The organism is Curtobacterium sp. YR515 (assembly GCF_900113095.1).
In the GTDB taxonomy this organism is placed as follows: domain Bacteria; phylum Actinomycetota; class Actinomycetes; order Actinomycetales; family Microbacteriaceae; genus Curtobacterium.
On sequence record NZ_FOOD01000004.1, the window covers coordinates 1 to 115,343 of the forward strand.

The window sequence follows — 115,343 nt, forward strand, 5'->3', positions numbered from 1 at the left end:
GGTGTGGGGCTCGCGTCCACTTTGTGGTTCCCGACAGACGATCGGGAACAAGAAACTGAACACCGCGCATGCGCGGAACAGCTTTCGAACTTCCAAGAGATTGGGTCGAAGGTGTTCCGGTGGTCATAGCGAGAGGGAAACGCCCGGTCACATTCCGAACCCGGAAGCTAAGCCTCTCAGCGCCGATGGTACTGCAAGGGGGACCTTGTGGGAGAGTAGGACGCCGCCGGACTCAACGTTGCAACACCAGGGAACCCCTGACCACCACGTGGTCAGGGGTTTTCTGCGTTTGGGGGTCCTCCACACCCCCTCGTGGCGGTCGGTGCCGGGCCGGTAGGATCGTCGTGTCATGACTGCGCCATTCACCACCGCTTCCGGTTCCGATGTCCGTGTCCGCTTCTGCCCGAGCCCGACGGGGACGCCGCACGTCGGACTGATCCGTACTGCGCTGTTCAACTGGGCGTACGCGCGGCACACCGGCGGCAAGCTCGTGTTCCGCATCGAGGACACCGACGCCGCCCGTGACAGCGAGGAGTCGTACCAGCAGATCCTCGAGGCACTGCGCTGGCTCCGGCTCGACTGGGACGAGGGCGTCGAGGCCGGCGGCCCGCACGGTCCGTACCGGCAGTCCGAGCGGACGGACGTCTACGAGGACGTCATCGCGAAGCTCAAGGCCTCCGGACACGTCTACGAGTCCTTCGTCACCCCCGAGGAGATGGAGGCCCGCAACAAGGCCGCCGGGCGTGACCCGAAGCAGGGCTACGACAACCACGAGCGCGACCTCACCGACGCCGAGCGCCAGGCCTTCCGCGACCAGGGGCGTGAGCCGGCACTGCGGCTGCGCGTGCCCGACCGCGACCTGAGCTTCGAGGACCTCGTGCGCGGTGAGATCACCTTCAAGCAGGGCACCTTCCCGGACTTCGTGGTCGTCCGGCCGAACGGCAAGCCGCTGTACACGTTCACCAACCCGGTGGACGACGCGTTGATGGGCGTGACGCACGTGCTCCGCGGTGAGGACCTCCTGTCGTCGACGCCGCGCCAGATCGCCCTGTACGAGGCCCTGTACGAGGTCGGCCTCGCCGAGTTCATCCCGGTGTTCGGGCACCTGCCGTACGTCATGGGGGAGGGCAACAAGAAGCTCTCGAAGCGCGACCCCGAGTCGAACCTGTTCCACCACCGTGCCGCCGGGATGATCCCCGAGGGGCTCGTCAACTACCTCGCGCTGCTCGGGTGGTCGATCGGTCCGGACCGCGACGTGTTCACGGTCGACGAGATGGTCCGGGCGTTCGAGGTCTCCGACGTCAACCCGAACCCCGCGCGCTTCGACCACAAGAAGGCAGAGTCGATCAACGGCGACCACATCCGTCTGCTGGACGCCGACGACTTCCGCGGGCGGCTGCTGCCGTACCTGTCGGGCGTCGTGTCGGATCCGGTGACGCCGGAGCAGCTCGAGGTCCTCACGAAGGCGGCGCCGCTCGTGCAGGAGCGCATGCAGCTCCTCGGCGAGGCACCGGGGCTCCTCGCGTTCCTCTTCACGTCGGACGACGCGCTCGAGATCGACGAGGACGCCCTGGGGACCCTCAAGGCCGATGCCGGTGACGTGCTCCGCGCGAGCATCGCCGCGCTCGAGCCGCTCGACGACTGGACGACGGCCTCGATCGAGGGCGCGCTCCGTGCGGCGCTCATCGACGGTCTCGGCCTGAAGCCCCGTGTGGCGTTCGGTCCGCTGCGCGTCGCGGTGTCCGGTCGACGGATCAGCCCGCCGCTGTTCGAGTCGATGGAGATCCTGGGCAAGGAGTCCACCGTCACGCGCCTGCGTCGCCTCGCGGACCGCTGACGTGGCCGAACGGCAGGGGGACGCGGCCGAGCGGCAGGCTGACGCAGCCGAGCGGCTGACGGTCGACGTCGTCGTCGTCGGTGCCGGCCCGGCCGGTCTCAGCGCCGCCCTCAACCTCGTCCGTGCGAAGCGCACCGTGCTCCTCGTGGACGCCAACCGCCCCCGGAACGCCGCCACGCTGCGGTCGCACGGGTTCCTGACGCGCGACGGCGTCTCACCCCTCGAGCTCCGGAAGCTCGGGCGCGCAGAGGTCGAGGCCTACGCCGAGGCCACGGTCGTGCAGACGGTCGTGGACCGGATCGCGCCGGAGGGCGACCGGTGGCTCGTGCACGGTGCCTGGCGCGGCACCGAGGTCGAGGCGACGGCCCGTGCCGTCGTGCTCGCGACGGGCCTGCGCGAGGAGTTCCCGGCGCTCCCGATGCTCCGCGCGTTCTACGGCACCGCGGTGCACAGCTGCGTCGAGTGCGATGCCTACGAGAAGGCCGCCGAGCCGTTGGCGTTCCTCTGCGAGACGGACGACGTCGTCGATCGCGCCCTGCTGCTCGCGGCGTGGGCGGACGACCTCATCGTGTACACGAACGGCATCGCGCCGCTCGACGACGCCGGCCGTGCCCGCCTGGCCGCAGCGGGCGTGCGCGTCGACGAGCGGGCCGTGGCGGACCTCGAGGGGGACCGCTCCGGGATGACCGGCGTCCGCCTCGCAGACGGGCACGTGGAGCCGCGGACGGGCGGGTTCGTCCGGCCCCGGTGGCACGCCGACCTGGACTGGGTCGACGCGGACCTCTGCCGCGACGCCGAGGGGCTCGTCGTGGTCGACCGCTCCGGACGGACGAGCGTGCCCGGGCTGTACGCCGTGGGCGACGTGACGCCGCCCGGACCGGAACAGCTGATCGTGGCGGCCGGCCACGGGGCGGTCACGGCCGCCGCGGTGCACCGGGATCTCGTCGGTGGTCTCACGGACCTCCGGGATGCTGTACAGTAGTTGATCGTGCCCCGGGCAACCGGGACCGAAGGCCTCCGGGCCTTTGGGGTATGGTGTAATTGGCAACACAGCGGTTTCTGGTACCGTCGTTCTTGGTTCGAGTCCAGGTACCCCAGCACTCGTAGAACAAGCCCCCGGGATCTCCCGGGGGCTTGTTCCGTTTCCGGCGCAGAAGCCGCGTGACACGCCAGGCGACGAACCGACACGCCAGGCCACAGCCCGACACGCCAGGGCGGCCGATCAGGTCAGGACTGCACCCTGCTCTTCCGGTACGCGACCACCCAGTCCACGAGCACGTGCCCGGATGCGTCGGCCGGCACCTCGGCGTCGTGGATGATCGTCTCCGCCTGCAGCGTCACGCGCATCGGCGTCGTGGGCACCGCGCCCGTGACCGTCTCGAGCAGCTCGTCGTCCCAGTAGAAGCGCACCGCGTCGGCGGTCCACTCGACGGTCGCGACGTGCCAGTCGGTCTGCCCGCCGGACACCACGGTCGGGTCCTCGGGCAGGAACGTCATCGCCTCGGTCGTGGGGTCGTAGCTGCCCGGGATCGCCGACACCGGGCGGACGTCGCCGGTGAGGTCACCCTCGGGCCAGTCGATCTCGCCCTCGTTCCAGTCGCCGGACAGCGGCCAGAGGATCATGACGAACTTGTAGCCGGGGACCTCGTCGGCGCGGTACCGGATCGAGACGCGCTGGTGCGTGTACGCCCGGTAGCCGGCGGGGAGGACCGTCGCCACGAGGGGCTGGGACCCGTCGCTGCGGAGGTGGAAGTCGAGCACCGAGTCGTGCACCGACACCACCTGGTCGGGGGAGTAGAGCCCCTTGCCCGACGTGTCCCGCATCCCGCTGTACTCCGCCATCCGCGGGTACACCGCGAGGAGTTCGCCGAGCGCGGCGTCGAGGTCGAAGTCCTGCGCGAGGTAGGGGACCCACCGCGTCCCCTCGGACTCGAGCGCCCCGGTGGGCATGCGTTCGGCGCGGGCGGTCGAGTCACCGGCACGCGTGGGCAGCACGACGGCCGTGGTGCCGGCGACCACGGCGACCCCCGCGATGCCGGCGAACGTCGCGCCGCGGCGTAGGAAGGATCGCCGGGTGGTCATCCGGTGACGTGCCCCGGGCTCATGCTGCATCGCGCACCTCGTAGATCCGGACTCCGTCGCGGTCGTAGCGGAGGGTGCCCTCGTCGGCCACGGACCGCTCGATGGCGTCGATCTGCGCGCCGGTGAGCGTCCCGCGGGTCACGGCGTCGGCTCGCTGCGCCGCCGAGAACACGAGCCAGGAGTGTCCGCCCTGGTCGCGGTCCTGCAGGACACCGGTGAGGTCGTCGGCCGTCATGCCCTTCGGGAACCACGCGGCCTCGCTCTGCAGCGAGTCGACCTGGCCCCAGTGGCGGAGGAAGTTCTCGTAGTTCCCGCCGATGATCGACGGGAAGCTGCCGACGGTCGTGAGGGTGTCGTCCGCCTGGAACCGGCCGTCGAGCCACTTCGCCGCGGCCACGTCGGCCGGAGCGGTCTGGTTCGCCTGCTCGGTCTGGAACGTGGCGCCGAGGAACAGCGCGGTGGTCACGGTCAGCACCAGGGCCGTGGCGGCGATGCGGAGCCGGCGGCCGTGGAAGGCGTGGACGGCTGCGATCGCCAGGAACGGCGCGGAGAACAGGACGACGCGGAACTTCGCCTCGCCGCCGTAGCTCTGCCCGAGCACGAGCACGATCGGGCAGGCCGCCAGCCAGAGCACCACGAGGGCGCGTCGGGCATGCCCACCGCGGACCATCCGGACGAGTCCGATGACGGCGCACACGGCGACGAGTGCCGTGATCCCGAGGACCGCGCGGGACTGCAGGGTCGTCGCGATCGACGGGATGGCGATCGACGTCGACGCGGCGGTGACGTTGCTCACCGGGTCGAAGCCGGTGGTGAGACCGAACTTCTCCTGGATGTAGTCGAGGTTCGGCACGAGGTAGAGCAGGGGGAGCAGCGTCAGCGGGACGGCGAGCCACCAGGGGCGGAGGAAGCCGAGCACGAGCAGCGGCACGAACGCGGCGACGACCACGAACGGGGTCAGCTGGTGCGAGGCCGTGATGACGAACTGCAGGACGACGACGAGCGCCACCGCCGCGACCACGGCGGCCCGCGTCGGCGTGGCAATCGCCTCGGCCACGGGGGAGCGGCGTGCACGGAGCAGCCGGCCGGTCAGCGTCGCGCTCCACCGCCCGATCACGTTGGGCTTGCCGCGGAGGACGGTCAGCGCGACGAGGACCGCCGCGAGGAACAGGAAGAACGCGAACGCCTGCGGGGAGTAGTAGTCCTGCCCGACCCAGTTCGCGGCGCTGAACAGGACCGCGGCGACGTACGCCCAGCGGCCGTTCGCACCGAGTGCCCGTGCGATCCCGAGGACGAGCGCCCCGTCGGCGAGGGCGAACGCGAGTTCCGTCCAGCGCACCGGGTCCGCCGCGTCGAGCGTGCCGGTGGCGGCGCCGAGGAACGCGCTGAAGCTGAAGAACCCGGGCCAGCGGTTGTAGATGTCGATCGACGGGTCGACGGCGCCGTGCTGCAGGATGTACGCGGTCACCGCGATGTGCTTGAACACCCACGGCGGTCGGGGCTCGGCGGCGATCAGGTTCGAGGTGCCGTACATGACGAGCAGGAGGACGCCCGAGGACACCGCGCGGACCACCACGTGGTGGCGACGGTCGACGAGCGTCACCAGGGCGACGACGAACACGAGTGCGGCGCCGGCCCACCAGACCGCGGGCAGTGCAGCCAGGAGGCCCCACTCGCCCAGTCCGGTCGAGTCCGTCTGCGCGACACCCACCGCCCACAGCGCGGCTCCGGTGACGAGGACGCCCGACGCGGCGACGGTGCGGACCAGGACCGCGGTCGGCAGGGCCGACCGCGCGCGGGCCGACCTGGGCGCGGTGCGTGCGGTCTGGACGCCCTGGCCGAGCGACACCCACCCGGCGACGAGCAGGAGGAGCCCGGCGGCGGGCAGCGGGACCCACTGCCCCGTCCAGACCATCGCGAGCCCGAGGACCGCGTCGATCGCGGCACTGGACGCGACGACGAGTCCGGCGCGCCCGATCGGCTCGCGGAGCCCGAGCAACCGGACCACCGGCAGACCCGGGACGACCAACAGCGCGACGAGCACGACGGCCGTGCGGAGCGGACCGGACGCGTCGGCCGCGATGAGGGCGGCTCCGGCGAAACCGAGTCCCGCGGCGACGAGGGACGGCACCGGTGAGGTCGGCAGCACGCGGGTTCCGTGGCGGAGCGACATCCTGGTGGGGGTCGTGGTGGCGGTCACTGCTCGACCACCGCGATCGACTGACGCATCGAGCGTCCCTTCGGGTCTGGGCCGGCGACTGGCAGCGGCCTTGCGGGTGTCACGACGGTAACCGGGGGCCGAGGGCGCACGGGAGAGCGGTCACCGGGAAGTGCGGAGGGCCTGCGGCATTGCGGGATCACGCACGCGTGGCGGCCGTCGTGCGAGGAGAAACCGCACGGTTCCGCCTGCTCGTTGACCCCCGCCGTCCCCGCAGCGACGGTGGGATGGCCGGCTGCGACCGCGCACGTCCCCCGACACGAGACAGGCTCTCCCATGACCGACACCATCCAGCGCTCGCTCCCGCCCCGCGTCGAGCTCGCCCGCCCGATGTCGAGCGCCGTCGACCCCACCTGGGGCGGTGCCGTGTGGGTCGGTGCCGTCGACCTCGCCGAGGTCCCCGGGGACGACGCCGGCACGGTGGGGCTGCACGACGCCGCCGGCCACCGGTCGGCCAGGCTCCTCGTCCGCGACGGCGTGGCCCCCCTCGGGTTCGTCGACCTGCCGGTGTCCGACGAGACGATCGAGGTCGCCGCGCTCCGTGCCGCCGTCGCCGCCCTGCCCGCCGTCCCGCAGCCGCCGATCCCGGTCCGCCTGCCGAGCACCTCCGTCGTCCTGTGCACCCGTGACCGCGCCGACCAGCTCGGCGCCGCCCTCGACTCGCTGCTCGCCCTGGACCACCCCGACTTCGAGGTCGTCATCGTCGACAACGCGCCCTCCGACGAGTCGACGCGCGAACTCGTCGAGGCCCTGGACGACGACCGCGTGCGGTACGTCCGCGAACCCGTCCCGGGCCTCTCGAGCGCACGCAACGCCGGCGTCCTGGCCGCGCGGCACGAGATCGTCGCCTTCACGGACGACGACGTCGTGGTCGACCGGGCGTGGCTCCGTGCCGTCGCCTCGGGGTTCTCCCGCGGGGACGACGTCGTCTGCGTCAGCGGACTCGTCGCCAGCGGTGAGCTCCGCACCCCCACGCAGCGGTACTTCGACGAACGGGTGACCTGGTCGCGCAACCTCGTGCCGCGCGTGCACCGCCTCTCGGCACCGCCCGTCGACCGGCCGCTCTTCCCGTTCGCGGTCGGTGACTACGGCACGGGTGCGAACTTCGCGATGCGGCGGTCGGCGATCACCGACCTCGGCGGCTTCGACGAGGCACTCGGCGTCGGCACGGTCACCGGCGGCGGCGAGGACATCGACATGTTCTCGCGCGTCGTGCTCTCGGGCGCCGCGCTCGTCGTCGAACCCGCGGCGCTGGTCTGGCACCGGCACCGTGCGGACCTCCCGGCGCTCCGGAAGCAGGCGGAGGGCTACGGCACCGGACTCGGGGCCTGGCTCACGAAGATCGCCCTGCACCCCCGCACGCTCGGGATGGCGCTGCAGCGCGCCCCGCGGGCCGTGCGCCACCTCGTCTCGGGCACCGCCGCCGAGCCGGCCGTCACCCCTGCAGCGGCACCGGTCGCCGTCGGCACCGCGGACGCGCCGCTCGACGACGCCGCGTTCCTCCGCGAGGTCGGACGGATGCGCTGGGTCGAGCTCCTGGCCGTCGGGCGTGGTGTGCTCCGCTACGGGCGGTCCCGCCGCACCGTCCGCGCCCGCGAGCGCACAGCGAACCGATAGGTCCGTCACCGGGGATCCACGGCGGATCGCGAGGATGCGCCAAACCGCAGGATCCCCGCACGGCGCTCCTCGGCCCCTCGATCGCGGGCGTCCGGTCGGCTTACCGTCCTCCAAGCACCAGCAGCGCACCACCGGCCCGCACGACCCAGGGGAGAAGCAATGCGTCCGACACACCCGACAGCGCGTCACCGGACGGTCGAACCGGCCGTCCCGGCATCCGACGACCACTCGGTCCTCGACCGGTGGACGCGCGTCGTCGCAGCGTTCCCCGAGTCCCCGGCGCTCGCCGGTGCCGGGACCGCCCGCACGTTCGCCGAGACGGACCGGACGGTCCGGGCGCTCGCCGCACGGCTCACCGAGGTCCTCCGGCCCGACGACCGCACCGGCGCCGGCGTCGGACCCGAGCGCACCGGCGCGTCGGTCCCGGTGGGGATCATGGCCGGGCACACGACCGAGACCGTGGTGGGCATGCTCGCGCTGATCGCCGCCGGGCGGACGATCGTCGTGCTCGACGACCACCTGCCCGAGGCACGCCTGCAGCACGTCGTCACGCTCGCGGGGATCGCCGAGGTGCTCGCCGACGACACCCGTGCGGACCTCGCCGCCGCGGTCCTCGGCCTGGACGGCACCGTGCACGACCTCGACGCCCTCATCGCGACGAGCACCGAGCAGGCCGCGACCGGCAGCGCGACCGCCCCCGGCACCGCGACCGGCACCGGCACCGAACCCGCAGCGACCTCCCGCCCCGGTGGCACCGACCCCGCCGCGATCGTCTTCACCTCGGGCTCCACGGGCCTGCCGAAGGGCGTCGCGATGACGCACCGACAGCTCCTCCGGAACACCGAGCAGAGTGCCTGGAGCGCCGACTACCGCCCGGGCGACCTCGTGGGCGTCGTGCTGCCGCTGTCCTTCGCCGCCGGCATCCTCACCACGCTCGACAGCATGCTGAGCGGGGCCGCCGCGGTCCTGCTCGACGCACGCGACCTCGGGACCGAGCGACTGCTCGAGGGCATGGCCGCCGAGCACGTCACCGCCGTGGTCTGCACGCCGCACCTGCTCCGGTCGGTCGTCTCCACCGTGCGCGACCGCGGCACGGACCTGCACCCCGCGCTCGCCGGGCTCCGGCTCGTCATGACGGTCGGCGAGCCGATCACCGGCACCGACGTGCACGCCGCACGCCCGGTCCTCGGCGCCCGCACGGTCCTCTGGAACGGGTTCGGGTCGAGCGAGATGGGGGCGGTCTCGTACTTCCCGGTCGGTCCGGACGACGCCGTCCCGAACGGCGTCGTGCCGGCCGGGTACGTGCCGCCGGGCAAGACCGCCCGGGTCCTCCGCGAGGACGGCACCGCCGCCGCGACGGGGGAGACCGGCCAGCTCGTGGTCATCGGAGACGGCATGACCGCCGGCTACTGGGGCGCGCCCGAGAAGACGAGCGAGCACCTCTCCGTCGACGAGGACGGCACCCCGCTGTGGCGCCAGGGTGACCTCGCCCGCGTCGAGGAGGACGGCTGCCTGGTCCTGCTCGGCCGCGACGACGACGCCGTGAAGGTCCGCGGGTACCTCGTCGAGCCGAGCGAGGTCGAGGCGGCGCTCCGTGCCGTCGAGGACGTCCACGACGTCGTGGTCACCGCCCTCGTCGACCCGCCCGCCGTCACGCGCCTCGTCGCCTACGTCGTCGGCCGTCCCGGTCGCCGCACCCCGGCGCCGGCGGCCCTGCGTCGCGCCCTGCGGGCGAAGCTGCCCGAGTACATGGTGCCGGCGGCGATCGTCCCGATGCCCGAACTGCCGCGCAACGAACGCGGCAAGGTCGACCGGGCGAAGCTGCCCGGTGCGCCGTCGCTCGAGGTCGAGATGGTCGAGGGCGAGTACGACCAGTGGGAGCTCGTCGTCGGGCAGATCTGGGCCGAGGTGCTCGGACTCCGCGGCGTGCACCTCGACGAGGACTTCACCGCGCTCGGCGGCGACTCGCTCTCCGCCGAGGAGATGCTCGCGATCGTGCAGGCCCGGCTCGGCGTCGACCTCCGCGCGTCGGAGCTCCTCGAACAGCCCACCCTGCGCGCCTTCGCCCGACGGGTGCGCTCGGGGGCGAAGTCCCTGCCGAGCCACCCCGACGTCGTCAAGGTCTCCGAGGCCCGCGTCCCCGGGCGCCCGCCCGTGTTCTGCCTCAGCGGGGCCGGAGCCCTCGGCCTGACGTTCCTCCCGCTGTCCCGGTACCTGCCCGAGCACGACGTGTACGCCTTCCAGCAGCACGGTCTCGAGCGACGGGCGATCCCGGACTGGAGCATCCAGCGCACCGCGCGGCGCACCGTCGAGCTCATGCGCATCGTCCAGCCCCGGGGCCCGTACCTGCTCGTCGGGCACTCCCTCGGCGGCCTCGTCGCCCTCGAGGTGGCGAAGCTCCTCACCGAGGGCGGCGAGCGGGTCGAGCACGTCGCGATCCTGGACAGCTACCTGCCGCGCAGCAGCACCGAGCAGGCGCAGCTGCACTTCGGCCGGATGGCGGAGAGCCCGGTGCGCAACCCGGCACTCCGAGCACTCAAGCGCGGGCTCGACCGAGCGGCGAAGCGCATCCTGCCCGCCGGCGTGCCGGTGGGCGAGGAGTTCGCCAAGCGCGTCCGCGCCTACGGTGCCGGCGTCCTCCGCTACGGCGGGCAGAAGGACTTCGACGCCCTCTTCGACCAGGCCACGATCGTGACGCGGCGGCACACGCCCTCGCCCTACGACGGCACGGCGACGTTCGTGCTCGCCGACGGCAACCCCGACGTGGACGGCTGGAACGACGTGCTCCGCGGTGCGACCACCACGGTGCGCATCGAGAGCGAGCACAGCTCGCTCCTCCGCGAGCCGCACGTCGCCGAGCTGGCGACCGCGTTGCGCGCCGCCTTCACGACGCACGAGTCGCGTCCCTGACGCGACCAGCGAGGGCCCTGGAGGCGCGTGGCGGGCCCGTCCCGCGCCTCCAGGGCCCTCGTGCGTGCCGACACGCCACCCGGCCGCGGCTTGCGGGTTTCCGTATCCGCACTCGGGGGTCCGCAACCAGTGCCCACCCGCATTGACCAGCCCCGTCCGCCGGACGATGGTTGGTCCAAGCCCAGGGAACGGTGTACCCCCGTTCCGACGCCCACCCAGCGCCGGGTCCTCCCTCGACCACTCCCGCATGCAGCCTGAACCCGACAGGAGCACCATGTCCGCCAGCACCGTCCGACCCCGAGACCCCCGCGTCTCGGTCGTCATCCCCGCGAGGAACGAGGCCCGCAACCTCGAGATCATCCTCCCGCAGCTCCCGCCCGTCTACGAGGTGATCCTCGTCGACGGCAACTCGGTGGACGACACCATCGCGACGGCGCAGCGCCTCATGCCGACGATCAAGGTCGTGCAGCAGACCCGCAAGGGCAAGGGCAACGCGCTCGCCTGCGGCTTCGAGGCCGTGACCGGCGACGTCGTCGTCATGTTCGACGCCGACTGCTCCGCCGACGCCGCCGAGATCCCGCGCTTCGTGCAGGCGCTCGTCGACGGCGCCGACGTCGCGAAGGGCTCCCGTTACGCACCCGGTGGCGGCAGCGACGACATCACGATCATCCGCGGCCTCGGCAACAAGGGGCTCAACATGATCTCCAACGTGCTGCTCCGTGCGCGGTACACCGACCTCTGCTACGGCTACAACGCCTTCTGGGCGGACACGCTGCCGACGATCGGGCTCCTGTCGTCGACGCTCCCGCAGCCGACCGACGGCTCGATGCGCTGGGGTGACGGCTTCGAGATCGAGACGATCCTGACCTGCCGCTGGTCCGCCGCGGAGTTCGCGATCACCGAGGTGCCGAGCCACGAGAAGCTCCGCGTGCACGGCACCAGCAACCTCAACGCGGTCAGCGACGGCATCCGTGTCCTGAAGTCGATCATGCACGAGCGTCGTCGTGCCCGCGAGGCCAAGGCCCGCATGCGCCTCATGCCGACCCCGGTCTCGGGCCTCGTGGTCCCGGCCGCCGTGCCGGCGATGGACGAGGAAGCGGCGTGAGCGTCGCGACGGTCGCCGTCGTCATCTGCGCCTACACGCAGCAGCGCTGGGGTGACCTGCAGGACGCGGTCGAGTCGGCGAAGCGCCAGACCGACGCGACCGAGGTGATCGTCGTCATCGACCACGAGCCGGAGCTGTTCCGCCGTGCGGCCGCCCGCTGGCCGGAGCTCCGCGTCGTCGAGAACGCCGAGGACCGCGGCCTCTCGGGTGCGCGCAACACCGGCGTCGCACTCACCGAGGCCGACGTCGTCGCCTTCCTGGACGACGACGCGACGGCCGACCCGGACTGGCTGATGCACCTCGTCGAGGCGCTCGAGCTGCCCGACGTCGTCGGTGTCGGCGGCCGGGCGACCCCGTCGTGGCCGACCGCGACCGGCGCCGGGCCCTACCCGGACGAGCTGCTCTGGATCGTCGGGTGCAGCTACACCGGCCTCCCCACCACGTCCGCGGACGTCCGCAACGTCATCGGGTCGAGCATGGCCTTCCACCGCGACGTCGTGCTCGCCGCCGGCGGCTTCCGCTCCGGCATCGGCCGGGTCGGGAACCACCCGCTGGGGTGCGAGGAGACCGAGCTCTGCATCCGCATCGCCCGGATCCGCCCCGGCGCCCGCATCCGCTTCGAGCCGCGCTCGAACGTCTCGCACCGGGTCTCCCCGGACCGCGTCACGATGCGGTACCTGCGGCGCCGGAGCTACTACGAGGGCATCTCGAAGGCCGTGCTGAGCCGCCGGGTCGGTGCCCGCGACTCGCTCTCGAGCGAGTCGACGTACCTCACCCGGGTCCTGCCCGGCGCGGTGCTCCGCGAGCTCGGGGCCCTCGGTCGCGGTGGGGGCCTCCGTGCCCTGGCGATCGTGACCTCGGCGGTCTCGACCGTGTTCGGCTACGCCGTCGGCCGTGTCTTCGGCACCGTCGTGGTCCGTGCACCCGCCCCGGTGTCCGCGCCCGTGCAGCAGCCCGTCGGCGCTCCCTGACCGACACCCACCCACCCGACCCACCCACGCACAGAAGACGACATGCAGCGAGACGCCCCGACCCCGAGTGCCACCATCCGACGCCGTTGGAAGGTGGCACTCGCGGTCGCGGCAGCGGTCATCACGGGCGCCACCGTCTCGGCACCGAGCCTCCTCGCGCCGTCGAGCGCCGGTGCGGCGACCACCGCGGACTGCAGCGCGGGGAAGGTCCTCACCGTCGTCGCGCACGCCGACGACGACCTGCTGTTCGAGGGCACCGAGCTCCGCAAGGACATCGACGCGGACAAGTGCGTCCGCTCGGTCATCGTCACCGCCGGGGACGCGGGCAAGTCCGCCACGTACTGGAAGGGCCGGCAGACGGGCCTCGAGGCCGCCTACGCGAACCTCGCCGGCGTCACGAACGCCTGGACCTCGGGCTCGGTCAGCGCCGGTGGCAAGACGGTCGTGACGCGCACCCTGACGGCGGACCCACGGCTCAGCCTGGTCTACCTGCAGCTGCCGGACGGCAACATGGACGGCTCCGGGTTCGCGGCCACCCGGTACCAGAGCCTGCAGAAGCTCTACCAGCGCTCGATCACGAGCATGAGCACGGTCTCCGGTGCGACCTACGGGACCACCTACACGCTCGCCCAGCTCCAGGCCACCGTGCTCGCGCTGATGAACGGGTACGGGCCGCAGGAGGTGCACACCCTCGACCACGTCGGCACCTACGGCGACGGCGACCACAGCGACCACCACACCGTCGCGTACCTCACGAAGTCGGCGCAGCAGCAGCTCACGACGGCGAGCACGCTCACCGGGTACATGGGGTACCCGATCGCGGACAAGCCCTCGAACCTCACCGCCGCGCAGACGCAGGCGAAGGGGAACGCGTTCTTCGCCTACTCCGCCTACGACGCCGAGACCTGCGCCTCGGTGGCGTCCTGCTCGTCGCGTCCCGAGGGCTCGTGGCTCAGCCGTGAGTACACCGTCGGCACGCAGACACCCACCGGCCCGGGCACCGGTTCGGGCGGGTCCGTCGGAGCCGACGTGACCGCCGGTGCGGCCGTCACCGCGAGCAGCGAGAACCCCGCGGACGGACAGACCGCCGTGAAGGCCGTCGACGGCGTCGCGAGCGGCTACCCCGACGCGCCGACCGCCGAGTGGGCGACCCGCGGGGGCGGCACCGGTTCGTGGCTGCAGCTCGCGTGGTCGAGCCCGGTGACGCTCGGCGCCGTGGACCTCGCGGACCGTCCGAACGCCGACGACCAGGTCACGGCCGGCACGCTGACGTTCTCCGACGGGAGCAGCGTCGCCGTGCCGACGCTCGACAACGGCGGCGCGTTCACCCGCGTCAGCTTCTCGTCGCGGCAGGTCAGCTGGGTGAAGTTCACCGTCACCGGCGTCAGCGCGACGACGCGCAACGTCGGCCTGGCGGAGATCCGGACGTTCGCCCCGGGCACCACGACGCCGACCCCGACGCCGACGCCGACGCCGACGCCCACCCCGACCCCGACCCCGACCCCGACGCCGACGCCGACGCCCGGGGGCGCGACCGACGTCACGGGCTCGGCGACCGCCACCGCGGCGTGGGACGACACCTCGACCGGGCAGACCGCCGCCAAGGCGATCGACGGGGTCATCAGCGGCTACCCCGACAACACGACCGCCGAGTGGGTCGCTCCCTGGGGCACGACTGGTGTCTGGTTGCAGCTCGACTGGTCCTCGTCGAAGGCGTTGAGCCGGGTCGTCCTGTACGACCGACCGAACGGCGACGACCAGGTCACGAGCGGCACCCTGACGTTCTCCGACGGCAGTCAGGTGGCGGTCGGGACACTCCCGAACGACGCGTCGCCGCTCACGGTGGACTTCTCGGCGCGCAACGTCACGTGGGTCCGGTTCACCGTCACCGGGGTGTCGGCGAGCACGCGGAACGTCGGCCTCGCCGAGTTCCGGGCGTTCACCGGCTGACCCGGGAGCACCCGACGAACGGGAGGCGCGGTGCCGGTGGGCACCGCGCCTCCCGTCCGTCGCTCGTGCGTTCGCGAGGATCGCGGGTACAGCGTGCGAGGTTCCACGCGCGGTGCGGCCCGTGAGGCGTCGCACCGTGCGCGCGACCTCGCACGCTGGTGCGGCGCGTGCCGCCGCGGGTGACCGTCGCCGTCGGCGCGACCACGGGGCGGACGGGAGGCGCGGTGCCGGCCCGCCCCGCGCCTTCCGTCCGCGCGTTTGCGCGGGTCGCGGGCGCAGCGTGCGACGTTCCACGCGCGGTGCGGCCTGTGAGGCGTTGCACCGTGCGCGCGAGCTCGCACGTTGGTGCGGCGCTCGCCGCCGCGGGTGACCGTCGCCGTCGGCGCGACCTCGTGACGACGGACGGTACGCGCGGTGCCGCGCCGCCCCGCGCCTTTCGTCCGCCGTCCGTCCGTGCGTTCGTTAGGGCCGCGGGCGCACCGTGCGCGCGAGCTCGCACGCTGGTGCGGCGCGTGCCGCCGCGGGTGACCGTCGTCGTGGGCGCGACCTCATCGCGGCGAGCGGCGCGGTACCGGCGGGCGGACGCCTGCGGGAACGGCGGACATCGCGCGGGGAGAGCACGTTGCGGACGGGAGGCGTGACCGTTCTGGTTCGCGATCGCCGGGGATCGCGAACCGGAACGGTCAGGCGGCGAGGAGAACGCGACACGGACGCGAGCACGCGACGGACGGGAGGAGCGGTGCCAGGGGGAGCCGCGCCTCCTGGGCTTCAGCGACGGGCGTGGGTGAGCAGGGCGCGGAGGAGACCGGCCACGTGCGGTCCACGGCCGTAGTGGTCGCGCACCCAGGCGCGGCAGCGCTCGCCGAGGGAGGGGTCGCGGTCGGCGCGGTCGAGGGTGTCGAGGACCTTGGTGGCGAGCGCCTCGGGGTCGGTCGGGTCGACGGTCGACGTCGCCCACTCGCCGGCGAGGATCTCGCCCGTGCCACCGCTCTCGGCGGCGACGACCGGGCGGCCGGCGGACATCGCCTCGACGACGACCCGGCCGAAGCCCTCGGGTTCGATGGATGGCACGACGACCATGTCGGCGGCGTGGAGCAGGGTGACGACGTCGTCCCGCTCGGGGAGGAGCACGACGGAGCCAGCGGGGAGGGACGCGACGGCGCGTCGGACGTCCTCGGCGTCGTCGGGGTCGGCCGCTCCGGCGAGCACGAGCACGGGCGGGTGGTGCGGCTGCGTGGCGTGGTGCGTGCTGGCGGGCCCGAGCGCGGGGGTGAGGGCACGCACGGCGGCGCGCGGCGCGCGCGCGCGGTGGCGTTCGGCGTCCTGCTCGAGCACGAGGCGCCAGGCCTCGAGCAGCGCGAGCACGCCCTTCGACCGGGTGAGGCGGCCGTAGTAGAGGACGGTGCGGGTGTCGTCGTCGAGCCCGAGGGTGCGGCGGGCGCGGACTGTCGCGGACGGCGTGGCCGCGGGGAAGAGTGCGGTGTCGACGCCGTTCGGGACGACGGTGATCCGCGAGGCCGGGATGCCCACGTCCGCCCATGCACGAGCCATCGCGTGCGAGACGGCCAGGTAGTGCGTGCGGCCGCCGGCGATCGGGCCGAGGCGTCGGTAGTTCGGCGCGTGGTGCAGGTGCACGACGAGCGGGACGCCGGAGACCACGGACGCCATACGGCCCCAGGGGAGGTGCTCGGGCCGGTTCAGCCAGATGACGTCGGGGCGCGAGCGGCGGAGGCGGAGGCCGTCGAGGACGAACCGTGCGGCGTCGCCGGCAGCGCTGCGGAGGCCGAAGGACCGGTTGCCGGTGCGGTGCAGGGCGACCCCGAGCTCGGCGAACTGGTCGCTGCCGGCCTCGGCGCCGTCGGGTCCCGGGGCGAGGTGGCCGCGGTGCCAGACCTCGACGTCCTGCCCGGCGCGCACGAGCTCGCGGGTGTCCTCGAGGACGCACCGCTCGACCCCGCCGGTGATGGCGAGCCCGTTCGTGACGACCGCGATCCGGAGTCGACGGTCGGGGCGTTCCGGGGCGTGGGTCACGGTGTGCCTCCTCGGGCGATCGCGAGCCTGCGGATGAACCAGGGCAGGCAGCCGAGGACGCCGGCCACGCGGACGATGTTCCACACGAGGTCCTGGGGCACGAGGACGGACACCCCGGCGACGACCACCACGGCCGCGAGCACGAGGACCGTCCGGGCACGCGGGCCGCGCCACTCCCGGCGGTCGGGGAGCGAGAGCTGCTGCAGCGCCGCGAGCACCATGTAGGCGAAGACCGTGGAGACCCCGGCGCCGGCGATGCCGAGCAGCGGGACCAGCAGCAGGTTCGCGCCGATGTTGACGGCACCGGCGATGGCCGCGATCACCCCGACGGCGACGCCGCGACGCTCCACGAGCAGGAGCCGTCCGGTCGCGCCGCTGGCGATCACCGGGAACGCCGTGAGCGCCACGATGAAGACCACGACGGTGAGCTCGTGCACGCGGTACGACGCCGGTGCGAGGATCGGCAGCGCGACCGGCGACACCAGGGTGACCGCGAGCAGCACCGGGGCGAGCAGCAGGTACAGCTGGTCCCGGGCGTGCAGGGCCAGCTGTCGACGGGCGACGGCGTCCCGGAGCGCCGCGAAGTGCGGTGCCCAGGCCTGGTTCGTGAAGGTCAGCAGGAGGATCACGGCGGAGCCGACGACGTAGGCGATCTGGTAGCGCGCGACCTCGTCCGGGCCGAGCAGCCGCTGCACGACGATCCGGTCGCCGGCGTTCAGCACGAAGTAGGACAGGTTGCCGAGGGCGATCGGCACGCCGAGCTTGAAGGCCCGTGCGGTGGTCTGGCGGTCGAACAGGCCGGCGAGGCGCGGTCGGGTCGCCGCGAAGCCGATGACCATCGCGGCGGCCTGGGCGAACACGCCGCCCCAAGCGTAGGTCGTGGCGTCGGCGTGCACGAACACGAGCAGGCCGAGACCGATGATCGAGCCGCCGACCGAGGACAGCAGGCTCGTGACCGCGAAGACCCGGATGCGGTCCTGGGCGACCAGGATCGCGAGGGAGAGCTGCACGACCGCGGCGGGGAAGATCCAGAGGACCGCGACGAGCAGGATCGGGTGTTCGCCGACGAACCCGGCGACGTCGCCCCAGAGCGGGATGGTGGCGAGGGCGACCGCGGTGACGACGGCTGCGAGGACGATGCCGACCGCGATGAGCCCGCGGGCCTTCCGGTCGTCACCGCCGTCCTCGGCGCGCTGCAGCACGGACGCCTGGTCGAGTCCCGCGACCGCGAGCACGACGAGCGCCTGGTAGAGCGCGATCGCCGAGGCGAGCACACCGAACTCGGAGAGCGGCATGAGGTGCGCGAGGACCGGTGAGATCAGCGAGCTCACGACGAGCTGCATCGACCACACGACCACGTACAGCAGGCCACGGCCGAACAGGACGGACGCACCCTTCTGGACCGCGGTGCTGCCGGTGTCGGGGACCGTGTGGGCGGCGGCCTCGACGGCGGCGGCTGCCGCGGCGGCCTCGACCGCTGCGGCCTTCCGACCGGTGCTGTCGGCGTCGGTCGGGGTGGCTGCGGCGTGGCGGGCCTCGCGGCGGGTCTGGGGAACGGTCACGAGACACCCACCTCCGGGGTCCGGACGTGCTGTCGGAGTCCGAACGCCTGGTCGACGAGGTCGAGCAGGTCCGAGCTCGCAGCGGTCGAGAACTTGCGGGCGAAGAGGTGCGGCATCGCGGTGGGGTCCGTCGTCCATCGTTCGAGGAGTCGACCGGCGTGGGGGAGCGTCAGCCACGGCGGGCTCTTCATCTTCGAGCCGTCCCAGCCGATGAACCACAGGGTGTGCGGGACGTGGTCCTCGGCGAAGCCGTCGACCAGGGCGGGGGAGTTCAGCACGGTCGGCACGAACGACTCGTCGGCGATCCAGGTGCGGCGCCAGAAGCGGACCAGGTCGGGACGGGCATCGACGACCTCGACGACCGCGGCCGCGTGTGCGGCGCTGAGGACCTTGAGCTGCGACCCGCCCATGAGCACGACGTCACGCGGGATCCGGCGGGGGATCGGCAGGCGGAGCATGTGCTTCCGCCACGCCCAGTGCGGGTACCGCATCCGGGCGACCCCGCCGCTCGCGCCCCAGGCCGCGTGCGGGAGGGGGTGCGGGATGAGGAAGGACTGGTCGCGGTGGGCGTCGAGCAGCGCGGTGATCTCGGCGGGGTTCGCCAGCGGGTAGTCGCTGCCGGTCAGCACCGCCACGTGGCGCGCGCCGGTCTCGGCGAGGGCGGCACGGTAGCCGGAGACCTCGGCCGCGACGTTCTCCCACTTCGCCCAGCCCGTCCGCAGTCGCGGCAGGAGGCGGACCCGGTCGGGGAGCCCCTCGGTCATCGCACGGTGCACGTCGTCCGGGGTCCGCGCGTCGACGTGCAGGAACACCGGGAACGGGTCGAGTGCCTCGACGAGTCGTCGGACGTGCTGGGGGTCCTCGTGGGCGAGGACGATGCACGCGAGCGCCGCGGGGGAGTTGGCCATGTCTCGAGTGAACAGGGCCGTCCGGACACCGACAAGGCGGTCCCGGGGCGGGTGCGGGGAAGCGGCGGTTTCCCGCAGCGGTCACCGGCGGCGGCGGTACCTCGGGCAGTCGCAGAGGGCGCAGTCGCTGCCCGGCCGGTAGTGCTCGTGGGCGTCCTGCGCGTGGCCGCACACGCAGACGGCCGTCTCCGTGGTGGCGTGGGACGTCGGCACGGTGACGGGCTCGAGCACGAGCGTGGGCCCCAGCGGCATGCGTCCTCCTCCGACCCGCGCGGTACGGGCAGCTGCACCGATCCTACGGGGCAGGGAGCGACGCGTCCGCCGACCGAGGGGCCACCGGGCGCGGAACCGCCCGCGGGGTCACCCGGCGTGGAACCGCCCGGCCTCGACGTCCCGCCAGCGACGACGGCTGCGGAACCACGCCGCCGGGCCCGCCGGGAAGCCCCGGAGCTCGTGGTAGGCCAGCGACCGCGGCACCCCGGCGTCCGGGACGGCGGGGATCGCGGGACCGACGGGCGCGGACTCGACGGCAGCGGGGGCCGGTGCGCTGCCGGTGCGCAGCCGTCCGACCGTCTCGCGGAGCTTCACCATCGCGGCGGCGGGCACGAGCCGGGCGAGGACCGCGACGTGCCGTCGGTCCTTGGCAGCGAGGGCGCACATCAGCGCGGTGAACCCGACGCCGTTGCCGTGCAGCTGCTTGTGCAGGTCCTCGATGCTCTGCCGGTGCCGGTGGTGCACGACCGCTCGCGGCTCGAACCCGATGCGCCCGCCGCGCCAGAGCGTCTCGATGAACATCGCCAGGTCCTCGCCGCCACGGGCCGGGGAGCCCGCGCCGAGCGTGGTGTCGAACCCGCCGACGGCGTCGATCACCGACCGCCGGAACGCCATGTTGGCGCCCGCGCCGTAGGCACCGATGCCGTACACGGCGAAGTGCTTCACGACCGACCCGTCGGGGCGGACCGCCTGCACCCGCGCGTGCCGCATCGTGCCGGCGACGTCGTCGGGGACGATCGTGACGGGCGCGAAGGTGCGCTCGCCGCTGAACCCGCCGTAGTACGCCTCGTACCAGATCTGCGCGGGCGTCGAGAGCTCGGTGGGGAGGATCACGCCGGACACCGCGTCGAGGTCGGCCTCGCGGACGAACCGCGCGCCGAGTGCGCGCAGCCACTGCGGGTCGACCCGCACGTCGTCGTCGGTGAACGCGACGACCTCGCCGCGGGCGGCTGCGACCCCGGCGTTGCGGCCGGCGGACAGGCCGGGCCGGCGCTCCGTCACGAGGCGCACGCCCCGACCGGCGAGCAGTGCCGGGAGCCGGTCGTCGGCGGGCACCCGGACCCGGTTGTCGACGACGATGACCTCGTGGTCGGGGTAGTCCAGGTGCTCGAGGACGTCGAGCAGTGCGCCGAGGTCCTCGAAGCGGTCCACCACCGTCGAGACGACCACGGAGATCGTCGGCAGGAGGGCATCCGGCACCGGTTCGACGTCGGCGAGCACGGTCTCCCGCAGCGATCCGAGCGCACGGGCGGCGTCGGCGGGGTCGTCGGTGAGCTCGACGTCGAGCGTGCCCGTCGGACGCCCGCCGCGGTAGCCGATCACCAGCGCGGACGAGCCCGTGCCGTCCGCGACGAGGCGGGGGAGCGGTGCGTCGAGGTCGACGTCGATCACGCGTCGGGGTGCGGGGAGTGCACGAGCGGTGCTGGTGGTGGCCATGGTGTGGACGGTAGGTGCCAGGCCGCGGCGGCGACAACGGGGAGCGGGGCCGCTGGCGGTGATCGTGCGGAACCCCGCACGGCCGCGCCGCCGAGCCCCCCGGACGAGGGTGAGCGCTCACACCCGAAAAGCGAACGGCGCACGGTGGTCACGAGCAGGTCACGGAATCTTTGCAACCGGTTGCGAACGGCTGAGAGCGGGCGTAGCTTCCTCCTCCAGCAGGCAGCGTCGCCTGCTCCAGGCAGCGGCGACCCGATGGTCCTCGCCTGGTGATCTCAACGTGGAGACGACACTGTGAAGACAACACGCGCCAAAGTGCGGTTCGCATCCGTAGCGGGGATCGCGGTCATCGGCCTCGTGCTGACCGGGTGCTCGAGCGGCAGCTCGGCGTCGGACGACGCCAAGAACGGTCAGGACAGCCGCGGACCCATCACCTACGTGCAGGGCAAGGACAACTCGAACGTCGTCCGCCCCCTGATCGCGAAGTGGAACAAGGCCCACCCCGACGAGAAGGTCACCTTCAAGGAGCAGTCCGACCAGGCCGACCAGCAGCACGACGACCTCGTGCAGCACTTCCAGGCGAAGGACGCGAACTACGACGTCGTCGACGTGGACGTCGTCTGGACCGCCGAGTTCGCGGCGAAGGGCTGGCTCACCCCGCTCACCGGCAGCATGAAGATCGACACGTCGAAGCTCCTGCCGGCCACCGTCAAGACGGCCACCTACAACAACACGCTCTACGCGGCACCGCAGACCTCTGACGGCGCGCTGCTCTACTACCGCAAGGACCTCGTCAAGACGCCCCCGACCACCTGGGACGAGATGATGCAGGACTGCGACATCGCCAAGCAGGCCGGCATCGGCTGCTACGCCGGGCAGTTCGCGAAGTACGAGGGCCTGACCGTGAACGCGTCCGAGGCGATCAACGGCTCCGGCGGCTCGGTCCTCAGCAAGGGCGGCACGCCGGACGTCGACACGTCCGACGCGAAGGCCGGCCTGCAGAACCTGGTCGACGCCTTCAAGGACGGGAACATCCCCGCCGAGGCGATCACCTACCAGGAGGAGCAGGGCCGCACCGCCTTCGAGGCCGGCAAGCTGCTGTTCCTGCGCAACTGGCCGTACGTCTACAGCCTCGCGAAGACGGACGGGTCGAGCACGGTCAAGGACACCTTCGGCATCGCGCCGATCCCCGGCAAGGACGGCACCGGCGCCTCGACGCTCGGCGGTCACAACGCCGCGATCAGCGTGTACTCGAAGCACAAGGCGACCGCGCACGACTTCCTCGAGTTCCTGGAGTCGAACGAGACGCAGAAGTTCTTCGCCACGCAGGGCTCACTCGCGCCGGTCGTCGGTGACCTCTACACCGACTCCGAGCTGACGAGCAAGCTGCCGTACCTGCCGACCCTGCTCAAGTCCATCGAGTCGGCCGAGCCGCGCCCGGTCACGCCGTTCTACCCGGCGGTGACGAAGGCGATCCAGGACAACACCTACGCCGCGCTCAAGGGATCGAAGAGCGTCGACGAGGCGATGAAGGACATGCAGGCGGCCCTCAAGACGGCCACCAGCAGCGGCAGTTAGCACCCGAGTACGCGGCGTTCGCCGCATCGGACTGGAGGCGCGGGTCGACCCCGCCCCGCGCCTCCCGTCCGTCCCATCCTGCGTTCCGACACCCGGCAAGGAGGCCGTCACGTGTCAGCAGCAACCGAGATCCCCGCCGCCATCCCCAACCCGACGGGCATGGAGCCGCAGAAGCGGCGCAAGGGCGGACTCAACGCCGAGCACGGCCGATGGGCCGTGTACCTCATCGGCCCGACGATCGTGCTCCTCGCCATCGTCATCGGCTACCCGGTGGTCAGCGCGATCATCCAGTCGTTCCAACTCGACGCCGGACTCGACAAGGCCACCGGCCTGTTCGTGCAGGGCGGCTTCGCCGGCGTCACCAACTACGTGCACTGGCTCGCACAGCAGTGCGGCAACACCACCTGCCCGCCCGGCAGCATCGGCTCCCAGTTCTGGGTGTCGATGGGCAACACGTTCTTCTTCACGGTCGTCACCGTCGCCCTGGAGACGGTGATCGGCGTGTGGATGGCGATCATCATGAACCGCAACTTCAAGGGCCGCGCCCTCGTCCGTGCCGCGATCCTCGTGCCGTGGGCCATCCCGACCGCCGTCACCGCGAAGCTCTGGTACTTCATCTTCGACGCGAACGGCGTGCTCAACCACGTCCTCGGGCAGCAGATCCTCTGGACGAGCGGCGAGTGGGCGTCCCGGTGGGCGGTCATCATCGCCGACACCTGGAAGACCACGCCGTTCATGGCGCTGCTCATCCTCGCGGGGCTGCAGCTCATCCCGGAAGAGGTCTACGAGGCCGGCAAGATGGACGGCGCCTCCACCGTTCAGCGCTTCGTGCTCATCACCCTGCCGCTCATCAAGCCGGCGCTCATGGTCGCCGTCCTGTTCCGCGTGCTCGACGCGCTGCGCATGTACGACCTGCCGGCGATCCTCACCGGCGGTGGCGGTGGTTCCGGCAACGCCACCACGACCCTGTCGATCCTCGTCGTCGAACAGATCCGGCAGGGCTTCAACTCCGCGTCGGCACTGTCGACCATCACCTTCCTGGTGATCTTCATCGTCGCGTTCGTCTTCGTGCGGTTCCTCGGCGCCAACGTGGTGCAGACGCAGGCCGCCCAGCAGAAGGGGGAGCTCAAGTGACCCTCGCAGCCGACCGTCCCCGCTCCAACGCCCGAGCCCGCGACATCGCCGTCGACCGCAGCGACGTGCGGGTCAAGCGCCACACCGGCCCGCGGATCCGCACCGCCGTGCAGGCCATCGTCATCGCCGTCTGGTGCCTCCTGCCGTTCTACTGGATGGTGGTGACCAGCTTCCGCGACGTCGGGTTCACGTTCGACGCCACACCGTGGCCGACGCACGTCACGCTCGACAACTACGCGACGGCGTTCTCCACCGCGCTCGGCAACCACCTCGGGCGGGCGCTCGCGAACAGCCTCCTCATCGGTGGCGTCGTGACGATCATCGCCCTGCTCGTCGGCACGAGCGCGGCGTACGCCCTGGCCCGTCTGGAGTTCAAGGGCAAGTCGCTCATCGCCGGTGCGATCCTCGCGGCGTCGATGTTCCCGGGCGTCGCGCTCATCTCCCCGCTGTTCCAGCTGTTCACGGACATCGGGTGGATGGGCTCGTACCAGGCGCTGATCCTTCCGAGCATCTCGTTCGTGCTGCCCCTGACCGTCTACACGCTCGCGAGCTTCTTCCGCGAGATGCCGTGGGACCTCGAGGAAGCGGCACGCATCGACGGGTGCACCCGCGTGCAGGCGTTCCGACGGATCATCCTGCCGCTGGCCGCCCCGGCCGTGTTCACGACGGCGATCCTGGCGTTCATCTCCAGCTGGAACGAGTACCTCATCTCCTCCCAGCTCTCGAGCGACGCGACGCAGCCGGTGACCGTGGCGATCGCCTCGTTCGCCGGGTCCCAGCCGCACCAGGAGCCCTACACGGCGGTGATGGCCGCCGGCACGATCGTCACGATCCCGCTCGTGGTCCTCGTGCTCATCTTCCAACGACGCATCGTGGCCGGCCTCACCGCCGGTGGCGTGAAGGGGTGACGACCATGGCACAGCGCGGACCGACCCGGCCCACGGCCCGGATCGAGGAGGCCATCGGCTTCGTCGGCACGTTCGGCATCCTGTTCCTCGGGGCCACGGTGTTCTGCGAGCTCACCGGTCGCCCGGCGCTCGGCTGGGCGCTCACGCTGCTCGTCTGCGTGCTCGGCGTGGTGGTGCTCGACCGGTGGCGGGTGTCGGTGCTCCGCCGCACCCGTTCGACCGACGGTGTCGGCGCGCCGGCGCCGGTCGTCGCTCCGGTCGCGCGGCCGTCGGCGGCGCCGGTCGTCGCGGCCGGCTCCGGTCCGTCGGGGTGGCGGTCGGATCCGTCCCGCATCGCCGTGCAGCCCGCGGCGGACGGTCGGGTGCACCGCCACGTCGGGTGGGACGAACTCGCGCCCGCCGGTCGTCGGGCCGCCCGGACGCGGCGCGTTGCCCCGATCCCCGGAGCAGCGCCCGGCACGGCGCTCCCCGGGGCGGGCAGTGCGCTCCCCGGGGCGGGCAGCGCGCCGACGGTCGCGCGAGCGCAGACCGGCCCCGTCGCCGACGTGCGGCGGCCGTCGGACGGGTGACGGGCCTCCCGGGACCGTCCATGGGCATCCAGGAGATCGCGACCGTCACGGGCCTGTCGAAGTCGACGGTGTCCCGCGCACTGCGTGGGATGTCGACGGTCGCGGACACCACGATCGACGAGGTGCGACGGGTCGCCGACGAGCTCGGGTACGTGCCGAGCTCGGCGGCGGCCGGCCTCGCCACGGGGCGGCAGCGTGCGATCGGCGTCGTCGTCCCGGTGATCGACCGGTGGTTCTACGTCAAGGCGCTCGGCGGTGTCGACGCCGAACTGCGGCGGGCCGGGTACGACCTGGTGCTGTACAACCTCGGCGGGCCCGGCGGCGACCGCGACCGGGCGTTCCGACGGTCGATGCTGCGGCACCGGGTCGACGGCCTCGTCCTGCTGTCGCTCGTGCTCGACGAGACCGAGCGCGCCGAGCTCGAACTCACGCGGCACCCCATGATCGTGATCGGCGGTCCGGCGCCGGGCCTCCGGAACGTCGGCGTGGACGACGTCGCCGTGGCCGGGATCGCCGTCGAGCACCTGTGCGGACTCGGACACCGGGACGTGGCCTACGTCGGCGGACAGGACGAGGCGGGGATGAACGTGGCGGTGCCGTGGCTGCGGCGGGACGGGTTCGTGGACGCGCTCGCCGCGCGGGGGATCGCGGTGCGGGAGGACTGGATCCTCGACGGGCGGTTCTCCTTCGCGGGTGGCGTCGACGCGGGGGAGGCGTTGTTCGGCGGGCGTGACGGGCGCCGCGGTGTCGGGCGTGACGGCGCGTGGCCGACCGCGGTGTTCTGTGCGTCCGACGAGATGGCGCTCGGAGTGGTGCTCGCTGCGCGTCGAGCGGGCCTCTCGGTGCCGGAGGACGTCTCGGTCATCGGCATCGACGGCCACGAGTACGGCGAGGTCGCCGGGCTGACCACCATCGCCCAGGACCCGGTGGCCCAGGGTCGGGTCGCGGCGCGGGCCGTGCTCGCCGAGGTCGACGGCGGGCTCGCGGGGCCGTTGCCGGCGTCACCGGCGCACCTCGTGGTGCGGTCGACGACGGGGCCGCCCCGGGCCGTCCGCGCGTAGGCGGTGGCATCGCCGCGCTCCGAACCACGAACGCGACATCGAACCGGGCGCCGTGCCGGGTTCGACGTCGCTTCCGTGGTTCGACGCAAGCCGCGCCGCGCCGCCGCGTAGGGTCGCCCGCATGGAGGTCACCAAGCTCGAGCACGCCTGCCAGATCGTCACCGAGGGCAGCGCGCGCCTCGTCATCGACCCGGGCAACTTCACCCGGCCCGTCGACGTCACCGGGGTCGTCGCCGTCGTCGTCACCCACGAGCACCCGGACCACGTCACGCCCGAGCAGGTCCGGCGGATCCTCGACGCGAACCCCGGGGCGGTCGTGATCGGCCCCGCCGGTGTCGCCCGGGCGCTCGCCGGCGCGAGCGACGCGGGCGGCGCGGGCGGCGCGGACGGCGTCGTGGTGGACGTCGTCACCGCCGGGGGCCGACGCACCGTGGGCCCGTTCGACCTGTCGTTCCACGGCACGCGCCACAACCTGATCCACTCGAGCGTCCCGATCGTCGACAACACCGGTGTCCTCGTGAACGGCAGGCTCTTCCACCCGGGCGACTCCTACACGGTGCCCGACGTCCCGGTCGAGGTCCTCGCCGCACCCGTCGGCGCCCCGTGGCTCAAGGTGTCCGAGATGATGGACTACGTCCTCGCGGTCGGGCCCCGCCTGGCCTACCCCGTGCACGAGGCAACGCTCTCCGACGTCGGCTACGGCATGCACACCGGTCGTCTCCGCGAGGCCGTGGAGCCCTCCGGCTCGCTCGTCGTCCTCCGTCCCGGGGAGTCGCTCACGATCTGACGGAGCGGTCGTCCCGCCGCGGCATGGCGGCGCACCCGGGCGACACGCCTCGTTTTGGCACGGCGCGGGGCTTGTGCAATACTTGTCGAGTTGTCGGAACGGCCCCATCGTACAGCGGCCTAGTACGTCGCCCTCTCACGGCGGTAACGCGGGTTCGAATCCCGCTGGGGTCACCACAGGTGGCTTGCCTCCGACTCCGACAACGACCATGACCCCCGCTTCCGGGCGGGGGATTCCCATGTGTGACGGCCCCATCGTACAGCGGCCTAGTACGTCGCCCTCTCACGGCGGTAACGCGGGTTCGAATCCCGCTGGGGTCACACCAGCACGCAAGCCCTCCGGTCCGCCGGGGGGCTTTCGTCGTCCCGGTCGGCTCTGCGAGGCTGACGGGGTGACCAGTGTCGTGCAGCTCATCCGTTCCGGTGCCCTCAGCGACGCCGCGGAGTACGCGTACGCCGCAACCGTGCCGGCCGGCAGCCGACTCGTGTTCCTCGCCGGCGCGTGCCCCCTCGACGCCGACGGCCGGACCGTGGCCGTGGGCGACGTCCGCGGTCAGGCGGCGCAGTGCGTCGAGAACCTCCGCACCGCGCTCGACGCCGCGGGGGCCGGGATCGCCGACCTCGCCCAGACCCGGGTCCTCGTCGCGTCGACGCGGCAGGCCGACCTCGTGGCCGCGTGGGAGGTCGTCCGCGAGGCCATGGGCGACCACGACGTGCCGAGCACCCTCGTCGGGGTGACCGTCCTCGGGTACGACGACCAGCTCGTCGAGATCGAGGGCATCGCGGCCGTCGCGGACTGACGCGGTACGCTGATCCGGTCGTCAGACCCGGCAGTGGGGCCTGCCGGACCCAACCGCGGCCAGCCGCCAACGGTCCCTATCCCGAGAACACCGCACGCGCGGAGACGATCCGGCGTGCTCGGCGATAGGAGCACCGTGCACGAACGTCCACCCCACCTCCGCTGGTCGATGCTCGGCGTCGTCGCACTCGGCGGGGCGATCGGCACCGGTGTCCGAGCGCTCCTCGCCGAGGTCTTCCCGGCGCACGACGGCATCAGCTGGGCGATCTTCGCGATCAACGTCGTCGGCGCGTTCTGCCTCGGCCTCCTGCTCGAGGCGCTGGCGCACCGCGGCCCGGACGTCGGGCGTCGTCGGGGCCTGCGGTTGTTCGTCGGCACCGGGGTCCTCGGCGGCTTCACGACCTACAGCACGCTCGCCGACGACACCGCGCAGCTGCTCGACGTCGGTCGCTGGGGCGCCGGCAGCGGGTACGCCCTGCTCACGGTCGTGGTGGGGCTGCTCGCCGTCGTTGCCGGCATCGGGCTCGCCACGGTGCTCCGGTCCGGAGGCGCCCGGTGAACGCCCTCGAACTGCTCCTCGTCGCGGTCGGCGGGGGAGTCGGCGCGGCGCTGCGCTTCCTCCTCGACGGTGTCGTGAAGGCCCGGGTGTCCGGCTTCCCGCTCGGCACGGTCATCATCAACGTGTCCGGATCGCTCGTCCTCGGGGTCCTGACGGGCCTCGGGCAGGCGGGCACGATCCCGCTCCCGGTCGTCGCGGTGCTCGGAACGGGCATGATGGGTGGGTACACGACGTTCTCGACGGCGAGCGTCGAGACCGTACAGCTCCTCCGATCCGGCAAGCCCCGGCTCGCCGTCCTGAACGGCCTCGGGATGCTCGTCGTCTCGGTCGGCGCAGCCGCGCTCGGCCTGCTCATCGGAAGGAACACATGACCTCGGAACGCCCCGGCGAACTCGTCCTCGTCCGTCACGGAGAGACGGAGTGGTCGAAGAGCGGGCAGCACACCGGCCGCACCGACATCCCGCTCACCGAGAACGGCATCGAGCAGGCGAAGCGCGCCGGCCGGTACCTGGCGGACCGCACGTTCGCGCTGGCACTGTCCAGCCCGTTGCAGCGTGCCCGCGACACGGCGGCGCTCGTCGGTGTCGACGCGGAGCTCGACGAGGACCTCTACGAGTGGGACTACGGCGCGTACGAGGGGCTCACCACGCCGCAGATCAAGGTCCTCCGGCACGGCCCGTGGGACCTCTGGACCGACGGCGTGCCCGCCGGTGACACCCCCGGCGAGAACGCCGCCGAGGTCCGGGTCCGCGTCGAGCGCATCCTCAACCGTGCCCGACCGGTCCTCGCCGAGGGGCAGGACGCGATCGTCGTCGCCCACGGGCACGTCCTCCGCGCGCTCGGCGCCGCGTGGATCCGCCTCGCACCGCAGGACGGCGCCGTGCTGAAGCTCGGCACCGCCTCGGTGAGCGTGCTCGGGTACGAGCACGGCCGTCCCGTCATCGACGCCTGGAACATCCAGCCCCGCGACTGACGCGTCCGCGCACGCGTCCGCAGCGGGTCTGCGGCGGCCTGCTGCGGACGGGAGGCGCGGTGCCGGCCCGACCCGCCCCTCCTGTCCGCGCCGCCCGCGTCAGACGGTGCGGATCGCGCTCGTCGCGCCCAGCGCGCGACCGCGCCGCCGCTCGATCCCTCGCCCCACGAACAGCAGCGCGACGCTGACGAGCGCGCCCAGGGTGGTCTGCGCGACGCGGTCGAGCGCGAGGAGCTCCGGCGCCTCGGGCAGGCTCAGCCACGACACGGCGAGCGCGAGCGGCGTGAGGAAGAGCAGGCACACGGCGTAGTGCCGCGCGACGAAGATCTCGGCGAAGAACTGCCCGACGACGGCGATCAGGACGATCCACCACGCCGAGGGCTCCAGCAGCAGGATGCCCACCGCGATCACGGTGCCGCCGATCGTGCCGATGAACCGCTGGAACGCCCGGAACACCGTGTGCCGCTGGCGCAGTGCGGGCAGCGTCGACACCACGGCGATGACCGCCCAGTAGGGGTGCCCGAGCCCGGGGATCGTCTCGGCGACGGCCCCGGCGACGAGCGCTCCGACCACGTTGAGGGCCACGGTCTCCCACAGCGCGGGCGTCCGGAGCACCGCGAGCGAACGGTGCTTGCGCTCCGCCAGCGGCCGGAACCGGTGCGGGGCGTGCGGGTGCAGCACGAGGCGCAGGACGGAGCCGGACATCGCGACGAGCCAGGCCCAGACGACCGAGCAGACGATGATCGTGGCGATGACCGGGACGTCGGCCGGCCGGACCGGCACGAGCGACGAGACGAGGAACGCGAACACCGGGAAGATCGGCTGCGCCGGGATCGAGCGGAGGGCGCTCAGCGTGCAGACGGCGAAGACGAGCACGAGGACGAGCCCGACCGCCTGCATCCAGAGCTGCGACCCGGCCAGGGCGACACCCACGCCGGCGGCCATGCACACCGCCTGCATCGCGCCGGCGACACCGGTCGTCACCGCACGCTGCCGGTAGGGCTCGGTCGCGCCGAAGATCGCCGTGAACCCGGCGAACATGGCGAAGGCGGCGTACCCGGGCATCCCGAGGGCGATGAGCAGCGCGAGCGGGGCGCCACCGGCGACCGCGGCGCGGATCGCGCCCTCGATGTTGATGGTCCGGGTCGAGTGCGCAGGTGTCGTCATGTCGCGACCATCTTCCCACCGCGACGGGTGTCGCGGAGTCGAGCCGCGCCTCCAGGCAGCCGGGTCGACGCGGGAGCACGTTGGTATACCAACCTGCTAGACTCGCCGGACCGAGCCGCGACAGCGGCGCATCGACGACAACGAGGAAGGGTCGGGCCGATGGGAAAGACGCTCGCCGAGAAGGTGTGGGACGACCACGTCGTGGTCAAGGGCGAGGACGGCAACCCCGACCTCCTCTACATCGACCTCCACCTCGTGCACGAGGTCACGAGTCCGCAGGCGTTCGACGGCCTGCGCCAGGCCGGCCGCCCGGTGCGCCGCCTGGACCTGACGATCGCGACCGAGGACCACAACACCCCGACCCTCGCGATCGACCGTCCGATCGCGGACCCGACCAGCCGGACCCAGATCGAGACGCTCCGTCGCAACTGCGAGGAGTTCGGCGTCCGCCTGCACTCCCTGGGCGACAAGGAGCAGGGCATCGTCCACGTGGTCGGTCCCCAGCTCGGCCTGACCATGCCCGGCATCACGGTGGTCTGCGGCGACTCGCACACCAGCACGCACGGGGCGTTCGGTGCGATGGCGTTCGGCATCGGGACGTCCGAGGTCGAGCACGTCCTCGCGACCCAGACCCTGCCGCTCAAGCCCTTCAAGACCATGGCGATCACGGTCGAGGGCACGCTGCGTCCGGGCGTGACGGCGAAGGACATCATCCTCGCCGTCATCGCGAAGATCGGCACGGGCGGCGGGCAGGGCTACGTGCTCGAGTACCGCGGCTCGGCGATCCGTGCGCTCTCGATGGAGGGCCGCATGACGATCTGCAACATGTCGATCGAGGCCGGTGCCCGCGCCGGCATGGTCGCCCCCGACCAGACCACCTACGACTACGTGCAGGGTCGCGACCACGCCCCGACCGGCCAGGACTGGGACGACGCCGTCGCGTACTGGGACACCCTGTCGACCGACGACGACGCGGTGTTCGACGCCGAGGTCTTCATCGACGCCGACGAGCTCGAGCCCTTCGTCACCTGGGGCACGAACCCCGGCCAGGGCGTCTCGCTGTCCGAGAGCGTGCCGTCGCCCGCGGACTTCGACGACCCGAACGACCAGGCCGCCGCGCAGCGTGCGCTCGAGTACATGGACATCGCGGCCGGCACCCCGATGAAGGACATCGCCGTCGACGCGGTCTTCATGGGGTCGTGCACGAACTCGCGCATCGAGGACCTGCGGGCCTTCGCGTCGATCATCCAGGGCCGCAAGAAGGCCGACGGAGTCCGGGTCATGGTCGTGCCCGGGTCCGCACGGGTCCGGCTCGAGGCCGAGGCCGAGGGGCTGGACAAGGTCATCACGGAGTTCGGCGCCGAGTGGCGGTTCGCCGGCTGCTCGATGTGCCTCGGCATGAACCCCGACCAGCTCGCGCCGGGGGAGCGCTGCGCGAGCACGTCGAACCGCAACTTCGAGGGGCGTCAGGGCAAGGGCGGCCGCACCCACCTGGTGTCCCCGCTCGTGGCCGCGGCGACCGCCGTGCGCGGCACGCTCTCCAGCCCGTGGGACCTGGAGACGTCCGAGTCGAACGCCGTCCTGGAAGGGGCACACTGATGGACAAGATCTCGACCGTCACCGGAATCGCCGCACCGCTCAAGCGGTCCAACGTCGACACCGACCAGATCATCCCCGCGGTCTACCTCAAGCGGGTCACGAAGACCGGCTTCGAGGACGCCCTGTTCTCCGGCTGGCGCCAGGACCCCGACTTCGTGCTGAACCAGCCCGAGTACCAGGGCGCGAAGGTCCTGGTGGCAGGCCCGGACTTCGGCACCGGCTCGTCGCGTGAGCACGCCGTCTGGGCACTGCGTGACTTCGGCTTCGCGGTCGTCATCTCGCCCCGCTTCGCCGACATCTTCAAGGGCAACGCGGGCAAGCAGGGACTGGTCACCGCGATCGTGACCGAATCGGAAGTCGAGCGGCTCTGGGCCGAGATCGAGCGGAACCCGGGGGTGTCGGCGACCGTGGACCTGGTGGCGCAGCGCGTGTCGCTCGGGGATGTGGACGTCCCCTTCGAGATCGACGCTTACACTCGTTGGCGGTTGATGGAAGGGCTCGACGACATCGGGCTCACCCTCCGTGACGAGACCTCGATCACGGAGTTCGAATCCCGCCGCTCCCGTTGGCGGCCGAAGACATTGCCGGTGAAGTAGTGAACTCTCTCGTACAGGACGCAGCAGCCGCAGGGGCGCGCGTGGGCCTCAAGTCGGACGAGATCGTCATCCGCGGGGGCAAGCCGCTCGTGGGACGCATCGAGGTCCGCGGGGCGAAGAACCTCGCGACCAAGGCCATGGTGGCGTCGCTGCTCGGTGACACCCCGTCGATCCTCAAGGACGTCCCGGACATCTCCGACGTCAAGGTCGTCCGCGGGCTGCTCGAGGTGCACGGCGTGCGCATCACCGATCCTGCACGAGGCGAGCTCATCCTCGACCCGTCGAACGTCGAGTCCGCGCACTTCGCCGAGATCGACGCCCACGCCGGTTCGAGCCGCATCCCGATCCTGTTCTGCGGTCCGCTGCTGCACAAGCTCGGCGAGGCGTTCATCCCGGACCTCGGCGGCTGCCGCATCGGCGACCGCCCGATCGACTTCCACCTCGACGCCCTCCGTGCCATGGGCGCGGTCGTCGACAAGCAGGTCAACGGCATCCACCTCACCGCCCCGGACGGCCTCAAGGGCGCGTACATCGAGCTGCCGTACCCGAGCGTCGGCGCCACCGAGCAGGTCCTGCTGTCCGCGACCCTCGCCGAGGGCGTCACGGAGCTCCGGAACGCCGCGATCGAGCCCGAGATCATGGACCTCATCGCGATCCTGCAGAAGATGGGCGCCATCGTCTCGGTCGAGCCGAACCGCGTCATCTTCATCGAGGGCGTCCAGTCGCTCCGCGGTTACACGCACCGTGCGATCAACGACCGCAACGAGGCCGCCAGCTGGGCCTCCGCCGCGCTCGCGACCAACGGCGACATCTTCGTCGAGGGCGCGAAGCAGCAGGAACTCATGACGTTCCTCAACGTCTTCCGCAAGGTGGGCGGCGGGTTCGACATCCAAGAGGACGGCATCCGCTTCTACCGCGAGCTCGAGGTCCTCAAGCCGGTCGTCATCGAGACGGACGTGCACCCCGGGTTCATGACGGACTGGCAGCAGCCGCTCGTCGTGGCCCTGACCCAGGCCGCCGGGCAGAGCATCGTGCACGAGACCGTGTACGAGAACCGCTTCGGCTTCACCGACGCCCTGAACGAGATGGGCGCGGACATCGTCGTCCACAAGGAGGGCCTGCCCGGGCACGACCGTCGCGTCGCCCGCCGTCCCTTCGAGCAGGCCGCGGTCATCACCGGCCCGACGACGCTCCACGCCGCCAACGTCCGCGTGCCGGACCTCCGCGGCGGCTTCAGCCACCTCATCGCGGCACTCACCGCCGAGGGCGAGTCCCACATCACGAACGTCGGCATCATCAGCCGCGGCTACGAGCACTTCATCCCGAAGCTGCGCAAGCTCGGCGCCGACTTCGACTTCGCGGGCTAGCGCGGTGACTGCTGCTCCGGCACCTCGCGGTGACGGTGAGGGCCAGGAGGCGCGGCGCGCCTCCGCCTCGCAGGTCACCACCGGCATGCCCGTCCCTGGGCGCCGGTGGCGCCGCGGCGAGCTGAACACGGCCTTCCGGATCCTCGCGACCGTGGTCATCCCGACCTTCCGCTTCTCCGCGCGCTACCACTGGCACGGCCCGAACCGGTTGCCGGCCGAGGGTGCGTTCGTGCTCGCACCGAACCACTTCACCAACATCGACCCGCTCGTCGTCGGCACGGCGGTCTGGCTGTCCCGTCGGGCGCCGCGGTTCCTCGCGAAGGCGTCCCTGTTCAAGGTCCCGGTCTTCGGCAAGATCATGTCCGGCATGGGCCAGATCCCCGTCGAGCGTTCCGGCCGTACCCGGCTGAGCGACCCGCTCGGTGGCGGCCGGTCGCTCATCGAGCAGGGCGGCGCCATCATCGTCTACCCCGAGGGCACGCTCACCCGCGACCCGGACCTGTGGCCGATGCGCGGCAAGACCGGCGCGGTGCGGATCGCGCTCGAGAACGACGTGCCGCTCATCCCGATGGCCCACTGGGGCACGCAGAACATCATGGCGCGGTACGGCAAGAAGCTCCGGCTCATCCCGCCGTCGCGCGTGGACGTCATCGTCGGCGACCCCGTCGACCTGTCGGCGTACCGCGGCAAGCCGATCGACCAGCAGGTGCTCGTCGAGGCGACCGAGCTGCTCATGCGCCACATCACCGCGCTGCTCGAGGAGATCCGCGGGCAGCAGGCACCCCCGACCCGCTGGGACCCGGCGGCGAACAACCAGAAGGAGACCGGCCGGTTTGAGTGAGCAGCGACCGGGCCTCCGCCCGCACGATGACCACCCGGACCCCGCGGTCGCAGCCCCCGGAGCGGTGGACACCGCCGCGATCCGCGTGGTCATGCAGTCGACCGACAAGCCGCGCGTCGCCGTCATCGGTGCCGGCAGCTGGGGGACCACGTTCGCCAAGGTCCTCGCCGAGGGCGGTGCCGACACGGTCGTGTGGGCACGTCGCCCCGAGGTCGCGCGCGAGATCACCGAGACCAAGCGCAACTCGGAGTACCTGCCCGGCATCAACCTCCCGCGCACCCTGACCGCGTCGACGTCGCTGTCCGCCGTGCTCGACGGCGCCCAGCAGGTGTACGTGTCGGTGCCGTCGCAGACCCTGCGGTCGAACCTCGACGCGATCGCGCCGCTGCTCGCGCCGGGGGTGCCCGTGGTGAGCCTGATGAAGGGCGTCGAGAAGGCGACCGGTCTGCGGATGAGCGAGGTCCTGCTCCAGGGCCTCGGCATCGACCAGGACCGCATCGCCGTCGCGAGCGGCCCGAACCTGGCGCTGGAGATCGCCCGTCGGCAGCCCACCGCGGCCGTCGTGTCCTCGTCGTCGGCCGAGACGGCCAGCGCGGTGGCCGCCGTCGCCACGAACCCCTACTTCCGGTCGTTCATCAACACCGACGTCATCGGCACCGAGTTCGGCGGCGTGCTGAAGAACCTCATCGCCGTGGCGATCGGCATCGTCGACGGCGTCGGCTACGGCGAGAACACGAAGGCGTCGATCATCACGCGCGGGCTCGCCGAGATGACCGACTTCGCGGTGTCGCTCGGCGCGCAGCCCTCGACGCTGTCCGGGCTCGCCGGTCTCGGCGACCTCATCGCCACGTGCCAGTCACCGCTCTCGCGGAACAACACCGCGGGGCGGCTGCTCGGACAGGGGTACCGGTTCGACGAGGTCGTCCGCCAGATGAACCAGACCGCCGAGGGGCTCGCCTCGGTCGCGCCGATCCTCGAGCTCGCCGCGGCGAACGGCGTCGACATGCCCATCGTGGGGCAGGTCGCCGAGGTGCTCGCCGGTAGGCTCGATCCGCGCAACATCGCGCCGCACCTCACCGAGACCGACGAACCCCAGGGCGAGTGACCGGTCCGACCCCGACCAGCAAGAGGACAGCCATGCCCACGATCGCACCCGTGCCACCGACGACCGTCGCCGTGCTGTTCGGCGGCCGTTCGAGCGAGCACGAGATCAGCTGCGTGACCGCCGGCGGGATCATGGACGTCGTCGACCGTGCCGAGTACGACCTCGTGCCGATCGGCATCACGAAGGACGGCGCGTTCACGCTCCAGCCCGACGACCCGGCGCAGTGGGCGCTCCGTGACGGCACGCTCCCGACCGTGCCCGACAACGGCACCCGCGTGGCGTTCCCGACGTCGCCGGCGACGAACGAGCTCGTGGTCTCGCACCCGGACGGCTCCGTCACGACGATCGCGGTCGACATCGTCTTCCCGATCCTGCACGGCCCGTTCGGCGAGGACGGCACCGTCCAGGGGCTCCTCGAGATCGCCGGTCTGCCGTACGTCGGCGACGGGGTGCTCGCGAGCGCCCTGGCCATGGACAAGCACGTCGCCAAGGCGGTCCTCGAGCACGCCGGGCTCCGGGTCGCGCCGTGGACGACCGTGCTCCGTCGCGAGTGGTCGGCCGACCCGGTCGACGTCGCCGAGGCGATCGCCGCGCACGGGTGGCCGCTCTTCGTGAAGCCGGCACGTGCGGGCTCCAGCATGGGGGTGTCCCGCGTGGACGGCCCCGACGAGCTCGGTGCCGCGATGGACCTGGCGTTCGAGCACGACTCCAAGGTCATCGTCGAGCCGCGGGTGATCGGGCGCGAGGTCGAGGTCGCGGTGCTCGAGGGTCGCGACGGCGTCCCGCGCACGAGCCTGCCGGGCGAGATCGTCGTCGCCGAGGACGGCTTCTACGACTTCGCGTCGAAGTACCTCGGCGGTGACGAGTCGCTGCTCTGCCCGGCCCCGCTCACCGAGGCGCAGACGGACGAGATCCGGTCGATCGGCGCCCGGGCGTTCGAGGCGATCGGCGGCTCCGGGCTCGCCCGCGTCGACTGCTTCCTGACCGACGACGGCTTCGTGGTGAACGAGGTGAACACCATGCCGGGGTTCACGCCGCTGTCGATGTACCCGCGCTGCTGGGCGGCGTCGGGCGTGTCCTACGGCGAGCTCGTCCGCGAGCTCATCGAGCTGGGGCGCGCCGCCGTCCGCTGACCCGGGCCTACTGGTCGACGTCGGACGGGTCCAGGCACTGGTGCCCGTCCTCCGGGAGCGTCGACACCGCGTCGGTGACGTCCTGCACGACCTGGTTCGTGGTCTTCGTCGCGTCGATGACGAGCTGGACCGCCGGCGACCGCCCGAAGGTCGTGTAGACGATCTGCCCGCCACGGTCGTCCCGGATCCAGTCGACGTCACCGAGCGAGAAGCACGGCAGGTCGGAGACCGTCGGGACGGCCACGCCGCAGTGGTACAGGGCCACCTCGGGGTCGCCCCACGCCGCCGTCGACTGGGCGTTCGTGTTCCGCAGGTCGAACTTCGAATCGACCGCTGCCGGCAGCCGGACCTGCACGGCCGCGCACGCGGCGGCGTCGGCTGAGGGCGCCGGGGACATCGCGACGGCGTTCGTGCAGCCGGTCAGACCGGCCGCGAGGGCGATCACGACGCCCACGATCGCGGTCTTCCGGGTGGGGCGGCGCACGGTGTCCATCGACGTCCAGGCTACCGTTCTCGTGTGGACGCGACGTACGACGCCTGGGCCGGACCGACCGTGGGGGAGCTCGGCGAACTCGTCGTCCTCGACCGCATCGTGCGCCGGTTGCCCGCCGGAGCGCCGCTGCTCGGCCCCGGCGACGACTGCGCGGTCGTGGCGGCACCGGACGGCCGGTTCGTGGTGACCACGGACATGATGGTGCACGGGCCGGACTTCCGCTGGGCCTGGTCCGCACCCGAGGACGTCGGGTGGAAGGCCGCGGCGACGAACCTGTCCGACGTCGCCGCGATGGGTGCGGTGCCGACCGGCCTCGTGATCGCCCTGGCGGCGCCGCAGGACACCCCCGTGGCGGTGCTCGAGTCCTTCGCGGACGGGGTGCGCTTGGCCGTCGACGCCCTGGCGCCCGGCTGCGGTGTCGTCGGCGGGGACCTCTCCACGTCGTCGGCGTTCACGGTGTCGGTGACGGCGTTCGGCGACCTCGAGGGCCGTGCCCCCGTCGTCCGCTCGGGTGCCCGCCCCGGGGACGTCCTCGCCGTCTCGGGGGAGCTCGGGCCGGCGGCGCGCGGGTTGACGCGGCTCTTCCGCGAGGGTGTGGACGCCGACGGCGAACCGTCGCGCACGGCGGTCCTGGCGAGCGGCGCGGACACGGACCCCGACGTCGGACGACAGCGGCGCCCGGTCCCGCCGATCCCGGACGGGCCACGCGCGGCGTCCGCGGGGGCGACGGCGATGCTCGACCTCTCCGACGGGCTGGCGATCGACGCCGGACGGCTCGCCCGGGCCAGCCGGGTGACACTGGCGCTCGACGAGGCCTCCGGTACCGGGCCCGTCATCGACGAGGTGGCGCTGCACGGCGGCGAGGACCACGGGCTGCTCGCCGCGTTCCCGCCCGGTGTCCCGCTGCCCGGGGGGTTCCGTCGCGTCGGTGTCGTGCTCGACCGGGGCGACGCGGACCTCGTGCGCGGGGGAGTGCCCGTGCCGACGACCGGCTGGGACCCGTACGCCGACTGGGACGGCGCGGCCGGCTGACCGGTTCGCGGGCGCGGGCGCGGCGTCAGGCGGCGGCGACCACGGCCTCCCACGCGACGGTCTCGCCGTAGCTCCGCTTGCTGAACGGCTCGAGCCCCGCGGGCCACGTCGGCTCGGGGGAGCGCTTGCTCCGCTCCACGACCACCACCGCGGCCGCCGTGAGCCGGGGCACGAGGGTCTCGAGCACCTCGGCCAGCTCGTGCTCGGTGACGTCGTACGGCGGGTCGATGAACACCAGGTCGAACGTCCGGACGGTGCCGCGCAGGTACCCGAGCACCGGCTGCGGCTGCACGTCGATCCGCACGCCGGGAACCCGCTGCTGCACGGCCTTCGCGTTCGCCCGGCAGGCCTGCGCCGCCGCCGACGCCCGGTCGACGAGCACGACCTCGACCGCACCGCGGGACGCCGCCTCGAGCCCGAGGGCGCCGGTGCCGGCGTACAGGTCGGCGACGGAGGTGTCGTCGACGAGCCCGCGTGCCTCGAGCGACGAGAACAGCGCCTCGCGCACCCGGTCGCTCGTCGGCCGTGTGCCGGACTTCGGCACCCGGAGCGTCGTGGAGCCGGCGGCGCCGGCGATGATGCGGGTCATGCAGCCACCGTAGCGGGCCGCCGGGCGCTCCAGGAGTTCTCCACAGGCGGTCCAGGAGGCGCGGATCGCGTCGGTGCCGCCGGGTACCGTTGACGTGTGGTCACGACCGGAACGACAACCGAGCCGGCGGTGCCGGACCTCGGCCCCGCACCGCTCGACGCGCGGTTGTCGACCGTCCTCGGTGGACGGACGGCGAGCGCGATCGAGAAGGCGTTCGGGTACCGCACGGTCGGCGAGTTCCTCGAGCACGCGCCCCGGCGCTACGCCGAACGCGGTGCCCTGACCGCGCTCGACTCCCTCGCGATCGGCGAGTCGGTGACGATCGTGGCCGAGGTCGTCGACGTCCGCGAACGGACGATGCGTGCGCGCCGCGGCTCGATCCTCGAAGCCAAGATCGGCGACGGCAAGGGGCTGCTCACCCTGACGTTCTTCAACCAGGGCTGGCGGACGAAGGACCTCGTGCCCGGTGCCCGTGGCATCTTCTCCGGCAAGGTCGGCGACTACCGCGGCGCACGGCAGCTCGCCCACCCCGACTACGAGCTGTTCGACCGCGACGACCCCCGGGCGACGGCGGACCCCGAGTCCGAGGAAGCCATCCGCTTCTCCCGCCAGCCGATCCCGATCTACCCGGCGACGTCGACGCTGACCTCGTGGCAGATCGCCAAATCGATGGCGATCGTGCTCGACACGCTGCCCGACGTCCCGGACCCGATCCCCGCCCGGGTGCGGACCCGACTCGACCTCGTGCCGTTCCGCAAGGCCCTCGAACTCCTGCACCGCCCCGAGAAGGTCGCGGACTTCAAGCGCGCGCAGGACGCCCTCCGCTACCGCGAGGCGTTCGTGCTCCAGACCGCCCTCGTGCAGCGCCGGATCGCCGCGCGCGCCACGGCCGCGACGCCGCGCTCCGCCGCGCCCGGCGGGATCCTCGAACGCTTCGACGCCACGCTGCCGTTCACGCTCACGGACGACCAGCGGTCGGTCGGCGCCGAGATCGCCCACGACCTGGCGGCGGACTGGCCGATGCACCGCCTCGTGCAGGGCGAGGTCGGCTCCGGCAAGACCCTCGTGGCGATCCGGGCGATGCTCACCGTGGCCGAGTCCGGCGGGCAGTCGGCGCTCATCGCCCCGACCGAGGTCCTCGCGGCGCAGCACCTCCGGTCGATCGTGAAGTTCCTCGGCCCCGACCTCGCGGCCGAGCTCCGGCCGGTGATCCTCACGGGGTCGCAGTCGACGGACGAACGGCGGCGGGCCCTGCTCGCGGCGGCGTCCGGCAGCTCGCGGCTCGTGGTCGGCACGCACGCGCTCCTCGGCGACCGGGTCGACTTCGCCGAGCTCGGCCTCGTCGTGGTGGACGAGCAGCACCGCTTCGGGGTCGAACAGCGCGAGGCCCTCCGCACGAAGGGGGCCACACCGCCGCACGTGCTCGTCCTCACCGCGACGCCCATCCCGCGCACGGTGGCGATGACGGTGTTCGGCGACCTCGACGTCTCGACGATCACCGGGCTGCCCTCCGGCCGCGCCGGCGTCGAGACCTTCACGGTCCCGCTCGCCGAGCACCCGGGCTGGGAGTCCCGCATCTGGACCCGCATGGCCGAGGAACTCGCCGACGGCCGACAGGCCTTCGTGGTGTGCCCGGCGATCGACGACGCCCACACGGAAGACGACGGCGAGCCCGACCCGGCGAACGACGACGCCCCGAAGCGCGCCCCGGCCACCGTGCTCGCCACGGCGGAACGGATGCGGACGATGCCGGTCCTCGCCGACCGCCGGATCGAGGTCCTGCACGGCCGCATGACGGCGGAGGAGAAGGACCGCGTGATGACCTCCTTCGCGGCCGGAACGGTCGACGTGCTCGTGGCCACGACCGTGATCGAGGTCGGCGTCGACGTGCCGAACGCCTCGATGATGGCCGTGCTCGACGCCGACCGGTTCGGCGTCTCGCAGCTCCACCAGCTCCGCGGGCGCATCGGCCGCGGCCAGTACGCCGGCGTGTGCCTGCTCGTGACCGCGGCCGAGGCCGAGACGACCTCGCGGGAACGGGTCGACGCGGTGTCGGCGTCCGACGACGGCTTCGAGCTCGCGCGGGTCGACCTCGAGCTCCGGCGCGAGGGCGACGTGCTCGGCGAACGGCAGTCGGGCGGGCGGTCGTCGCTCAACCTGCTGCGCGTCGTGGAGCACGCCGACCTCATCGTCGACGCGCGCGAGGAAGCCGAGCGCGTGCTGGAGCCCGATCCGCAGCTCGACGGGCACCCCGCGCTCCGCGAAGCCCTGGCCCGGCGGCTCGACGAGTCCGACGCCGCGTTCCTCGGCAAGAACTGAACGCCGGTATCGTCGCTGGCATGGCGCAGATCGCGGTGGTCCCCGGTTCCTTCGATCCCGTGACCCTCGGGCACCTCGACGTGATCGGGCGTGCGGCGGGGCTCTTCGACGAGGTGCACGTGCTCGTCGTGCACAACCCCGACAAGCGGCCCGCGATGTTCGACGCGGTCGACCGTGTCCGCCTCATCGAGGAGTCGCTCGTCGAGACGGGCGTGTCCGACAACGTCCGGGTCGGGGAGTGGACCTCGGGGTTGCTCGTCGACTACTGCCGGCAGGTCGGTGCGAAGGTCCTCGTCAAGGGCGTCCGATCCGGCGAGGACGTCGCGTACGAGACCCCGATGGCGATCATGAACCGCCACCTCGCCGACGTCGAGACGGTGTTCCTGCTGCCCGAGGCCGCCCGCGCCCACGTGTCGAGCTCGCTCATCCGTCAGGTGGCGTCCCTCGGCGGCGACGTGACCCCGTACGTGCCGCAGGTGGTCGCGGCGGCCCTCCGCGAGCACACCGGGCGCTGAGCGCCGGACGCACGGAACCGGACACGCCCGCCCCCGCCTCGACTCGCAGGCCCGAGCGATGTAGGCTTGTCGATCGTGTCTTCCCACGTGAACAGCCCCTACGCCCTGCGCGTGCGCGACCTCGCGCACCGGCCGGGCGAGATGCGCGAGCACTCGCTCGACATCGCGGTGCCGGATGCGATGGGAGCGGGTGTCATCTCCGTCCGCGAAGGCGCCGAGATGCACATCGACCTCCGGCTCGAGGGCCTGCACGAGGGCGTCCTCGTCTCCGGGCACGCCAGCGCCGAGGCCGAGGGCGAGTGCTCCCGGTGCCTCATCGACATCAGCGAGCCCGTCGAGGTCGATTTCGCCGAGCTGTTCGCGTATGATGCCTCGGAGGATTTCGACTTCTTCGTTCACGATGACCACGTGGATTGTGAACAGGTCGTTCGAGATGCGGTGGTGCTGGCGCTGCCGTTCCAGCCGGTCTGCCGACCGGACTGCCCAGGCCTCGACCCGGTGACGGGCGAGCGACTGGCCGACATCGGCGAGCAGCGTGCTCACGAGGTCCTGGACCCGCGGTGGGCTGCGTTGAGCGGCATCACCCTCGACGACGCGACGAGCGGCGGCGAGGACACCGACGCAGTTAGCACGACCACGCCCCAGACCACCGAGGGTCAGGAGCGGTCCGACGCCGACCAGGCCGACTGACCGCCGCCCCTCGCCACTGACCACCGACCAACCGAAAGAGAACCACCATGGCCGTTCCCAAGCGCAAGCAGTCCCGTGCCAACACGCACGCCCGTCGTTCGCAGTGGAAGGCCGCGCCGGTCCAGCTCGTGAAGACGATCGAGAACGGCAAGGTCACCTACAGCCTCCCGCACCGCGCGAAGGTCGTCGAGGACTCCGCCGGCACGCCCCTGTACATGGAGTACAAGGGCCGCAAGGTCGCCGACGTCTGATCGGACCACACGCATGACAGCGACGTCCGGCGCCACGGGGTCCCGCCCCGTGGGGCCGGACGTCGTTCGTCTGCAGGGGATCCTCGGGGCCGACATCGACCTCGAGCTCCTGCAGCTCGCCCTGACCCACCGCTCGTACGCGTACGAGCACGGTGGCATCGGGCACAACGAACGCCTCGAGTTCCTCGGGGACTCGATCCTCGGCCAGGCCGTGACCGTGAAGCTCTACCGGTCCTTCCCCGACCTCGACGAAGGCGACCTCGCCAAGCGGCGCGCGAGCCTGGTGTCGACGGTCGCCCTCGCCGAGATCGCCCGCATGATCGGGCTCGGACAGTACCTCCGGCTCGGCAAGGGTGAAGAGCAGACCGGTGGCCGCGACAAGTCGTCGATCCTCGCCGACACGGTCGAGGCCGTGATCGGCGCGACCTACCTCTCCGCCGGCCCCGACCCGGCGACCGCGCTGGTGCTCCGGCTGGTCGAACCGCTCCTCATCGACCCGGACCGCTTCGGCGCCGCGATGGACCCGAAGACGAGCCTGCAGGAACTCGCGTCGAGCCTGTCGCTCGGCAACCCGTCGTACCGCGTGACCGAGGCCGGTCCCGACCACGACAAGACCTTCCACGCCACGGTCGTGCTCCAGGGCGAGGACGTCTCCACCGGCACCGGGTCGAGCAAGAAGACCGCCGAGATGGCAGCGGCGCTCCAGGCGTGGACGCAGCTCTCCGGCCGGGCGGCCTGACCGCGTGCCCGAACTGCCCGAGGTCGAGGTCGTCCGCGCCGGCCTCGAACCCGCCGTCAGCGGCGCGCGGGTCCTGCACGTGGACGTCGTCGACGACCGGGCACTGACCCGGCACGACGGTCCGGCCGAGGACTTCGCCGACCGCCTGACCGGTCGCACCATCGCCGCCGCGGTCCGTCGGGGCAAGTTCCTCTGGATGCCCCTGCAGCCCGAGCACGAGGGCGACCGACCCGAGGCCCTCGTGGCCCACCTCGGCATGAGCGGTCAGATCCTGCTCGGCCGTGGGCGCGAGGCGGCGAAGCACCGACGGATCCTCCTCGACGTCCAGCCCACCGGCACCGACCGCGACGGCTCCCCGGAGCCCCCGGTCGAGCTCGAGTTCGTCGACCAGCGCACGTTCGGCTCGATGGCGATCGACGAGATGGTCCCGACGATCGACGGGGCGCCGGCCGGTTCCGCCGGACACGTCGACGAGGTCGATCCCAATGCCGTGTGGCGCCGGAGCATCCCGAAGCAGGTGTCGCACATCGCCCGCGACCCGCTCGACCCCGCGTTCGACGACGACCGCTTCATCGCCGCCGCCCGGAAGCGCTCGAGCGGCATCAAGCGCGTCCTGCTCGACCAGGGCGTCGTGAGCGGCATCGGGAACATCTACGCCGACGAGTCCCTCTGGGCGGCCAGGCTGCACTACGACCGGCCGGCCGAGCGGCTGACCCGCGCCGACCTGCACGGCCTCCTGGCCGAGGTGCGGCACGTCCTCGGCCGTGCGCTGGAGGACGGCGGCACGAGCTTCGACGCGCAGTACGTCAACGTGAACGGGCAGTCCGGCTACTTCTCGCAGCGGTTGCACGTGTACGGGCAGCAGGGGAAGCCGTGCCCCCGGTGCGGCACCACGATCGTGCGTGAGGCCTTCATGAACCGATCGAGCCACATCTGCCCCGTGTGCCAACCACGCCCACGCCGTCGCACGCGTTAGCCTGACGCCCAACCAGAGCATCCGGAGACCGCATGTACTTGAAGAGCCTGACCATCAAGGGGTTCAAGTCCTTCGCGCAGCCGACGACGTTCGCGTTCGAGCCGGGCGTCACGTGCATCGTCGGCCCGAACGGCTCCGGCAAGTCCAACGTCGTGGACGCCCTCGCGTGGGTGATGGGGGAGCAGGGGGCGAAGACCCTCCGTGGCGGCAAGATGGAGGACGTCATCTTCGCGGGCACCTCGACGCGCGGTCCGCTCGGCCGTGCGCAGGTGCTGCTGACGATCGACAACGCCGACGGCCTGCTGCCGATCGAGTACTCCGAGGTCACGATCTCCCGCACGCTCTTCCGCAACGGCGGCAGCGAGTACGCGATCAACGGCGAGAACTGCCGCCTGCTCGACGTCCAGGAGCTCCTGAGCGACACCGGCCTCGGCCGTGAGATGCACGTCATCGTCGGCCAGGGCCAGCTCGACAAGGTCCTGCACGCGACGCCCGAGGACCGCCGTGGCTTCATCGAGGAGGCCGCGGGCATCCTGAAGCACCGTCGGCGCAAGGAGAAGACCCTCCGCAAGCTCGAAGCGATGCAGACGAACCTGACGCGCCTGTCCGACCTCGCGGGGGAGATCCGCCGCCAGCTGAAGCCCCTCGGACGCCAGGCCGAGGTCGCGCGCAAGGCCCAGTCGGTCGCCGCGGTCGCCCGTGACGCCAAGGCCCGCATCCTCGCCGACGACGTCATCCGCCTGCGCCGCGAGCTCCACGAGCACCAGGAGGTCGAGGCCGGCCGCAAGTCCGAGCGCATCGTGCTGCAGGAACGGCTCGACCAGACCCGTGCCCGCCAGCAGCACGTCGAGCAGAGCATGGTCGGCGACGACGTCGACCGCGCCCGCACGGTGGTGCACCGGCTGGAGAGCGTGCAGGAGCGGCTCCGCGGCCTGTCGAGCCTGGCGAACCAGCGCCTGATGTTCCTCGCCCAGCAGGCCGACGCGCCGCAGCAGGGCCCCACGATCACGCCGGAGCAGGTGCAGGGCGTCCGGAACGAAGCGGACCGGCTCGAGGCGCAGGCGGCGGAGATGGCCGGCGGCACGGCGGTGGCGGCGCAGCGGGTGCAGGCGGCCCGTGCGGCGCTCGACGCCCTCGACGAACGGATCGCCGCCCAGGCAGCCCTCGTCTCGCAGCACGACCTCGAGGCCCAGCGCCTCGGGTCCGCGGTGGACGTGGCGACGTCGAAGCGCGGCTCCGCGGTGGCCGACCGGGAACGGCGCGAGCGGGCGCTGGCCGAGGCGGGGGAGCGGTCCGAACGGGCGGCTGCGGCCCTCGCCGAACTCGGCGCCGATCCGTCCGAGGGCATCGACGAGGACGCGCTGACCGCCGCGCTCGAGACCGCCCGCGAGCAGCAGGAAGCGGCCCAGGCGGCGCGTGACGAACTCCGTGACCGCCTGCACGCCCTCGAGCGCGAGCGGGACGCCCTGGACGCCCGTGTCGCCGCGCTCGGCATGTCGATCGACGTCCGTGACGGTTCGCAAGCGCTCATCGAGGCCGGGCGCGACGGCATCGTGGGTCGCCTCGCGGACCGTCTCAGCGTGACGCCCGGGTTCGAAGGGGCGATCGCGATCGCCCTCGACGGGCTCGCCGACGCCGTCCTCGCCGACGACCGGTCCGTCGCGCTCGACGCCGTCGCGCACGCCCGCACCGAGGACATCGGACGCATCGACGTCGTGGTCGCGGACGCCGACGCGCCGCCGTCCGGACTGCCCGAGCGGCTCCCGGCCGGGGTCCGCCGCGCACTCGACCTCGTGCAGGGTCCGCCGGCGATCGCCGCGATCCTGCGGGACACGCTGGTCGCGGACACCGACGGGGTCGACCTGGAGGCGGTGCTCACCGCCGCCCCGCAGGCCACGGTGGTGACGCGGTCCGGTGACCTCGTCCGTGCGGTCCGCGTGACGGGCGGCGGGGAGCGCGTGACCTCGCGCATCGAACTCGTCGCGGAACGCGACGACGCCGTGACCCGCCGCGACGCGATCGCGCGCGACGCCGAGGACGCGGCCACGCGCCTCCAGGCCGCCCGCACCGCCGTCGAGGACGCACGTCGCGCGGCGGACGACGCGGACGCTGCCTCGCGCGCCCACGCCCGGGCGAAGGCGGAGTACGACCGGACCAGCGCGTCGACCCGCGCGAAGGTGGAGAACGCCGCCGCCGAGGTCGAGCGGCTGCGTGCGGCCCTCGCCGAGACCGACGGCGCCGTCGAGGCTGCCGAGGCGGCCCTGGCCGAGGCGGAACGCGCACGCCAGGAGTTCGCCGACCGTCCGCGCCCCGTCGTCGACGCGTCCGAGCGCCCCGGGCTGCAGGACGCGCTCGAGGCCGCACGTGCTGCCGAGATCGAGCAGCGCATCCAGGTCGAGACCGTCCGCGAGCGTGTCCGTGCGGAGCGGACCCGCGCCGACCAGCTGGAGCGGCAGCTCGAGGCCGAACGCGCCGCAGCGGCGGAGGCCGCACGACTCGCCGTGATCCGCCGTGGGCAGATCGCCGTCGCCGAGGACGTGCTCGCCGACCTGCCCGGGCTGCTCGGTGCCGTCGACCGGTCCCTCGCCGAGGCCCGCGTGCAGCTCGCCACCGAAGAGGCGGAGCGGTCGAAGCGCAACACCGAGCTCCAGACGATCCGGAACGAGGAGCGCGAGCTCCGCGACCGCCTCCAGTCCATCACCGACGGCGTGCACTCGCTCGAGATGGAGATCTACGAGAAGAAGTTGCACGTGTCCGGCGTGCTCGACCGGGCGCAGAGCGAGCTCGGGCTCGTCGAGGCCGTGCTGGTCGCCGAGTACGGGCCGCACGTGCCGGTGCCGGTGGACGTCCTGATCGACCCCCGGGTCCTCGCCCGGAAGCACCGCGACGCCGAGCGCGCGGCCGCTGCCGCCGCGGCGGGGACGGTCCTGGACGGCGCCGTTCCGGAGGCGGCGGTGGAGGACGGGGCCGAGCCGCGCCTCCAGTCCGACGACTCGCCGACCGACGCCGACTCGCCGACCGACGCCGACCCGACCACCGACACCGACGACGACCTGGTCGAACTGGTCGACGCCGAGTCGACGCTCCCGGGCGGCCCTGCCCTACCCGAGTTCGACGCCACCGAGGACGTCGACCCCGCCGACGTCGAGACGGTGCCGTACGTCCGCGCCGAGCAGGAGCGACGGCTCAAGGCGGCCGAGCGGGACCTCGGGCAGCTCGGCAAGGTGAACCCGCTCGCGCTCGAGGAGTTCCAGGCGCTCGAACAGCGCCACGCGTTCCTCGCCGAGCAGCTCGAGGACCTGCAGAAGACCCGGACCGACCTCATGACGATCATCGACGAGCTCGACCAGAAGATGCAGACGATCTTCGAGTCCGCGTTCGACGACACGAAGGAGGCGTTCGACGTCATCTTCCCGATCCTCTTCCCCGGCGGCTCCGGGTCGATCACGCTGACGAACCCCGACGACCTGCTGAACACCGGCATCGAGGTGCAGGTGAAGCCCGCCGGCAAGAAGATCGACCGGCTGACCCTGCTGTCCGGAGGCGAGCGGTCCCTGGCCGCGGTGGCGTTGCTCGTGGCGATCTTCACCGCGCGCCCGTCGCCGTTCTACATCATGGACGAGGTCGAGGCGGCGCTCGACGACGCCAACCTCGGGCGGCTGCTGACGGTGTTCGAGCGGCTGCGGGCGTCGTCGCAGCTCATCGTGATCACGCACCAGAAGCGCACGATGGAGATCGCCGACGCGCTGTACGGGGTCTCGATGCGGCAGGACGGCGTCTCCGCCGTCGTCGGCCAGCGCGTGCAGAAGCGGTCGCCGGAGCCGGAGCCGGCGGTCGCGTAGGCCCGAGTCCGAGACTCGGCTCCGCGGACAGTTTCGTGCCTTCGCGGCCGCGAAACTGTCCGCAGGGCCGAGTCTCGGCGCGCCGCCAGCCTCCGCGACCACACGACGGACGGGAGGCGCGGTGCCAGCCGGCACCGCGCCTCCAGACCGTCAGACGGTCGCGACTAGTGCGCGTCGGCCTCGACGGCCTCCTTCGGCTCGCCCGTCGGGGTGAGCCCGCGCTCCTGGCGACGCTTCGACACCACGAGCGACGCCACCGTGGCGACCGCGATCGTCAGCATGATGAAGCCCAGCGAGAACCAGATCGGGATCTCCGGAGCCCACTCGATGTGCTCGCCGCCGTTGATGAAGGGCAGCTCGTTGACGTGCATGGCGTGGAAGACGAGCTTGACGCCGATGAACCCGAGGATGACCGCGAGGCCCTGCCCGAGGTAGATGAGGCGTTCGAGCAGCCCGGCGATGAGGAAGTACAGCTGACGGAGCCCGAGCAGCGAGAACGCGTTCGCGGTGAACACGATGAAGGCGTCCTGCGTCAGCCCGAAGATCGCGGGGATCGAGTCGAGCGCGAAGAGCACGTCGGTGAGGCCGATCGCGACCATCACGAGCAGCATCGGTGTGAAGAGGCGCTTGCCGTCGACCTTCGTGGTGAGGCGGTCGCCGTCGTAGTGGTCCGAGGTCGGGATGACGCGCTTGAGGATGCGGATCAGGCGGGAGTCACCCTCGTCGCCCCCGTGGTCGTTGCCGCTGCGGGCCTGCGACCAGGCGAGCCAGAAGAGCAGCGCGCCGAACAGGTAGAACACCCACGAGAAGTTGTCGATGATCGTGACGCCGAGGGCGATGAAGATGCCGCGTGCGACGAGGGCGATCGCGACGCCGACGAGCAGGACCTTCTGCTGGAACTCCTTCGGCACGGCGAAGCTCGACATGATGATGAGGAAGACGAACAGGTTGTCGACCGACAGTGCCTTCTCGGTCAGCCACCCGGCGAAGTACTCACCGCCGGCCTGTCCGCCGCCGAAGACGAGGATGCCGACACCGAAGAGGATCGCGAGCCCGACGTAGAACGCCGACCAGAACGCGGATTCCTTGATGTGCGGGACGTGCGGGGTGCGCACGTGCGAGAAGAAGTCGAACACCAGCAGCGCGAGGATGCCTGCGATGGTGAGGAGCCAGACGAAGAGTGGGACGTCCACGGGTTTCCTTCAGGTCGATGGGCGCAACCAGGTGGTGGGTACGCCGAGGCCTGAAGGTCTCTTCCGCCGCGCTCCGCACTGGGTGCTGATCGCGACCGGCGCCCCGGGCCCGGATCGTTCCGGACCGTACTGACGGGGACACCGAGGAGGAATACTCCCCTTCGTGTCCCCGAGCGTACCGGGCGCCGCCCACATGCGCCGCGCTCTAAGCTGGGAACATGGCGAGTTCCTGGTCACTGTCCTCCCGGCTGCGCGGGCTGTTCCAGCGCAAGACGATCGACGAGACCACGTGGGAGGACCTCGAGACGGCGCTCATCGGTGCGGACTTCGGCCCGGACATCGCCGACGAGATCATCGAGGACCTCCACGCGCGCGTCGACCGCTACGGCACGACGGACCCCGCCGACCTCCAGCGGATGCTGCGCGAGGTGCTCGAGGAACGGCTGTCGAAGCTCGACACCACGCTGAAGCTCAGCAACCGGCCGGCGGTCGTGCTCGTCGTCGGGGTGAACGGCGTCGGCAAGACCACGACCATCGGCAAGTTCGCGAAGTTCCTCAAGACGTACGACCGCACGGTCCTCGTCGGCGCGGCGGACACCTTCCGCGCCGCCGCGGTCGAGCAGGTCGCGACGTGGGCGGAGCGAGCGGGCGTCGAGGTCGTGCGACCGGCCCAGCCCGGGCAGGACCCGGCTTCGGTCGCCTACCAGACGGTCGAGAAGGCCATCAGGGACAACACCGAGATCGTCGTCATCGACACCGCCGGCCGACTGCACACCAAGGCCGGGCTGATGGACGAGCTCACCAAGATCAAGCGCGTGGTCGAGAAGCAGACCGAGATCGCCGAGGTCCTGCTCGTGCTCGACGCCACGACCGGCCAGAACGGCCTCGCGCAGGCGCAGGCGTTCATCGAGGGCGCGGGCGTCACCGGGCTCGTCATCACCAAGCTCGACGGCTCGGCCAAGGCCGGGTTCGTGCTGAGCGTGCAGGAGAAGACGGGCATCCCGATCAAGCTCATCGGCCAGGGCGAGGGCATCAACGACCTCACCGGTTTCACCCCGCACGTGTTCGTGCAGAACCTCGTGGGCTGATTCCGGGTACCGTCTGCGCAGTACAGGGATCGTCCAGGTACACGGAAGGAGCCCTCACATGCCCGCTCTGCTGATCATCGCGATCATCGTCGGCCTCGTCCTGCTCTTCAGCGGCATCTTCGTCGGTGCCCTGAAGTTCCTGCTGTGGGTCGGGATCGTCCTCATCATCCTGGCCGTCATCGGCTGGCTGCTCAGGAGCATCCGCGGTCGCGCGTAGCGACCGACGCGTCCGTCACGGACGCATGCGCGGAACGGGAGGCGCGGTGCCAGCTGGCACCGCGCCTCCCGTCCGTCGTCCGTCCGGTCCCACCGCTCAGACGGCCTGGCGACCCGGCGTCGCGTCGAGCAGGTGCGACAGGTGCTCCGGCACCGTGCCGCCGCGGGCGACCGTGGCACGCGCCCAGAGGCGCCCGGCCCGGTAGGACGACCGGACCAGCGGCCCGGCGAGGACCCCGGCGAAGCCCATCTCCTCGGCCACCTCGCGCAGGGCGACGAACTCCTCGGGTGCGACCCATCGAGCGACCGGCAGGTGCCGCGGCGACGGGCGGAGGTACTGCGTCAGCGTGATGATGTCCGTGCCGGCGTCGTACAACCGCTGGAGGGCGTCCTCGATCTCGATGCGATCCTCGCCCATGCCGAGGATCAGGTTCGACTTCGTGACGAGCCCCGCGTCGCGTCCCTGCGTGATGACGTCCAGGGAGCGCTCGAACGTGAACGCCGGACGGATGCGCTTGAAGATGCGCGGCACGGTCTCGACGTTGTGGGCGAAGACCTCGGGGCGGGCGGCGAACACCTGACCGAGCTGGTCCGGGCGGCCGTTGAAGTCGGGCACGAGGATCTCGACGCCGGTGCCGGGGGAGTGCTCGTGGATCTGGCGGATCGTCTCCGCGTAGAGCCAGGCGCCGCCGTCGGGCAGGTCGTCGCGGGCCACACCGGTGACCGTGGCGTACTTCAGGCCCATCTCGGCGACGGAGTCCGCGACCCGGCGGGGCTCGTCGCGGTCGAGCGGCTCGGGCTTGCCGGTGTCGATCTGGCAGAAGTCGCAGCGGCGCGTGCACTGCGAGCCGCCGATGAGGAAGGTGGCCTCGCGGTCCTCCCAGCACTCGAAGATGTTCGGGCAGCCGGCCTCCTGGCAGACGGTGTGCAGCTGCTTGCTCCGCACGAGGCCGGACAGCTCGCGGAACTCCGGACCCTGGGTGGCGCGGGTCTTGATCCACGCCGGCTTGGTCTCGATCGGGGTCTCGGCGTTGCGGGCCTCGACGCGGAGCATCCGGCGGCCTTCAGGGGCGAGGGTCATACGAGGGTCTCCTGTCGTGCGGGCGTGGTGGCGGGCGTGCCCGCGGCGCTGCTGATCCGGTGTCCGGAGTGCATGCCCCGCTCGGCGGCGCGGAGGCGGTCGACCACCACGGGGACGATCTCGTCGACCGTCACGGTGCGACCGGCTGCGCGGCTGAGGGTCGTCACCCCCGCGTCGCTGATCCCGCACGGCACGATCGCGGCGTAGGCGTCGAGGCTGTTCGTGCAGTTGATCGCGAGGCCGTGGCTCGTCACCCCCTCGGCGACGTGCAGGCCGATCGCGCCGACCTTGGCGTGCGGGGCACCGGCCGGGCCGGCGACCCAGGCGCCGCTGCGTCCCGGGACCCGCTCAGCGAGCACACCCACGGCGGCCGCCGCGTCGACGATGACCTGCTCGAGGTCCCGCACCCAGGCGACGACGTCGAGCGGCTCGGCCAGCCGGACGATCGGGTAGGCGACGAGCTGCCCCGGTCCGTGCCAGGTGATCCGTCCGCCGCGGTCGACGTCGACCACGGGGGAACCGTCCGTCGGCAGGTCGGACGGTTCGGTGCGACGCCCGGCGGTGTACACGGACGGGTGCTCGCACAGGACGACGGCCCCGGGAGAGCGGCCGGCGACGACGTCGGCGTGGAGGGCCCGCTGCAGTGCGAGTCCCTCGGCGTGGTCCAGCAACCCGGTTGGGCGCACGATGTCGAGTTCCGGCATGCGCGCCAGGCTACGACAGTTTCTGTACTCCGTTCAACAACGGTGTCGACGGGTGTCCGGAGGTCACGGCACGCGGACGTCCTGCCACGTGGCCGTGCGGAGCTCCTCCTCGTACAGCGCACGAGCCCGCGGCAGGTGGCGTCGTTCGACCGCGAAGACGTGCACCGCGATGCCCGCCCACAGCACCCCGGGGAAGAGCGCGAGCACGACGTCCTGCCAGTCGGTCGCACCGGCCAGTTGCGAGACGGCCGGTGCGAGGAACAGGACGGCCAGGACCGCGGAGAGCCACGCGAACCAGCTGGTCCGGTCGATGAAGTGCGCGAGCCACCGGACCCGCCGTCGAGTGGGGACGCCGACCGGCTCCGGACCCCCTCGAACCCACTCCCGCAGCGCCCGCTGGGTGGCGTACCCGCCGATGGTGGCCCAGGCGACGACGACGAGGACGGTCACGAGCAACCCTGCGCCGATGCCGACGGCCACGACGGTCGACACCGGGATCGCGAACCGTGACGCGAACACGGCGGCGGCGAACCCGCAGAGCAGTGCGACGGCAGCGGCACGGGCCCAGCCGCCGAGGTCGATCTCCCGGAGGTGCATGCGTCGGACAGTAGTCCGGGGCTTGACCTGAAGCGCGGTTGAGGGTGTCGGGTGGGGCCATGCACATCCGCCAGGTCCAGCTCGCCACCCGCTCCCTCGACGACACCGTCCGCTTCTACGAGCGACTCGGGTGCGCCGTGCTCGCCGACGACGACTCGGTCCGGGTCACCGTCGGGTCGTCGCAGCTCGTCTTCCGCGTGCTCGACGGGATGACCGGGGCGCACCACCTCGCGTTCACGATCCCGACCGGGACGTTCGCGGACGCGAAGCGCCGGGTGGCCGAGGTCGCGACGGTGCTCGGGGCGGACGGTGTCGACGAGTTCGAGGGGCCGGCGGGCTGGGACTCGCGGTCGGTGTACTTCGAGGGGCCCGACCGGCAGCTGCTCGAGCTCATCGAGCGGCGGGAGCTCCCCGACGGCGACGCCGCGCCCGCCGCCGGGCAGGCCGCGCCGGCCGACGGGCACGCCGCGCGGGCCGACGGGCACGCCGCGCCGCTCGCCCCGCTGCTCGTGTCGGTCAGTGAGGTCGGCATCGCCGTCCCGGACGTCCCCGGGGCGGTCGAGGCCCTCTGCCAGCACGGACTCGACCCCTACGCCGGCCTGCCGGGGCCCGACTTCGCCCCCGTCGGCGACGTCGACGGGCTGCTCATCCTGGTGTCGCCCGGTCGGCAGTGGTTCCCGACGCTCGACCGAGCCCCGTCGTCGGCTCCGGTGGTGGTCGATCTCGGGCTCGGCACGACGGTGGAACTGGCCGAGGGCGTCCTCCTGCGGTGAACGGGCGAGAGCGTCCGGGCGGGGCCTTGTAGAATCGACGGATCATGGCGCAATTCGGTTCACTCTCCGATCGGCTGACCGAGACCTTCCGCAACCTGCGGAGCAAGGGTCGGCTGACTCCGTCCGACGTCGACGGCACCGTCCGCGAGATCCGGCGGGCGCTCCTCGACGCCGACGTCGCGCTCGAGGTCGTCAAGGCGTTCACCGCAGCAGTCCGCGAGCGGGCCCTCTCCGACGAGGTCAACCGTGCGCTCAACCCGGCGCAGCAGGTCGTCCAGATCGTCAACGAGGAACTCGTCGGCATCCTCGGCGGCCAGCAGCGGCGTCTCGAGTTCGCGAAGCGGCCCCCGACGGTCATCATGCTCGCGGGCCTCCAGGGCGCCGGCAAGACCACGCTCGCCGGCAAGCTCGGCAAGTGGCTCAAGAAGGACGGCCACACGCCGATGCTCGTCGCGGCGGACCTCCAGCGTCCGAACGCCGTGCAGCAGCTGCAGGTCGTCGGCGAACAGGCCGGCGTGCACGTCTTCGCGCCGGAGCCCGGCAACGGCGTCGGCGACCCGGTCAAGGTCGCGAAGAACGCCATCAAGGCAGCGGTCGACCAGCAGTACGACACCGTCATCGTGGACACCGCCGGTCGTCTCGGCGTCGACGCCGAGCTCATGAAGCAGGCCGCGAACATCCGCAAGGCCGTCGACCCCGACGAGGTCCTCTTCGTCATCGACGCGATGATCGGTCAGGACGCGGTCAACACCGCCCGCGCCTTCCAGGAAGGCGTCGACTTCACCGGCGTCGTCCTCTCGAAGCTCGACGGCGACGCCCGCGGTGGTGCGGCCCTGTCGGTCGCCAGCGTGACCGGCCGTCCGATCATGTTCGCCTCCACGGGCGAGGGGCTGGACGACTTCGAGCCGTTCCACCCGGACCGCATGGCGAGCCGCATCCTCGACCTCGGCGACATCCTCTCCCTCATCGAGCAGGCGCAGGGTGCCTTCGACGAGGAAGAAGCGCGCAAGGTCGCCGAGAAGATCGCGAGCGACTCGTTCACGCTCAACGACTTCCTCGAGCAGATGCAGCAGCTCCGCAAGGCCGGCTCGATCAAGGGCATGCTCGGCATGCTCCCCGGCGCCAAGGGCATGCGCGAGGCGCTCGACAACTTCGACGAGCGCGAGATCGTCCGCACCGAGGCGATCATCCAGTCGATGACCCCGCAGGAGCGCGAGCTGCCGAAGCTCCTCAACGGCTCCCGCCGCCTCCGCATCGCCAAGGGTGCCGGCTCCACCGTGACCGAGGTCAACGCCCTCGTGAACCGGTTCGAGCAGGCCGCGAAGATGATGAAGACCGTCGCCCGCGGTGGCGTCCCGCAGATGCCCGGTATGGGGCCGATCCCCGGCATGCACGGCGGCAAGAAGCAGCAGCAGGGCGGCAAGAAGAAGTCCAAGGTCGGCAACCCGGCGAAGCGTGCGGCGCTCGCCGCGGGTGCGGCCGCGGCGCCGCAGCAGGCGCCGAAGGGGTCCGGTCTCGGGCTCGGCGGCGGCAAGGGCGGCAAGGCGCCGACCGAGGAAGAGCTCGCGTCGCTGCAGAAGTTCCTGGGTCGCTGACGCGGCTCGCGATCGCAACCGGTTGACGAACGGGAGGCGCGGTGCCGGCTGGCACCGCGCCTCCCGTCCGTCCGTCAGCGCTTGGACCGCTTGAGCCAGGCCCGCAGGTCGGCGTACGTCCCGTCGTCCTCGCCGAAGAGGACGACGTTGCGTGCGGCGTCCAGCCAGGCGCCGGTGGACGGGCGCACCTCACCGAGGGCACCGAGCAGGTCCGCCATGCCGATCAGCCGGACCGACCCGGTCGTGACGCTGTCCATGAGCGCCCGTTCCGCGGCGACCTCGCAGACGTAGGCGATGTCCGCGCCCGAGAACCCCTCGGTGCGCTTCGCGAGCGCTGCGGCGTCGATGCCCTCGACGGGTCGGTCCCGCAGGTGGCCGCGGAAGACCGCCTCGCGCGCAGGGGTGTCCGGCGGCAGCACGAGCACGGTGCGGTCGAGCCGCCCCGGTCGGCGGAGCGCGGGGTCGACGTCCCAGGGCTGGTTCGTCGCCGCCAGGACGAACACGCCCTCGTTCCCGCCGTCGATGCCGTCCAGCTCGGTGAGGAGCTGGTTGACCATCCCGCGGACGTGCGAGCTCCGGGTCTGACTGCGCCGTTGTCCGAGCGCGTCGACCTCGTCGAAGAACACCACGCAGGGCGCCGCAGCCCGGGCGGCGCGGAACACGGCCTCGATGTTCCGTTCGCTCTGGCCGACGTAGGGGTCGAGCACGTCGGTGATCGAGACGCTCATGAACCGTGCGCCGAGTTCGCCCGCGACGGCCCGGGCGATGAAGGTCTTGCCGCAGCCGGGCGGCCCGTACAGGAGCAGGCCGCCGCGGAGGCTCTTGCCGTAGAGCGTGCGCAGCTCGGGGTTCGCGAGCGGTGCGAGGAACGCCGCGGTCAGGCGCTGCTTCACGGTCTCCATGCCACCGACGTCGGCGAACCGGACACCGGCGCGCTCGACGGAGAACGCCGACGCGGGGTCCGGGTCGGGGCCGTCGTCGTCGACGAACGCCGGTTCGACGATGTGCTCCACCTGCTGCTCGGCGGCGTGCCAGTCGAACCCGGTCGCGGGCGGGGGACCGGCGGCGTCCGTCGCGGCGTCGTCCGGTCCGGGCGCGGCGGGGCCGGCCGTCGCGTCGGGTTGCAGTGCCTCGAGCATGAGCGCCCGGGCCGCGGCGTCGTCGGGGGCGACCGCGACCGCTGCCGCCGCTTCGGTCGTGGCCTCGACCCGGCGCCCCGCGTCGAGGAGCAGGCGCCCGAGGTGGACCCGGAGCGTGACGTCCTCCGGAGCGGCCACCACGGCTCGCCGGATCGCGTCGATCAGTGGGTCGTCGTCCATCGGGACTCCTCGTCCGTCGTCGGTCACCACGGGTTCCCCCAGCCGTCGTCGTCGCGGTCGGTCCGTCCCTCGTCGACGTCCTGCCGCACGGGCGTGGTCTTCGGGAACGCGCGCATCGTGCTCCGGATGCGCACCGAGGCGACGACGACCCCGGCGAACACCAGTCCCTGTGCCACCACGGCCGCATCCGGCGGGAGGAAGAGCCCCGCGACCGAGACGGCCGTCGCGGCCCCGAGGACGGCGACGGTCGTCGTCCACCCGGGCACCGCCCGTCGCGCCGCGCGCACGAGGAACCCCGTTCGGGGCCGGGTTTCGGCGGCGAACCGGAGCACGACGACCACCACGAGCGCGAGTCCGATCACCGGCGGGAGCGTCGTGTACCAGCGGTCGGCGTCCGACGGGGCGTCGAGGGAGACCAGGCACTGGAAGCCGGTCATCAGGGCGCCGGCACCGAGTCCGAACCGGATGCGTGCGAGCGGGTTGAGGACGCCGACGACGAGGTTCCGTCGCGCGAGCGCGTTCGTGGGGTCCGTCGCGAGGATCCCGGCGAAGGCGAGCGCGGACTCGCCGTCGTGACCCCGTCGGAGTCGCGACACCGCGAAGTTGTGCCGTGCGCCGCGGTCCTCCGGGGCGAGCTCGAGGCCGCGTCGGTAGGCGGCCTGGGCGTCGCGCTGCCGTCCCGCCGCGAGCAGCAGGTCGCCGTGCCTGCGGTGCGCCATCGGTTCGAGCGGCGCCAGCCGGACGGTCTCGTAGCTCGCACGGAGCGCCTCGGGCCGGCGCCGTTCGTCGAGCCAGAGGGCGTCGGCCACCGCGAGGTGTGCGAGCCACGACCCGGGATCGGCCTCGACGGATCGGCGCGCGGCGGCGACGGCTCCGGTCTGGTCGCCCGAGCGGACCAGGGCCGTCGAGAGGATCCGGAGCGCGACGGAGTCGGTGGGGGCGAGGCCGACCGCGCGTCGTGCCTCGTCCTGGGCGTCGTCCGGACGGTCGAGCGCCAGGAGGGCCAGCGCCCGCACACGGTGCCCGGCGACCGAAGCGCCCTGGTCCCGTTCGACGACGGCCAGGTCGGCGAGCGCGTCGGCGGGCCGTCCCGCGTCGATCAGCGCGGCCGCGCGCTGGACGGTCGGCCCTGCTCCGCGTTCCGCGGTCCCCCCTGTCACAGGGGAACTGTAGCGGTCGCGCGGACTCCCGCACGTCCCCCAGGACGGGAGGCGCGGTGCCGGCCGGCACCGCGCCTCCCGTCCGTCAGACGGTGACGGTCAGAGCGAGTCGCGCAGCTCGGTGACCAGGTGTCGGACGACGGCGCGGAGGTCTCCGCCGTTCTCCTGCGCGACCTGCAACTGCCGCTGGTAGGAGGCGCCGTCCGCGATCATCGTGTCGAGGTGGTGCAGCTCCTGCTGGCACCCGAGGCGGTCCGCCACCGGGTCGAGCCGCTGCACGAGGTCGTGCACCTCGTCGGTCACGAGCCGCTCGTCGCCGGCGGCGTTCGTGATGATCTCGGCCTCCATGCCGTACCGGGCCGCGCGCCACTTGTTCTCGCGGACGAACCAGGGCTGCATGGTCGGCAGGGTCTCGCCGGCGTCGAGCCGGTCGGACATCTCGGTGACGAGGCACTGGACGAGCGCGGTCACGGCCCCGACCTCGTGCAGGGTCGAGATGCCGTCGGAGACGCGGTTCTCGAGGGTGCCCCAGCCGGGCGACGGGCGGATGTCCCAGCGGAGGTCCTTGACGCCCTCGATGACGCCGGTGCGGGTGAGGTCGTCGACGACCTCCTCGAAGTTCGCCCACGCGCCGAGTGCCGGCGGCAGGCCACCGGTCGGCAGCTGCTGGAACATCAGGGCGCGGTTCGAGGCGTACCCGGTGTCGGTGCCGGCCCAGAACGGGCTCGAGGCGGTGAAGGCCTGCAGGTGCGGCACGTACGCGAGCATCGCGCCGAGGATCGGCAGCGCCTTGTCGCGGTCGTCGATGCCGACGTGGACATGGACGCCCCAGATGAGCATCTGGCGGCCCCACCACCGGGTGCGGTCGATGAGGGTCGTGTAGTGCTCGCTGTCCGGTGTGATCTCCTGCTGGTCCCACACGGCGAAGGGGTGGGTGCCGGCGCACATGACCTGCGCGTCGAGGGGCTCGGCGGCGTCGACGACCTCGCCGATGATGCCGGACAGCTCGCTCGTGGCACCGCTCACCCGCGAGTGGACGCCGGTGACGACCTCGACCGTGTTCGTCAGGAGCTCCTCGGTCACCCGGTCGTGGTCACCGAGCCGCTGCTGCACCGCCTGGATGACGGCGGGGGCACGCGGGGTCAGGTCGCCGGTGTCCCGGTCGACCAGGGGGAGCTCCCACTCGACGCCGATGGTCGACGGGCGGGACTCGGTGAAACGGATGTCCATGCTGTACATCCTGCCCGGCTCCTTGTCGGACACGCACAAGGAAGCGCACTCCCGGTCGTGCGGATCCGATTCACAGACGATCCACACCGGGCGTACCGTAGTAACGCTCAACAGGGAAGAGGTAGGCATGCAGCTGGTCGTGCGCGGGACGAACGCACCGCTCGTCGGAGAACTCGACATCCCGGTCTCGAAGTACCACGCGCACCGCGCGCTGGTGCTCGCGTCGCTGGCGAAGGGGACGAGCATCGTCTCCGGCATCAGTGCGACCCGGCAGGTCGAGTGGACCGTGGGCACGCTCCGTGCCCTCGGCGTCGACGTCAAGCGCCGCGGGAACGAGTACCACGTCACCGGCCTCGGCGGTCGGTACGAGGCCACCGACGTCGTCGACCACGGCTCGCGGGGCGCCGACGGGCTCCTCAACATGGGCTCCTCGGGCACCACGCTCTACTTCATGACGGGGCTCGCGTCGCTGGCCGACAAGCCGATGACCCTCTCGGGCATGAAGTACTTCCAGCGCCGCCCGATCAAGGCCCTGCTCACCTCGCTCACCCAGATGGGCATCGAGCTCGAGGCCACGAACGACTGCCCGCCGGTCACCGTGCAGCCGAAGCGTCCGCGCGGCGGCGACGTCCAGATCGCCGGCACCCTGTCGCAGTGGATCTCCGGCCTGCTCCTCGTCGCGCCCTTCGCGGAGGAGGAGACCCGGATCCACATCACCGGCGGACGGCTCAACGAGCAGCCGTACGTCGAGCTGACCGTGCGCATGATGCGCCAGTTCGGCCTCACGGTCGAGGTGTCCGACGACTGGCTCGAGTACCGGATCCCGGCGAACCAGCAGGCCACCCCGCACGACTACGTGATCCCGCCGGACATCGGCTCGGCCGCGTTCGGCATCGCTGCGGCCGGCATCCGCGAGTCGAACGTGCTGCTCCGCGGCATGACGGCGTTCACCACCGCCGAGACCGACCACCCGGAGAGCGAGTTCCTCGACCTCGCCACGGCGATGGGCGTCCCGATGCGGATCGACGAGGAGACCGGCTTCGTGCGCATCGAGCACGACGGCTCCCCGCTGCGCCCCCTCGACATCGACTGCCAGCCGATCCCGGACCTGCTGCCGATCCTGTCCACGATGGCGACCTTCGCCGAGGGCACGACCCGGCTCTGGAACGTCGCGCACATCCGGTTGAAGGAGTCCGACCGCGTCGCGGCGATGCTCCAGCTCAACCGACTGGGCGGCCGCGCCGAGCAGGGCGCCGACGAGCTGCGCGTCACCGGCGTCCGTCCGGGCGACCTGCACGGGTCGCCGATGTCCTCGTTCAACGACCACCGCGTGCTCATGTCGCTGGCCGTCGCCGCGTCGAAGGCCGACGGCGTCTCCGCCCTCACCTACCCGCGCGCCTACCGGATCTCGTACCCGACCTTCCTCGAGGCGATGAACTCGGTCGGCCTCGACATGGAGGTCGGCGACGGCGCCGAGGCGCAGATCGCCCGCGACGACCGGATCGACGCCGCTGAGGCCGCTGCGGAGAGCACGGACCTGGGGGAGGAGCAGGAGACGGCGACGAGCGCGCTGCCCGAGCTCGCCGGCGTCGACGCCGACCCGCTCGTCCTCAGCGAGAAGGTCCGCGCACTCTCCCAGCAGGACCCGGACGGCCTCGCCGTGATCGAGGTCGGCGGCCCCGAGCCGGTGAACACGACCTGGCGCGAGCTGCAGGACGAGGCCGACAAGGTCTCCGCCCTGCTCCTCGAGCTCGGTGTCCGCACGGGCGAGTCCGTGGCGATGCAGCTGCCGAACTGGCGCGAGTTCGTCTCGATCACCCTCGGTGCGATCCAGATCGGTGCCGTCGCGACGCCGATCATGCCCGTGTTCGGTCCCCGCGAGACCACGATGACGCTGGCCCGGTCCCGCGCACGCGTGGTCTTCCTGCCGAACGTCTTCCGGAAGCGTCGCCCGGCGCTCGAACTGCTCGAGGTCATCGACGAGGCGAAGGCCCAGAAGCGCCGCCTGTCGGTCGAGCACGTCGTCGTGCTCCGCTCCGAGGCCCGCGGGCAGGCGGACAGCCCGACGAACCAGCCGCCGCTGCCCGCCGACGCCGCCGACCGCGTCGCCGCGAGCGAGTGGAACTGGCGCTACTTCGACACCGCGCTCGACTCGGTCCAGGTGGACGTCGACCAGATCCTGTCCCACGCGCCCGGCCCGGACGACGTCTGCCAGCTGCTCTTCACCTCCGGCACCACCGGCGAGCCGAAGGGCGTGCAGCACCCGCACCGGACGCTCGGCCTGGCGACCGCGATGCACGTCGCGCAGTCCGGCCTGACGAGCGAGGACCGGATCTACATCCCGTCGCCGCTCGCCCACCAGACCGGGTTCCTGTACGGCATGCTCCTGGCCTTCCGGCTCGGCGCACCGCAGGTCATCCAGCCCGTGTGGGACGGCACCGTCGCGCTCGAGCAGGCGTTCGGCGCCGCGAAGGCCACGTTCGTGCAGTGCGCGACGCCGTTCCTGACCGACCTCGTCGACCTCGTCGAGGCCGGGGCCGGACAGCCCGAGTCCCTCCGGATCTTCGTGCCGACGGGCGCCGCGGTGCCCCGTGCACTGGCCCAGCGTGCCGCGACGGTGCTCGGCACCGCGATCCTCGGCGCGTTCGGCACGAGCGAGACCTGCCTCGGGGCGCTCTCCAGCCCGACCGACGACCCGGCGGACGCCTACGGCCACGACGGTCGCGCGCTGCCCGGCATCCGGATCCGCATCGTCGACGACGAGGGGCACGAGCTGCCGGCGGACACCGAGGGCAACTTCGAGCTGCACTCGCCGACGATGTTCGACGGGTACCTCGACCGGCAGGACCTCACGGACGACGTCTTCACCGAGGACGGCTGGTACAAGACCGGTGACCTCGCGAAGGTCGACGCCAAGGGCTTCCTGTCCATCACGGGCCGCGTCAAGGACGTCATCAACCGCGGTGGCGAGAAGATCCCGGTCGTCGAGATCGAGAACCTGCTCTACCAGCACCCGCTCGTCACCGACGTGGCGATCGTCGCGATGCCGGACGCCCGCCTCGGGGAGCGCGCCTGCGCGTTCGTCGTGCCGGCGGCCGGTGCGGAGCAGCTCGACTTCGCCGCGATGCAGCGCGCGCTCGACAAGGCCGGCGTGAGCAAGTACTACTGGCCTGAGCGTCTCGAGTACATCGCCGAGCTGCCGCGCAACGCGGTCGGCAAGGTCCAGAAGAACGTCCTGCGCGAGCAGGCAGCCGCGCTCGTCGCGACGAAGGAGAACTGACAGATGACGATGGTCATGGAGCCGCAGACCGAGGCCGCCTTCCAGGAGCTCAAGGCCGAGGTGACCGAGTGGGTCCGCGGTCGCGGCGAGGAGTGGGCGGAGGAGATCGAGCGCACCGGACAGGTCGCGCCCGAGCTGTTCCAGGAGCTCAAGGACAAGGGGTGGCTGTCGCTCGCCGCCCCGGCCGAGCTCGGCGGACGGGGCATCCCGTTCTCGCGCTACCTCGAGATCATGGAGATCGTGTCGCGGTCGCACGCGTCGATCCGCATGCTCGTGCACGTCATCAACGGCACCTGGCGCGCCATGCAGCCGTACGCGACGCCGGAGCAGCTCGACGAGGTCGTGAAGCCGAGCGTCGCCGGTGACAAGCTCGTCGCGTTCACGCTGACCGAGGCGACCGCGGGCACGGGTGCCGACATCCGCACGACCGTCCGGCGCGAGGGCGACACCTACGTGATGAACGGCGAGAAGCACCTCATCACGTTCGGCGTCAAGGCCGACTACTGGCTCATCGCCGCGCGCCTCGAGGGCACCACGGGCCAGGACGGCACCGTCGCGTTCCTCATGCCGAACTCCGGCCTGCCCGGCGCCGAGGTGATCGACGACTCCGACACCATGGGCATCCGTGGCACCGACCACGCGATCCTCCGCTTCACCGAGACCCCGATCCCTGCCTCCGCCCGCCTGGGCGACGAGGGCCAGGGCCTCGAGGTCGCACTCGGCGGCTTCCTGCTGCCGAGCCGCGTGTCCGTCGCGATGAGCGCCGTCGGCCTCGCCGAGCGTGCGAACGAGCTCGCCGTCGAGTACGCGAACAAGCGCGAGACGTTCGGCAAGAAGCTCTCCAGCCGGCAGGCGATCCAGTTCTACGTCGCGGAGAACTACGCCGACATCGCCGCCGCGCGCGCCCTCGTCCTCGAGGCGGCCCGCGCCTACGAAGAGGGCCGTCCGGACGCCGGCACGCTGTCCAGCGCCTCGAAGATGGTCGCCGTCGACATGCTCGCCCGCGTCACCGACAAGGCACTGCAGGTGCACGGCGGCCAGGGCTACTGGAAGCGCAACGCCATCGAGCGCGTCTACCGCGACGCGCGCGCGCAGCGCTTCGAGGAGGGCACCAACGAGATCCAGAAGCTGGTCGTCGGCCGCGCCGTCGTGACCGGCCAGGCCGGGTTCTGACCCGCAACCACTCCATGGCCTGGAGGCGCGGTGCGGGCCCGCACCGCGCCTCCAGGCCCTGACAACGCAAGGAACACATTGGCTGCAACCACTGCTCCCATCGCCCTCATCACGGGTGCCTCCCGCGGCATCGGCCGCCTGCTCGCGCAGAAGCTCGGCCAGCGCGGCGTCACCGTCGTCGTGACGTACAAGGGCAACGCCGACCTGGCCGAGGAGTCGCTCGCCGACGTCAAGGCCGCCGGCGGCGACGGGATCACGGCGCAGGTCGACATCGAGCAGCCCGAGTCGATCGACGCGCTGTTCGACCTGGTCCGCGACACGTACGGGCGTCTGGACTACTTCGTCGCGAACGCCGCCGCGAGCGCCTTCAAGCCCGTCGCGGACCTCAAGCTGCACCACCTCGACCGCAGCTACGCCACGAACGCCCGCTCGTTCGTCCTCGGTGCGCAGCGTGCCGCCCAGCTCATGGACAGGGGCGGCCGCATCGTGGTGGTCACCTCGTACGGGTCGCTCCGCGCGTTCCCGACGTACGCCGCGCTCGGTGCCGCGAAGGCCATGAGCGAGTCCTACATGAAGTACATGGCGGTCGAGTTCGGGCCCCGTCAGATCACCGTGAACGCGGTCAACGGCGGGCTCATCGACACCGACTCGCTCGAGTACTTCTACACGAAGGTGCCCGGTCAGGCGCCGATCGACACCGTGTTCGAGAAGCTCCCGCTGCAGCGTCCCGGCACCGCCGACGACATGGCCGACGCGGTGGACTTCCTGCTCTCCGACAAGGCCGGCTACATCACGGGCCAGGTGCTGTCGGTCGACGGCGGCCTGACCGTGATCGCGCCGCCGTTCTGGGCGGACACGACGTCCCCGCTGCGCGACGCGGTCCTGCCGCCGGCCGACGCTGCCGCCGACTCGGCTGCCGACACGGCTGCCGACACGGCAGAGTAGGCGCATGAGCACCGTCGCCATGCCCGACCTCGCCGTCGTCTCCTCGCCGTGGACGCTCGGCCCCCTGACCCTGCCGAACCGGGTGGTCATGGGGTCGATGCACACCGGGCTCGAGGTGCACGACGACGGCGGGGCGGGCATGGCGGCGTTCTACCGTGAGCGCGCCGCGGGCGGTGCCGCATGCATCATCACCGGCGGCATCGCGGTGAGCGACGAGGCCCGTGGTGGCCCGGACTTCGCCGTGTTCGGCGTCGGGGGAGCGGACGAGCGGTTCCGTACCGCGGTCGACGCCGTGCACGACGCCGGTTCGGTGATCCTCGCGCAGCTCTTCCACGCCGGGCGGTACGCGCTCGCGTCCGGCATGGTCGACCGGCACGGGGAACCCCAGCGCGTGGTGGCCCCGTCCGCGTTGCCGTGGGCGGCTGCCCGTGGCGTGGTGCCGGTCGAGCTGACCGCCGCCGAGATCGAGCAGACCATCGAGGACTTCGCCGACGCCGCCCGGTCCGCGCGGGACATCGGCTTCGACGGCGTCGAGATCATGGCGTCCGAGGGCTACCTCATCAACCAGTTCCAGTCGCCGCTGACGAACCTGCGCGACGACGAGTGGGGCGGGGACGCGGTCCGGCGTCGTCGGTTCACGGTGGCGGTCGTCGACGCCGTCCGCAGGGCGGTACCGGACCTCGCCGTGACGATCCGGCTCTCCGGCGCCGACCTGATGCCCGGCTCGTCGACCGACGACGACGTCGACGCGCTCGTGCACGAGCTGCTGCCCCTCGGCCTCGACGGGATCTCGGTCGGCATCGGCTGGCACGAGTCCCGCACGCCGACCGTGCAGGCAGCGGTGCCGCACGGCGCGTGGCTCGCGTACGCCGCCCGCATCGCCGGCGTCGTCCGCGCTTCGGCGTACCCGGACGTGAAGGTCATCGCGTCGAACCGGATGACGGACCTGCGCGACGGTGAGGCCGTGCTGGCCGACGGGCTCCTCGACGCGGTCGCCCTCGCGCGCCCGTTCCTCGCCGACCCCGCGATCGTGAACCGGTCGCTCGCCGGCGCCTTCGACCTCGTCAACACCTGCATCGGCTGCAACCAGGCCTGCCTCGACCGCTCGATCGTCGGCCAGCCCGTGTCGTGCCTGGTCAACCCGCGCGCGGCCCGCGAGGTCGCCTTCCCCGCTCGCCCGACGACCGACCCGAAGCGCGTCGACGTCGTCGGTGGTGGCCCGGCCGGGCTCGCCGCCGCGGTCGACGCCGCTCGTCGCGGCCACACCGTGACCCTGTGGGAGGCGTCCGACCGGCTGGGCGGACAGTTCGACCTCGCCGCGCTGGTGCCCGGCAAGGAGGACTACGCGGCGACGGTCCGCGCCGCCCGCGCCGAGCTCGAGGACCGCGGCGCGACGATCCACCTCGGTCGGGCCGCCACGGCCGCCGACCTCACCGCGAGCGAGGCCGTCGTGCTCGCCCCCGGTGTCGTGCCCCGGACGATCGACGTCCCCGGTGCCGACCTGCCGCACGTCCGGTCCTACGAGCGGGCGCTCCGCGAGGGCGTCCCCGCCGGGACCGTCGCGATCATCGGCGGCGGTGGGATCGGCGTCGACACGGCGGCGTTTCTCGTCGAGTCGCCCGACGAGGCCCGGCGTGCCACCGAGTTCGGCGTCCGCTGGGACCTCGACGTCGCCGACACCGTCGTGGGGGACGTGCCGCAGCGGCTCCCCGTGGCGACCCGCACGCTCCGACCCGGCGGCGACGTCACCGTCCTCCGTCGCTCGGGCAAGTTCGGGCAGGGCATCGGCATCACCTCCCGCTGGGTGGCGATCGGCCGGCTCCGGGACGCCGGCGTGCACCTGGTCGGCGGCGTGCAGGAGTACCTCCGCATCGAGCCCGGGGTGCTCTGGATCCGCGACGAGCACGGCGAGGAACGCGGCGTCCCCGCGGACAACGTGGTGGTCTGCGCCGGGCAGGAGCGGGCGCTCGGGACGGGTGCCGCGGCGGGCGCAGGGCCGTCCGACGGACTCGAGCCGGGCCTCCTGGCAGCCGGGGTACCGTACGCCGTCGTGGGCGGCGCACGCGACGCCCGGAGCGTCGACGCGGTGCGTGCCACGTCCGAAGCGCTCGAAGCGGTTCGACGACTCGCACCCTGACGGCGCGTCCCGACTCGCTTCTCGCTCGGAAACCTGCAAGAATGAACGGTCGAATCGTGTCCGCTCGACCCTCTATCCAGCGGATCACGTTCTCATCGAGCTTCCACCGTGTGTGCCCCCACGCCCGCGGTCCGGTTCAACCACAACAACACGCAACAGGAGCATTTGTGGCTGTCAAGATCCGTCTCAAGCGTCTCGGTAAGATCCGGGCGCCGTACTACCGCATCGTCGTCGCCGACTCGCGCACCAAGCGCGACGGTCGCGTCATCGAGGAGATCGGTCAGTACCACCCGACCGAGGAGCCCTCGGTCATCAAGATCGAGTCCGAGCGTGCGCTCTACTGGCTCGGCGTCGGCGCGCAGCCGACCGAGCAGGTCGCGGCCCTCCTCAAGCTGACCGGCGACTGGGCCAAGTTCAAGGGCGAGAAGGACACCGAGTCCAAGGTCAAGGTCGCCGAGCCCAAGCAGGCGTTCGTCGTGGACTCCTCCAAGAAGGCCGTCCTCAAGCCGAAGTCGGAGAAGACGGCCCCCGCCGCCGCTCCGGCCGAGTCGGCCGACGAGACCGCAGAGACGACCGAGGCGTAATTCCTTGCTCGAATCCGCGCTGACGCACCTCGTCAAGGGGATCGTCGATCACCCTGACGACGTGCGCGTCGCCAGTTCCACCTCCGCGCGGGGCGAGGTCCTCGAGGTGCGTGTGCACCCCGAGGACCTCGGCCGCGTGATCGGTCGCGCCGGACGGACCGCAAAGGCGCTGCGCACCCTCGTCTCGGCTCTCGCCGACGGCAAGCGGGTGCGTGTCGACGTGGTCGACACCGATTCCTAGGGAGACGACCCAGCTCCGGGTGGGTCGCATCACGAAGGCGCACGGGCTCAAGGGCGGCATCAAGCTCGAGCTCTACACCGACGACCCGGATCGTCGGTTCACGCCCGGAGCCGTGTTCACGCTCCAGGTCCCGGACGACTCGCCCTGGGCCGGCAAGACCATCGCGCTCGACGAGCTCCGCTGGTACAACGGCCACCCGGTCGCCTTCTTCGAGGGCATCGGGGACCGCACCGCAGCCGAGACGCTCGCGCGGGCGATCCTCTGGGTCGAGCAGGACGCCGACGCCGAGACCGGTGAGGACGACGCCTGGTACGACCACCAGCTCGTCGGGCTGACGGTCCTCCGCGACGGCGTCGAGGTCGGTACCGTCGCGCGGGTCGACCACCTGCCGGCGCAGGACCTCCTCGCCATCGACACCCCGTCGCGGGGCGAGGTCCTCGTGCCGTTCGTCTCGGCGATCGTGCCCGCGGTGGACATCGCCGCCGGCACCGTCACCGTGACGCCGCCGACGGGCCTGTTCGAGGACCCCGAGGACACGTCCCGACCCGAGACCGTGACGGACTAGCGCGCGTGCGCATCGACATCGTCACGATCTTCCCGGAGTTCTTCTCCGTGCTGGACGTCTCGCTGCTCGGCAAGGCCCGCTCCGGCGGCCTGCTCGACCTGCACGTGCACGACCTCCGCTCGTGGACGACCGACCGGCACCGCACCGTCGACGACACCCCGTACGGCGGGGGAGCGGGCATGGTCATGAAGCCCGAACCGTGGGCGCTCGCGCTCGAGTCGCTGTTCCGGCCCGACGGCTCGTCGACCCTGGTGGTCCCGACGCCCGCCGGCAGGCCGTTCACGCAGTCGATCGCGCGCTCGCTCGCGTCGACGTCGGACCACCTCGTGTTCGCCTGCGGGCGGTACGAGGGGATCGACGCCCGGGTCTTCGAGTGGGCCGCGGCGCACGCCACGGTCGTCGAGCTCTCGCTGGGCGACTACGTGCTGAACGGCGGCGAGGTCGCTGCGATGGCGATGATCGAGGCCGTCGGGCGACTCGTGCCCGGAGTCGTCGGCAACCCCGAGTCCCTCGTCGAGGAGTCCCACGAAGACGGGCTGCTCGAGTACCCGTCGTACACGAAGCCCGCGTCCTGGCGTGGCTTCGACGTGCCGGACGTGCTGCTCAGTGGGCACCACGCCCGCGTCGGTGCGTGGCGGCACGAGCAGCAGGTGGAGCGGACGCGGCGCGTCCGGCCGGATCTGCTGCCGGACGCGTAGCGCGCGGCTGGCGCTGTGCGCGGCTGGCGCTGTGCGCGGCTGGCGCTGCGGGCGGTTGCTCGCGGGCGGCTGCGCGCGGGCGGTCGGACGCGCGCTCCGCGAAAGCGACAGTGCGCCACCTGCTGGCGGGCGTCGGTCGCTCTCGCGGCACGGACCGCGCCGCACGGCTGTGACCCGTCGCTTTCGCGGCTTCGGCGCCGGCCGCGCACTGCGAGACAGGAGGCGCGGGAGCTGCCCGCACCGCGCCTCCCGGCCCTGATGTGACCACCTGGGCTCGGTGCGCCGCTGGCTGCGGATCCTCAGGCGGTCGCGTCGGCGCGCTGGGCGCGACGCAGGGTGAGGACCTCGGGACCGGCGTCGGTCACGGCGACGGTGTGCTCGACGTGCGCGGCGCGCGAGCCGTCGACGCTCTTGAGCGTCCAGCCGTCGTCGTCCTGGAACAGGTCGGCGGTGCCCTGCATGAGCCACGGCTCGATCGCCACGACCAGCCCCTGCTGGAGCTTGAGACCGCGCCCGGGCCGGCCGTCGTTCGGGACGTGCGGGTCGCCGTGCATCGTCCTGCCGACGCCGTGCCCGCCGAACTGCAGGTTCACGTCGTAGCCGGCGTCCTTCGCGACGCGACCGATCGCGTACGACACGTCGCCGAGCTTGTTGCCCGTGCGGAACTGGGCGATGCCCGCGGTGAGCGCGCGCTCGACGGTGTCGATCAGGCGCTGGTCGTCCTCGCGCGGGGTGCCGACCTGCACCGTGACGGCGGAGTCCGCGACCCAGCCGTCGACGCTCGCGGCGAAGTCGAGGCTCACGAGGTCGCCGTCGACGAGCACACGGTCGTACGGCAGGCCGTGCAGCGCCGCGTCGTTGACCGAGGTGCAGAGGTTCTTGCCGAACGGCGACTTGCCGAATGAGGGGTGGTAGTCGACGTAGCAGCTCACCGCGCCGCGGTCGGCGATCATCCGTGCGGCCACCCGGTCGAGGTCGAGCAGGTTCACGCCGACGTCGACGGTGTCGAGCAGTTCGTCGAGGACGTCGGCCACGAACCGACCGGCGGCGCGCAGGCCGTCCAGCTCGGCGGGGGTGCGGAGTTCGATCATGGGACCATCCTCGCGCGTTTTGCGGACGTGGGTTGCTGTGGCAAGATGGGTAGCCGTGCCCTGGCTGGACTCTGCCACGGGGGAGTCGCCGACACCGGGCACACACCTTCACTTACCGAATTCGATCCGCGGCGACCCGTGTGCGTCCGCAGAGAGTGACCCAATCATGAGCCAGCTCCTCGACCACGTCGACGCAGCGTCGCTGCGCACCGACGTCCCGGACTTCCGCCCCGGCGACACCATCAAGGTGCACGTCAACATCATCGAAGGCACGCGCTCGCGTGTCCAGGTGTTCCAGGGCGTCGTCATCGGCCGCCAGGGTCACGGCCTCGGCGAGACCTTCAAGGTCCGCAAGGTGAGCTTCCAGGTCGGCGTCGAGCGCTGGTTCCCGGTGCACTCGCCGATCATCGACCACATCGAGATCGTCACCAAGGGTGACGTCCGTCGTGCGAAGCTCTACTACCTCCGCGAACTCCGCGGCAAGGCTGCCCGTCGCAAGATCAAGGAGAAGCGCGACTCCTGATCGCCTTCACAGTGAGCGTCCGCGAGCCGGACGCCGCTGTCGGCCCCTCGTCCATGTACGGTTGTGCATCGACGGGGGGCTTTCCCTTTTTCGTGGACTCCTGCGGTCCGCGACGGGAACCTGTGGTTGAACGAGAGCGGAAATGACGGACACGACTGACGAAACCGGGCGCCGGCCCCGTGTCGAGAAGAAGCGGAACGGTGTCCTCACCTTCCTCCGCGATCTCGTCATCATCTTCATCGCGGCGTTGCTCGTCTCGTTCCTCGTCAAGACCTTCCTGATCCGGTCGTTCTACATCCCGTCGGCGTCGATGGAGAACACGCTGCAGATCAACGACCGGGTGATCGTCAACGAGCTCGTGCCAGACGTGGTGTCCCTCAAGCGCGGCGACGTCGTCGTGTTCAAGGACCCGGGCGGGTGGCTCACCGGGTCCGAGGTGCCGAGCGTGACGCCGACGACCCAGCCGGCGAAGGCCATCGACTGGCTCCTCACCCAGGTCGGCCTCGGCACCGGCGACAGCGACGACCACCTCATCAAGCGCGTCATCGGCCTGCCCGGCGACAAGGTGTCCTGCTGCAACGACCTCGGGCAGATGTCCGTGAACGGTGTGCCGATCAAGGAGCCGTACCTCAAGTTGCCGACGGGGGAGACCCGCGCCTCGGGGACCGACTTCTCGGTGACCGTGCCGAAGGGCGCCATCTGGGTGATGGGCGACAACCGCTACGACTCGAAGGACTCGCGGTACAACGGCGACACCCCGTCGAAGGGGTTCGTGCCGCTGTCCGACGTGACCGGGCGTGCCTTCGTCATCTCGTGGCCGTCGAGCCGGTGGACCTGGCTGGACGACCACCCCGAGGTGTTCGCGGGCGTGGAGGAGCGGGAGAAGTGACCGCCGTCCGGCCGTCGCTCCGGCTCGAGAAGAAGCTCCTGGCCGACGGCCGGGTGACCGTCATCGGGATGGACGAGGTCGGCCGCGGCGCGATCGCCGGGCCTGTCGCCGTCGGGGTCGCTGCCGTGACGCTCGACATCGGCCGGGTGCCGCAGGGGCTCGCAGACTCGAAGCTGCTCACCGCCGCTCGTCGCGAGGCCCTCGACCCCGTCGTCCGCCGGTGGACCCGGACCGCGGTGGGGATCGCGTCCGCCTCGGTGGTCGACGAGCAGGGCATCGTGCCGGCGTTGGGCCAGGCCGGGGCGTCGGCGATCGCCGCGCTGGTGGCGGACGGACTCTCGCTGGATGGCGCCGTGGTCGTGCTCGACGGTTCGTTCGACTGGCTCACCCGTGCCGTCCCCGTGACGCTCCGGCTGCCGTCCGACCCGCTCGAGGTCGTCGTGCGGGTCAAGGCCGACCGGGACTGCGCCTCGGTGGCGGCGGCGTCGGTCGTCGCGAAGGTCGCCCGTGACGCGCTCATGACGGCCGCGCACGACGAGGCGCCGCACTACGCGTGGGCGTCGAACAAGGGGTACGGGTCGACGGCGCACTACGACGCGATCCGATCGGTGGGGGCGCACGCGCTGCACCGGAAGAGCTGGTTGCACCAGGCGTCGAGCGTGGCGCTGGACGGGTTCGCCGAGTTGGACGCGCTGGCGGGCTGAGCGCGTTCGGTCGCGCGTCGGGCTGCGGGGCGGTCGCGCGTCGAGCTGCGGGGCGGTCGCGCGTTGTGGTGTGGGGTCGGTCGCGGTGTGTCGTCGGTGCTCCCGTCGCCGTAGACTGTGGGCGCGATGGATGACGACGAATTCGACGACTACGACCGCGAGGTCGAACTGGCCCTGTACCGCGAGTACCGCGACGTCGTGTCGCAGTTCCGGTACGTGGTCGAGACCGAGCGACGTTTCTACCTGGCCAACGAGGTGGAACTCGCCCGCCGTGACACCGAACACGATTTCTACTTCGAATTGACGATGAACGACGTCTGGGTGTGGGACGTCTACCGTTCCGACCGCTTCGTGAAGTCCGTCCGGGTGCTGACGTTCAAGGACGTGAACGTCGAGGAACTCACTTCCCGCGAACTCGAGCTGCCGAAAGAACTCGCGCTCGACGAGTGATCTTCACTTCTTTTCGGTGAATCTGAGAATCGCCGAGACAATTGTGCCGGAATGCATTCCGCCCGCTAATGTGAAGGGGATTTCCCGTCCCCTGCACAAGGAGCACGTCATGGCACAGAAGGTCACCGTTCAACTCGTCGACGATCTCGACGACACGCCCATCACCGCCGGCTCGGGTCGGACCGTCGAATTCGCCTTCGACGGATCGTCGTACGAGATCGACCTGACCGACGACAACGTCGACAAGTTCCGTGAGGCGATCTCCGACTACGTCGCCGCTGCGCGCAAGGTCTCCGGCCGCCGTTCCGGTGGGACTGCTCCGAAGGCGGCGCCGAAGCGCGGCAACTCGGAAGAGCTCGCCAAGATCCGTGAATGGGCGAAGGAGAACGGGTACGAGGTCTCGACCCGCGGGCGTATCTCCACCCAGGTGCAGGAAGCGTACGCAGCCGCACACTGAGTGCCCCTGCTGCAGGACCCCGGACGGCTTCGGCCGACCGGGGTCCTTCCTTGTCCTCCACAGGTCGTCGTCCGCCGATTCCTGTCCACAAATCGTCGAGGTGCGACCTGATGGCGCGTCGATTCCCGGGATCGTCGTGGCGGAGGCAACGACATGGAACGAACACCGCTGCGGAACAGCAGTCTCGGACGATTCGGCGAAGAACAGGCTGCGGAATGGCTCGAACGCCACGGGTTCCGCGTCGTCGAACGCAATTGGCGATGCGCCCGCGGGGAGATCGACATCGTCGCGTGGCAGTCCTGCACGCTGTGCTTCATCGAGGTGAAGACCCGCTCGGGGAACGCGACCGGCCATCCGTTCGAGGCGATCACGGCCTCGAAGGTCACACGACTGCGCCGCCTCGTACCGGCCTGGTTCGCGGACCATCCCGAGGTGTCGGCGCGGATGATCCGCATCGATGCCGTCGCCGTGCACGTCGACGGTGACCGCGTCGGGGTCGAGCACGTGGCGGGTGTGCTGTGACGACGGACATCGGGCGCGCGTCGGCGATCGCGCTCGTCGGGGTCCAGGGGCGCGTGATCGAGGTCGAGGCGCACCTCACCAGCCAGCTGCCCGGCTTCAGCATCATCGGTCTTCCGGACGCGGCCCTGGGCGAAGCGCGTGAGCGGGTCCGGTCGGCCAGCGCCGTCGCCGGCTGTCCGCTCCCGGCGCGGCGGATCACCGTGAACCTCACCCCGGCGTCGATCCCGAAGCGTGGTTCCGGGTTCGACCTCGCCATCGCCATGGCGGTCCTCGGGGCCGAGGGCATCGCGCCGCAGGTCTCCCGCGACGTCGCGTACATCGGCGAGCTCGGACTCGACGGGCGGGTCCGGCCCGTGCCCGGGGTCATCCCGATGGTGATCGCCGCGCGGGACGCCGGCATCCACACGGTCGTCGTGCCGTTCGGCAACGTCGAGGAAGCCCGGATCGTGCCGGGCGTCGAGGTGATCGGCACACCGTCGCTCCGGGCGAGCGCGATCACCGCCGGTGCGCTCCTGCCGCCGGTCGAGACCGACCCCGTCCTGCAGCCCGCCGTGGCAGAGGTCCGTCCGGACGTGCACGACCTCGCAGACGTGATCGGCAACGCCGTCGGCGTCCGGGCGGTCATCGCGGCCGCGGCCGGAGGGCACCACGTGTTCCTGCTCGGCCCGCCCGGTGCCGGCAAGACGATGCTCGCCGAGCGGCTGCCGGGGCTCCTGCCGGACCTCGACCCCGAGGCAGCGCTCGAGGTCGCGGCCGTCCGCTCCGTCAGCGGGCTCGGCAACCAGTCCTGGAGTGTGCGACCGCCGTGGGAAGCGCCGCACCACTCGTCGTCGGCGATGGCCCTGATCGGCGGGGGCTCGGGGCTCCTCCGCCCCGGTGCCGTGTCGCGGGCCACGCGCGGGGTGCTCTTCCTCGACGAGGCGACCGAGTTCCCCCGGGCGGTCCTCGACGCGCTCCGCCAGCCGCTCGAGTCCGGTCGGATCACGATCCACCGCAGCGTCGGCAGTGCTGAGTTCCCCGCACGGTGCCAGGTCGTGCTCGCGGCGAACCCCTGCCCGTGCGGCAACGCGGGGACCCGAGGTGGCCCACTGTGCTCCTGCAGCCCGAGCACGGTGCGGAAGTACCTCGGCCGCCTCTCCGGACCGCTCCTCGACCGGATCGACATCCGCGTGGCGGTGCCCCGGGTGACGACGGGCACGATCCGCTCGGCGGAGGGCACCGCGCCCACCACGGCCGAGGCGGCAGCGCGTGTGGCCGCAGCCCGACGTCGGATGGCCGATCGGCTGCACGGCACCGGCTGGGCCTGCAACGCCGAGGTCACCGGGCCGTGGCTCCGGTCGGAAGGTCGGGCAGAGCCTGGCGCGACGGCACCCCTCGACCGGGCACTCGACTTCGGCACGTTGACGATGCGGGGGTGGGACCGGGTCATGCGGTTGGCGTGGACGATGGCCGACCTCGACGACGTCGAGCGTCCGGGCTCCGCCGAGGTCGGGCGCGCGCTGACGCTGCGGAGCGCGCTGTGACCGCGCCGTCCGGCGAGGACACCCTCGCCCGGGTCGTCTGGAGCGTCCTCGCCGAACCGGGCGACGCCGTCGCGGGAGAACTCGTCGCAGCGCTCGGACCGGACGAGTCCCTCGCACTGGTCCGTCGTGCGGCCGCGGGCGGCGCGAGCGAACTCCTCGAGCAGGTCGGTACGGACGCGTCGTTCGCCGACGGCCCCGACCGGGTCCGCGCGGCGCTCGAGTCGGCGTTCGACCGGTGGCGACCGCGCCTCGGGGGAGCGGACGACCGCGCCGTCGCGGCCATGGCGTCCGCCGCCGCGGTCGGCGCGCGCCTCCTCGTCCCGGGCACGCCTGAGTGGCCGCGCGGGTTGGAGGACCTCGGGCCGCACGCGCCGTTCGTGCTGTGGAGTCGTTCGGAGCTGGACGACCCGGTCGGTGCAGCCGGCTGCCGCGGGGCGCTCGCGATCGTCGGGTGCCGGGCGAACACCGTCGCCGGGGCCGAGGCCACGGCGGAGATCGCCTCCGTCGCGGCGGACGACGGCGTCGAGATCGTGTCCGGCGGCGCGTACGGCATCGACGCCGTGGCCCATCGGGTCGCCGTCGCCGCCGGGACCCCCACGACGGCGGTGCTCGCCGGCGGGGTCGACCAGTTCTACCCGGCGGGCAACCACGACCTGCTGCGCAACGTGCTCGGACGGGGCCGGGTGCTGTCCGAGTCACCACCGGGGACCCGGCCGACGCGGTGGCGCTTCCTGCACCGCAACCGGCTGATCGCTGCTCTGTCCGGGGCAACGGTGGTCGTCGAGGCCGCTGCTCGGTCGGGGGCGCTCAACACCGCCCACCACGCGTTGCACCTCGGTCGTCCGGTGTTCGCCGTGCCCGGACCCTTCGCGTCGGCCGCCTCGGTCGGATGCCACCGGTTGATCGCCGACGGCACCGCGCAGATCGTCGTCCAGCCCCGCGACCCGGTCGCAGCGGTGTCCGCGGTCGTCGTCCACGACGCGCCGCCGGTGGCGGAGGTGCTCGTCCTCGGGACCCGGTCGGATCCGCACGTCACGCGGGCGCTCGACGCACTCGACCGGCGGCCGCTCCCGGTGGAGGAGATCGCCCGTCGCAGCGGGCTCTCCGTCGACGACACGGCGGACGCCCTCGCCCTGGCGCAGCTCGAGGGGCTGGTGGTGGCACTGGCCGAGGGATGGTGCCGTCGATGACGGACGTCGGACCTACGCTGGGCGGGTGACGGAACGCAACGGGGAACGGCTCGCAGTGGCGGTGGACGCGTTCCTCGCGCACGCCCGCCACGGCCGCGGACTCAGCGAGCAGACCGTCCGCGCCTACGCCAACGACCTCGAGCAGCTCGTCGCGTTCGCCACCGCCCGGGGAATCGATCGCCTGTCGGACCTCGGCCTCGAGCTGCTGCGCGACTGGCTGTGGGACGCCGACCACCGGGGCTTGGCTCGGTCCACCATCGCTCGCCGGTCGTCGTCGGTCCGGGCGTTCACCCGGTGGGCGAGCGAGTCCGGGTGGATCGCGTCCGACCCGGGCGTGCGGCTCCGGGCGCCGAAGGGGGCATCGCACCTCCCGCGCGTGGTGTCGTCCGACCAGGTCCGGACGATGCTCGACGGATTGGCCGCTCGGGCTGCGACCGACGATCCCGGCGCGCTGCGCGACCTCGCGGTCGTGGAACTCCTGTACGCGGCGGGGATCCGGGTGAGCGAACTCGTCGGCATCGACGTGCGGGACCTCGACCGGGGCCGGCTGACCGTCCGGGTGCTCGGCAAGGGCGGGAAGGAGCGCGTCGTGCCGTTCGGGGTGCCCGCACGCGATGCGCTCGAGGCGTGGCTCGACCGGGGTCGCCCGGCGTTGCTCGCCAGCGCGCAGGCGGGCGACGGCCGCGCGGCGGGCGACGGCCACGCGGCGGTCGGCGGTGCCCGGAACGCCCCGCCGGCTGCGGACGCGCTGTTCCTCGGTGACCGCGGCGGTCGGCTCGGCGTCCGTGGCACGTACCGGATCGTCGCTCGGCTCCTGCAGGACCTGCCGGGCGACGGCCCGAGCGGTCCGCACACCTTCCGGCACACGGCGGCGACGCACCTGCTCGACGGGGGAGCAGACCTCCGTGCCGTGCAGGAGCTGCTCGGGCACGCCAGCCTCGGGACGACCCAGATCTACACGCACGTCTCCTCCGCACGGCTGCGCGAGGTCTACCGCACGGCACACCCCCGCGCCTGACCGGACTCACCCCGTCCAGGCGGACTCGGGCAGCAGCACCGGCCACGCCGCCGCGGGCAGGTACGGCGTCGGATCGACGTACCGGTCGTCGAGCCGTGCGCCGAGGTGCAGGCACGGGTTCGCTGCCGGACAGTGGCCGACCGACACCGTGCCCACCGCGTCACCCTGCGCCATGGTGTCTCCCGTCGCGACCCCGGGCGCGACGGAGTCCACCGTGCTCCGGAGCCCGCCGCCGTGGTCGATCGTCACGACCCCGCGTCCGGCGACCTGCCCGGCGAACGTCACCGTCCCGTCGTCGACGGCCACCACCACGGTCCCGAGCGGTGCCCCGACGTCGATCCCGCGGTGGCCCGCTGCGTAGTCGTCCGCCGGGGCCTCCCACGGCCGGTCGACCACCCGGCTGCCGGTCGGCCACACCCACGGTGCCTCCGCCGTCGCAGGCGTCGGGCGGTCACGGGCGACGTCGTTCCGGACCGGCGATGACGTGGCGATGGGTGACCCGGTCGCACGGGAGTCGAGCCCGTGCTGCAGTGGGCACAGGAGCAGCAGGAACACGACGACGACTGAACCCAGGTGACGGAACGACATCCGCCCAGCATCGCGTTGCGTGGCGCCGATCGCGCCGAAGGCGACCCGTCCTGTGGACGGTGACCCGCGCCTCCTGGACCGTGGAGGGGAAGCGGGAGCGATCCGGACGAGCGATGCGACACTCCACCAGCGGTTCGACGCGCGGAATGTCGAAAGACTCGTGGATCGCCCCACCGCCCACCCGCCGCACCCGCGCGCCCGGTTGGCCCCCGCGCCCGATCCGGGAGTACAGTCGGGGCCGCTCCGGAACACGCAACGCCGCTCGGACGGCGAACCAGCCGACCGCCGGGGCACCGTGCAGCATCCCGCACGGCGGCGGGAAACCTGGAGCATCGTGTCGAACGCGACAACGCAGCACGGCGAAGACCGTGCCTTCAAGGGGAAGGTCACGCTGTTCGCCATCGCGGCAGCGGTCGGCGGCTTCCTCTTCGGATTCGACTCGTCCGTCATCAACGGTGCGGTCGAGGCAATCAAGGGCGAGTTCGGCCTGTCCGAGGCCGCGAGCGGCTTCGCCGTGGCCTCGGCGCTCATCGGCTGCGCGTTCGGCGCCTACTTCGCCGGCCGCCTCGCGGACCGCTGGGGTCGCACGCGCGTCATGTTCTGGGCCGCCGTCCTGTTCTTCGTGAGCTCGATCGGCAGCGCGTTCGCGTTTGCCACGTGGGACCTCGTGATCTGGCGCCTCGTCGGCGGTCTGGGCATCGGCACCGCGTCGGTCATCGCGCCGGCGTACATCTCCGAGGTCTCGCCGAAGGCCATCCGCGGTCGCCTGGCCTCGTTCCAGCAGCTCGCGATCACGCTCGGTATCTTCGCCGCGCTCCTGTCCGACCAGCTCTTCGCGGTGACCGCCGGCGGCGCCTCGGAGCAGGTGCTCGGCCTCGCCGCGTGGCGCTGGATGTTCCTGGTCGGCGTGATCCCCTCGGTCGTGTACGGCGTCCTCGCCATCACGCTCCCCGAATCGCCGCGCTTCCTCCTCGCCAAGGGCAGGACGGACGACGCGCGCGAGGTGATGGGCAAGATCGTGCCGCGCGACACGGTGAACACCAGCCTCGAGGAGATCCAGGACGGCATCAAGAAGGAGGCCAGCGAGAAGAAGGGCTCCATCCGGGGCAACCGCTTCGGGCTCCAGCCGATCGTCTGGGTCGGCATCATCCTCGCGGTGCTGCAGCAGTTCGTCGGCATCAACGTGATCTTCTACTACTCGACGACGCTCTGGCAGGCGGTCGGCTTCAAGGAGGACCAGTCCTTCCTCATCTCGACCATCACCTCGGTCGTGAACGTCGCCGTCACCTTCATCGCGATCTTCACGGTGGACAAGCTCGGCCGCAAGCCGCTGCTCATCGCGGGTTCGACGGGCATGTTCGTGTCGCTGCTCATGGTCGCGATCGCGTTCTCGCAGGCGACGATCGTGAACGGCGAGCCGAACCTCCCCGGTGCGTGGGGCGTCATCGCGCTGATCTTCGCGAACCTCTTCGTCGTGTCGTTCGGCGCCACGTGGGGTCCGCTCATGTGGGTCCTGCTCGGTGAGATGTTCCCGAACCGCATCCGTGCGACGGCACTCGGCATCGGGTCCGCGGCGAACTGGATCGCGAACTTCCTCGTCACCATCACGTTCCCCGTCCTGTCCGGCTTCAACCTGACCGTGACCTACGGCATCTACGCGCTGTTCGCCCTGCTCTCCCTCTTCTTCGTCATCGCGAAGATCCCGGAGACCAAGGGCCGCTCCCTCGAGGAGATGGGCATCACGGCCGAGGGCGACACGGTCGACGCCAAGGCCTGACGCACCAGCGTCACCACCGTCCAGGAGGCGCGGTGCGGGTCCGACCCGCACCGCGCCTCCTGTGCGTCCACGGTCTGCTAGCATCTCCTCAGCAGTGCGCTCCGGCGCGCTGACTTCGCGTGTCCACAGCGCCGTCACCGGCGCGGCACCCGACCATCGGTCTCGCTCTCACGAGCGGGCGGTCGCGTGCCAGGGCACCAGGGACCACGACCGACGGTCGTGATCGACACAACCGCAACAGGTCCGCAGCGACGTGCGAGAGCACGGCTGCGCGCCGAGAAGACAGAAGGAGGACGGCACATGGCCGTCGTCACCATCCGCCAGCTGCTCGACAGCGGCGTCCACTTCGGACACCAGACCCGTCGGTGGAACCCGAAGGTGAAGCGATTCATCCTCGCCGAGCGCTCCGGCATCCACATCATCGACCTGCAGCAGTCGCTGGCCTTCATCGACCGCGCGTACGACTTCGTCAAGGAGACGGTCGCGCACGGTGGCACGATCCTCTTCGTGGGCACCAAGAAGCAGGCCCAGGGCTCCATCGCCGAGCAGGCGACCCGCGTCGGCCAACCGTACGTCAACCAGCGTTGGCTCGGCGGTCTGCTCACGAACTTCCAGACGGTCTCCAAGCGCCTCGCGCGCATGAAGGAGCTCGAGGAGATCGACTTCGACGACACGACGAAGGGCTTCACCAAGAAGGAGCTCCTCATCAAGAAGCGCGAGCTGGACAAGCTCCACAAGACCCTCGGTGGTATCCGCAACCTCACGCGGACCCCGAGCGCGCTCTGGATCGTCGACACCAAGAAGGAGCACCTCGCCGTCGACGAGGCGCAGAAGCTCGGTATCCCGATCATCGGCATCCTCGACACCAACTGCGACCCCGACGAGATCACGTACCCGATCCCGGGCAACGACGACGCGATCCGCTCCGTCGGTCTCCTCACCCGTATCGTCGCCGACGCCGCGGCCGAGGGTCTGAAGACCCGCCACAACGGTGGCGACGACGAGGCTGCGGCCGAGCCCCTCGCCGAGTGGGAGCAGGAGCTCCTCGGTGGCGAGACCGCCGCGCCGGCCGCTGCGACCACGACGCCCGCCGCTGCCGAGGCCGAGACCCCGGTCGAAGAGAACGACGCTGACGCGCAGGTCGCCGCGAAGGAGATCGGCGAGCCGATCGCCGACGACGCGAAGAACGCAGAGCCGACGGCCGAGGCCGAGGCCGCTGCGGAGACCACCCCCGCCGAGTGACCATCGGGGGCGTCGGGCCGATCGGTCCGGCGCCCCTGCTCCACTCTCCACAAACGCTCAGTCCAGAAAGGACTCCAGTCAATGGCCAACTACAGCCTTGCTGACGTGAAGAAGCTCCGCGAGGAACTCGGGGCCGGCATGATGGACGCGAAGACCGCGCTCGTCGAGGCCGACGGCGACTACGACAAGGCCGTCGAGCTGCTCCGCATCAAGGGCGCGAAGGCCGTCGCCAAGCGCGACGACCGTGCGACCTCCGAGGGTGTCGTCGTCGCGTCGACCGACGGTGGCGCCGCGACCGTCGTCGAGCTCGCGAGCGAGACCGACTTCGTCGCGAAGAACGAGAAGTTCACCACCCTCGCCGACAAGGTCGTCGCCGCGGTCGCCGCCGCCGGTGCCGCCGACGTCGAGTCCGGCAACGCCGCGCCGCTGGACGGCAAGACGGTCGCCGAGGTCATCGACGAGGCTGCCGCCGCGCTCGGTGAGAAGCTCGCGCTCCGCACGGTCACCCGTGTCGAGGGCGACGCCTTCGAGGTCTACCTGCACAAGACCAGCCAGGACCTCCCGCCGCAGATCGCCGTCGTCATCGCCTACTCGGGCTCCGACGCGGCCGAGGCCCGTTCCATCGCGCAGCACGTCGCGTTCGCGAACCCGACCTACCTCACGCGGGACGAGATCCCGGCCGAGGCGATCGAGAAGGAGCGCGCGACCGTCGAGGCGATCACGCGCGAGGAGGGCAAGCCGGAGGCCGCCCTGCCGAAGATCGTCGAGGGTCGCCTCAACGCCTACCGCAAGCAGGTCGCGCTCCTCGACCAGGACTACGCGAAGGACAACAAGATCTCCGTCGCGAAGGCCGCCGAGAACGCCGGCATCACGATCCAGGGCTTCGCCCGCGTCAAGGTCGGCGCGTAACGAACCCGTGACGGGGCTCGGAACCACCAGGTTCCGGGCCCCGTTTTCGCGCGCCGACACGCGCGAGCACCGACTGGAGGCGCGACCCGCCTCCGCCGGACCGGCTGCGGCCGGGTAGATTCCCACGAGACATTCGACGAAGGGTGCGACCACATGACGAACGAGAAGACCGGACGCCGCCGGGTCCTGCTGAAGCTGTCGGGGGAGGCGTTCGGTGCCGGTTCGCTCGGTGTGAACCCGGACGTCATCAGCACGATCGCGAAGGAGATCGCGGTCGCCGCGCAGGAGGTCGAGGTCGCGATCGTCGTCGGCGGCGGGAACTTCTTCCGCGGCGCCGAGCTCTCCCAGCGGGGCATGGACCGCGGGCGCGCCGACTACATGGGCATGCTCGGGACGGTCATGAACGCCCTCGCGCTGCAGGACTTCCTCGAGCAGGCCGGAGCCGCCACGCGCGTGCAGTCGGCGATCAGCATGACCCAGGTCGCCGAGCCGTACATCCCGCGGCGCGCCGAGCGGCACCTCGAGAAGGGGCGCATCGTCATCTTCGGTGCCGGAGCGGGCCTGCCCTACTTCTCGACCGACACGGTCGCAGCGCAGCGTGCCCTCGAGATCGACGCGCAAGAGGTCCTCGTCGCCAAGAACGGCGTCGACGGCGTCTACACGGCGGACCCGAAGAAGGACGCCACGGCGGAGAAGCTCCACCACGTCACCTACCAGGACGCGCTCCTGAAGGGCCTCAAGGTCGTCGACGCCACCGCGTTCTCGCTCTGCATGGACAACGGCATGCCGATGCACGTCTTCGGCATGGAGGGCGACGGCAACGTCGCCGCCGCGATCCGGGGCGAGCGCATCGGCACGGTGGTCAGCAACTGACCCCGCCCGCTGACTAGACTCGACGCCAGTACCGAAGGAGTAACACCGTGATCAGTGATGTCCTGACCGAAGCCACCGAGAAGATGGCGAAGGCGGTCGAGGTCGCCAAGGACGACTTCTCGACCGTCCGCACCGGCCGCATCAACGCGGCGCTCTTCCAGAAGATCCCGGTCGAGTACTACGGCACGCCGACGCCGCTCGCGCAGCTCGCGTCGCTGCAGACCCCCGAGGCCCGCACGCTCATCGTGACGCCGTACGACAAGACGGCGCTCAAGGAGATCGAGCGCGCGATCGCGACGTTCCCGAACCTCGGCGCCAGCCCGACGAACGACGGTGACATCGTCCGCGTGACGATCCCGGAGCTCACGCAGGACCGCCGCAAGGAGTTCGTCAAGCTCGTCCGGAGCAAGGGCGAGGACCACAAGGTCGTCATCCGCAACATCCGCCGCAAGGCCAAGGACGACCTCGACGCGCTCAAGGGCGAGATCTCCGACGACGAGATCTCCCGTGGCGACAAGGACCTCGAAGCCCTGACGAAGAAGCACGTCGACCAGATCGACGACTCGCTGAAGAAGAAGGAAGCCGAACTCCTCGAGGTCTGATGCACCGTCCGGACCAGGGCGGTGACCGCCCCACAGCAGAGAAGCGTTCCGCCAAGGGGCTGCGTCAGGACTTCGACGCGCGCGCACGAGCCGCACGCACCGACTTCGAGGCGCAGCTCCGGCAGCGGAAGGCCGACTTCGGCGCCCGCAACGAGGCGCTGACGGCACGCACCGGACGCAACCTGCCGGCCGCGATCGGGATCGCCCTGGCGTTCGCGGTCGTGATGCTCGGCTCGTTGCTCATCTGGAAGCCGTCGTTCATGGTCGTCGGGGCGTTCCTGCTCGGCGTCGGGGTCTACGAGCTCGCGAGCGCCATGCGGTTCGCCGGGCGCGACGTGCCGCGCATCCCGAGCGTCATCGTCAGTGTGGCGATCGTGCCGGCGGCGTTCATCGGCGGGCAGATCCCGGCGCTGTTCACGCTCCTCGGCGGCATCGTGTTCATCAGCCTCTGGCGCCTGGTCGAGGTCGCGATCGCGCGTCCGAAGCCGGCCGCGGGGAACGTGGTGCGGGACCTCACGAACGGCTTGTTCGTGCAGGCCTACATCACGCTCCTCGGCGCCTGCGTCGTGCTGCTGGCGGCACAGCCCAGCGGGCAGCTCTGGGTGATCGGCTTCATCCTCGTGGTCGTCGCGGTCGACACCGGCGCGTACGCCACCGGGCTCAACCTCGGCAAGCACCCGATGGCGCCCCGGATCAGCCCGAAGAAGACGTGGGAGGGCTTCGCCGGCTCGGTCGCCGCCAGCATCATCGTCGGCATCCTCGTCTCGTGGCTCATGCTCGGGCTGCCCTGGTGGACGGGCATCATCCTCGGCGTGCTCATCTCCGGGTCCGCCACGCTCGGCGACCTCACCGAGTCGATGATCAAGCGTGACCTCGGCATCAAGGACATCTCGTCGTTCCTGCCCGGGCACGGTGGACTCCTCGACCGCATCGACAGCATCCTGCCGTCCGCCGCCGTCGCCTACGTGCTGTACCTCGTCGTCAACCACTGAACGGACCCCTGGTCCACGCCCCAGCGCGTCCAGGTCACACCATGGTCCGGTCCTGGCAGAATGTCGCCGTGGCCACCACCTTCCCGAACGCAGACCGCTCCGCCCTCGGATACGACGTCGACGAGGTCGAGCGCTTCCTCGAGGACGCCCGCCGCGCCTACACGGCGAACGACACCGCTCCGGCGATCGAGGCCGCGAAGATCCGGGCCACCGCCTTCTCGATGCGCAAGGGCGGCTACTCCACCGCACACGTCGACGCCGCCCTCGAACGGCTCGAGGACGCCTTCGCGGCTCGTGAGCGCGAGCGGGAGATCGCGGACATCGGGCAGAAGGCCTGGTACGCCGAAGCCCGGTCGAAGGCCTCCGACGTCGTGGCGCGTCTCGAGCGCCCGGACGGGCAGCGGTTCGGTCGTGTGAGCTTCCTCGGCACCGGGTACCACCCGAAGGACGTCGACGCCTTCGCGAAGCGGCTCGAGGGCTACTTCCGCGACGGCAAGCCGCTCAGCCTGACCGAGGTCCGCTCGATCGTCTTCCGACCCAAGCACGGCGGCTACCGCGAAGCGCAGGTCGACGCGCTGCTCGACGCCGTCGTCGAGGTCATGCTCGCTGTCCGCTGACGACGCGCTGGTGGCGGGTGCTTCGCTTTCCGTGATCGTTCCGTTATCCTGGTCGAACTCATGGGCAGGCACACGGCAGACATCAGCTCCGACCGCGATACCCGCGAGCACCTCGGCCTCACGGCCGCCGGTGAGCGCCGCGCGGCACTGAACCGAACCCGCACGGCGGAGAACTCGGTCCTCCCGGCGAACCCGACGGTGGTCACGGCATCGGTGCCGACCGCTCCGGCCGTCGCCCCCAAGTCGGTCGCGGCGAACCGCGTGTCGGACACGAAGGACGCGCAGGCGTCGGTCGCCCACGCGGTGCCCGCCACCCCCGCCGACCCCCGCATCGTCAAGCAGCGTCGTGCCCGTGCCGTCGCCGCAGCCGCGAAGCCGTCGTCATCCCCGCAGAGCATGAACACCTTCGTGCGCAAGCGTGCGGCAGTGCCGGTGCTGTCCTTCTTCGCGGTGTCCGGCATCGTCGTCGGTTCGCTGTTCAACCCGCTGCAGCCCGACGTGGCCCAGGCAGCGGTCTCCGCTCCGGTGCTCGTCAAGGCGCCGGCGGCCCCGCAGGAGTACACGGCGCACGGCACCTACGCCGCGTTCGACGTCTCCCGCGACGCGTACGGCGTGACGCTCCCGAAGCCCAAGGTCGTCGAGAAGCCGAAGACCGAGACCGACACCACGGATGCCGACGCGGACACCGCCACGGACGAGACCGCCTCGGTGAGCGCCTCGAACACCCTCGCGGCGACCGCTGCGACGCCGGACCCGGGCAGCGCCCAGGCCATCGCGCAGGAGATGGTGGCCGCGCGCGGCTGGGGGACCGACCAGTACAACTGCCTCGTCTCGCTCTGGAACAAGGAGTCGGGCTGGCGCGTGAACGCGTACAACCCGAGCGGTGCCTACGGCATCCCGCAGGCGCTCCCCGGCAGCAAGATGGCCACGGCCGGCGCCGACTGGCAGACGAACCCGGCGACGCAGATCACCTGGGGCCTCAACTACATCTCCGGCGTCTACGGCACGCCGTGCGGTGCCTGGGGCCACAGCGTCGCGAACAACTGGTACTGATCGGCTGAACGCAGGTGCCGCGGAGCAACCGGCCGCGACGCCCTCGGGGCCGCGGTCCCGAGCAGGACGACGAGCCGACCGGTCTCGACCGGATGATGAGCTCGTGGAAGCGCACCGAGGTGCGCCGCGGCCGTGAGTACCTCGTGCAGCCCATCTCCGCCGCCTCGGCGCAGAAGGAGTACATCTGCCCGGGCTGCGGCGGCACGGTGCTGCCCGGCGTGGCGCACGTCGTCGTCTGGCGTGCCGACGGTGTCCTCGGGGACGAGGCCGACCTGGCGTCCCGCCGCCACTGGCACAACCACTGCTGGAGCATCGCATGACCACCGAGATCCGGTCGAACACCGAGCTGCCGGCCCGACGCACCGACATCGAGCTCGTCACGGACGACCACCTCACCCTGGTCGGTGAGCTCGCCGAGCCGCTGGAGCACGCTGCTCGCGGGACGATCGTCACGCTGCACCCGCTGCCGATCGCGCACGGTTTCATGGACTCGCACGTGCTGAAGAAGGCGGCGGCCCGGCTCCCGGCCCTCGCGGACATCGCGGTGCTCCGGTTCAACTTCCGTTCGGTGACGTCCCCGCGCGGCACGTCCGAGGGCGTCTTCGGCGACGGCGTCTCCGAGGGCTTCGACCTGCGCGCCGCCGTCACGGACGTCGTCGACCGCGGTCTGCCGACACCGTGGCTCGTCGGGTGGTCGTTCGGCACCGAGGTGATCCTCAAGCACGCGCTCGAGCACGTCGAGGCCGGCCGGGTCGCCGGTGTCGTCCTGCTCTCGCCGCCGCTGCACCGCGCCACCGACGACGAACTCGCCCGTTGGGCGGAGGTGTCCGTCCCCGTCGTGGCCCTCGTCCCCGAGCACGACGACTTCCTGCAGCCGGACGAGGCGGCACGTCGGTTCGCCATCGCGCCGAACGTCCGTGTCGTCCCGGTCGAGGGGGCGAAGCACCTCTGGGTGGGGGAGAAGTACGTCCGGATCGTGCTCGACGCGATCGCGGACCTCGTCGTGCCGGGCAGCGCACCGCTGCCGACGCACGTCACCGACTGACGGACGGGCCGGGTCGCGGGGGACGCGTCGCGTCGACGACGCGGGCCGGTCCAGGAGGCGCGGGTCGCGCCTCCTGGACCGGCCGACGCTCAGCGCGTGGTCGCGTCCTCGTCGTCGGTGACCGTCGCGTCGTCGGTGACCGACTCGTCGTCGGGCTCGATGACGAGCTCGGCTGGCTCCGCGGTGTCGACCGACGGTGCCGTGCCGAGCAGGCCGGTCGCGTTGGTCAGGACCCCGCGGAGGTTCTCGAGGTAGCCGGCGACGGCGTCGCGCTCGGTCCGGATGGCCGCGAGGCGGTCCTCGGACTCGGCGATGATGCCGGCGGTGCGCTCCTCGGCGTCGGCGATCATCTTGTGCACGCGGTCCTGGGCGTCCGCGACGATCGTGCGCGCGTGCTCCTGCGCGTCCGAGGTGCTGGAGCGCTCGAGGTCGTCGGCCTCCTGCTGGAGGCGCTCGGCCCGTTCGCGTGCCTCGGTCGCGCGGCGCGTCGCCTCGGCGAGCTGCAGGTTCGCCTCGTCGAGGTACTTCTGCGTCTCGGTGACGGTGTCGTGGTGCTTCTGCAGGTAGTCCTGCTCGGCGTCGTCACGTCGGGCGGCGAGTTCTGACTCGAGGGTCGTGCGGGCCTCGTCGCGTTCGCGGGCGATCTCGGCACGGACCTCGTCGCGCTCGCGGGTGAGGTCGGCACGGGCCGTGTCGATCTCCTGCCGGAGTGCCGTGCGCTCGGCCTCGAGCGTGCCGAGCTCGGCGGTGCGGCGGTCGGCGATCTCGGTGTCGACCTCGGCGTGTTCGCGTTCGCGGCGGGCGGCGAGTTCGTTCGCGTGCTCGCGGGCGGCGCGTTCCGCGGTCGCCTCGGCCTCGGCGCGCTCCCGCTCGATGCGCGTCGCGTGCTCGTCGAGTTCGCGGGCGATGCGGTCCGCGGTCTCCTGCACCAGCCGCGCGTTCTCGGTGCGGGTCTGCTCCTCGTCGACGCGGAGCTGGGCGCGTGCGGCCTCGATCTCCTGCTCGAGCGCGGCGCGGGCCGAGGCGAGCTCGCGGTCCCACTCGGCGCGGGCGGCCGCGAGCTCCTCGTCGAGGACACGGCGGCGGTCGCCGAGCTCGGTGTCGAGCTCGGCGCGACGGCGGTCCACCTCGGCGGCGAGGTCGGCGCGTCCGGTCTCGAGCTCGAGCGCGTGGGCCTGCTGCTCGTCGTCGCGTTCACGGTGCCAGGCGGCGCGACCCTCGGCGATCTCGCGCTCGAGTGCGTCGCGGCGGGTGGTCTCGTCGCGGTCGAGGTCCTCGACACGGCGGGCGTGGTCGGCCTCGAACACGCTGCGGCGGTGCTCGGTCTCGCGGTCGAGGTCGGCGGCGGCGCGACGGGCCTCGGCGGACTCGCGCTGGGTGATCTCGCGGAGCTCGGCGACCTCGTGCTCGACCTGGGCGCGCAGCGCGTTCGTCTCGCGGATCGCGACCGAGCGGACCTCGGCCGCCTCGGTCACGGCGGCACCGCGGATCGCGGCGGCCTCGTTGCGGGCGTCCTGCGTCAGGAGCCCGGCCTCGGCGCGGGCACGTTCGACGGTGTCGGCCGACTCGGCGCGGGCGCGGGTGAGCTCGTTCGTCGACCGGGTGCGGGCGTCCTCGAGCGTGTCGCGGGCTTCGTCCTGCGCCTCGCGCAGGGTGCGGTCGGCCTCGGCGCGGCTCGAGGCACGGAGCCGCTGCGCGTCGATGTCGGCCTGGCTGATGAGCCGCGTGGACTGTTCCTCGGCGACGCGGAGGGTCGACTCGAGACGGGTGCCGAGGCCGCTGTACGTGGGGGTGCCGGCCTCGTCGAGCTCGCCCTGCAGCTCGGAGACGCGCGCCTGCAGGAGGCGGATCTCCTTCGCGGCGTCGGCCCGGTCGTTGTTCGACTTGATGAGCTCGCGGCGCAGATCGTTCAGCGAGCGGTCCACGTCTTCGCGGCGGTACCCGCGCAGCTCGGTCCCGAACTCTGCCTCGTCGTTCGCCACGTGTTCGCTCCTGGGTGCTCGGCGGAGGGCACAGGGAAGGCCCGGCACGATTGTAGTGGCGTGCGGAGACGGTGGGCTGTGACCGCGGACAGCGGTGGGGGATGCGCCGTCCAGACTCCCTCGCTATCCTGGAGCGCTGATTCGCGCGCCGACACCCCCACCCCGGCGCGGTAGGGAGAAGATCCGTGCGATTCGTCCTGGCGATCGTCAGTTTCGTCATCGGGCTGCTGCTCGTCGCCCTCGCGGTCGGCCAGCGGACCGTGTTCGAGCCACCGTCGTCGCTCGTCGCGGCATCGTCCTCGAAGAGCTCCGCCCCGGTCACCGTGATCCCGGGCTCGACGCTCAACGCCAACCCCGGCTACCAGCGCATCAACGTCTCCGGCTCGGGCAAGGTGTTCGCGGCCTACGGCAAGACGAGCGACGTCGACGCCTGGATCGGCGACGCGAAGCACACGACGATGCGGTTCGACGCCGAGCAGGCGAAGCTCGTCGGCCGCACGACCGGCTCCGAGTCCACCGTGCCGGACCCCGCTGGAAGCGACCTCTGGTACCAGGAGTACGACAGTGCCGGACAGTTCACCGTCCGTCTGCCCGAGGACGTCAGCGTGATCATCGTCGGCGACGGCACGGCCGCGGCCCCGAGCGACGTCTCGGTCACCTGGCCGCGCGACACCGCGACGCCGTCGGTCGGTCCGCTCCTCGTCGCCGGTGGCGTGTTCCTGGTCGGCGGCATCGTCCTGCTCGTCTGGGCGTTCGTGCACCAGCGTCGTGGTCGCGGACCGCGCCGCCGCAGCGGGGGCTCCCGTCCGCCGCGCGTGCGTGCCTCACGCCGGGCCGCGGCCGCCGGCGCCCAGGTACCGGTCCGCGGTCGTCGTGGCCGCCGGGCGTTCGTGGCGATCCCGGTCCTGCTCGTCGGGGCCCTCGGTCTCGCCGGCTGTTCGTCCGACTACTGGCCGCAGGGGGCGTCCGCGGCCAGCCCGACGCCCACCGCGACGGCGACCGGGACGGCTGCGCAGACCGAGCCGACCGCCGCCACCAAGCAGCAGATCACCCGGATCGTCCAGCGGGTCGCGTACGTGGCGAAGCGTGCCGACGACGCTCGCGACGCGAAGCTCGCCGAGCAGCGCTTCACCGGTGCGGCCCTCGACCTGCGCGCGGCGAACTACACGATCCGCGGCAAGGACTCGGACGTCGACGCCCCGCCGACGATCTCGGGGGAGCAGGTGTGCGTGGCGCTGCCGCAGCAGACCGACTCGTGGCCGCGCACCGTGTTCGCGGTCGTCGCCGAGGACTGCGACGCGAAGTCGGCCCCGCAGGCGCTGACGCTCGTGCAGGACTCCGCCCGCGACGACTACAAGGTCGCCTACGACGTCTCGCTCGAGGCCGCGGCGAAGATCCCGAGCCTCGCGCCCACGTCGATCGGTGCCGCCCTGCTCGCGTCGAACACGAAGCTGCTCGCCATCGCGCCCGACGAGATCGCGAAGGCGTACGGCGACATCCTCTCGAAGGACAAGGACAGCTCGTACGCGTCGCTGTTCCAGGCGGACGGCGACGGCCTCCGGTCGACCATCGGCAAGGCCTACAAGGACAAGAAGTCCGAGTCGCTGCCGGACACCGCGAAGATCGAGTACTCGTCCGAGGTCCCCGACGACAGCGCCGTGGCGATCGCGACGGACGGCGCCGGAGCGCTCGTGTCCGCCGACCTGAACGAGGTCGAGAAGGTCACGCCGACCGCGGCCGGCGCCGAGGTGAACACCGAGGGTGCTGTGAAGGCGCTCTCCGGTGTCGACTCCAGCACGAAGGGCATCAGCGCGACCTACGGCGTGCAGCTGCTCTTCTACGTGCCCCCGGTGGGCACCGATGACAAAGTGGTCCTGCTCGGGTTCACGCAGGGCCTGACAGCAGCGAGTGAGGTGCAATGACCAACGTCCCCCCGACCCCGTCCGGTCTCCGCGGAGCCGTCGACCTGTCGTCCCTGGTGGACCGCGCCCAGCGGCCGCCCCAGCCCGGCGGGGCCGCTGCCGGCGGCCCCGAGTCCGGCGTCGCCGCAGGTGCTCCCGGCAGCGAGACCGGTGCCGACCTGACCGTCCCGTCGCTCGTCCTCGACGTCACCGACCAGACCTTCCAGGACGTCCTGCAGCTCTCCACGATCGTCCCCGTGATCGTCGACATCTGGGCCGAGTGGTGCGGGCCGTGCAAGCAGCTCTCGCCGATCCTCGAGCAGCTCACCGCCGAGTACGACGGCCGCGTGCTGCTCGCCAAGGTCGACGCCGACACGAACCCGCAGCTCGTGCAGGCGTTCCAGGCGCAGTCGATCCCGACCGTGGCCGCGCTCATCGGCGGACGCCCCCTCGGGCTCTTCGTCGGGGCGCTGCCCGAGGCGCAGGTCCGCGACGTCTACGAGCAGGTCCTCGCCGCAGCCGCCGAGAACGGTGTCTCCGGCCGCGTCACGGTCGACGGAGCGGCCCCGGCAGACGCCGTCGAGCAGGGCGAGCCCGAGCCGGAGCCGCTGCCGCCGCACCACCAGGCCGCGTACGACGCGATCGAGCAGGGCGACTACGCCACCGCGATCCAGGAGTACAAGACCGCGATCGCGCAGGACCCGCACGACCAGATGGCCGTCGCCGGGCTCGCACAGGTGTCGCTGCTCGACCGGCTGAACGGCCGCACCGCGGACGACATCCGGGCTGCTGCGGCCGCCGGGCCCTCCGACGTGCAGGCGCAGCTCGCGGTCGCCGACCTCGACATCTCGGGCGGGCACGTCGACGACGCGTTCGGCCGGCTGCTCGACCTCGTCCCGACGGTGTTCGGGGACGAGCGCGAGGCGCTCCGCGTGCGGCTCGTCGAGTACTTCGAGCTGATCGGCACCGAGGACCCGCGCGTGGTCGCCGCGCGCCGGCGTCTGGCGAGCGCGCTGTACTGAGCGCCGACGCGTCGGCGCGGGGCGTCTGACGCGCCAGGCGCGCCGGCGCAGGCGTCGAACCACGAAACCGACGTCGAACCACGGTCGCACCCTGGTTCGACGTCGGTTTCGTGGTTCCACACCGTGGTTCTGCGCCGCGGTCGTGGTCGCGATCGGGACGCGTCCGCACGACGGACGGGAGGCGCGGTGCCAGCCGGCACTCCTCCCTCGCAGGCTCGGTCGGCGTGCCCCGCGCAACGCTTCGCGTCGCCGCTGAGCGGGGCACGCTCCCGTCCGTCGTGTGCGCGGGGCTAGCGCGCCAGCTTCAGCCAGACCGCGCCGAGCGGCGGCACCACGAGGTGCGCGGACGCCGGACGCCCCGCCCACGGGGTGTCCTCGGCCGTGACCACGCCGAGGTTCCCCACGCCCGACCCGCCGTACTCCGCGGCATCGGTGTTGAGGACCTCGTGCCAGGCACCGGCCGCCGGCAACCCGAAGCGTCGCTCGACCGGCACGCCGGAGAAGTTCACGAACACCGCGAGCCGGTCGTCGCCGTCCTTCCGCAGGAACCCGAGCGTCGAGTGCGGTGCGTCGCCACCCTCGATCCACTCGAAGCCGTCGGCCGTGGCGTCGTGCGTCCAGAGCGCCGGCGTCTCGCGGTACACCCGGTTGAGCGAGGACACGAGGTCCTGCACTCCGCGGTGCCCCGGGTCGTCGAGGAGCCACCAGTCCAGCCCGCGCGCCTCGGACCACTCGCTGGGCTGGGCGAACTCCTGCCCCATGAAGAGCAGCTGCTTGCCGGGGTGCGCCCACATGAACGCGAGGTAGGCCCGCACGTTCGCGAGCTTCTGCCACTCGTCGCCGGGCATCTTGCCGTAGAGCGATCCCTTGCCGTGCACGACCTCGTCGTGGCTGATCGGCAGGGTGAACTGCTCGCTGAACGCGTACACGAACGAGAACGTGATCTCGTCGTGGTGGTAGCTGCGGTACGCCGGGTCGCGCTCGATGTACTGCAGGGTGTCGTGCATCCAGCCCATGTTCCACTTCTGGCCGAACCCGAGCCCGCCCGCGCTGGTCGGCTGCGTGACGCCCGGCCACGAGGTGCTCTCCTCGGCGATCATGACGATGCCCGGGTAGCGCTTGTACGCGGTGGCGTTCGTCTCCTGCAGGAACGAGATCGCCTCGAGGTTCTCGCGTCCGCCGTGGATGTTCGGCAGCCACTCGGTGCGCGAGTAGTCGAGGTACAGCATCGAGGCGACGGCGTCCACGCGGAGCCCGTCGATGTGGAACTCCTCGAGCCAGTAGAGCGCGTTCGCGACGAGGAAGTTGCGGACCTGCGGCTGCCCGAAGTCGAACACGTACGTGCCCCAGTCGAGCTGCTCGCCACGGCGGGGGTCCGGGTGCTCGAACAGCGCGTAGCCGTCGAACTTGGCCAGGGCCCACTCGTCCTTCGGGAAGTGCCCGGGGACCCAGTCCATGATCACGCCGATGCCGGCGGAGTGCAGCCGGTCGACGAGGTACCGGAGGTCGTCGGGGGAGCCGAACCGGGCCGTCGGGGCGTAGTAGCCCGTGACCTGGTAGCCCCACGATCCGCCGAACGGGTGCTCGGCGAGCGGCAGGAACTGCACGTGGGTGAAGCCCGTGTACTGGACGTGGCCGATGAGCTGGTCGGCGACCTCGCGGTAGGACAGCCCCGGACGCCACGAACCGAGGTGGACCTCGTAGACGCTCATCGGACGGTCGTGCGTGGTCGTCCGTGCCCGGTGCTCCATCCACTGCGCGTCGCCGTCGGACCACTCGTGGTGCGACTCGTCGATCACGGAGGCGGTCAGCGGCGGGACCTCGGTCCGCCGGGCGAACGGGTCGGCCCGCTCCACCCAGCCGGAGTCGGTGAGGAGCTGGAACTTGTACCGCTGACCGACGAGGGCGCCGGGCCAGAACAGCTCCCAGACACCGAGGTCGGTCAGACGACGCATCGCGGTGGTGCGGCCTTCCCAGCCCTCGAAGTCACCGATCACCCGGGCTGCGGTCGCCCGCGGGGCCCAGAGCGTGAACGAGACGCCGTCCACGCCGTCGACCGTGGTGACGTGGGCGCCGAGGTGGTGCCACAGCTGCTCGTCACGGCCCTCGCCGAAGAGGTGCAGGTCGAGTTCGCCGATCGTCGGGGGGAACCGGTACGCGTCGTCGGTCGTCCAGGTGATGTCGTCGCTGTCGGTCGACGGGTCCGGGTCGTAGTCGGCCTCGACCCGGTACCGTCCGAGCTCGCCGGGGGTCGCGCCGGCCCAGAGGCCGTCGCCTTCGTGCGTGAGCTCGACGTCGTCGCCGTCCGGCCGGACGATCCGCACGGCGGTCGCGAGGTGGCGGACCACACGAACGCTCGTGCCGCCGTCGACGGGGTGCGGTCCGAGGACGTCGTGGGGCTGGGACCAGCGGGCCTCGGCGACCTGCTGGCGGAGCCACTCCTCGACGGGGGCGGGACGCGGGCCGGTCGTCTCCGGCGTGGTGTCGGTCGGACGGGAGGCGCGGGTCGACCCCGCCTCGCTCGTCGCGGCGAGCGGGCTGCCGCCTTCGCTGGTCGGCGCGTCCGCCCCGTCGCCGGGGCCGTCCGTGTCGCCCGCGTCGGCCGACGTCGTGACGCCGGTCGCGCCTCCTGTGCCGTCACCGGCGGCCGCGGACCGCTCGACGGACTCGACCGCCTCGACCGTGACGTGGCGCGGGTGGGCCGCGTCGGACGCGTGTCCGGCGAGCGTGGCCGATTCGGCGACGTCGCGGTCCGGCGCTTCCCGTCGGGCCGGGGGTGCACCCGGCAGGTCCTCGCCGGGCGCCGAGACACGTGGCTCGTAGCGGGGGGTCGCAGGCTCCGGCGATGCCGACGGACGCGGTCCTCCGGCTGCCGGCGTCTCCGGTGCGACGTGCTGCGCCGGGTGCGTCGGGCGCGGGGTGTCGGCCGGCATGCGGCGGGGCAGCACGGGCGGCGGGGGCGGCGGCACCGGCGGAACGCTCGGCCCCTGCCCCCGGTCGTTCGGCGCTGCCTTCGGTGCGTCGTCCTCGGGGTGGGTGTCGGTCATCGGTGGGGTCCCTCCACGACGAGCAGGTGCACGGGTTCCTGGAACGCGTCCAGGCGGACGTAGTTCGACGATCCCCAGACCCAGCGCTGCCCGGTCACGACGTCGCGGACGTCGAACGCCTGCTCCGGGTCGAGGCCGAGGGCGGCGAGGTCGAGGTGGACCGTGGTCTCACGGGCCGAGTGGGGGTCGACGTTCGCGACGACGATCACGGTGTCGTCGCGCCCGGAGCGGATGAACCGTCCGGGCAGGTGCTTGGAGTACACGACGATCGCCGGGTCCTCGGCGTCGTGCACGTGCAGGTTCCGGAGCTGGCGGAGCGCCGGGTGTGCCTGCCGGAAGCGGTTGAGCATCGTGACGTACGGCGCCAGGCTCGCGCCCTCGGCCTCGGCCAGGGCGAAGTCACGCGGCTTGTATTCGTACTTCTCGTTGTCGATGTTCTCTTCCGAGCCGGGGCGTGCGACGTCCTCGAACAGCTCGTACCCGGAGTACATGCCCCACGTCGGCGCACCGGTGGCCGCGAGCGCCGCACGGATCTTGTACCCGGCGCGGCCGCCGAACTGCAGGTACTCGGTGAGGATGTCGGGCGTGTTCACGAACAGGTTCGGACGCAGGTACGCGCTCGTCTCGTGCGAGAGCTCGTCGAAGTAGTCGGCGATCTCGTCCTTCGAGTTCCGCCACGTGAAGTACGAGTACGACTGCTGGAACCCGACCTCGGCGAGGGCCCGCATCATCGCCGGGCGCGTGAACGCCTCGGCGAGTAACACGGTGTCGGGGTGCTCGTCGCGGATCTCGCGGATGACCCGTTCCCAGAACCAGAGCGGCTTGGTGTGCGGGTTGTCCACGCGGAAGATCCGGATGCCGAGGGCGATCCAGTGGCGCAGGACCCGCAGGACCTCGGCGACGAGCCCCTCGGGGTCGGTGTCGAACTGGATCGGGTAGATGTCCTGGTAGCGCTTCGGCGGGTTCTCGGCCGTGGCGATGGAGCCGTCCGCGCGCACCGTGAACCACTCGGGGTGCTCGGTGACCCAGGGGTGGTCGGGCGAGCACTGCAGGGCGAAGTCGAGCGCGACCTCCATCCCGGTGTTCTTCGCCGTCTCGACGAAGTCGCGGAAGTCGTCCTCGGTGCCGAGGTCCGGGTGGATGGCGTCGTGCCCGCCGTCGGGGCCGCCGATGGCCCACGGGCTGCCGGGGTCGTGCGGGCCGGGGGTGAGCGTGTTGTTCGGACCCTTGCGCGCGGTCGTGCCGATGGGGTGGATCGGCGGGAGGTACACCACGTCGAAGCCCATGCGCGCGACGCCCGGGAGCCGTCGTGCCGCGGTGCGGAAGTCGCCGCTCTTCCACGAGCCGTCGGGGTTCTTCTTCGCGCCTTCGCTGCGGGGGAAGAACTCGTACCAGGCGCCGACACCGGCGCGGGTGCGCTCGACGTCGAGCAACTGCGTGGGCGAGTGCGTCCGGAGCGAGGTGAGCGGCGCTTCTTCGACCTCGCCCGTGATGCGCGGGTCGTCGACGGCGGCGAGTCGTTCGGCCGGGTCGAGGTCGGTGTCGCGGATGCGCGCCGCCGCACGCGTGGCGGCGGGGGAGTCGGTCTCGTCGGCGAGCCGGTCGAGGAGCGCCGCCCCGTCGAGCAGGGTGGCCTCGGTGTCGACGCCCGCGGCGATCTTCAGGCGGGCGCCGTGCAGCCAGGACGACCAGTCGTCGGCGTAGGACTCGACGTGCCACGTCCACACACCGGTGTGGTCGACCTGGACGGTCGCTTCGTAGCGGTCGGTGCCCGGGGCGACGAGCACCATCGGGACGGTCCTGGTGCCGCCGTCCGGTCGTTCGAGGACGAGGTCGGCGCCGATGACACCGTGCCCTTCGCGGAAGACGGTCGCACCGAACGTGATCACCTCGCCGTCGATCGCCTTGCCGGGGAACCCGTTGGGCGTCGTGGGGGCGAGCTCGGTGATCGGGATGCGCCCGATCTTCGGTCGGCGGGGTCGGTCTGCAGTGGCCACGGAGCCGACGCTACCCGGCGAGCGCCTCCGCGTTCCCCGGAACGTGCCGTCCGTGGAGACCCGGGCGCGCCGTGGCGCTGTGGAGGAGCACCGCGCGACCGTCGTGCCGGAGCCGACCCGCGCCTCCTGGACCGGCCGCCGTCAGGCGATCTCGAACACGTGGATGCCCGGTCCGTACGCCGTGAACACCTGACCGGCGGGCCGGAGCCGCTCGTGGTCGCGGTGCTTCTCGCTGGACCAGGCGAGCCGGTACCCGAGCACGTCCTCGCGCACGGGCAGCGTCATGTCCCGCGTGCGCCCACTGCCGTGCACCACCACGAGGACGCGGTCGAACGGCTCGTGCTCCGGCGTCGACTCGACGAAGTACTGCAGCGCGCGGTGGATCGGCTGGTCCCACCCCTCGGCCGTCATCGGGTGGCCGTCGGGCCCGTACCAGGACATCCGGGACGCACCGGGGGTCTCCTGCCCCTCGACGCCGAACCGGGTCGGCCGGAGGGCGGGGTGCGCGGCGCGGAGCCGTGCGAGTGCGGAGACGGCCTCGGTCATCGCCTCGGCGTCCTCGTCGTCCGACCAGTCGACCGGGGTGAGGTCCTCGGACACCACGTAGGCGTTGTTGTTGCCGTGCTGCGTCCGGCTCCGCTCGTCGCCGGCGGTGAGCATCGGCACGCCCGCGGAGAGCATGAGCGTCGCGACGAGGTTCCGCATCGATCGGCCCCGCGCCGCCCGCACGCCGCGGTCGGCGGTGTCGCCCTCGATGCCGTGGTTGAACGAGCGGTTGTCGTTCGAGCCGTCGCGGTTCTCCTCGCCGTTCGCCTCGTTGTGCTTGCCGTCGTACGACACCAGGTCGAGCAGGGTGAAGCCGTCGTGGGCGGTGACGAAGTTGATGCCGGCGAGCGGCCCGCGTGCCGTGTCGAAGAGGTGGCGCGAGCCGGTCAGGGCCCCGGCGAGTGCGCCGATGCCGGTGGCGGGGGCGCCGTGGCGTCGCTCCTCGGCGATGTCGGTGAGCCAGAACTGCCGCACGGTGTTCCGGAAGCCGTCGTTCCACTCGCTCGTCCGCGCGCCGAACGAGCCCGTCTTCCACCCGTCCGGTCCGACGTCCCACGGTTCGGCGATGACCAGGGTGTCCTGCAGGTCCGGGTGGTTCCGGATCCGCTCGAGCAGCGGGTGCGACGGGTCGAACACGTGGTCGGCGTCGCGGCCGAGCGCCGCCATCAGGTCGAACCGGAACCCGTCGACCTGCACCTCGCGCGCCCAGTAGCGCAGGCTGTCGACGATGAGGTCGGCCGTGGCCTCGACCGAGGTGTCGAGGGTGTTCCCGCAGCCGGTGGTGTCGTAGTACGAGGCGCCGTCGGCGGTCCACCGGTAGCGGTTCGCCCCGTCGATGCCCCGGAGCGAGGTCGTCGGGCCGCCGAGGCCCTCTTCTGCGGTGTGGTTGTAGACGACGTCGAGGACGACCTGGATCCCGGCGGCGTGCAGGAGCCGGACCATGCCCTTGAACTCGCGCAGCACCGCGGAGGCACCCTCAGCCCGCGCGCCGGGGGAGGCGTGGGCCGCGTGCGGCGCGAAGAACCCGAGCGTGTTGTAGCCCCAGGCGTTCTCGCGTCCGGCGTCCCGCAGCCACCGTTCGGTGTCGAAGGCGTGCACGGGCAGCAGCTCGAGCGTGGTCACGCCGATCCGGTGCAGGTGCGCGATGGTGCTCTCGTGGGCGACGCCGGCGTACGTGCCGCGGAGGTCCTCCGGGACGGCCGGGTTCGTCGCGGTCAGGGTCCGGACGTTCGCCTCGTAGACGACGACCCGGTCGAGCGGCGTCGTCGGCTTCACCACCCCGCCCCAGTCGAACGCGTCGTCGACCACGACACCCGTCCAGCGTGGTCCGGCGCCGCGCACGATCCCACGGGCGTACGGGTCGAGCAGCGGACGCTCCGCGTCGAACGCGTCGCGCGGACCGGCGGGACCGTCCACGAGCAGGTGGTACGTGTCCCCGGGTTCGACTCCCGGCACGGCACCCGCCCAGACGTCGCCGGACCGCGTCAGCGGGAACGTGCCGCGGCCGTCGACCACGACCGACACGGCCGTCGCCGTCGCCGACCGCACCGAGAACCGCGGGACGTCGGCGGTCAGGAGGAACCCCGGGGTCTCGTCGATCGCCGTCTCGTGCATGGCACCAAGGGTACGAGGACCGACGAGTATCCTGGAAACGCTCGTTCAGGGGGTGCAGATGCCGGTCTACCTCGACCACGCCGCGACGACGCCGATCCTGCCGGAGGCGCTCGCCGCGTTCACCGCCGCGCTCGGCACCGTCGGCAACCCGTCGTCGATCCACAGCGCGGGGCAGCAGGCGAAGATGCTGCTCGAGGACGGCCGCGCCGCAGTCGCCGCCTCGCTCGACGCCGACCCGGTCGAGGTCGTCTTCACCTCCGGCGGCACCGAGAGCATCAACCTCGCCGTGAAGGGCATGTTCTGGGCGCGGCAGCAGGACCGTCCGCGCCCGCGCATCGTCGTCCCCGGCGGGGAGCACCACGCGACCGTCGACACGGTCGAGTGGCTCGAGCGCCACGAGGGCGCGGTCGTCGACGTGGTCCCGTTGGACGCACAGGGTCGCGTCGACCTGGTTGCCCTGGAGGCGCGGCTCGCCGACGCCTCGGACGTCGCGCTGGTCACGTTCCTGTGGGCGAACAACGAGGTCGGCACGATCGCGCCGGTGTCGCGGATCGTCGAGCTCGCGCACGCCGCGGGCGTGCCCGTCCACAGCGACGCGGTCGCCGCGTACGGCCAGGTACCGGTGTCGTTCGCCGCCTCCGGGCTCGACGCGTTGAGCGTGTCGGCGCACAAGATCGGCGGCCCGGTCGGCATCGGCGCGCTCGTGCTCGGCCGTCGTGCGACCGTCGAGCCGCTCATCCACGGGGGCGGGCAGCAGCGCCAGGTGCGGAGCGGGACGCAGGACACCCCGGCAGCGGCGGCCTTCGGGGTCGCGGCCTCCATGCCGCACGCGGACGTCCGGGCACTGCGGGACCGACTCGTCGCCGGGGTGCGGGCAGCGGTGCCCACCGCGGTGCTGATGGGGGACCCGGTCGACCGGCTCCCCGGCAACGCGCACTTCACGTTCCCGGGCTGCGAGGGGGACTCGCTGCTCTTCCTGCTCGACGCCGCCGGGGTCGCCGTGTCGACCGGCTCGGCGTGCCAGGCCGGCGTGCCCGAGGCCTCGCACGTCCTGCTCGCCATGGGGCTGTCGGAGCAGGACGCCCGCGGTGCGCTCCGGATCACGCTCGGGCACACCACGACCGACGCCGACGTCGACGCGTTCCTCGCCGCGCTGCCGGACGCGGTGGCGCGCGCCGGAGCCGCGGGGATGGCGTCGAGGGAACCGCTCCTGGGGCGCTGACCGGTCCACCGGGGCCGAGCCGCGCCTCCCGGGCTGGGAAGCACCGGTAGGATCGGTGATCATGGTCGAACTGGACTTCACCGAGCAGCTCTCCGCCCTCCGCGAGACCTTCGGCAACATCCGCTCGGTGGTCGACGTCGACCGCCTGCAGCGTGAGATCGCCGACCTCAGCGAGCAGGCCGGGGCCCAGGACCTCTGGGACGACGTCGAGCACGCGCAGCAGGTGACGAGCGCGCTCTCGCACCGGCAGTCGGAGCTGAAGAAGATCACCGACACCGAGCGCCGCATCGACGACCTCGAGGTGTTGGTCGAGATGGCGAACGAGGCCGACGACCAGGACTCCGCCGACGAAGCTGCCGCCGAGCTCAAGGCGATCCAGAAGACCATGGGCGACCTCGAGGTGCAGACGCTCCTCGACGGCGAGTACGACGACCGCCCCGCGGTCATCACGATCCGTGCCGGTGCCGGTGGTGTCGACGCCGCGGACTTCGCCGAAATGCTGCTGCGCATGTACCTCCGCTACTCGGAGCAGCACGGCTACAAGACCACCGTGATGGACACGTCCTACGCCGAAGAAGCGGGCATCAAGTCCGCCACGTTCGAGGTCGACGCCCCCCACGCCTTCGGCACCCTGTCGGTCGAGGCCGGCACGCACCGCCTCGTCCGGATGTCGCCCTTCGGCGCCGCGGGCAAGCGGCAGACGTCGTTCGCCGCGGTCGAGGTCATCCCGCTCATGCCGGAGACCGAGTCGATCGACATCCCCGAGAACGACATCCGCGTCGACGTGTTCCGCTCGTCGGGCCCCGGTGGGCAGTCGGTCAACACGACGGACTCCGCGGTCCGCCTGACCCACATCCCGACCGGCACCGTCGTCTCGATGCAGAACGAGAAGTCGCAGATCCAGAACCGTGCCGCCGCCATGCGCGTGCTGCAGTCGCGCCTCCTGCTCCTCAAGAAGGAAGAGGAGAACGCGAAGAAGAAGGAACTGGCCGGCAACATCACGGCGAGCTGGGGCGACCAGATCCGCTCGTACGTGCTGGCGCCGTACCAGATGGTCAAGGACCTGCGGAGCGAGCACGAGGTGAACAACCCCTCAGCCGTGTTCGACGGTGACCTCGACGGGTTCATCAACGCGGGCATCCGCTGGCGCAAGCAATCCGACGATTCCTGAGCCGCGCGCCTCGGTTGATTTCCGGGCGACGCGACCTACCCTGATCCGGTCATGATCAAATTCGACCAGGTCACCAAGGTGTACTCGGGCAACCCGAGCCCCGCCCTCGACGCCATCTCCCTCGAGATCCTCAAGGGGGAGTTCGTCTTCCTCGTGGGCGCGTCCGGGTCCGGCAAGTCCAGCTTCCTCCGCCTCGTGCTGAAGGAGGAGAAGCCGTCGCGCGGGCAGATCCACGTGCTCGGGCAGCGGCTCGGCGCCCTGTCGTCGCGCAAGGTCCCGTACTTCCGCCGCAACCTCGGCGTGGTCTTCCAGGACTTCCGGCTCCTGCCGAACAAGAACGTGTTCGACAACGTCGCGTTCTCGCTGCAGGTGATCGGCAAGAGCAAGGGCTTCATCAGCGAGGCCGTCACCGACGTGCTGAAGCTCGTGGGCCTCGCCGGCAAGGCGACCCGCATGCCGCACGAACTCTCCGGTGGTGAGCAGCAGCGCGTGGCGATCGCCCGCGCCGTCGTCAACAAGCCGGCGATCCTCCTCGCCGACGAGCCCACCGGCAACCTCGACCCGACGACCTCGGCCGGCATCATGGCGCTCCTCGAACGCATCAACCAGGGAGGCACCACCGTGCTCATGGCGACCCACGACGCCAGCATCGTCAACCAGATGCAGCGCCGCGTCATCGAGCTCTCGAACGGGACGATCCTGCGCGACGAGCAGTCCGGCGGCTACCAGACCCAGGCCGTGCCGATCCAGCGCGCGGGCGTCTCGAACACCACCGGCATCCAGACCATCCCGGGGATCATCCGATGAGGCTCGGGCTCGTCATGTCCGAGGTCGGCTCGGGCCTGCGGCGCAACGCGTCCATGGTCGTGTCCGTCGTCCTCGTGACCTTCATCTCGCTCACCTTCGTCGGCACCGCGATCCTGCTCCAGATGCAGATCAACCAGATGAAGGGGTACTGGTACGACCGGGCGCAGGTCGCGGTCTACCTCTGCACCGACACCGACACCACGGGCAACTGCACCGGGGCCAAGGCCACCGACGACCAGCGCAAGCAGGTCCAGGAGCAGCTCGACTCGTCGACCGTCAAGCCGTACATCGAGAAGACGTACTTCGAGGACCAGGACCAGGCGTACGACCGGTTCAAGCAGCAGTTCAAGGACTCGCCGGCGACGGAGTTCGTCAAGCCCGAGTACCTCAACGAGACGTTCTGGGTGAACCTGAAGAACCCGTCGCAGGCGGACGTCCTCGTCGAGAGCCTGTCGAAGGTCGCGGGCGTCCAGAGCGTGGTCGACCAGCGCGGGTACCTGCAACCGATCTTCAACCTGCTCAACGCCTCGTCGTACACGGCGATCGGCATCGCGGCGCTCATGCTCGTCGCCGCCGTGCTGCTCATCGCGACGACCATCCGGTTGTCCGCGTTCAGTCGACGGCGAGAACTCGGCATCATGCGCCTGGTGGGGGCGTCGAACCGGTTCATCCAGACACCCTTCGTGCTCGAGGGGGTGATCGCCGCTGCCATCGGGGCCGTCCTGGCCGGTGGCGCGATCACTGCGGTGGTCTGGTTCTTCGTGCGGAACTACCTCGCGCAGCGGTTCTCGGGCACGGCGTTCATCGGCATGGGGGACGCGGCCGTCGTGGTGCCGTCGGTGATCGTGATCGGCATCGTGCTGGCGGGACTCTCCGCCTTCGTCGCGATCCGCCGCTACCTGAAGGTCTGACGCCTCGGCGGTCGTGCTGGCCGAGTCTCGGGCCGGCGGACACTTTCGTGCCTCCGGTGCCGCGAAAGTGTCCGCGTGGCCGAGTCTCGGCGGCGGCCGACACCGGCCCGGCGTGGGCGGCGCGCCGGGAAGGTGCGGTGGGTGCCGCGCGTTCGGTAGTCTGTAGGGCTGCGCATCCGCAGCGACCGCACGGAAGGAGACACGCATGGCGAAGGAACGCGGCGAGAAGATCGTGGCGACGAACCGTCGCGCGCGTCACGACTACCTGATCGAGGACACGTACGAGGCCGGCATGGTGTTGTCCGGCACCGAGGTGAAGTCCCTCCGCGAAGGGCGCGCCTCGCTCGTCGACGGGTACGCCTTCATCGACGGCGGCGAGGCCTGGCTCGACGCCGTGCACATCCCCGAGTACACCGAGGGCACGTGGAACAACCACGCTCCCCGGCGCAAGCGGAAGCTGCTCCTCCACAAGCAGCAGATCGTGAAGATCTCGCACAAGACGGCGCAGGGCGGCTACACGCTCGTGCCGCTGCAGATCTACTTCCACGACGGCCGGGCCAAGGTGGAGATCGCGGTCGCGAAGGGCAAGCGGGAGTTCGACAAGCGCCAGGCCCTGCGCGAGAAGACGGACAAGCGCGAGGCCGAGCGGGCCATGCGCACCCGGAACCGCGTCGGCGAGTAGCGCCGTCGCACCTCGGTCGGCTAGACTGAGGGACTGCTCCCATCGGAGCATTGGCAACTCAAGAGCGTGACAGCGGTTCGCATGTCCGGCCCGCATGGGGATGATCGGTTTCGACATTGCCTGTGTGCCGACGGGAAGCGGGCCGAGGACCCACGGTCATCTCGTCAACGATCCGTGGAAAACAACAAGTGCCAATTCCAAGCGCACTGACTTCGCTCTCGCTGCGTAAGCAGCCCAGCACATGAAGTCCGTCGGCCAGGTGATCGTCTTCTAACCTGAGTTCCGGCGTCATCCAGAGGACTTGCTGCACGGTTGCGCCTCAGGGCCGTGCGGGACTTGCACTGAGACTGGGCCCGTCGTCCTAGAAGCCGGTAGCAAAGGACGGGGCCGAGCAGAACGAACCATCCGGATACGCCCGTAGAAGACGTCGAATTGCAGCGATGGACGGGGGTTCGATTCCCCCCATCTCCACCATTCGCCGGACGCCGCACCGCTGTCACGCACTGCCACACCGAACGCCCCGACACCGTCCCCGGACGATGCCGGGGCGTTCGCTGTCCCGCCACCTCCGAGGACTACGATCCGCAGCAGGCGCGGGAACACGCCCGTGCCCACGAACGGGAGGTCCACGTGGTGCAGGAGATCGCGATCCGAGTCCGACTGCGAGAGCAGGAGCGAGTGGTGCTCGCCGACTACGAGCGGGCGGTGGCCTCGGTCGCGACCGTCGCTGCGCTGGCCGCGTGGCTGCCGACGCCGGACGCCCGGTTGGTCATCCGCGGGCGTGGAGCCGAGCCGGTCCGCCTCGAGACGGTGACGTACGGCTCGGTCATCGAGATGCTCGTCGTGCTCGACCAGCGCTCCGCAGCCGTCGAGCGTGGGGCCGCCGCGATCGCCGCGCTCATCGAGTCCGTGCGGCACGAGCACGTCGAGGACGACGTGTCCGGTGTGGCCGGCGAGCTCGACCGCCTCGACCGTTCGGCGCCGCGGGGTCGTTCGGTCGTCGAACGGTCGCTCCGTGCCTTCCTCGAGGGTGCCCGTGCCGACGTGCTCGCCCGGAAGACGACGACCCGCGTCCGGGCAGCCCAGGCGCTCGTCCGGCTCGCCGAGGACGGTGCGTCGATCCTCGTCGAGCGGGTGGAGGACGCGCTCGCGCCGACGCTCGAGGAGCACGAGGTCGACGTCCTCGCCGACACGGGGAGCGCGGTGGTCGTCGAACCCGTCGACGGGGTGGAGTCGCCCGAGCCCGAGCCGGACAAGAAGGGCAAGCAGAAGTCCGACAAGAAGAAGTCCGGCAAGAAGCAGGACGCGAAGAAGAAGTACGACAAGAAGTCGGACAAGAAGCAGGACGAGAAGAAGAAGTCGGACAAGAAGAGCAAGAAGAAGCACGACAAGAAGTAGCCTGAGGGCTTGTACAGCACGTTTGTTTCCATTGTGTTAAACAATCCGACCAAAGTGCTGTCACGGTGCCAGAGTCGATGAGCGCAGCCCCCGTCCGAGGGGCGGCGCTCATCGACAGGAGCAACAGTGGCTACAACGACACAGGCGCTGCCGGACTCCGGCCTCAAGCGCAACGTCGGCTTCATCGGGCTCATCTGGGCCTCGACGGGGTCGATCATCGGCTCCGGCTGGCTCTTCGGTTCGCAGGAAGCCCTGAAGACCGCCGGGCCCGCCGCGATCATCTCGTGGCTCATCGGTGGCGTGGCGATCCTCGTCCTCGCACTCGTGCACGCCGAGCTCGGCGGGATGTTCCCGATCGCGGGTGGAACAGCGCGGTTCCCCCACATCGCCTTCGGCGGCATCGCCGGAGCCTCCTTCGGGTGGTTCTCGTGGCTGCAGTCCGTGACGGTCGCCCCGATCGAGGTCGAGGCGATGATCAAGTACGCGCAGCACTGGCAGTTCGCCCACCCGTGGCTGCACACCGTGGTCATCGAGGGGGAGACCCAGCAGCTGCTGACCGGTGCCGGGATCGCGGTCGCGATCGTCCTGATGGCGGTCGTCACGGTGATCAACATGCTCAGTGTGAAGATCCTCGCGAACACGAACTCCGCGGCGACCTGGTGGAAGGTCGCCATCCCCCTGCTGGTCATCATCGTCCTGGCGTTCAGCGGGTTCCACGGCTCGAACTTCACGGCGGCTGATGGCTTCATGCCCGAGGGCGCGAAGGGCATCCTCGCCGCGGTGTCGACGTCGGGCATCATCTTCGCGTTCCTCGGCTTCGAGCAGGCGGACCAGCTCGCCGGCGAGGCCAAGAACCCGAAGCGCGACATCCCGCGCGCCGTCATCGGCTCGGTGCTCATCGGGCTCGTGATCTACCTGCTGCTGCAGATCGTGTTCCTCGGCGTCCTGCGCTCCGACGCGATCCAGGGTTCGTGGGCGACCGCGGACTTCACGAAGTACACCGGACCGTTCGCCGACATCGCGATGGCGGCCGGCATCACCTGGCTCGCCGTGGTCATCTTCATCGACGCGATCATCTCGCCCGCCGGCACCGGCCTCATCTACGTGACGGCCACGAGCCGCATCTCGTACGGGCTCAGCCGCAACGGGTACTTCCCGAAGGCCTTCGAGTGGACGACGAAGCAGGGCGTGCCCTGGGTCGGCCTCATCGTGGCGTTCGTCGTCGGGTGCGCGTGCTTCGCGCCGTTCCCGTCGTGGCAGGGGCTGGTCAGCCTCATCACGAGTGCGTCCGTCCTGATGTACGCCGGTGCACCGTTGGCCCTCGGCGCGTTCCGGAAGCGGATCCCCGAGGTCGAGCGCCCCTACCGGATGCCGGCCGCGACGCTGCTCTCACCGATCGCGTTCGTCGTCGCGAACCTCATCATCCTCTGGACCGGGTGGGACACCGACTGGAAGCTCGGGGTCGCGATCCTCATCGGTGCCGTGGTGATCATCCTGAACAACGTGTTCCGCGGCGCCTCGAGCGTCCGCCCGCGCTGGGACTGGAAGGCGGCCCAGTGGCTGCTGCCGTACCTGATCGGCATGGGGCTCATCGTGTTCCTCAGCGACTTCGGTCCGCTGACGCACCCGGTGTTCCCGCTGTGGATCGACATCGTCGTGGTGGCGGTGTTCTCCCTGGTGATCTACTACTGGGCGATCAACTCGGCGTCCGACCGCGACGAGATCCTCCGCACCGCCGAGGACGTCCGCGACGTCGAGGAGAGCGGCGTCGTGGAGCCCGTCCACCACTAGGACCCGCGCCACGGGGCGCGGGCCTAGAAGTCGAACAGGTTCTGCCGGATGCCTCCGGCGCCGTACTCCCGTCGCAGGAGCCCACGGTGCCGGAGCACCGGCACGAGGTCGCCGAGCATCCGGTAGACCTGCGCCGGGTGCAGGTCGCCCGAGAAGATGATGCCGTCGTTGTCGGCGTCCGCGCCGAGCTCCTCGATGAAGTCCGCGAACTCGTCGGCGGTCCCGACGAAGCCCTCGCGCGAGGACACCCGACCCTTCCGGGCCTTGCGTTCGAGGAGTGTGCGCAGCGGTGCGTCGGGGGTGTCGCCGACGAGGCCGCGGATGGTGCCCGCCGAGACGTGGTCGCCGAACGTCCCCGCTGGGATCGGCGCGTCGAGGTCGAGCGCGAGCAGGTCCGTCTCGGAGTCGCTCGACCACGCGATCGCCGCGGTGCGGAGGTCGTCGTCGGACGGGTGCCGGGAGGCGTCGACGACGCGGTCCGCCTCGGCCGCGGACGACACGATCTCGGGCTTGAGCACGAACAGGATCCGCAGCGCGTCCGCGGTGCGTCCGGCGTCGGCCGCGGCGGAGAGCACCCGCGCGCGGTAGTCCCGCACGGCCGCCGCGGACAGCGGTGCGAGCGCGAGCTGCACGTCCGAGTGCGTGCCGGCGAACCCGAGCCCCCGGCCGGAGCCGCCGGGGGAGACCACGATCGGGTCGGAGTCGAGCGGGAGGGCGTTGAGCGGGCCGTCCGCGGTGAAGTAGGCGCCCTCGTGGTGGAACGCGTCGAGGGCGTCGCCGTCGGCGAAGTGCCAGTCGGCGCGGTCCCCGACGTAGCCGGAGCCCCACGAGTGCCAGAGCCGCCGCACGAGCTGCAACCACTCCTCGGCGCGGTCGTACGCGGCGTCGTGCGGGAGCGGGGCGAGCCCGGCGTGCCGAGCGCTCCCGGTGTCCGTCACGACGTTGACGCCGAAGCGGTCGCCGGAGAGGTGCGCGAGCGTCGCGAACTGCCGTGCGGCGAGGTACGGCGGGGTGAACCCCGCGTTCACGGTCGGGGCGATGCCGATGTGCGAGGTCGCGGCGAACAGGTACGGCGCGAGCAGGAGCGGGTCGTGCTTCGGGCCGCCGTACGCCTGCCGGATCCGCAGGTCGAGCGTCGACGGGTTGCCGAGCGAGATCGCGTCCTCGGCGATGACGAGGTCCATGCCGGCCTGCTCGAGGGCGCGGACGGACTGCTGGTACAGGTCGGGCTTCGTCCAGTCGTGCCCCCAGTCCCAGTCGGACCGGCCCCACGCCTGCGGGCCGAACCCGCGCGAGAAGAAGTACCCGAAGTGCTGCAGTCCGGCCATTGCCTAGAGTTCCTCCGCGATGACGTGGTTGCCGGGAACGGCGTGTTCGAGGGAGGCGAGCTCCGAGTCGGCGCCGACCCGCGCCTCCTGGCCGACAGCGCCGACAGCGCCCGCCCCCGCGCCGCGCAACGCGGCGAACCCGCGCGACAGGTCGCGGACCAGGTCCGCGACGTCCTCGATGCCGACCGACAAGCGGATGAGGCCGTCGTCGATGCCCTGGTCGGCGCGTTCCTGGGGCGTCTTGCCGGCGTGCGTCGTGGTGGCGGGGTGCAGGATCAGCGAGCGGACGTCACCGAGGTGGGTCATCCGGCTGAACAGCTGGACGCTGTCGATGAAGGTCCGCGCGGCGGCTTCGCCGCCGTCCAGCGTGAACGCGAAGACGGACCCGGCACCGCGCGGCAGGTAGCGCTGGGCGAGGTCGTGGAACGGACTGGAGGCGAGACCCGCGTAGTCGACGCTCGTCACCTCCGGCTGCTGCTCCAGGAAGGACGCGACGGCCAGCGCGTTCGCGCTGTGGCGTTCCACGCGCAGCGACAGCGTCTCGATGCCCTGGCGGAGCAGGAAGGAGTTGAAGGGGGAGGGCGTCGGGCCGATGCGCGAGGCGACGACGTCGCGTGCGAAGACGACGAACGCCCGGCTGCCGTAGCGCTCGACGTAGCTCTCGCCGCCGAGCGACCGTTCCGGGCTGGTCAGGTGCACCCAGCGGTCCGGGGAGGCCGACCAGTCGAAGGTGCCGCCGTCGACGACCACGCCGCCGAGCCCGGCACCGTGGCCGGAGAGGAACTTCGACGCCGAGTGGACGACGATGTCGGCACCGTGGTCGACCGGACGCACGAGGTACGGCGTCGCGAGGGTGTTGTCGACGATGAGCGGCACCCCCGCACGGTGCGCGGTGTCGGCGACGCCTGTGATGTCGAGGACGTCGTTCTTCGGGTTCGGGATCGTCTCGGCGAAGAAGGCCTTCGTGTTCGGTCGGACGAGTCGCGCCCACTCGTCGAGGTCGCGCTGGTCCGCGACGAAGTCGACCTCGATCCCGAGGCGTCCGAGGTTCTGCACGAGCAGGCCCTTGGTGCCCTCGTAGATGCTGCGCGCCGCGACGACGTGGTCGCCGGCCTGCAGGATGCCGAGGAACGCGACGGTGGCGGCGGCCTGCCCACTGCCGACCAGGATCGCCTCGACGCCGCGCTCGAGCAGCGCGACCCGGCGCTCGACGTCGGCGTTCGTGGGGTTGCCGAGCCGCGTGTAGGTGTACCCGTCGTCGGTCCCGGCGAAGCGGTCGCGGGCCTGGTCGAAGTCGTCGAACAGGAAGCCCGAGGACATGTGGATCGCGGGGACCCTCGCTCCGTGGCCCTGGTCGGGCTGGAACCCGCCGTGCACCTGCTCGGTCGCGAAACCGTGCGCCTCGTCCGTCACGGGACACCTCCTGCCGTCGTCGTGCCGGTACTCTCGCAGGCTTCCCTCCGCGGTTCCCGTTTGCGGCGTTCCGTTACGGCGGGTCCCGCGCACACCCGGTGCGGCCGGACTGGCAGGGTGGGGGCATGGTGGACGAGGACGCGACCCTGATCATCCGCGACGTGCGACCGTGGGGAGGGGAACGGGCCGACGTGGTCGTCACCGGCTCCCGCACCACCGCGGTCACACCCCCGGGCACCGTCCCGGCCGGCAGCGCGGCCGAGGTGCAGGGTCGTGGGCAGCTCGCGCTCCCCGGGCTGGTGAACACGCACGCGCACGTCGACAAGAGCTGGTGGGGCCACCCGTGGGAGTCGTACGGCGGCGAGGGCGGGACCCAGGGCCGGATCGCCCACGAGCGCGCCCGGCGTGACGCCCTCGGGATCCCGGGCGAGGCCGTCGCGACCAGGGTCCTGCGGGAGTCGCTCCGCACCGGCACCACCCGGGTGCGCACCCACGTGGACGTCGACCTCGGCGTCGGACTCCGGGGCATCGAGGCCGTCCGCGCCGCGGGTGCTGCGCTCGACGACGCGGTCGAGCTGTCGATCGTGGCGTTCCCGCAGGACGGCGTGCTCCGGCGCCCCGGCGTGCTCGACCTGCTGCGCCGTGCGGCGGAGGGCGGAGCGGACCACATCGGCGGCCTCGACCCGTCGCTCATCGACCGCGACCCCGTCGGGCACCTCGACGGCCTGTTCGACATCGCCGCCGACACCGGGTGCGGGATCGACGTCCACCTGCACGAGCCCGCCGAGCTCGGGGCGTTCTCGTTCGACCTGGTCCTCGACCGCGTCGAGCGGCTCGGCATCGCGCCCGGCAGGGTCAACGTCGCGCACGGCTTCGCGATCGTCGACGTCGACCCGGTCCGGCGCCGCGACCTGCTCGCCCGGATGGCGGGCCTCGGCGTCACGATGACGACGGTCGCGCCGGTGCGCATGAAGCAGCTGCCGCTGCACGAGTTCGACGACGCGGGGGTGCGGTTCGGCTTCGGCACCGACGGTATCCGCGACCTGTGGAGCCCCTACGGCGACGGCGACCTGCTCGGCATCGCGTGGCAGTACGCGCGGGCCGGCGGGGTGGTGCGGGACGAGGACCTGGTGCGGGTGGTCGAGATCGCGTCGCGCGACGGCGCACGGTTCGTCACCGACGAGGAGCACGACATCGTCGCCGGTGCGCGTGCGGACGTCGTCCTGGTCGACGCGGAGAACCCGATGGACGCGCTGGTGCGCCGCGTGCCGCGGTCCCTCGTGGTGGCCGGTGGGCGGGTCGTCGACCCCGCGGAGCTGGCGCAGCACCCCTGGGAGTAGCGCGGTTCGCGGCGGGCGCGGCGCGGTTCGCGCGGCGATCGCGACACTGCACCCGTCGATCGACGCGTGTCACGTCGGAAGGTGCGCACGCACCGGACTGGAGGCGCGGGTCGGCGCCGACCCGCGCCTCCCGTCCGGTGTCAGTCGCGGTGCGCGACCGTGGCGACCACCGCGGCCAGGCGTGCGGGCAGCCCGGGCGCGAGGCCGTCGGGCAGTGCGTCGAGGGCGAACCACCGGACGTCGTCGCTCTCGTCGCTGACGGTGGTCGCCCGAGCGGGATCGACCACGGCGACGAAGCCGACGTCCCAGTGCGCGGCGCAGGCGAAGCCCCCGTGCAGGTCATGCCGGTCGAGGTCGGCCACGGAGGCGTCGAGCAGGTCGAGGTCGGCGATGCCGGACTCCTCGCGGGCTTCGCGACGGGCGGCATCGGCGAGGTCGCGGTCGCCCGGTTCGAGGTGTCCCCCGAACTGCACCCAGAACCGGCCCTTGCGGTGCAGGCACAGCAGCACGCTCCCGAGGTCGGGCGAGAACACGAAGCACGACGCGGTGAAGTGCTCCGGGCCGCCGTCGCGTCGGAGTGCCGCGTCGCCGTGGGTCCGCACGAACGCGAGGAAGCGGTCGCGGTGCGGAGCGGTCGTCGCGGCGAGGGCGGTGGTCACGTCGTCGAGGTGCATCGTCGTCATCCTCGCAGCGTTGTCGCGCGCGCGGGGTTGCGACGACGTCGATGTCGTACGACAGCGACGATGTCGTTCCGAGTCGGCCCGCCGCCCGCGGCCCGCCGCCCGCCGCCGCACGCGTCAGAACAGCGCGCGCACCCCGTCGGAGACGGTCGCCCACACCTCGAGCAGCGGACCGCGCGCGAGCCACACCGCGGCGGCGTTCACGGCGACGAACAGCACGAACCAGACCGTCGCCGGCACCCGCATCTCGGCCGCGGCGATGTGGAAGTCGGTCTGCACACGGGCCCCGGTCGCGAGCCACCGGGCGACCTGCACCACCGAGCGCAGTCCGTCCACGACGAAGAACGCACCGACCGCGGCGACCACGAGCACGGTCGTCTCGGACGGGCGCAGGGCGACCCAGAGCGCGAGCGCGTCGAAGCCGAGGACCACGAGGATCCCGAACCAGTTCCGCACGAACGCGAGCGCGACGAGCCCGACGACGCCGAGGACCACGACGGGCACCCACCTCGACCCGTGCAGCACCCCGGTCACGAGCAGCACGCCCGCCCAGAGCGGCGCGCTGTAGCCGGCGTACAGGTTCACGATCCGCACGAGCCACCGGATCGCACCGGGGACCCGGCCGAGCTGGACCCAGGCCTCGCCCGAGCCGTCCGCGTGCAGCTCGATGCGCTGGATGCGTCCGCCGAACGGCACGACGACGACGGCGTGCCCGACCTCGTGCGCGATCGTCGCGGCGATGCGCGCCACCCGGCCGACGAACGGCACGAACGGCAGGACCGCGCCCACGAGGAGCGCGACGACGACGAGGGGCGGGGCTGCGGTGGTCAAGGGACCAGGATCGCAGCACCGTCCGTGACGAACCCGGCAAGACCCTGGGGGAGCAACGACGGCACCAGCGTCGCGGCGATCACGATGACCGTCGCGACGATGGCGAGCGCCGTGAGGACGGCGAGGAACACCGTCAGGCGGTTGAAGCGCGTGTGCCTGGCTATTCGACCGTCACCGACTTGGCGAGGTTCCTCGGCTTGTCCACGTCGCACCCCAGCTGGAGCGCGAGTTCGCGGGCGAGCATCTGCAGCGGGACGACGGCCTCGAGCGGACCCCACGGTGCGGTCGCGCGACCCCAGGCGAGGTCGCCGACGATGCGACGGCCGAGTGCGGGGATGTCGGACCCCTCGCCGCCGATCGTGATGACGAAACCGCCGCGGGCACGGACCTCGGCGATGTTCGCCTGCAGTCGGTGGTCGCCGTGGTCGATGACGACGACCGGGGTGCCCTCGTCGACGAGGGCGAGCGGGCCGTGCTTCAGCTCGCCGGCCGGGTAGGCCTCGGCCCAGCGGTAGCTGAGCTCCTTGAGCTTGAGCGCGCCCTCGGCCGCGTAGGGCAGCCCGGCGCCACGGCCGAGGAAGAGGAAGCCGGTCGCGTCCTTGACGCTCGAGACGAGCAGCGGGATGCGGTCGGCGGCGATCGCGGCGGCGTGGTCGATGCGGGCGGGCAGGTCGGAGAGCTCGCCGACGAGCGCGGCCGCGCGTTCGCCGTCGATCCGACCCGAGGCGACGAGCGCGGAGATCACCGCGGCGACGCCGACGACGACCTGTGCGGTGAACGTCTTCGTCGCGGCGACACCGATCTCCGGGCCGGCGTGGCAGTCGAGCACGGCGTCCGCCCGGCGGGCGAGCGACGAGTGCACGTTGTTCGTGAGCGCGAGCACCGGGTGCCGGTCCTCGAATCGGTCGAGCGCGCGGAGGACGTCGGCGGTCTCGCCGGACTGGCTGATGGCGACCACGAGCGTGTCCGAGCCGAGCACCGCCTGGTCGGCCTCGCTCGCGACGACGATGTCCGTCGGCACGCCGCCGATGCCGCGCAGCGCGGTGGCGATCACCTGCCCGGCGTTGAGCGAGGTGCCGCACGCGACGATCGCCAGTCGGTGGAACCCGGGGAGCCCCAGGCCGACCCACATGCTGCCGTCGGCGGCCCGGCGGGCGACCCGGTCGAGGATCGAGGCGACGACCTCGGGCTGCTCCTCGATCTCCTTCGCCATGTGGTCCGGGTGGTCGCCGAGGTCGAGCGCGGTCGCGGCGAACGGGGACGGCGTCGGGAAGGGCACGGGGACCGTGACGCCGGAGGACGACCACGTCCAGGCCTCGCCGAGTTCGACGACGTCGCCGTCGCGGAGCGCCACGAAGGTCTCGCACCACTCGGCGATCGCCCCGATGTCGCTCGCCACGAAGTCGCCGCGGGCGGACCGTGCGACGACGAGGGGGGAGCGCTCGGCGGCGACGACCATGCGGCCGTCTCGGGCGTCGAGCACCACGATCGCCCACGAGCCCTCGAGCTGCGCGGTCGCGATCTGCACCGCGAGCATGAGGTCCGGGTCCACCGCGAGCGCCCGCTCGACGAGGTGCGCGATGACCTCGGAGTCGACGTCCGACGAGAACACGTGGCCCTGGCGCTCGAGCGTCGCACGGAGCCGGTCGGCGTTCTCGACGATGCCGTTGTGCACGATGCTGATCCGGCCGGAGCAGTCGGCGTGCGGGTGCGCGTTCGCCTCGCGGACCACACCGTGCGTCGCCCACCGGGTGTGCCCGATGCCGACCCCCGTCAGCGCGTCGCCGGAGCGTGCGGCGACGAGCGTGCGCAGGTCACCGACGCGCGACACGGACCGGATGGTCTCGGTGCCGCCGTGGGCGGTCCGGACGGCGATGCCCGCCGAGTCGTACCCGCGGTACTCGAGTCGTTCGAGTCCGTCGAGCAGGTAGGGGGACGCGTCGTCGGTGACGCGGGCCGCGATGATGCCGCACATCTGGTTTCCCTTCGGGTGGGAGGAGCAGCTCGGGTGGGGGAGGGAGAAGCCTTGCGGCACCGACCGCCGTCGGGTCTGCCGTGCGTCCGGTCCGCCGGCCCGGGCCGCCGCCCGTCCTCGGATCAGGCGAGGACGGACGACGGCGTTCGTGGGCCGACGGTTCGGGTACCGGACGGGGTACCACGGGCGGGCTCCCGGAGGAGCACGGCGGTCGGTGCACGAGAAGCATCACCCGCCGGTCGGTGACACGGCAACGGTCGTCGCCCGCTCTTGCGGTTCACCGCGAGCGGTCCCCCGTTCGGAGGACAGGGCGTGCGGAGTCCCGCAACCCGCATCCACGGCCCGCACCGACGACGAACGGGAGGCGCGGTGCCAGCTGGCACCGCGCCTCCCGTCCGGTGGTGGGTCGCGTCTCGACTACGTGAGCAGCGCGACCAGGTGCGAACGCGAGCGCGCTCCCACCTTGCGGTAGATCTGCGTCAGCCGCAGCTCCACCGTCCGCTGCGACATGAAGAGCGA

Annotated in this window: 102 protein-coding genes, 3 tRNA genes, 1 rRNA gene and 1 other RNA gene (1 of these 107 running past the window's edge); 77 read left to right on the plus strand and 30 right to left on the minus strand. The window is 71.8% G+C overall.

Going from position 1 to position 115,343, the window contains the following annotated elements:
* Positions 1–115 precede the first annotated feature (115 nt).
* From rrf to BM028_RS11400, 4 genes are all read left to right on the plus strand, one after another.
* Positions 116–232, plus strand: a 5S ribosomal RNA gene (gene rrf / locus BM028_RS11385).
* Between the two features lie 117 nt (positions 233–349).
* Entirely contained in the window at positions 350–1,837 is a 1,488-nt protein-coding gene (gene gltX / locus BM028_RS11390; protein ID WP_092386687.1) for a glutamate--tRNA ligase, read from the plus strand.
* A 55-nt stretch (positions 1,838–1,892) separates the two neighbouring features.
* Complete coding sequence (locus BM028_RS11395) at positions 1,893–2,819, plus strand: NAD(P)/FAD-dependent oxidoreductase (RefSeq protein ID WP_092387256.1); 927 nt, start codon at positions 1,893–1,895, stop codon at positions 2,817–2,819.
* Between the two features lie 44 nt (positions 2,820–2,863).
* A tRNA-Gln gene (locus BM028_RS11400) sits at positions 2,864–2,935 on the plus strand.
* A gap of 129 nt (positions 2,936–3,064) precedes the next feature.
* Here the strand turns inward: BM028_RS11400 and BM028_RS11405 are convergent.
* The gene (locus BM028_RS11405) at positions 3,065–3,919 is read right to left on the minus strand and encodes a glycoside hydrolase family 16 protein (RefSeq protein ID WP_175496059.1); all 855 of its coding nucleotides are present in this window, start codon (positions 3,917–3,919) and stop codon (positions 3,065–3,067) included.
* Positions 3,920–3,938: 19 nt separating this feature from the next.
* A complete protein-coding gene (locus tag BM028_RS11410; protein WP_139219812.1) occupies positions 3,939–6,119 on the minus strand; it encodes a hypothetical protein in 2,181 nt (726 codons plus the stop codon).
* Between the two features lie 294 nt (positions 6,120–6,413).
* On the opposite strand from BM028_RS11410, the gene BM028_RS11415 reads away from it, so the two are divergent.
* The 5 genes from BM028_RS11415 (at position 6,414) to BM028_RS11435 (ending at position 14,690) form a co-directional block, all read left to right on the plus strand.
* On the plus strand, positions 6,414–7,754 hold the full coding sequence (locus tag BM028_RS11415) for a glycosyltransferase family 2 protein (protein WP_092386693.1): 1,341 nt from the start codon (positions 6,414–6,416) through the stop codon (positions 7,752–7,754).
* Between the two features lie 159 nt (positions 7,755–7,913).
* Complete coding sequence (locus BM028_RS11420; RefSeq protein WP_092386695.1) at positions 7,914–10,664, plus strand: alpha/beta fold hydrolase; 2,751 nt, start codon at positions 7,914–7,916, stop codon at positions 10,662–10,664.
* A 274-nt stretch (positions 10,665–10,938) separates the two neighbouring features.
* Positions 10,939–11,769 (plus strand): glycosyltransferase family 2 protein, encoded by an 831-nt coding sequence (locus BM028_RS11425; protein ID WP_083294974.1) that lies wholly within the window; start codon positions 10,939–10,941, stop codon positions 11,767–11,769.
* Entirely contained in the window at positions 11,766–12,740 is a 975-nt protein-coding gene (locus tag BM028_RS11430) for a glycosyltransferase family 2 protein (RefSeq protein ID WP_092386697.1), read from the plus strand. Before BM028_RS11425 ends, BM028_RS11430 begins: the two co-directional genes overlap by 4 nt.
* 42 nt (positions 12,741–12,782) lie before the next feature.
* Positions 12,783–14,690, plus strand: a complete 1,908-nt coding sequence (locus tag BM028_RS11435) for a DUF7402 domain-containing protein (protein WP_092386699.1) — start codon at positions 12,783–12,785, stop codon at positions 14,688–14,690.
* A 768-nt stretch (positions 14,691–15,458) separates the two neighbouring features.
* Here BM028_RS11435 and BM028_RS11440 read toward each other — a convergent pair.
* The 5 genes from BM028_RS11440 to BM028_RS11455 all read right to left on the minus strand — a co-directional run bounded on the left by BM028_RS11440 (position 15,459) and on the right by BM028_RS11455 (position 20,901).
* Positions 15,459–16,721, minus strand: a complete 1,263-nt coding sequence (locus tag BM028_RS11440) for a glycosyltransferase family 4 protein (RefSeq protein WP_175496060.1) — start codon at positions 16,719–16,721, stop codon at positions 15,459–15,461.
* Positions 16,718–18,283: a lipopolysaccharide biosynthesis protein gene (locus BM028_RS11445; RefSeq protein WP_092386703.1), complete on the minus strand. Its 1,566-nt coding sequence runs from the start codon at positions 18,281–18,283 to the stop codon at positions 16,718–16,720. Before BM028_RS11445 ends, BM028_RS11440 begins: the two co-directional genes overlap by 4 nt.
* Positions 18,280–19,191 (minus strand): beta-1,6-N-acetylglucosaminyltransferase, encoded by a 912-nt coding sequence (locus BM028_RS11450; protein WP_092386705.1) that lies wholly within the window; start codon positions 19,189–19,191, stop codon positions 18,280–18,282. The genes BM028_RS11445 and BM028_RS11450 overlap by 4 nt, the downstream gene beginning before the upstream one ends.
* A gap of 81 nt (positions 19,192–19,272) precedes the next feature.
* A complete protein-coding gene (locus BM028_RS18535) occupies positions 19,273–19,443 on the minus strand; it encodes a hypothetical protein (RefSeq protein ID WP_156794728.1) in 171 nt (56 codons plus the stop codon).
* A gap of 108 nt (positions 19,444–19,551) precedes the next feature.
* On the minus strand, positions 19,552–20,901 hold the full coding sequence (locus tag BM028_RS11455) for a glycosyltransferase (RefSeq protein ID WP_092386707.1): 1,350 nt from the start codon (positions 20,899–20,901) through the stop codon (positions 19,552–19,554).
* Positions 20,902–21,216: 315 nt separating this feature from the next.
* On the opposite strand from BM028_RS11455, the gene BM028_RS11460 reads away from it, so the two are divergent.
* From BM028_RS11460 to BM028_RS11515, 12 genes are all read left to right on the plus strand, one after another.
* On the plus strand, positions 21,217–22,479 hold the full coding sequence (locus BM028_RS11460) for an ABC transporter substrate-binding protein (protein ID WP_254789546.1): 1,263 nt from the start codon (positions 21,217–21,219) through the stop codon (positions 22,477–22,479).
* 159 nt (positions 22,480–22,638) lie between these two features.
* On the plus strand, positions 22,639–23,613 hold the full coding sequence (locus BM028_RS11465; RefSeq protein ID WP_070416435.1) for a carbohydrate ABC transporter permease: 975 nt from the start codon (positions 22,639–22,641) through the stop codon (positions 23,611–23,613).
* A gap of 95 nt (positions 23,614–23,708) precedes the next feature.
* A complete protein-coding gene (locus BM028_RS11470) occupies positions 23,709–24,521 on the plus strand; it encodes a carbohydrate ABC transporter permease (RefSeq protein WP_402737261.1) in 813 nt (270 codons plus the stop codon).
* A gap of 5 nt (positions 24,522–24,526) precedes the next feature.
* Positions 24,527–25,090: a hypothetical protein gene (locus BM028_RS11475; RefSeq protein WP_139219813.1), complete on the plus strand. Its 564-nt coding sequence runs from the start codon at positions 24,527–24,529 to the stop codon at positions 25,088–25,090.
* A 20-nt stretch (positions 25,091–25,110) separates the two neighbouring features.
* A complete protein-coding gene (locus tag BM028_RS11480; RefSeq protein WP_092386715.1) occupies positions 25,111–26,151 on the plus strand; it encodes a LacI family DNA-binding transcriptional regulator in 1,041 nt (346 codons plus the stop codon).
* Positions 26,152–26,272: 121 nt separating this feature from the next.
* On the plus strand, positions 26,273–26,938 hold the full coding sequence (locus BM028_RS11485) for an MBL fold metallo-hydrolase (protein WP_092386717.1): 666 nt from the start codon (positions 26,273–26,275) through the stop codon (positions 26,936–26,938).
* A gap of 100 nt (positions 26,939–27,038) precedes the next feature.
* A tRNA-Glu gene (locus BM028_RS11490) sits at positions 27,039–27,114 on the plus strand.
* A gap of 71 nt (positions 27,115–27,185) precedes the next feature.
* A tRNA-Glu gene (locus BM028_RS11495) sits at positions 27,186–27,258 on the plus strand.
* 71 nt (positions 27,259–27,329) lie between these two features.
* Positions 27,330–27,737, plus strand: a complete 408-nt coding sequence (locus BM028_RS11500) for a RidA family protein (RefSeq protein ID WP_175496061.1) — start codon at positions 27,330–27,332, stop codon at positions 27,735–27,737.
* A 168-nt stretch (positions 27,738–27,905) separates the two neighbouring features.
* On the plus strand, positions 27,906–28,295 hold the full coding sequence (locus BM028_RS11505) for a fluoride efflux transporter FluC (protein ID WP_092386719.1): 390 nt from the start codon (positions 27,906–27,908) through the stop codon (positions 28,293–28,295).
* A complete protein-coding gene (crcB, locus tag BM028_RS11510) occupies positions 28,292–28,666 on the plus strand; it encodes a fluoride efflux transporter CrcB (RefSeq protein ID WP_092386721.1) in 375 nt (124 codons plus the stop codon). Before BM028_RS11505 ends, crcB begins: the two co-directional genes overlap by 4 nt.
* Positions 28,663–29,268 (plus strand): histidine phosphatase family protein, encoded by a 606-nt coding sequence (locus BM028_RS11515; RefSeq protein WP_070416429.1) that lies wholly within the window; start codon positions 28,663–28,665, stop codon positions 29,266–29,268. The genes crcB and BM028_RS11515 overlap by 4 nt, the downstream gene beginning before the upstream one ends.
* A gap of 99 nt (positions 29,269–29,367) precedes the next feature.
* Here the strand turns inward: BM028_RS11515 and BM028_RS11520 are convergent, their stop codons facing one another.
* Complete coding sequence (locus BM028_RS11520; protein ID WP_071302180.1) at positions 29,368–30,435, minus strand: FUSC family protein; 1,068 nt, start codon at positions 30,433–30,435, stop codon at positions 29,368–29,370.
* A gap of 159 nt (positions 30,436–30,594) precedes the next feature.
* Here BM028_RS11520 and leuC point away from each other — a divergent pair, with 159 nt between their 5' ends.
* The 6 genes from leuC (at position 30,595) to BM028_RS11550 (ending at position 37,076) form a co-directional block, all read left to right on the plus strand.
* Entirely contained in the window at positions 30,595–32,034 is a 1,440-nt protein-coding gene (gene leuC / locus BM028_RS11525; RefSeq protein ID WP_071302179.1) for a 3-isopropylmalate dehydratase large subunit, read from the plus strand.
* Entirely contained in the window at positions 32,034–32,630 is a 597-nt protein-coding gene (gene leuD / locus BM028_RS11530) for a 3-isopropylmalate dehydratase small subunit (RefSeq protein ID WP_071296139.1), read from the plus strand. The genes leuC and leuD overlap by 1 nt, the downstream gene beginning before the upstream one ends.
* On the plus strand, positions 32,630–33,997 hold the full coding sequence (gene murA / locus BM028_RS11535) for a UDP-N-acetylglucosamine 1-carboxyvinyltransferase (protein ID WP_071296140.1): 1,368 nt from the start codon (positions 32,630–32,632) through the stop codon (positions 33,995–33,997). The genes leuD and murA overlap by 1 nt, the downstream gene beginning before the upstream one ends.
* A gap of 85 nt (positions 33,998–34,082) precedes the next feature.
* Complete coding sequence (locus tag BM028_RS11540) at positions 34,083–34,838, plus strand: lysophospholipid acyltransferase family protein (protein ID WP_092386723.1); 756 nt, start codon at positions 34,083–34,085, stop codon at positions 34,836–34,838.
* A 91-nt stretch (positions 34,839–34,929) separates the two neighbouring features.
* Positions 34,930–35,943: an NAD(P)H-dependent glycerol-3-phosphate dehydrogenase gene (locus BM028_RS11545; RefSeq protein ID WP_070419107.1), complete on the plus strand. Its 1,014-nt coding sequence runs from the start codon at positions 34,930–34,932 to the stop codon at positions 35,941–35,943.
* A 32-nt stretch (positions 35,944–35,975) separates the two neighbouring features.
* A complete protein-coding gene (locus tag BM028_RS11550; protein ID WP_071302178.1) occupies positions 35,976–37,076 on the plus strand; it encodes a D-alanine--D-alanine ligase family protein in 1,101 nt (366 codons plus the stop codon).
* A 7-nt stretch (positions 37,077–37,083) separates the two neighbouring features.
* Here the strand turns inward: BM028_RS11550 and BM028_RS11555 are convergent, their stop codons facing one another.
* Positions 37,084–37,569, minus strand: coding sequence for a DUF3515 family protein (locus tag BM028_RS11555; RefSeq protein ID WP_092386725.1), 486 nt, complete (start codon positions 37,567–37,569; stop codon positions 37,084–37,086).
* Positions 37,570–37,593: 24 nt separating this feature from the next.
* Here BM028_RS11555 and thiL point away from each other — a divergent pair, with 24 nt between their 5' ends.
* Complete coding sequence (thiL, locus tag BM028_RS11560; RefSeq protein WP_092386727.1) at positions 37,594–38,601, plus strand: thiamine-phosphate kinase; 1,008 nt, start codon at positions 37,594–37,596, stop codon at positions 38,599–38,601.
* Positions 38,602–38,626: 25 nt separating this feature from the next.
* Here the strand turns inward: thiL and BM028_RS11565 are convergent, their stop codons facing one another.
* Positions 38,627–39,190, minus strand: coding sequence for an RsmD family RNA methyltransferase (locus tag BM028_RS11565; protein WP_070416420.1), 564 nt, complete (start codon positions 39,188–39,190; stop codon positions 38,627–38,629).
* 129 nt (positions 39,191–39,319) lie between these two features.
* Between BM028_RS11565 and BM028_RS11570 the strand changes: the two genes are divergently transcribed.
* From BM028_RS11570 to BM028_RS11600, 7 genes are all read left to right on the plus strand, one after another.
* Entirely contained in the window at positions 39,320–41,509 is a 2,190-nt protein-coding gene (locus BM028_RS11570) for an ATP-dependent DNA helicase RecG (RefSeq protein ID WP_092387262.1), read from the plus strand.
* Positions 41,510–41,529: 20 nt separating this feature from the next.
* A complete protein-coding gene (gene coaD / locus BM028_RS11575; protein ID WP_092386735.1) occupies positions 41,530–42,024 on the plus strand; it encodes a pantetheine-phosphate adenylyltransferase in 495 nt (164 codons plus the stop codon).
* Between the two features lie 75 nt (positions 42,025–42,099).
* A complete protein-coding gene (locus BM028_RS11580; RefSeq protein ID WP_368073385.1) occupies positions 42,100–42,714 on the plus strand; it encodes a YceD family protein in 615 nt (204 codons plus the stop codon).
* A gap of 47 nt (positions 42,715–42,761) precedes the next feature.
* On the plus strand, positions 42,762–42,965 hold the full coding sequence (gene rpmF, locus BM028_RS11585; protein WP_022905230.1) for a 50S ribosomal protein L32: 204 nt from the start codon (positions 42,762–42,764) through the stop codon (positions 42,963–42,965).
* Positions 42,966–42,978: 13 nt separating this feature from the next.
* Positions 42,979–43,704 carry a ribonuclease III gene (gene rnc, locus BM028_RS11590; protein ID WP_229086630.1) on the plus strand — a complete coding sequence of 242 codons (726 nt, stop codon included), beginning with the start codon at positions 42,979–42,981 and terminating at the stop codon, positions 43,702–43,704.
* A gap of 4 nt (positions 43,705–43,708) precedes the next feature.
* Positions 43,709–44,680: a bifunctional DNA-formamidopyrimidine glycosylase/DNA-(apurinic or apyrimidinic site) lyase gene (mutM, locus tag BM028_RS11595; RefSeq protein ID WP_092386737.1), complete on the plus strand. Its 972-nt coding sequence runs from the start codon at positions 43,709–43,711 to the stop codon at positions 44,678–44,680.
* Between the two features lie 32 nt (positions 44,681–44,712).
* Positions 44,713–48,522 carry an AAA family ATPase gene (locus BM028_RS11600; RefSeq protein WP_092386738.1) on the plus strand — a complete coding sequence of 1,270 codons (3,810 nt, stop codon included), beginning with the start codon at positions 44,713–44,715 and terminating at the stop codon, positions 48,520–48,522.
* Between the two features lie 164 nt (positions 48,523–48,686).
* On the opposite strand, the gene BM028_RS11605 is transcribed toward BM028_RS11600, so the two are convergent.
* Positions 48,687–49,715, minus strand: a complete 1,029-nt coding sequence (locus tag BM028_RS11605; RefSeq protein ID WP_092386739.1) for a TerC family protein — start codon at positions 49,713–49,715, stop codon at positions 48,687–48,689.
* Positions 49,716–49,933: 218 nt separating this feature from the next.
* Here BM028_RS11605 and ftsY point away from each other — a divergent pair, with 218 nt between their 5' ends.
* Positions 49,934–50,803: a signal recognition particle-docking protein FtsY gene (gene ftsY / locus BM028_RS11610; protein WP_070416414.1), complete on the plus strand. Its 870-nt coding sequence runs from the start codon at positions 49,934–49,936 to the stop codon at positions 50,801–50,803.
* 58 nt (positions 50,804–50,861) lie between these two features.
* Positions 50,862–51,020, plus strand: a complete 159-nt coding sequence (locus BM028_RS18245) for a DUF4175 domain-containing protein (protein WP_139199230.1) — start codon at positions 50,862–50,864, stop codon at positions 51,018–51,020.
* A 96-nt stretch (positions 51,021–51,116) separates the two neighbouring features.
* Here BM028_RS18245 and lipA read toward each other — a convergent pair whose 3' ends face one another.
* The 3 genes from lipA to BM028_RS11625 form a co-directional block, all read right to left on the minus strand.
* On the minus strand, positions 51,117–52,100 hold the full coding sequence (gene lipA / locus BM028_RS11615) for a lipoyl synthase (RefSeq protein WP_092386741.1): 984 nt from the start codon (positions 52,098–52,100) through the stop codon (positions 51,117–51,119).
* On the minus strand, positions 52,097–52,804 hold the full coding sequence (gene lipB / locus BM028_RS11620; RefSeq protein ID WP_092386743.1) for a lipoyl(octanoyl) transferase LipB: 708 nt from the start codon (positions 52,802–52,804) through the stop codon (positions 52,097–52,099). Before lipB ends, lipA begins: the two co-directional genes overlap by 4 nt.
* Before the next feature lie 63 nt (positions 52,805–52,867).
* On the minus strand, positions 52,868–53,401 hold the full coding sequence (locus tag BM028_RS11625; protein WP_092386745.1) for a hypothetical protein: 534 nt from the start codon (positions 53,399–53,401) through the stop codon (positions 52,868–52,870).
* 59 nt (positions 53,402–53,460) lie between these two features.
* Between BM028_RS11625 and BM028_RS11630 the strand changes: the two genes are divergently transcribed.
* On the plus strand, positions 53,461–54,174 hold the full coding sequence (locus BM028_RS11630) for a VOC family protein (RefSeq protein ID WP_092386747.1): 714 nt from the start codon (positions 53,461–53,463) through the stop codon (positions 54,172–54,174).
* Between the two features lie 44 nt (positions 54,175–54,218).
* On the plus strand, positions 54,219–55,769 hold the full coding sequence (gene ffh / locus BM028_RS11635; RefSeq protein WP_022905829.1) for a signal recognition particle protein: 1,551 nt from the start codon (positions 54,219–54,221) through the stop codon (positions 55,767–55,769).
* Between the two features lie 74 nt (positions 55,770–55,843).
* Here ffh and BM028_RS11640 read toward each other — a convergent pair whose 3' ends face one another.
* From BM028_RS11640 to BM028_RS11650, 3 genes are all read right to left on the minus strand, one after another.
* Complete coding sequence (locus BM028_RS11640) at positions 55,844–57,088, minus strand: ATP-binding protein (RefSeq protein ID WP_071302168.1); 1,245 nt, start codon at positions 57,086–57,088, stop codon at positions 55,844–55,846.
* A gap of 23 nt (positions 57,089–57,111) precedes the next feature.
* Positions 57,112–58,248 (minus strand): tetratricopeptide repeat protein, encoded by a 1,137-nt coding sequence (locus tag BM028_RS11645; RefSeq protein WP_092386749.1) that lies wholly within the window; start codon positions 58,246–58,248, stop codon positions 57,112–57,114.
* Between the two features lie 99 nt (positions 58,249–58,347).
* Entirely contained in the window at positions 58,348–59,487 is a 1,140-nt protein-coding gene (locus BM028_RS11650) for a glutamate--cysteine ligase (RefSeq protein WP_217637395.1), read from the minus strand.
* A gap of 118 nt (positions 59,488–59,605) precedes the next feature.
* Here BM028_RS11650 and aroA point away from each other — a divergent pair, with 118 nt between their 5' ends.
* From aroA to trmD, 8 genes are all read left to right on the plus strand, one after another.
* Positions 59,606–62,758, plus strand: coding sequence for a 3-phosphoshikimate 1-carboxyvinyltransferase (gene aroA, locus BM028_RS11655; RefSeq protein WP_092386751.1), 3,153 nt, complete (start codon positions 59,606–59,608; stop codon positions 62,756–62,758).
* Positions 62,759–62,761: 3 nt separating this feature from the next.
* Positions 62,762–63,931 carry an acyl-CoA dehydrogenase family protein gene (locus BM028_RS11660; RefSeq protein WP_217647253.1) on the plus strand — a complete coding sequence of 390 codons (1,170 nt, stop codon included), beginning with the start codon at positions 62,762–62,764 and terminating at the stop codon, positions 63,929–63,931.
* Between the two features lie 78 nt (positions 63,932–64,009).
* On the plus strand, positions 64,010–64,876 hold the full coding sequence (locus BM028_RS11665) for an SDR family oxidoreductase (RefSeq protein WP_070416405.1): 867 nt from the start codon (positions 64,010–64,012) through the stop codon (positions 64,874–64,876).
* Between the two features lie 4 nt (positions 64,877–64,880).
* The gene (locus BM028_RS11670; RefSeq protein ID WP_217647254.1) at positions 64,881–67,013 is read left to right on the plus strand and encodes an oxidoreductase; all 2,133 of its coding nucleotides are present in this window, start codon (positions 64,881–64,883) and stop codon (positions 67,011–67,013) included.
* Positions 67,014–67,180: 167 nt separating this feature from the next.
* Entirely contained in the window at positions 67,181–67,597 is a 417-nt protein-coding gene (rpsP, locus tag BM028_RS11675) for a 30S ribosomal protein S16 (RefSeq protein ID WP_070416404.1), read from the plus strand.
* Positions 67,598–67,601: 4 nt separating this feature from the next.
* Complete coding sequence (locus BM028_RS11680; protein ID WP_022902329.1) at positions 67,602–67,838, plus strand: RNA-binding protein; 237 nt, start codon at positions 67,602–67,604, stop codon at positions 67,836–67,838.
* 19 nt (positions 67,839–67,857) lie between these two features.
* Positions 67,858–68,403: a ribosome maturation factor RimM gene (gene rimM, locus BM028_RS11685; RefSeq protein WP_022905821.1), complete on the plus strand. Its 546-nt coding sequence runs from the start codon at positions 67,858–67,860 to the stop codon at positions 68,401–68,403.
* Positions 68,404–68,408: 5 nt separating this feature from the next.
* Positions 68,409–69,101: a tRNA (guanosine(37)-N1)-methyltransferase TrmD gene (trmD, locus tag BM028_RS11690; protein ID WP_092386753.1), complete on the plus strand. Its 693-nt coding sequence runs from the start codon at positions 68,409–68,411 to the stop codon at positions 69,099–69,101.
* Positions 69,102–69,400: 299 nt separating this feature from the next.
* Here the strand turns inward: trmD and map are convergent, their stop codons facing one another.
* Positions 69,401–70,192 (minus strand): type I methionyl aminopeptidase, encoded by a 792-nt coding sequence (map, locus tag BM028_RS11695; RefSeq protein WP_092386755.1) that lies wholly within the window; start codon positions 70,190–70,192, stop codon positions 69,401–69,403.
* A 166-nt stretch (positions 70,193–70,358) separates the two neighbouring features.
* On the opposite strand from map, the gene rplS reads away from it, so the two are divergent.
* The 9 genes from rplS (at position 70,359) to BM028_RS11740 (ending at position 77,468) form a co-directional block, all read left to right on the plus strand.
* The gene (gene rplS, locus BM028_RS11700; RefSeq protein ID WP_022905818.1) at positions 70,359–70,715 is read left to right on the plus strand and encodes a 50S ribosomal protein L19; all 357 of its coding nucleotides are present in this window, start codon (positions 70,359–70,361) and stop codon (positions 70,713–70,715) included.
* 142 nt (positions 70,716–70,857) lie between these two features.
* Entirely contained in the window at positions 70,858–71,604 is a 747-nt protein-coding gene (lepB, locus tag BM028_RS11705) for a signal peptidase I (protein WP_092386757.1), read from the plus strand.
* Positions 71,601–72,308 (plus strand): ribonuclease HII, encoded by a 708-nt coding sequence (locus BM028_RS11710; protein WP_175496062.1) that lies wholly within the window; start codon positions 71,601–71,603, stop codon positions 72,306–72,308. The genes lepB and BM028_RS11710 overlap by 4 nt, the downstream gene beginning before the upstream one ends.
* Before the next feature lie 126 nt (positions 72,309–72,434).
* A complete protein-coding gene (locus BM028_RS11715) occupies positions 72,435–72,758 on the plus strand; it encodes a DUF2469 family protein (RefSeq protein WP_070419101.1) in 324 nt (107 codons plus the stop codon).
* Positions 72,759–72,774: 16 nt separating this feature from the next.
* Positions 72,775–73,215, plus strand: coding sequence for a histone-like nucleoid-structuring protein Lsr2 (locus tag BM028_RS11720; RefSeq protein ID WP_368073386.1), 441 nt, complete (start codon positions 72,775–72,777; stop codon positions 73,213–73,215).
* A 153-nt stretch (positions 73,216–73,368) separates the two neighbouring features.
* On the plus strand, positions 73,369–73,737 hold the full coding sequence (locus BM028_RS11725) for a YraN family protein (RefSeq protein ID WP_070416397.1): 369 nt from the start codon (positions 73,369–73,371) through the stop codon (positions 73,735–73,737).
* Positions 73,734–75,260 (plus strand): YifB family Mg chelatase-like AAA ATPase, encoded by a 1,527-nt coding sequence (locus BM028_RS11730; protein WP_254789548.1) that lies wholly within the window; start codon positions 73,734–73,736, stop codon positions 75,258–75,260. The genes BM028_RS11725 and BM028_RS11730 overlap by 4 nt, the downstream gene beginning before the upstream one ends.
* Entirely contained in the window at positions 75,257–76,450 is a 1,194-nt protein-coding gene (dprA, locus tag BM028_RS11735) for a DNA-processing protein DprA (protein WP_092386759.1), read from the plus strand. Before BM028_RS11730 ends, dprA begins: the two co-directional genes overlap by 4 nt.
* 25 nt (positions 76,451–76,475) lie before the next feature.
* Positions 76,476–77,468: a tyrosine recombinase XerC gene (locus BM028_RS11740; RefSeq protein WP_092386761.1), complete on the plus strand. Its 993-nt coding sequence runs from the start codon at positions 76,476–76,478 to the stop codon at positions 77,466–77,468.
* Between the two features lie 6 nt (positions 77,469–77,474).
* Here the strand turns inward: BM028_RS11740 and BM028_RS18540 are convergent, their stop codons facing one another.
* A complete protein-coding gene (locus BM028_RS18540; protein WP_175496063.1) occupies positions 77,475–78,056 on the minus strand; it encodes a M23 family metallopeptidase in 582 nt (193 codons plus the stop codon).
* Between the two features lie 334 nt (positions 78,057–78,390).
* Between BM028_RS18540 and BM028_RS11750 the strand changes: the two genes are divergently transcribed.
* The 10 genes from BM028_RS11750 (at position 78,391) to BM028_RS11795 (ending at position 87,166) form a co-directional block, all read left to right on the plus strand.
* Positions 78,391–79,833 (plus strand): sugar porter family MFS transporter, encoded by a 1,443-nt coding sequence (locus BM028_RS11750; RefSeq protein WP_071296160.1) that lies wholly within the window; start codon positions 78,391–78,393, stop codon positions 79,831–79,833.
* 300 nt (positions 79,834–80,133) lie between these two features.
* Positions 80,134–81,075 carry a 30S ribosomal protein S2 gene (gene rpsB / locus BM028_RS11755; protein WP_092386763.1) on the plus strand — a complete coding sequence of 314 codons (942 nt, stop codon included), beginning with the start codon at positions 80,134–80,136 and terminating at the stop codon, positions 81,073–81,075.
* Between the two features lie 81 nt (positions 81,076–81,156).
* Complete coding sequence (gene tsf, locus BM028_RS11760; RefSeq protein WP_071296161.1) at positions 81,157–81,984, plus strand: translation elongation factor Ts; 828 nt, start codon at positions 81,157–81,159, stop codon at positions 81,982–81,984.
* Positions 81,985–82,137: 153 nt separating this feature from the next.
* Positions 82,138–82,857, plus strand: a complete 720-nt coding sequence (gene pyrH, locus BM028_RS11765) for a UMP kinase (RefSeq protein ID WP_070416390.1) — start codon at positions 82,138–82,140, stop codon at positions 82,855–82,857.
* A gap of 47 nt (positions 82,858–82,904) precedes the next feature.
* Complete coding sequence (frr, locus tag BM028_RS11770) at positions 82,905–83,459, plus strand: ribosome recycling factor (protein WP_070416389.1); 555 nt, start codon at positions 82,905–82,907, stop codon at positions 83,457–83,459.
* The gene (locus BM028_RS11775; RefSeq protein WP_175473642.1) at positions 83,459–84,451 is read left to right on the plus strand and encodes a phosphatidate cytidylyltransferase; all 993 of its coding nucleotides are present in this window, start codon (positions 83,459–83,461) and stop codon (positions 84,449–84,451) included. Before frr ends, BM028_RS11775 begins: the two co-directional genes overlap by 1 nt.
* Positions 84,452–84,519: 68 nt before the next feature.
* Positions 84,520–85,068: a DivIVA domain-containing protein gene (locus BM028_RS11780; RefSeq protein WP_070419098.1), complete on the plus strand. Its 549-nt coding sequence runs from the start codon at positions 84,520–84,522 to the stop codon at positions 85,066–85,068.
* Positions 85,069–85,464: 396 nt separating this feature from the next.
* Positions 85,465–86,121 carry an aggregation-promoting factor C-terminal-like domain-containing protein gene (locus BM028_RS18765; RefSeq protein ID WP_441294445.1) on the plus strand — a complete coding sequence of 219 codons (657 nt, stop codon included), beginning with the start codon at positions 85,465–85,467 and terminating at the stop codon, positions 86,119–86,121.
* A 14-nt stretch (positions 86,122–86,135) separates the two neighbouring features.
* Complete coding sequence (locus BM028_RS11790) at positions 86,136–86,441, plus strand: hypothetical protein (protein WP_070416388.1); 306 nt, start codon at positions 86,136–86,138, stop codon at positions 86,439–86,441.
* Entirely contained in the window at positions 86,438–87,166 is a 729-nt protein-coding gene (locus tag BM028_RS11795; protein WP_175496064.1) for an alpha/beta hydrolase, read from the plus strand. Before BM028_RS11790 ends, BM028_RS11795 begins: the two co-directional genes overlap by 4 nt.
* Positions 87,167–87,255: 89 nt before the next feature.
* Here the strand turns inward: BM028_RS11795 and BM028_RS18545 are convergent, their stop codons facing one another.
* Positions 87,256–89,148, minus strand: a complete 1,893-nt coding sequence (locus BM028_RS18545) for a coiled-coil domain-containing protein (protein WP_092386767.1) — start codon at positions 89,146–89,148, stop codon at positions 87,256–87,258.
* A gap of 185 nt (positions 89,149–89,333) precedes the next feature.
* On the opposite strand from BM028_RS18545, the gene BM028_RS11805 reads away from it, so the two are divergent.
* Positions 89,334–91,070 carry a DUF8094 domain-containing protein gene (locus BM028_RS11805; protein WP_071296164.1) on the plus strand — a complete coding sequence of 579 codons (1,737 nt, stop codon included), beginning with the start codon at positions 89,334–89,336 and terminating at the stop codon, positions 91,068–91,070.
* Positions 91,067–92,071, plus strand: coding sequence for a tetratricopeptide repeat protein (locus BM028_RS11810; protein ID WP_092386769.1), 1,005 nt, complete (start codon positions 91,067–91,069; stop codon positions 92,069–92,071). Before BM028_RS11805 ends, BM028_RS11810 begins: the two co-directional genes overlap by 4 nt.
* Positions 92,072–92,361: 290 nt before the next feature.
* Here BM028_RS11810 and glgB read toward each other — a convergent pair whose 3' ends face one another.
* The 3 genes from glgB to BM028_RS11825 all read right to left on the minus strand — a co-directional run bounded on the left by glgB (position 92,362) and on the right by BM028_RS11825 (position 99,275).
* Positions 92,362–95,118, minus strand: coding sequence for a 1,4-alpha-glucan branching protein GlgB (glgB, locus tag BM028_RS11815; protein ID WP_254789552.1), 2,757 nt, complete (start codon positions 95,116–95,118; stop codon positions 92,362–92,364).
* The gene (locus BM028_RS11820; RefSeq protein WP_092386771.1) at positions 95,115–97,115 is read right to left on the minus strand and encodes an alpha-1,4-glucan--maltose-1-phosphate maltosyltransferase; all 2,001 of its coding nucleotides are present in this window, start codon (positions 97,113–97,115) and stop codon (positions 95,115–95,117) included. The genes glgB and BM028_RS11820 overlap by 4 nt, the downstream gene beginning before the upstream one ends.
* Positions 97,116–97,256: 141 nt before the next feature.
* On the minus strand, positions 97,257–99,275 hold the full coding sequence (locus tag BM028_RS11825) for a glycogen debranching protein (RefSeq protein ID WP_092386773.1): 2,019 nt from the start codon (positions 99,273–99,275) through the stop codon (positions 97,257–97,259).
* A 58-nt stretch (positions 99,276–99,333) separates the two neighbouring features.
* On the opposite strand from BM028_RS11825, the gene BM028_RS11830 reads away from it, so the two are divergent.
* The 8 genes from BM028_RS11830 to BM028_RS11860 all read left to right on the plus strand — a co-directional run bounded on the left by BM028_RS11830 (position 99,334) and on the right by BM028_RS11860 (position 107,257).
* Positions 99,334–100,497 (plus strand): cysteine desulfurase family protein, encoded by a 1,164-nt coding sequence (locus BM028_RS11830; protein WP_092387276.1) that lies wholly within the window; start codon positions 99,334–99,336, stop codon positions 100,495–100,497.
* 61 nt (positions 100,498–100,558) lie between these two features.
* Entirely contained in the window at positions 100,559–101,668 is a 1,110-nt protein-coding gene (gene prfB, locus BM028_RS11835; protein WP_070419094.1) for a peptide chain release factor 2, read from the plus strand.
* A gap of 51 nt (positions 101,669–101,719) precedes the next feature.
* Positions 101,720–102,475: a cell division ATP-binding protein FtsE gene (ftsE, locus tag BM028_RS11840; protein ID WP_070416382.1), complete on the plus strand. Its 756-nt coding sequence runs from the start codon at positions 101,720–101,722 to the stop codon at positions 102,473–102,475.
* A complete protein-coding gene (gene ftsX / locus BM028_RS11845) occupies positions 102,472–103,386 on the plus strand; it encodes a permease-like cell division protein FtsX (protein WP_092386777.1) in 915 nt (304 codons plus the stop codon). The genes ftsE and ftsX overlap by 4 nt, the downstream gene beginning before the upstream one ends.
* Positions 103,387–103,591: 205 nt before the next feature.
* Positions 103,592–104,068: an SsrA-binding protein SmpB gene (gene smpB / locus BM028_RS11850; protein WP_022907777.1), complete on the plus strand. Its 477-nt coding sequence runs from the start codon at positions 103,592–103,594 to the stop codon at positions 104,066–104,068.
* Between the two features lie 96 nt (positions 104,069–104,164).
* Positions 104,165–104,542: a transfer-messenger RNA gene (gene ssrA, locus BM028_RS11855) on the plus strand.
* Between the two features lie 207 nt (positions 104,543–104,749).
* The gene (locus tag BM028_RS18255) at positions 104,750–105,466 is read left to right on the plus strand and encodes a hypothetical protein (RefSeq protein WP_139219814.1); all 717 of its coding nucleotides are present in this window, start codon (positions 104,750–104,752) and stop codon (positions 105,464–105,466) included.
* Positions 105,467–105,592: 126 nt separating this feature from the next.
* Positions 105,593–107,257, plus strand: coding sequence for an APC family permease (locus tag BM028_RS11860; RefSeq protein ID WP_070416379.1), 1,665 nt, complete (start codon positions 105,593–105,595; stop codon positions 107,255–107,257).
* Between the two features lie 23 nt (positions 107,258–107,280).
* On the opposite strand, the gene BM028_RS11865 is transcribed toward BM028_RS11860, so the two are convergent.
* Both BM028_RS11865 and BM028_RS11870 read right to left on the minus strand, forming a co-directional pair.
* A complete protein-coding gene (locus tag BM028_RS11865; protein ID WP_092386778.1) occupies positions 107,281–108,585 on the minus strand; it encodes an LLM class flavin-dependent oxidoreductase in 1,305 nt (434 codons plus the stop codon).
* A 3-nt stretch (positions 108,586–108,588) separates the two neighbouring features.
* The gene (locus tag BM028_RS11870; protein ID WP_092386779.1) at positions 108,589–109,998 is read right to left on the minus strand and encodes an O-acetylhomoserine aminocarboxypropyltransferase/cysteine synthase family protein; all 1,410 of its coding nucleotides are present in this window, start codon (positions 109,996–109,998) and stop codon (positions 108,589–108,591) included.
* Between the two features lie 125 nt (positions 109,999–110,123).
* On the opposite strand from BM028_RS11870, the gene BM028_RS11875 reads away from it, so the two are divergent.
* Complete coding sequence (locus BM028_RS11875) at positions 110,124–111,338, plus strand: amidohydrolase family protein (protein WP_092386780.1); 1,215 nt, start codon at positions 110,124–110,126, stop codon at positions 111,336–111,338.
* A 140-nt stretch (positions 111,339–111,478) separates the two neighbouring features.
* On the opposite strand, the gene BM028_RS11880 is transcribed toward BM028_RS11875, so the two are convergent.
* The 5 genes from BM028_RS11880 to BM028_RS11895 all read right to left on the minus strand — a co-directional run.
* The gene (locus BM028_RS11880) at positions 111,479–112,021 is read right to left on the minus strand and encodes an NUDIX hydrolase (RefSeq protein WP_254789554.1); all 543 of its coding nucleotides are present in this window, start codon (positions 112,019–112,021) and stop codon (positions 111,479–111,481) included.
* A 114-nt stretch (positions 112,022–112,135) separates the two neighbouring features.
* Entirely contained in the window at positions 112,136–112,849 is a 714-nt protein-coding gene (locus BM028_RS11885; protein WP_092386783.1) for a M50 family metallopeptidase, read from the minus strand.
* Positions 112,846–112,980, minus strand: a complete 135-nt coding sequence (locus tag BM028_RS18865) for a hypothetical protein (RefSeq protein WP_261647065.1) — start codon at positions 112,978–112,980, stop codon at positions 112,846–112,848. Before BM028_RS18865 ends, BM028_RS11885 begins: the two co-directional genes overlap by 4 nt.
* A gap of 29 nt (positions 112,981–113,009) precedes the next feature.
* Positions 113,010–114,824, minus strand: a complete 1,815-nt coding sequence (gene glmS / locus BM028_RS11890; protein ID WP_092386785.1) for a glutamine--fructose-6-phosphate transaminase (isomerizing) — start codon at positions 114,822–114,824, stop codon at positions 113,010–113,012.
* 417 nt (positions 114,825–115,241) lie between these two features.
* A protein-coding gene (locus BM028_RS11895) for a helix-turn-helix transcriptional regulator (RefSeq protein WP_071296174.1) crosses the window boundary here: on the minus strand, positions 115,242–115,343 show its 3' portion. Its footprint extends 2,595 nt past the window's final position; 102 of the gene's 2,697 nt are visible here — the last part of the coding sequence; its start codon lies off the right edge, out of view — the gene reads right to left on this strand; its stop codon occupies positions 115,242–115,244.

Coding starts and splice junctions, on each gene's coding strand:
- gltX (WP_092386687.1), top strand. CDS start 350: ATGACTGCGCCATTCACCACCGCTTCCGGTTCCGATGTCCGTGTCCGC.
- BM028_RS11405 (WP_175496059.1), bottom strand. CDS start 3,919: ATGACCACCCGGCGATCCTTCCTACGCCGCGGCGCGACGTTCGCCGGC.
- BM028_RS11415 (WP_092386693.1), top strand. CDS start 6,414: ATGACCGACACCATCCAGCGCTCGCTCCCGCCCCGCGTCGAGCTCGCC.
- BM028_RS11420 (WP_092386695.1), top strand. CDS start 7,914: ATGCGTCCGACACACCCGACAGCGCGTCACCGGACGGTCGAACCGGCC.
- BM028_RS11425 (WP_083294974.1), top strand. CDS start 10,939: ATGTCCGCCAGCACCGTCCGACCCCGAGACCCCCGCGTCTCGGTCGTC.
- BM028_RS11435 (WP_092386699.1), top strand. CDS start 12,783: ATGCAGCGAGACGCCCCGACCCCGAGTGCCACCATCCGACGCCGTTGG.
- BM028_RS11450 (WP_092386705.1), bottom strand. CDS start 19,191: ATGGCCAACTCCCCCGCGGCGCTCGCGTGCATCGTCCTCGCCCACGAG.
- BM028_RS18535 (WP_156794728.1), bottom strand. CDS start 19,443: ATGCCGCTGGGGCCCACGCTCGTGCTCGAGCCCGTCACCGTGCCGACG.
- BM028_RS11455 (WP_092386707.1), bottom strand. CDS start 20,901: ATGGCCACCACCAGCACCGCTCGTGCACTCCCCGCACCCCGACGCGTG.
- BM028_RS11465 (WP_070416435.1), top strand. CDS start 22,639: ATGGAGCCGCAGAAGCGGCGCAAGGGCGGACTCAACGCCGAGCACGGC.
- BM028_RS11475 (WP_139219813.1), top strand. CDS start 24,527: ATGGCACAGCGCGGACCGACCCGGCCCACGGCCCGGATCGAGGAGGCC.
- BM028_RS11480 (WP_092386715.1), top strand. CDS start 25,111: ATGGGCATCCAGGAGATCGCGACCGTCACGGGCCTGTCGAAGTCGACG.
- BM028_RS11485 (WP_092386717.1), top strand. CDS start 26,273: ATGGAGGTCACCAAGCTCGAGCACGCCTGCCAGATCGTCACCGAGGGC.
- BM028_RS11505 (WP_092386719.1), top strand. CDS start 27,906: ATGCTCGGCGTCGTCGCACTCGGCGGGGCGATCGGCACCGGTGTCCGA.
- BM028_RS11515 (WP_070416429.1), top strand. CDS start 28,663: ATGACCTCGGAACGCCCCGGCGAACTCGTCCTCGTCCGTCACGGAGAG.
- BM028_RS11520 (WP_071302180.1), bottom strand. CDS start 30,435: ATGACGACACCTGCGCACTCGACCCGGACCATCAACATCGAGGGCGCG.
- leuC (WP_071302179.1), top strand. CDS start 30,595: ATGGGAAAGACGCTCGCCGAGAAGGTGTGGGACGACCACGTCGTGGTC.
- leuD (WP_071296139.1), top strand. CDS start 32,034: ATGGACAAGATCTCGACCGTCACCGGAATCGCCGCACCGCTCAAGCGG.
- BM028_RS11540 (WP_092386723.1), top strand. CDS start 34,083: ATGCCCGTCCCTGGGCGCCGGTGGCGCCGCGGCGAGCTGAACACGGCC.
- BM028_RS11545 (WP_070419107.1), top strand. CDS start 34,930: ATGCAGTCGACCGACAAGCCGCGCGTCGCCGTCATCGGTGCCGGCAGC.
- BM028_RS11550 (WP_071302178.1), top strand. CDS start 35,976: ATGCCCACGATCGCACCCGTGCCACCGACGACCGTCGCCGTGCTGTTC.
- BM028_RS11555 (WP_092386725.1), bottom strand. CDS start 37,569: ATGGACACCGTGCGCCGCCCCACCCGGAAGACCGCGATCGTGGGCGTC.
- BM028_RS11565 (WP_070416420.1), bottom strand. CDS start 39,190: ATGACCCGCATCATCGCCGGCGCCGCCGGCTCCACGACGCTCCGGGTG.
- coaD (WP_092386735.1), top strand. CDS start 41,530: ATGGCGCAGATCGCGGTGGTCCCCGGTTCCTTCGATCCCGTGACCCTC.
- rpmF (WP_022905230.1), top strand. CDS start 42,762: ATGGCCGTTCCCAAGCGCAAGCAGTCCCGTGCCAACACGCACGCCCGT.
- rnc (WP_229086630.1), top strand. CDS start 42,979: ATGACAGCGACGTCCGGCGCCACGGGGTCCCGCCCCGTGGGGCCGGAC.
- BM028_RS11600 (WP_092386738.1), top strand. CDS start 44,713: ATGTACTTGAAGAGCCTGACCATCAAGGGGTTCAAGTCCTTCGCGCAG.
- ftsY (WP_070416414.1), top strand. CDS start 49,934: ATGGCGAGTTCCTGGTCACTGTCCTCCCGGCTGCGCGGGCTGTTCCAG.
- BM028_RS18245 (WP_139199230.1), top strand. CDS start 50,862: ATGCCCGCTCTGCTGATCATCGCGATCATCGTCGGCCTCGTCCTGCTC.
- lipA (WP_092386741.1), bottom strand. CDS start 52,100: ATGACCCTCGCCCCTGAAGGCCGCCGGATGCTCCGCGTCGAGGCCCGC.
- lipB (WP_092386743.1), bottom strand. CDS start 52,804: ATGCCGGAACTCGACATCGTGCGCCCAACCGGGTTGCTGGACCACGCC.
- BM028_RS11625 (WP_092386745.1), bottom strand. CDS start 53,401: ATGCACCTCCGGGAGATCGACCTCGGCGGCTGGGCCCGTGCCGCTGCC.
- BM028_RS11630 (WP_092386747.1), top strand. CDS start 53,461: ATGCACATCCGCCAGGTCCAGCTCGCCACCCGCTCCCTCGACGACACC.
- ffh (WP_022905829.1), top strand. CDS start 54,219: ATGGCGCAATTCGGTTCACTCTCCGATCGGCTGACCGAGACCTTCCGC.
- BM028_RS11640 (WP_071302168.1), bottom strand. CDS start 57,088: ATGGACGACGACCCACTGATCGACGCGATCCGGCGAGCCGTGGTGGCC.
- BM028_RS11650 (WP_217637395.1), bottom strand. CDS start 59,487: ATGTACAGCATGGACATCCGTTTCACCGAGTCCCGCCCGTCGACCATC.
- aroA (WP_092386751.1), top strand. CDS start 59,606: ATGCAGCTGGTCGTGCGCGGGACGAACGCACCGCTCGTCGGAGAACTC.
- BM028_RS11660 (WP_217647253.1), top strand. CDS start 62,762: ATGACGATGGTCATGGAGCCGCAGACCGAGGCCGCCTTCCAGGAGCTC.
- BM028_RS11670 (WP_217647254.1), top strand. CDS start 64,881: ATGAGCACCGTCGCCATGCCCGACCTCGCCGTCGTCTCCTCGCCGTGG.
- map (WP_092386755.1), bottom strand. CDS start 70,192: ATGATCGAACTCCGCACCCCCGCCGAGCTGGACGGCCTGCGCGCCGCC.
- rplS (WP_022905818.1), top strand. CDS start 70,359: ATGAGCCAGCTCCTCGACCACGTCGACGCAGCGTCGCTGCGCACCGAC.
- lepB (WP_092386757.1), top strand. CDS start 70,858: ATGACGGACACGACTGACGAAACCGGGCGCCGGCCCCGTGTCGAGAAG.
- BM028_RS11715 (WP_070419101.1), top strand. CDS start 72,435: ATGGATGACGACGAATTCGACGACTACGACCGCGAGGTCGAACTGGCC.
- BM028_RS11725 (WP_070416397.1), top strand. CDS start 73,369: ATGGAACGAACACCGCTGCGGAACAGCAGTCTCGGACGATTCGGCGAA.
- BM028_RS18540 (WP_175496063.1), bottom strand. CDS start 78,056: ATGTCGTTCCGTCACCTGGGTTCAGTCGTCGTCGTGTTCCTGCTGCTC.
- rpsB (WP_092386763.1), top strand. CDS start 80,134: ATGGCCGTCGTCACCATCCGCCAGCTGCTCGACAGCGGCGTCCACTTC.
- tsf (WP_071296161.1), top strand. CDS start 81,157: ATGGCCAACTACAGCCTTGCTGACGTGAAGAAGCTCCGCGAGGAACTC.
- pyrH (WP_070416390.1), top strand. CDS start 82,138: ATGACGAACGAGAAGACCGGACGCCGCCGGGTCCTGCTGAAGCTGTCG.
- BM028_RS11775 (WP_175473642.1), top strand. CDS start 83,459: ATGCACCGTCCGGACCAGGGCGGTGACCGCCCCACAGCAGAGAAGCGT.
- BM028_RS18765 (WP_441294445.1), top strand. CDS start 85,465: ATGAACACCTTCGTGCGCAAGCGTGCGGCAGTGCCGGTGCTGTCCTTC.
- BM028_RS11795 (WP_175496064.1), top strand. CDS start 86,438: ATGACCACCGAGATCCGGTCGAACACCGAGCTGCCGGCCCGACGCACC.
- BM028_RS11810 (WP_092386769.1), top strand. CDS start 91,067: ATGACCAACGTCCCCCCGACCCCGTCCGGTCTCCGCGGAGCCGTCGAC.
- glgB (WP_254789552.1), bottom strand. CDS start 95,118: ATGACCGACACCCACCCCGAGGACGACGCACCGAAGGCAGCGCCGAAC.
- BM028_RS11825 (WP_092386773.1), bottom strand. CDS start 99,275: ATGCACGAGACGGCGATCGACGAGACCCCGGGGTTCCTCCTGACCGCC.
- BM028_RS11830 (WP_092387276.1), top strand. CDS start 99,334: ATGCCGGTCTACCTCGACCACGCCGCGACGACGCCGATCCTGCCGGAG.
- prfB (WP_070419094.1), top strand. CDS start 100,559: ATGGTCGAACTGGACTTCACCGAGCAGCTCTCCGCCCTCCGCGAGACC.
- ftsE (WP_070416382.1), top strand. CDS start 101,720: ATGATCAAATTCGACCAGGTCACCAAGGTGTACTCGGGCAACCCGAGC.
- ftsX (WP_092386777.1), top strand. CDS start 102,472: ATGAGGCTCGGGCTCGTCATGTCCGAGGTCGGCTCGGGCCTGCGGCGC.
- smpB (WP_022907777.1), top strand. CDS start 103,592: ATGGCGAAGGAACGCGGCGAGAAGATCGTGGCGACGAACCGTCGCGCG.
- BM028_RS11865 (WP_092386778.1), bottom strand. CDS start 108,585: ATGGCCGGACTGCAGCACTTCGGGTACTTCTTCTCGCGCGGGTTCGGC.
- BM028_RS11875 (WP_092386780.1), top strand. CDS start 110,124: ATGGTGGACGAGGACGCGACCCTGATCATCCGCGACGTGCGACCGTGG.
- BM028_RS11880 (WP_254789554.1), bottom strand. CDS start 112,021: ATGACGACGATGCACCTCGACGACGTGACCACCGCCCTCGCCGCGACG.
- glmS (WP_092386785.1), bottom strand. CDS start 114,824: ATGTGCGGCATCATCGCGGCCCGCGTCACCGACGACGCGTCCCCCTAC.